The sequence below is a fragment of the Xanthomonas hyacinthi genome, assembly GCF_009769165.1.
Lineage (GTDB): Bacteria > Pseudomonadota > Gammaproteobacteria > Xanthomonadales > Xanthomonadaceae > Xanthomonas_A > Xanthomonas_A hyacinthi.
In genome coordinates this window covers 1,805,001-1,918,380 of record NZ_CP043476.1, presented here as the reverse complement: position 1 = coordinate 1,918,380, position 113,380 = coordinate 1,805,001, and the positions used below count along the sequence as shown (strand labels likewise).

95 protein-coding genes and 9 pseudogenes (2 of these 104 only partly in view) are annotated in these 113,380 nt (G+C 67.0%); 64 read left to right on the top strand and 40 right to left on the bottom strand.

The genetic code is table 11. The features are described from left to right. From FZ025_RS08645 to FZ025_RS08605, 9 genes are all read left to right on the top strand, one after another. A protein-coding gene (locus tag FZ025_RS08645) for a M16 family metallopeptidase (protein WP_046979492.1) crosses the window boundary here: on the top strand, positions 1-997 show its 3' portion. 1,877 nt of this gene lie to the left of the window's left edge; the window shows 997 of its 2,874 coding nt (coding positions 1,878-2,874); the start codon falls outside the window, past its left edge; its stop codon occupies positions 995-997. Between the two features lie 311 nt (positions 998-1,308). Next, positions 1,309-1,626, top strand: coding sequence for a DUF4156 domain-containing protein (locus FZ025_RS08640; protein WP_046979520.1), 318 nt, complete (start codon positions 1,309-1,311; stop codon positions 1,624-1,626). A 101-nt stretch (positions 1,627-1,727) separates the two neighbouring features. Continuing rightward, positions 1,728-2,744 (top strand): 3-oxoacyl-ACP synthase III, encoded by a 1,017-nt coding sequence (locus FZ025_RS08635; RefSeq protein ID WP_046979493.1) that lies wholly within the window; start codon positions 1,728-1,730, stop codon positions 2,742-2,744. A 90-nt stretch (positions 2,745-2,834) separates the two neighbouring features. Beyond that, complete coding sequence (gene fic / locus FZ025_RS08630; RefSeq protein WP_046979494.1) at positions 2,835-3,998, top strand: protein adenylyltransferase Fic; 1,164 nt, start codon at positions 2,835-2,837, stop codon at positions 3,996-3,998. Continuing rightward, the gene (locus tag FZ025_RS08625; protein WP_046979495.1) at positions 3,995-5,626 is read left to right on the top strand and encodes a site-specific DNA-methyltransferase; all 1,632 of its coding nucleotides are present in this window, start codon (positions 3,995-3,997) and stop codon (positions 5,624-5,626) included. The genes fic and FZ025_RS08625 overlap by 4 nt, the downstream gene beginning before the upstream one ends. Position 5,627: 1 nt before the next feature. Then, positions 5,628-8,129 (top strand): DEAD/DEAH box helicase, encoded by a 2,502-nt coding sequence (locus tag FZ025_RS08620; protein ID WP_046979496.1) that lies wholly within the window; start codon positions 5,628-5,630, stop codon positions 8,127-8,129. Further along, entirely contained in the window at positions 8,126-9,028 is a 903-nt protein-coding gene (locus FZ025_RS08615) for an alpha/beta fold hydrolase (protein ID WP_046979497.1), read from the top strand. Before FZ025_RS08620 ends, FZ025_RS08615 begins: the two co-directional genes overlap by 4 nt. Before the next feature lie 100 nt (positions 9,029-9,128). Continuing rightward, positions 9,129-10,283, top strand: coding sequence for an AAA family ATPase (locus tag FZ025_RS08610; protein ID WP_046979498.1), 1,155 nt, complete (start codon positions 9,129-9,131; stop codon positions 10,281-10,283). A gap of 76 nt (positions 10,284-10,359) precedes the next feature. Further along, the gene (locus tag FZ025_RS08605; RefSeq protein WP_146093526.1) at positions 10,360-10,656 is read left to right on the top strand and encodes a hypothetical protein; all 297 of its coding nucleotides are present in this window, start codon (positions 10,360-10,362) and stop codon (positions 10,654-10,656) included. Between the two features lie 10 nt (positions 10,657-10,666). Here the strand turns inward: FZ025_RS08605 and FZ025_RS08600 are convergent, their stop codons facing one another. Together FZ025_RS08600 and FZ025_RS08595 are read right to left on the bottom strand one after the other, a co-directional pair. Then, positions 10,667-11,050 (bottom strand): YkgJ family cysteine cluster protein, encoded by a 384-nt coding sequence (locus tag FZ025_RS08600; protein WP_046979500.1) that lies wholly within the window; start codon positions 11,048-11,050, stop codon positions 10,667-10,669. A gap of 105 nt (positions 11,051-11,155) precedes the next feature. After that, entirely contained in the window at positions 11,156-12,052 is an 897-nt protein-coding gene (locus FZ025_RS08595; protein WP_046979501.1) for a LysR family transcriptional regulator, read from the bottom strand. A gap of 100 nt (positions 12,053-12,152) precedes the next feature. Between FZ025_RS08595 and FZ025_RS08590 the strand changes: the two genes are divergently transcribed. From FZ025_RS08590 to FZ025_RS08570, 5 genes are all read left to right on the top strand, one after another. Continuing rightward, positions 12,153-12,752, top strand: coding sequence for a short chain dehydrogenase (locus FZ025_RS08590; RefSeq protein WP_046979502.1), 600 nt, complete (start codon positions 12,153-12,155; stop codon positions 12,750-12,752). A 34-nt stretch (positions 12,753-12,786) separates the two neighbouring features. Continuing rightward, positions 12,787-14,439, top strand: a complete 1,653-nt coding sequence (oleC, locus tag FZ025_RS08585) for an olefin beta-lactone synthetase (protein ID WP_046979521.1) — start codon at positions 12,787-12,789, stop codon at positions 14,437-14,439. 10 nt (positions 14,440-14,449) lie between these two features. Then, complete coding sequence (locus tag FZ025_RS08580; protein WP_046979503.1) at positions 14,450-14,704, top strand: hypothetical protein; 255 nt, start codon at positions 14,450-14,452, stop codon at positions 14,702-14,704. After that, on the top strand, positions 14,701-15,711 hold the full coding sequence (gene oleD / locus FZ025_RS08575; protein WP_046979504.1) for a 2-alkyl-3-oxoalkanoate reductase: 1,011 nt from the start codon (positions 14,701-14,703) through the stop codon (positions 15,709-15,711). The genes FZ025_RS08580 and oleD overlap by 4 nt, the downstream gene beginning before the upstream one ends. Positions 15,712-15,773: 62 nt before the next feature. Next, complete coding sequence (locus FZ025_RS08570) at positions 15,774-15,932, top strand: DUF1328 domain-containing protein (protein ID WP_046979505.1); 159 nt, start codon at positions 15,774-15,776, stop codon at positions 15,930-15,932. 114 nt (positions 15,933-16,046) lie between these two features. Here the strand turns inward: FZ025_RS08570 and ddlA are convergent, their stop codons facing one another. Continuing rightward, a complete protein-coding gene (ddlA, locus tag FZ025_RS08565; protein ID WP_046979506.1) occupies positions 16,047-17,162 on the bottom strand; it encodes a D-alanine--D-alanine ligase in 1,116 nt (371 codons plus the stop codon). A 117-nt stretch (positions 17,163-17,279) separates the two neighbouring features. Here ddlA and FZ025_RS08560 point away from each other — a divergent pair, with 117 nt between their 5' ends. The 3 genes from FZ025_RS08560 (at position 17,280) to FZ025_RS08550 (ending at position 19,997) form a co-directional block, all read left to right on the top strand. After that, positions 17,280-17,921, top strand: coding sequence for a ubiquinone biosynthesis accessory factor UbiJ (locus tag FZ025_RS08560; RefSeq protein WP_046979507.1), 642 nt, complete (start codon positions 17,280-17,282; stop codon positions 17,919-17,921). Continuing rightward, positions 17,918-19,576 carry a ubiquinone biosynthesis regulatory protein kinase UbiB gene (gene ubiB / locus FZ025_RS08555; RefSeq protein ID WP_104558383.1) on the top strand — a complete coding sequence of 553 codons (1,659 nt, stop codon included), beginning with the start codon at positions 17,918-17,920 and terminating at the stop codon, positions 19,574-19,576. Before FZ025_RS08560 ends, ubiB begins: the two co-directional genes overlap by 4 nt. A gap of 70 nt (positions 19,577-19,646) precedes the next feature. Next, positions 19,647-19,997: a DUF3147 family protein gene (locus FZ025_RS08550; RefSeq protein WP_046979509.1), complete on the top strand. Its 351-nt coding sequence runs from the start codon at positions 19,647-19,649 to the stop codon at positions 19,995-19,997. Positions 19,998-20,055: 58 nt separating this feature from the next. Here the strand turns inward: FZ025_RS08550 and FZ025_RS08545 are convergent, their stop codons facing one another. Next, positions 20,056-20,517 carry a thioredoxin family protein gene (locus tag FZ025_RS08545; RefSeq protein WP_046979510.1) on the bottom strand — a complete coding sequence of 154 codons (462 nt, stop codon included), beginning with the start codon at positions 20,515-20,517 and terminating at the stop codon, positions 20,056-20,058. A gap of 89 nt (positions 20,518-20,606) precedes the next feature. On the opposite strand from FZ025_RS08545, the pseudogene FZ025_RS08540 reads away from it, so the two are divergent. Then, positions 20,607-21,394, top strand: a pseudogene (locus FZ025_RS08540) (pseudouridine synthase). Positions 21,395-21,656: 262 nt separating this feature from the next. Here FZ025_RS08540 and FZ025_RS08535 read toward each other — a convergent pair. Further along, complete coding sequence (locus FZ025_RS08535) at positions 21,657-22,187, bottom strand: DUF2059 domain-containing protein (protein ID WP_046979511.1); 531 nt, start codon at positions 22,185-22,187, stop codon at positions 21,657-21,659. Positions 22,188-22,295: 108 nt separating this feature from the next. On the opposite strand from FZ025_RS08535, the gene arfB reads away from it, so the two are divergent. Together arfB and FZ025_RS08525 are read left to right on the top strand one after the other, a co-directional pair. Further along, entirely contained in the window at positions 22,296-22,727 is a 432-nt protein-coding gene (arfB, locus tag FZ025_RS08530) for an alternative ribosome rescue aminoacyl-tRNA hydrolase ArfB (RefSeq protein ID WP_046979512.1), read from the top strand. 3 nt (positions 22,728-22,730) lie between these two features. Next, positions 22,731-23,333, top strand: a complete 603-nt coding sequence (locus FZ025_RS08525; protein WP_104558384.1) for a lysophospholipid acyltransferase family protein — start codon at positions 22,731-22,733, stop codon at positions 23,331-23,333. A gap of 107 nt (positions 23,334-23,440) precedes the next feature. Here FZ025_RS08525 and glpK read toward each other — a convergent pair whose 3' ends face one another. The 4 genes from glpK to FZ025_RS08505 all read right to left on the bottom strand — a co-directional run bounded on the left by glpK (position 23,441) and on the right by FZ025_RS08505 (position 28,771). Beyond that, positions 23,441-24,940 (bottom strand): glycerol kinase GlpK, encoded by a 1,500-nt coding sequence (gene glpK / locus FZ025_RS08520; RefSeq protein WP_046979513.1) that lies wholly within the window; start codon positions 24,938-24,940, stop codon positions 23,441-23,443. Positions 24,941-25,034: 94 nt separating this feature from the next. Beyond that, entirely contained in the window at positions 25,035-25,853 is an 819-nt protein-coding gene (locus tag FZ025_RS08515; RefSeq protein ID WP_046979514.1) for an MIP/aquaporin family protein, read from the bottom strand. 181 nt (positions 25,854-26,034) lie between these two features. Next, the gene (gene glpD, locus FZ025_RS08510) at positions 26,035-27,549 is read right to left on the bottom strand and encodes a glycerol-3-phosphate dehydrogenase (protein WP_046979515.1); all 1,515 of its coding nucleotides are present in this window, start codon (positions 27,547-27,549) and stop codon (positions 26,035-26,037) included. Between the two features lie 352 nt (positions 27,550-27,901). Continuing rightward, on the bottom strand, positions 27,902-28,771 hold the full coding sequence (locus tag FZ025_RS08505) for a DeoR/GlpR family DNA-binding transcription regulator (RefSeq protein WP_046979516.1): 870 nt from the start codon (positions 28,769-28,771) through the stop codon (positions 27,902-27,904). A 181-nt stretch (positions 28,772-28,952) separates the two neighbouring features. Between FZ025_RS08505 and FZ025_RS08500 the strand changes: the two genes are divergently transcribed. Next, on the top strand, positions 28,953-29,426 hold the full coding sequence (locus tag FZ025_RS08500) for a YehS family protein (protein ID WP_046979517.1): 474 nt from the start codon (positions 28,953-28,955) through the stop codon (positions 29,424-29,426). Between the two features lie 482 nt (positions 29,427-29,908). On the opposite strand, the gene FZ025_RS08495 is transcribed toward FZ025_RS08500, so the two are convergent. Further along, positions 29,909-30,526 carry a hypothetical protein gene (locus FZ025_RS08495; protein ID WP_046979136.1) on the bottom strand — a complete coding sequence of 206 codons (618 nt, stop codon included), beginning with the start codon at positions 30,524-30,526 and terminating at the stop codon, positions 29,909-29,911. A gap of 242 nt (positions 30,527-30,768) precedes the next feature. Beyond that, positions 30,769-31,107: pseudogene (locus FZ025_RS08490) on the bottom strand (integrase core domain-containing protein); the annotation flags it as partial. Positions 31,108-31,794: 687 nt separating this feature from the next. On the opposite strand from FZ025_RS08490, the gene FZ025_RS08485 reads away from it, so the two are divergent. Continuing rightward, positions 31,795-34,821: a TonB-dependent receptor gene (locus FZ025_RS08485; RefSeq protein ID WP_046979135.1), complete on the top strand. Its 3,027-nt coding sequence runs from the start codon at positions 31,795-31,797 to the stop codon at positions 34,819-34,821. A gap of 214 nt (positions 34,822-35,035) precedes the next feature. On the opposite strand, the gene FZ025_RS08480 is transcribed toward FZ025_RS08485, so the two are convergent. Continuing rightward, the gene (locus FZ025_RS08480) at positions 35,036-36,052 is read right to left on the bottom strand and encodes an IS30 family transposase (RefSeq protein ID WP_158185509.1); all 1,017 of its coding nucleotides are present in this window, start codon (positions 36,050-36,052) and stop codon (positions 35,036-35,038) included. A 229-nt stretch (positions 36,053-36,281) separates the two neighbouring features. On the opposite strand from FZ025_RS08480, the pseudogene FZ025_RS08475 reads away from it, so the two are divergent. The 4 genes and pseudogenes from FZ025_RS08475 to FZ025_RS08460 all read left to right on the top strand — a co-directional run. Next, a pseudogene (locus FZ025_RS08475) lies at positions 36,282-36,443 on the top strand (transposase); the annotation flags it as partial. Next, a complete protein-coding gene (locus tag FZ025_RS22320) occupies positions 36,436-36,960 on the top strand; it encodes a TonB-dependent receptor (RefSeq protein ID WP_046979410.1) in 525 nt (174 codons plus the stop codon). The pseudogene FZ025_RS08475 and the gene FZ025_RS22320, both read left to right, overlap by 8 nt. 99 nt (positions 36,961-37,059) lie before the next feature. Beyond that, complete coding sequence (locus FZ025_RS08465; RefSeq protein ID WP_046979409.1) at positions 37,060-38,133, top strand: 3-deoxy-7-phosphoheptulonate synthase; 1,074 nt, start codon at positions 37,060-37,062, stop codon at positions 38,131-38,133. Positions 38,134-38,466: 333 nt separating this feature from the next. Continuing rightward, positions 38,467-38,751 (top strand): GIY-YIG nuclease family protein, encoded by a 285-nt coding sequence (locus FZ025_RS08460; protein WP_046979411.1) that lies wholly within the window; start codon positions 38,467-38,469, stop codon positions 38,749-38,751. 135 nt (positions 38,752-38,886) lie between these two features. Here FZ025_RS08460 and scpC read toward each other — a convergent pair whose 3' ends face one another. Next, on the bottom strand, positions 38,887-40,407 hold the full coding sequence (gene scpC / locus FZ025_RS08455; protein WP_046979408.1) for a succinyl-CoA:acetate CoA-transferase ScpC: 1,521 nt from the start codon (positions 40,405-40,407) through the stop codon (positions 38,887-38,889). A gap of 137 nt (positions 40,408-40,544) precedes the next feature. Here scpC and FZ025_RS08450 point away from each other — a divergent pair, with 137 nt between their 5' ends. Further along, positions 40,545-42,770 carry an AsmA family protein gene (locus FZ025_RS08450; RefSeq protein ID WP_046979407.1) on the top strand — a complete coding sequence of 742 codons (2,226 nt, stop codon included), beginning with the start codon at positions 40,545-40,547 and terminating at the stop codon, positions 42,768-42,770. A 171-nt stretch (positions 42,771-42,941) separates the two neighbouring features. Here the strand turns inward: FZ025_RS08450 and FZ025_RS08445 are convergent, their stop codons facing one another. After that, positions 42,942-43,205 carry a hypothetical protein gene (locus tag FZ025_RS08445; protein ID WP_146093636.1) on the bottom strand — a complete coding sequence of 88 codons (264 nt, stop codon included), beginning with the start codon at positions 43,203-43,205 and terminating at the stop codon, positions 42,942-42,944. Positions 43,206-43,331: 126 nt separating this feature from the next. Between FZ025_RS08445 and glnE the strand changes: the two genes are divergently transcribed. Further along, on the top strand, positions 43,332-46,160 hold the full coding sequence (glnE, locus tag FZ025_RS08440; RefSeq protein WP_046979406.1) for a bifunctional [glutamate--ammonia ligase]-adenylyl-L-tyrosine phosphorylase/[glutamate--ammonia-ligase] adenylyltransferase: 2,829 nt from the start codon (positions 43,332-43,334) through the stop codon (positions 46,158-46,160). 147 nt (positions 46,161-46,307) lie between these two features. Here glnE and FZ025_RS08435 read toward each other — a convergent pair whose 3' ends face one another. Next, complete coding sequence (locus tag FZ025_RS08435) at positions 46,308-46,904, bottom strand: queuosine precursor transporter (protein ID WP_386268426.1); 597 nt, start codon at positions 46,902-46,904, stop codon at positions 46,308-46,310. A gap of 386 nt (positions 46,905-47,290) precedes the next feature. Here FZ025_RS08435 and FZ025_RS08430 point away from each other — a divergent pair, with 386 nt between their 5' ends. From FZ025_RS08430 to FZ025_RS08405, 7 genes are all read left to right on the top strand, one after another. Next, entirely contained in the window at positions 47,291-48,217 is a 927-nt protein-coding gene (locus FZ025_RS08430) for an IS110 family RNA-guided transposase (RefSeq protein ID WP_046979404.1), read from the top strand. A gap of 118 nt (positions 48,218-48,335) precedes the next feature. After that, positions 48,336-49,007 carry an ABC transporter transmembrane domain-containing protein gene (locus tag FZ025_RS08425; RefSeq protein WP_046979403.1) on the top strand — a complete coding sequence of 224 codons (672 nt, stop codon included), beginning with the start codon at positions 48,336-48,338 and terminating at the stop codon, positions 49,005-49,007. Continuing rightward, positions 48,991-49,665 (top strand): SPASM domain-containing protein, encoded by a 675-nt coding sequence (locus FZ025_RS08420; RefSeq protein WP_146093635.1) that lies wholly within the window; start codon positions 48,991-48,993, stop codon positions 49,663-49,665. Before FZ025_RS08425 ends, FZ025_RS08420 begins: the two co-directional genes overlap by 17 nt. An 82-nt stretch (positions 49,666-49,747) precedes the next feature. Further along, on the top strand, positions 49,748-49,876 hold the full coding sequence (locus FZ025_RS22705) for a hypothetical protein (RefSeq protein ID WP_280117181.1): 129 nt from the start codon (positions 49,748-49,750) through the stop codon (positions 49,874-49,876). Between the two features lie 705 nt (positions 49,877-50,581). After that, a complete protein-coding gene (locus FZ025_RS08415; RefSeq protein ID WP_104559020.1) occupies positions 50,582-51,991 on the top strand; it encodes an NADH-ubiquinone oxidoreductase-F iron-sulfur binding region domain-containing protein in 1,410 nt (469 codons plus the stop codon). A 65-nt stretch (positions 51,992-52,056) separates the two neighbouring features. Then, the gene (locus tag FZ025_RS08410) at positions 52,057-53,367 is read left to right on the top strand and encodes an ABC transporter permease (RefSeq protein WP_046977778.1); all 1,311 of its coding nucleotides are present in this window, start codon (positions 52,057-52,059) and stop codon (positions 53,365-53,367) included. A gap of 88 nt (positions 53,368-53,455) precedes the next feature. After that, on the top strand, positions 53,456-54,673 hold the full coding sequence (locus FZ025_RS08405) for an ABC transporter permease (RefSeq protein WP_046977777.1): 1,218 nt from the start codon (positions 53,456-53,458) through the stop codon (positions 54,671-54,673). 505 nt (positions 54,674-55,178) lie between these two features. Here FZ025_RS08405 and FZ025_RS22315 read toward each other — a convergent pair. Next, positions 55,179-55,811 carry a DUF6624 domain-containing protein gene (locus FZ025_RS22315; protein ID WP_244292494.1) on the bottom strand — a complete coding sequence of 211 codons (633 nt, stop codon included), beginning with the start codon at positions 55,809-55,811 and terminating at the stop codon, positions 55,179-55,181. After that, a complete protein-coding gene (locus FZ025_RS08395) occupies positions 55,808-56,932 on the bottom strand; it encodes an ATP-grasp domain-containing protein (RefSeq protein ID WP_046977775.1) in 1,125 nt (374 codons plus the stop codon). The genes FZ025_RS22315 and FZ025_RS08395 overlap by 4 nt, the downstream gene beginning before the upstream one ends. A 469-nt stretch (positions 56,933-57,401) precedes the next feature. Between FZ025_RS08395 and FZ025_RS08390 the strand changes: the two genes are divergently transcribed. The 6 genes and pseudogenes from FZ025_RS08390 to FZ025_RS08365 all read left to right on the top strand — a co-directional run bounded on the left by FZ025_RS08390 (position 57,402) and on the right by FZ025_RS08365 (position 64,249). Next, on the top strand, positions 57,402-59,534 hold the full coding sequence (locus FZ025_RS08390; RefSeq protein WP_208803789.1) for a type I secretion system permease/ATPase: 2,133 nt from the start codon (positions 57,402-57,404) through the stop codon (positions 59,532-59,534). Beyond that, a complete protein-coding gene (locus tag FZ025_RS08385) occupies positions 59,531-60,949 on the top strand; it encodes an HlyD family type I secretion periplasmic adaptor subunit (protein WP_158185542.1) in 1,419 nt (472 codons plus the stop codon). Before FZ025_RS08390 ends, FZ025_RS08385 begins: the two co-directional genes overlap by 4 nt. A 226-nt stretch (positions 60,950-61,175) precedes the next feature. Further along, the gene (locus FZ025_RS08380) at positions 61,176-61,754 is read left to right on the top strand and encodes a hypothetical protein (protein WP_046980876.1); all 579 of its coding nucleotides are present in this window, start codon (positions 61,176-61,178) and stop codon (positions 61,752-61,754) included. Between the two features lie 128 nt (positions 61,755-61,882). Next, positions 61,883-62,617, top strand: a complete 735-nt coding sequence (locus tag FZ025_RS08375; RefSeq protein ID WP_158185540.1) for a hypothetical protein — start codon at positions 61,883-61,885, stop codon at positions 62,615-62,617. A gap of 82 nt (positions 62,618-62,699) precedes the next feature. Continuing rightward, positions 62,700-62,930, top strand: a pseudogene (locus FZ025_RS08370) (hemolysin secretion protein D); the annotation flags it as partial. An 860-nt stretch (positions 62,931-63,790) separates the two neighbouring features. Beyond that, positions 63,791-64,249 (top strand): hypothetical protein, encoded by a 459-nt coding sequence (locus tag FZ025_RS08365; RefSeq protein WP_146093607.1) that lies wholly within the window; start codon positions 63,791-63,793, stop codon positions 64,247-64,249. A gap of 78 nt (positions 64,250-64,327) precedes the next feature. Here FZ025_RS08365 and FZ025_RS08360 read toward each other — a convergent pair whose 3' ends face one another. Then, positions 64,328-65,500 carry a glycerophosphodiester phosphodiesterase gene (locus FZ025_RS08360; RefSeq protein ID WP_053057345.1) on the bottom strand — a complete coding sequence of 391 codons (1,173 nt, stop codon included), beginning with the start codon at positions 65,498-65,500 and terminating at the stop codon, positions 64,328-64,330. Between the two features lie 41 nt (positions 65,501-65,541). Further along, positions 65,542-67,839, bottom strand: a complete 2,298-nt coding sequence (locus FZ025_RS08355) for a TonB-dependent receptor (protein WP_046980878.1) — start codon at positions 67,837-67,839, stop codon at positions 65,542-65,544. A 435-nt stretch (positions 67,840-68,274) separates the two neighbouring features. Here FZ025_RS08355 and FZ025_RS08350 point away from each other — a divergent pair, with 435 nt between their 5' ends. Together FZ025_RS08350 and FZ025_RS08345 are read left to right on the top strand one after the other, a co-directional pair. Continuing rightward, positions 68,275-68,451, top strand: coding sequence for a hypothetical protein (locus FZ025_RS08350; protein WP_158185539.1), 177 nt, complete (start codon positions 68,275-68,277; stop codon positions 68,449-68,451). Between the two features lie 116 nt (positions 68,452-68,567). Beyond that, on the top strand, positions 68,568-70,448 hold the full coding sequence (locus FZ025_RS08345; protein WP_046980879.1) for a S53 family peptidase: 1,881 nt from the start codon (positions 68,568-68,570) through the stop codon (positions 70,446-70,448). A gap of 97 nt (positions 70,449-70,545) precedes the next feature. Here FZ025_RS08345 and FZ025_RS08340 read toward each other — a convergent pair whose 3' ends face one another. After that, complete coding sequence (locus FZ025_RS08340) at positions 70,546-71,526, bottom strand: mitochondrial fission ELM1 family protein (RefSeq protein ID WP_046980880.1); 981 nt, start codon at positions 71,524-71,526, stop codon at positions 70,546-70,548. Positions 71,527-71,657: 131 nt separating this feature from the next. On the opposite strand from FZ025_RS08340, the gene FZ025_RS08335 reads away from it, so the two are divergent. Both FZ025_RS08335 and FZ025_RS08330 read left to right on the top strand, forming a co-directional pair. Further along, positions 71,658-72,248, top strand: a complete 591-nt coding sequence (locus tag FZ025_RS08335; RefSeq protein ID WP_046980881.1) for a malonic semialdehyde reductase — start codon at positions 71,658-71,660, stop codon at positions 72,246-72,248. A gap of 86 nt (positions 72,249-72,334) precedes the next feature. After that, complete coding sequence (locus FZ025_RS08330; protein WP_104558889.1) at positions 72,335-72,970, top strand: YceI family protein; 636 nt, start codon at positions 72,335-72,337, stop codon at positions 72,968-72,970. Positions 72,971-73,175: 205 nt separating this feature from the next. On the opposite strand, the gene FZ025_RS08325 is transcribed toward FZ025_RS08330, so the two are convergent. From FZ025_RS08325 to FZ025_RS08305, 5 genes and pseudogenes are all read right to left on the bottom strand, one after another. After that, positions 73,176-73,970: a siderophore-interacting protein gene (locus tag FZ025_RS08325; protein ID WP_046980882.1), complete on the bottom strand. Its 795-nt coding sequence runs from the start codon at positions 73,968-73,970 to the stop codon at positions 73,176-73,178. An 86-nt stretch (positions 73,971-74,056) separates the two neighbouring features. Continuing rightward, positions 74,057-74,617 carry a PadR family transcriptional regulator gene (locus FZ025_RS08320; protein ID WP_104558890.1) on the bottom strand — a complete coding sequence of 187 codons (561 nt, stop codon included), beginning with the start codon at positions 74,615-74,617 and terminating at the stop codon, positions 74,057-74,059. Positions 74,618-75,079: 462 nt separating this feature from the next. Continuing rightward, positions 75,080-75,466 carry an STAS domain-containing protein gene (locus tag FZ025_RS08315; protein ID WP_104558899.1) on the bottom strand — a complete coding sequence of 129 codons (387 nt, stop codon included), beginning with the start codon at positions 75,464-75,466 and terminating at the stop codon, positions 75,080-75,082. A 102-nt stretch (positions 75,467-75,568) separates the two neighbouring features. Continuing rightward, positions 75,569-75,886, bottom strand: a pseudogene (locus tag FZ025_RS08310) (ATP-binding protein); the annotation flags it as partial. 14 nt (positions 75,887-75,900) lie between these two features. After that, positions 75,901-77,859 (bottom strand): SpoIIE family protein phosphatase, encoded by a 1,959-nt coding sequence (locus FZ025_RS08305; protein WP_167523873.1) that lies wholly within the window; start codon positions 77,857-77,859, stop codon positions 75,901-75,903. 218 nt (positions 77,860-78,077) lie between these two features. Between FZ025_RS08305 and aceE the strand changes: the two genes are divergently transcribed. From aceE to FZ025_RS22310, 3 genes and pseudogenes are all read left to right on the top strand, one after another. Further along, on the top strand, positions 78,078-80,768 hold the full coding sequence (aceE, locus tag FZ025_RS08300; RefSeq protein ID WP_046977301.1) for a pyruvate dehydrogenase (acetyl-transferring), homodimeric type: 2,691 nt from the start codon (positions 78,078-78,080) through the stop codon (positions 80,766-80,768). A 113-nt stretch (positions 80,769-80,881) separates the two neighbouring features. Further along, a pseudogene (locus FZ025_RS22880) lies at positions 80,882-81,004 on the top strand (type II toxin-antitoxin system HicA family toxin); the annotation flags it as partial. A gap of 74 nt (positions 81,005-81,078) precedes the next feature. After that, positions 81,079-81,291 carry a type II toxin-antitoxin system HicB family antitoxin gene (locus FZ025_RS22310; protein ID WP_046977302.1) on the top strand — a complete coding sequence of 71 codons (213 nt, stop codon included), beginning with the start codon at positions 81,079-81,081 and terminating at the stop codon, positions 81,289-81,291. A 126-nt stretch (positions 81,292-81,417) separates the two neighbouring features. Here FZ025_RS22310 and FZ025_RS08285 read toward each other — a convergent pair whose 3' ends face one another. Next, positions 81,418-81,918, bottom strand: coding sequence for a hypothetical protein (locus FZ025_RS08285; protein WP_046977303.1), 501 nt, complete (start codon positions 81,916-81,918; stop codon positions 81,418-81,420). Between the two features lie 246 nt (positions 81,919-82,164). Here FZ025_RS08285 and FZ025_RS08280 point away from each other — a divergent pair, with 246 nt between their 5' ends. Continuing rightward, positions 82,165-82,983, top strand: coding sequence for an HDOD domain-containing protein (locus FZ025_RS08280; protein ID WP_046977304.1), 819 nt, complete (start codon positions 82,165-82,167; stop codon positions 82,981-82,983). A 279-nt stretch (positions 82,984-83,262) separates the two neighbouring features. Here the strand turns inward: FZ025_RS08280 and FZ025_RS08275 are convergent, their stop codons facing one another. Continuing rightward, entirely contained in the window at positions 83,263-84,651 is a 1,389-nt protein-coding gene (locus FZ025_RS08275) for an FAD-containing oxidoreductase (protein ID WP_046977305.1), read from the bottom strand. After that, positions 84,648-85,112 carry a membrane protein gene (locus FZ025_RS08270; RefSeq protein WP_046977306.1) on the bottom strand — a complete coding sequence of 155 codons (465 nt, stop codon included), beginning with the start codon at positions 85,110-85,112 and terminating at the stop codon, positions 84,648-84,650. Before FZ025_RS08270 ends, FZ025_RS08275 begins: the two co-directional genes overlap by 4 nt. A 239-nt stretch (positions 85,113-85,351) precedes the next feature. Here FZ025_RS08270 and FZ025_RS08265 point away from each other — a divergent pair. Further along, positions 85,352-85,456: pseudogene (locus FZ025_RS08265) on the top strand (DUF1428 domain-containing protein); the annotation flags it as partial. A gap of 88 nt (positions 85,457-85,544) precedes the next feature. Here the strand turns inward: FZ025_RS08265 and FZ025_RS08260 are convergent. Then, positions 85,545-87,695, bottom strand: a complete 2,151-nt coding sequence (locus FZ025_RS08260) for a TonB-dependent siderophore receptor (protein WP_046977307.1) — start codon at positions 87,693-87,695, stop codon at positions 85,545-85,547. A 242-nt stretch (positions 87,696-87,937) separates the two neighbouring features. Beyond that, the gene (locus tag FZ025_RS22305; RefSeq protein ID WP_244292493.1) at positions 87,938-88,186 is read right to left on the bottom strand and encodes a ribonuclease domain-containing protein; all 249 of its coding nucleotides are present in this window, start codon (positions 88,184-88,186) and stop codon (positions 87,938-87,940) included. Between the two features lie 446 nt (positions 88,187-88,632). On the opposite strand from FZ025_RS22305, the gene FZ025_RS08250 reads away from it, so the two are divergent. Both FZ025_RS08250 and FZ025_RS08245 read left to right on the top strand, forming a co-directional pair. Next, positions 88,633-89,463 (top strand): lysophospholipid acyltransferase family protein, encoded by an 831-nt coding sequence (locus FZ025_RS08250; RefSeq protein WP_046977324.1) that lies wholly within the window; start codon positions 88,633-88,635, stop codon positions 89,461-89,463. Between the two features lie 298 nt (positions 89,464-89,761). Then, positions 89,762-89,857, top strand: a pseudogene (locus FZ025_RS08245) (integrase core domain-containing protein); the annotation flags it as partial. Here the strand turns inward: FZ025_RS08245 and FZ025_RS08240 are convergent. Both FZ025_RS08240 and ubiK read right to left on the bottom strand, forming a co-directional pair. After that, entirely contained in the window at positions 89,821-91,377 is a 1,557-nt protein-coding gene (locus tag FZ025_RS08240; protein ID WP_046977308.1) for a YifB family Mg chelatase-like AAA ATPase, read from the bottom strand. The pseudogene FZ025_RS08245 and the gene FZ025_RS08240 sit on opposite strands and share 37 nt — an antisense overlap. Before the next feature lie 13 nt (positions 91,378-91,390). Further along, the gene (gene ubiK / locus FZ025_RS08235; RefSeq protein WP_046977309.1) at positions 91,391-91,660 is read right to left on the bottom strand and encodes a ubiquinone biosynthesis accessory factor UbiK; all 270 of its coding nucleotides are present in this window, start codon (positions 91,658-91,660) and stop codon (positions 91,391-91,393) included. A gap of 176 nt (positions 91,661-91,836) precedes the next feature. On the opposite strand from ubiK, the gene FZ025_RS08230 reads away from it, so the two are divergent. Then, the gene (locus FZ025_RS08230; protein ID WP_003480503.1) at positions 91,837-92,175 is read left to right on the top strand and encodes a P-II family nitrogen regulator; all 339 of its coding nucleotides are present in this window, start codon (positions 91,837-91,839) and stop codon (positions 92,173-92,175) included. An 85-nt stretch (positions 92,176-92,260) separates the two neighbouring features. Here the strand turns inward: FZ025_RS08230 and speE are convergent, their stop codons facing one another. After that, positions 92,261-93,112 (bottom strand): polyamine aminopropyltransferase, encoded by an 852-nt coding sequence (speE, locus tag FZ025_RS08225; RefSeq protein ID WP_046977310.1) that lies wholly within the window; start codon positions 93,110-93,112, stop codon positions 92,261-92,263. Between the two features lie 271 nt (positions 93,113-93,383). Here speE and speA point away from each other — a divergent pair, with 271 nt between their 5' ends. The 4 genes from speA to FZ025_RS08205 all read left to right on the top strand — a co-directional run bounded on the left by speA (position 93,384) and on the right by FZ025_RS08205 (position 97,843). Continuing rightward, positions 93,384-95,273 carry an arginine decarboxylase gene (gene speA / locus FZ025_RS08220; RefSeq protein ID WP_046977311.1) on the top strand — a complete coding sequence of 630 codons (1,890 nt, stop codon included), beginning with the start codon at positions 93,384-93,386 and terminating at the stop codon, positions 95,271-95,273. Between the two features lie 235 nt (positions 95,274-95,508). Then, the gene (locus tag FZ025_RS08215; protein ID WP_046977312.1) at positions 95,509-96,627 is read left to right on the top strand and encodes an acyltransferase family protein; all 1,119 of its coding nucleotides are present in this window, start codon (positions 95,509-95,511) and stop codon (positions 96,625-96,627) included. A 49-nt stretch (positions 96,628-96,676) separates the two neighbouring features. Next, the gene (locus FZ025_RS08210) at positions 96,677-97,012 is read left to right on the top strand and encodes a DUF4865 family protein (protein ID WP_244292491.1); all 336 of its coding nucleotides are present in this window, start codon (positions 96,677-96,679) and stop codon (positions 97,010-97,012) included. Between the two features lie 75 nt (positions 97,013-97,087). Further along, positions 97,088-97,843: an SDR family NAD(P)-dependent oxidoreductase gene (locus FZ025_RS08205; protein WP_046977313.1), complete on the top strand. Its 756-nt coding sequence runs from the start codon at positions 97,088-97,090 to the stop codon at positions 97,841-97,843. Between the two features lie 209 nt (positions 97,844-98,052). Here the strand turns inward: FZ025_RS08205 and FZ025_RS08200 are convergent, their stop codons facing one another. The 3 genes from FZ025_RS08200 to radC form a co-directional block, all read right to left on the bottom strand. Continuing rightward, on the bottom strand, positions 98,053-98,880 hold the full coding sequence (locus tag FZ025_RS08200; protein WP_046977314.1) for an SPOR domain-containing protein: 828 nt from the start codon (positions 98,878-98,880) through the stop codon (positions 98,053-98,055). Positions 98,881-98,895: 15 nt separating this feature from the next. Then, positions 98,896-100,584, bottom strand: coding sequence for an arginine--tRNA ligase (argS, locus tag FZ025_RS08195; RefSeq protein ID WP_046977315.1), 1,689 nt, complete (start codon positions 100,582-100,584; stop codon positions 98,896-98,898). 182 nt (positions 100,585-100,766) lie between these two features. After that, positions 100,767-101,441 carry a RadC family protein gene (gene radC, locus FZ025_RS08190; protein WP_046977316.1) on the bottom strand — a complete coding sequence of 225 codons (675 nt, stop codon included), beginning with the start codon at positions 101,439-101,441 and terminating at the stop codon, positions 100,767-100,769. Positions 101,442-101,538: 97 nt separating this feature from the next. Here radC and coaBC point away from each other — a divergent pair, with 97 nt between their 5' ends. Genes coaBC through FZ025_RS08175 form a run of 3 tightly spaced genes read left to right on the top strand, consistent with a single transcriptional unit; the run spans position 101,539 to position 105,629 of the window. Then, on the top strand, positions 101,539-102,804 hold the full coding sequence (coaBC, locus tag FZ025_RS08185; RefSeq protein WP_104558893.1) for a bifunctional phosphopantothenoylcysteine decarboxylase/phosphopantothenate--cysteine ligase CoaBC: 1,266 nt from the start codon (positions 101,539-101,541) through the stop codon (positions 102,802-102,804). Further along, complete coding sequence (gene dut / locus FZ025_RS08180; protein ID WP_046977318.1) at positions 102,801-103,271, top strand: dUTP diphosphatase; 471 nt, start codon at positions 102,801-102,803, stop codon at positions 103,269-103,271. Before coaBC ends, dut begins: the two co-directional genes overlap by 4 nt. 15 nt (positions 103,272-103,286) lie before the next feature. Then, complete coding sequence (locus FZ025_RS08175) at positions 103,287-105,629, top strand: phosphomannomutase/phosphoglucomutase (protein ID WP_046977319.1); 2,343 nt, start codon at positions 103,287-103,289, stop codon at positions 105,627-105,629. 288 nt (positions 105,630-105,917) lie between these two features. Here FZ025_RS08175 and FZ025_RS08170 read toward each other — a convergent pair whose 3' ends face one another. Then, positions 105,918-106,580, bottom strand: coding sequence for a hypothetical protein (locus FZ025_RS08170; protein WP_046977320.1), 663 nt, complete (start codon positions 106,578-106,580; stop codon positions 105,918-105,920). Between the two features lie 18 nt (positions 106,581-106,598). After that, on the bottom strand, positions 106,599-107,258 hold the full coding sequence (gene pyrE, locus FZ025_RS08165) for an orotate phosphoribosyltransferase (protein WP_046977321.1): 660 nt from the start codon (positions 107,256-107,258) through the stop codon (positions 106,599-106,601). 127 nt (positions 107,259-107,385) lie between these two features. Between pyrE and FZ025_RS08160 the strand changes: the two genes are divergently transcribed. The 3 genes from FZ025_RS08160 (at position 107,386) to FZ025_RS08150 (ending at position 109,797) form a co-directional block, all read left to right on the top strand. Then, positions 107,386-108,186, top strand: a complete 801-nt coding sequence (locus FZ025_RS08160; RefSeq protein WP_104558894.1) for an exodeoxyribonuclease III — start codon at positions 107,386-107,388, stop codon at positions 108,184-108,186. Beyond that, the gene (locus FZ025_RS08155) at positions 108,183-109,499 is read left to right on the top strand and encodes an AmpG family muropeptide MFS transporter (RefSeq protein ID WP_104558895.1); all 1,317 of its coding nucleotides are present in this window, start codon (positions 108,183-108,185) and stop codon (positions 109,497-109,499) included. Before FZ025_RS08160 ends, FZ025_RS08155 begins: the two co-directional genes overlap by 4 nt. Positions 109,500-109,569: 70 nt before the next feature. Further along, entirely contained in the window at positions 109,570-109,797 is a 228-nt protein-coding gene (locus FZ025_RS08150) for a hypothetical protein (RefSeq protein ID WP_104558896.1), read from the top strand. 40 nt (positions 109,798-109,837) lie between these two features. Here the strand turns inward: FZ025_RS08150 and FZ025_RS08145 are convergent, their stop codons facing one another. Both FZ025_RS08145 and FZ025_RS08140 read right to left on the bottom strand, forming a co-directional pair. Then, positions 109,838-110,968 carry an anhydro-N-acetylmuramic acid kinase gene (locus FZ025_RS08145; protein ID WP_104558897.1) on the bottom strand — a complete coding sequence of 377 codons (1,131 nt, stop codon included), beginning with the start codon at positions 110,966-110,968 and terminating at the stop codon, positions 109,838-109,840. A 93-nt stretch (positions 110,969-111,061) separates the two neighbouring features. Further along, a pseudogene (locus FZ025_RS08140) lies at positions 111,062-112,526 on the bottom strand (peptidoglycan DD-metalloendopeptidase family protein). A 167-nt stretch (positions 112,527-112,693) separates the two neighbouring features. Here FZ025_RS08140 and tyrS point away from each other — a divergent pair. After that, on the top strand, positions 112,694-113,380 hold the 5' portion of the coding sequence (gene tyrS / locus FZ025_RS08135; protein ID WP_104558898.1) for a tyrosine--tRNA ligase. The gene runs 525 nt beyond the window's last position; the window shows 687 of its 1,212 coding nt (coding positions 1-687); it begins with the start codon at positions 112,694-112,696; its stop codon lies beyond the right edge, outside the window.

Below are 113,380 nucleotides of genomic sequence, written 5' to 3'. Positions count from 1 at the left end.
CAAGGCCAGCTGGATCGCCGGTATCCGCCAGGAGAAGGCGCAGCCCAACGCGGTGGCGATGCGGGTGCTGCCGCCGCTGCTGTACGGCGCCGGCCATCCGTATGCGATCCCGTTCAGCGGCAGCGGCACCGAGGCGGCGATCGCGGCCCTGCAGCGCACCGACCTGGTGGACTTCCAGCGCGACTGGATCCGCCCCGAGCAAGCCACCCTGATCGTGGTCGGCGACACCACCCTGGCCGAGGTGGTGCCGCTGCTGGACGCGCAGTTCGGCGACTGGAAGGGCGAGGGCACGGCGCCGTCGCTGCAGGCGCCGGTGGCGGTGCCGCGTCCGAGCAAACCGCGGGTGTACCTGATCGACCAGCCGGGCGCGGTGCAGGCCAACCTGTTCGCCGCCGAACTGGTACCGCCGACCACCGATGCGTCCTCGATCCGCTTCGACACCGCCAACGGCGTGCTCGGCGGCGATTTCACTTCGCGGCTGAACATGAACCTGCGCGAGAACAAGCATTGGTCGTATGGCGCGCGCAGTTCGGCTGCCAACACCCTGGGCCAGCGCCCGTGGTCGGCCGCCGCGCCGGTGCAGATCGACAAGACCGCGCCGGCGCTGCAGGAGATGCAGAAGGAAATCAGCGCCTTCGCCAGCGGCAAGGTGCCGCCGTCGGCGGAGGAGGTGGCGCGCATCCGCAACATCCAGACCCTGAGCCTGCCTGGCGCCTACGAGACCGCCAGTTCGGTGCTCGGTGCGATCGGCGGCATCGTCCGCTACGGGCGGCCCGACGACTACGTGTTCAAGCGCAAGGCCGAGATCGAGGCGATGACCCCGGCGCAGGTGGCGCAGGCCGCCGCGACCCTGGATGCGAATGCGCTGACCTGGGTGGTGGTGGGCGACCTGAAGCAGATCGAGCGGCCGGTGCGCGCGCTGAAGCTGGGCGAGGTGACGGTGATCGACGCCGACGGCAAGCCGCAGGGCGCGCCGGCGCCGGCGCCCAAGCGCTGAGGCGCCGCCACCGCACTCGGCGAGGCGCTTGGCTGGGGGACGTACCCTCACCCCAACCCCTCTCCCGAGGGGAGAGGGGCTTAGGCACGCCGCGGCTGTACTCCCTTCTCCCCTCGGGAGAAGGTGGCCCGCAGGGCCGGATGAGGGTGCGGGCGAAGCCCCGCGCGCCCAGATGCGCGAGACGCTTGCGCCGTGCCCTCACCCCAATCCCTCTCCCGGTGGGAGAGGGGCTTAGCCGGTCCGGCGGCGTCATTGCCAATTCAGCGATGTGCGGCACAATCTTCGGTTCCTTCAGCCTGCGGTCCCTGTCCATGCGCCTACCGATCGCGTTGTTCCTGCTCGCCAGTCTCGCCGCCTGCACCTGGGTGCCGATGGCGCCGGAAGGCAAGACCGTGCGCGTGCTGCCGCCAGGGCAGGCGCCGGCCGGCTGCGAGAAGCGCGGCGAGGTGGTGGTGTCGGTGAAGAGCAGTGTGGGCTTCTACCAGCGCAACCCGCTGCGGGTGCGCGAGGAACTGGAGACCCTGGCCCGCAACGAGGCCCCGGGCGTCGGCGCCAACACGGTGCAGGCGATGGGCGAACCGGTCGAGGGCGACCAGCGCTACGGCGCTTATCAGTGCAGCCTACGCTGAACGAGTTAAGTCATCCGCCTGGCCCGGATTTGTTAAAGATGCGGTAAAACCGGGCAACCGCTAGAATTGGCGCCCCTCGCCTTACCCTGGCGTACATCTCGATGCTCTTCAACAATGTCTCCATCGCGGGACTGGCGCATATCGATGCGCCGCACACGCTGACCTCCAAGCAGATCAACGAACGTCTGCAACCGACTTACGACCGCCTCGGCATCCGCACCGACGTGCTCGGCGACATCGCCGGCATCCATGCGCGGCGCATGTGGGATGCGGACATGCAGGCCTCCGATGCGGCCACCCTGGCAGCGCGCAAGGCGATGGAGGATGCGCGCATCGACGCCGGCCAGGTCGGGCTGCTGGTCAATACCTCGGTCAGCCGCGACTACCTGGAGCCGTCCACCGCCAGCATCGTCTCCGGCAACCTGGGCGTGGGCGAGCAGTGCATGACCTTCGACGTCGCCAACGCCTGCCTGGCCTTCATCAACGGCATGGACATCGCGGCGCGGATGATCGAGCGCGGCGAGATCGATTACGCGCTGGTGGTGGATGGCGAGACCGCCAACCTGGTGTACGAGAAGACCCTGGAGCGGATGACTTCCCCGGACGTGACCGCGCAGGAATTCCGCGACGAGCTGGCCGCGCTGACCCTGGGCTGCGGCGCCGCGGCGATGGTCATGGCGCGCGCCGAACTGGTTCCGGACGCACCGCGCTACCGCGGCGGCGTGACCCGCTCGGCCACCGAGTGGAACACGCTGTGCCGGGGCAACCTGGACCGCATGGTCACCGATACCCGCATGCTGTTGATCGAGGGCATCAAGCTGGCGCAGAAGACCTTCATCGCCGCCAGGCAGGCGCTGGGCTGGGTGGTGGACGAGCTGGACCAGTTCGTGATCCACCAGGTCAGCCTGCCGCACACCCAGGCCTTCATCAAGAACTTCGGCATCGACCCGAAGAAGGTGATGACCATCTTCGGCGAGCACGGCAACATCGGCCCGGCCAGCGTGCCGATCGTGCTGAGCAAGCTGCGCGAACTGGGGCGCCTGAAGAAGGGCGACCGGATCGCGCTGATGGGCATCGGCTCGGGCCTGAACTGCGCGATGGCCGAGGTGGTCTGGTAACGAAGCGGGCTTGGGCTAGCCGCAGCGCAGAACGTGTTAAAAAAAATGGATTTTTAGTACGCGTTTCTGCATCATGTTCGTTCCCCGAACATGATTGACGCAGCCATGGAAGATGTGTCGAAGTTCAAGGCCGAGTTCCCGTACAACGATCTCCCGTTGCTTCCGCCAACGGGGGATATCGAGACACGGAGTCTGCTCAAGGCCTGCATCAATGCCCGTACCGCGTTGGCCGAGCTGAAACAGGCGACTGCGCTGCTGCCGAACCCTGCTGTGTTGATCAATACGATTCCGATCCTCGAGGCGCAGGCCAGTTCGGAGATCGAGGACATCGTGACCACGACGGACGACTTGTTCCGCTACGCCGAAGATCAGCACAAGGCGCAGAAGCCTGCCACCAAGGAGGCGTTGCGCTACCGCAGCGCGCTCTATGAAGGTTTCCAGTCCTTGCAGCAGCGCCCGTTGTGCACGGATACCGCGGTTGTCGTCTGCAGCCGCATCAAGGCGGTGCAGATGCAGATCCGCCGCGTCCCCGGCACGGCCCTGGCCAACGACCAGACCCAGCAGATCATCTATACCCCGCCAGTGGGCGAAACGCTGCTGCGCGACAAGCTGGCCAACTGGGAGCGCTTCATCCACGAGCACGCCGACATCGACCCGCTGATTCGCATGGCGGTCGCGCACTACCAGTTCGAAGCCATTCACCCCTTCACCGATGGCAACGGCCGCACCGGACGCGTGCTCAATCTGCTGATGCTCATCGAGCAGGGGCTGCTCGACCTGCCGGTGCTGTATCTGTCGCGCTACATCATCCGCCACCGCAGCGACTATTACCGCCTGCTGCTGGACGTGACCCGGCATGGCCACTGGGCCGAGTGGATCCAGTACATGCTCAGCGCCGTGGCCGAGACGGCTGCGTGGACCACGGCCAAGATCCAGGCGATCCGCGGGCTGGAGGCGCAGGCGCGCGACTACATCCGCAGTCATGCGCCAAAAGCCTACAGTCGAGAGCTGCTGGAGGTGATTTTCAACCAGCCCTACTGTCGTATCCAAAACGTCGTGGACGTGGTGAGCGTGACCCGGCAGACCGGAGCCCGCCACTTGAAGGAGTTGGTAGAGATCGGCGTTCTGCAGGAGCAGCGCATGGGCAAGGAGAAGCTGTTCCTGCACCCGACATTTCTGCACCTGCTGTCCAGCGACGACAATCGACTGCCTGCATACCGTAGGCCCGTGCGGAACGTGGAATCGAGCACATGATCAACAAGTACGACCAACTCGATCGCCAGACCCTGATCGGTCTGCTGCAGCGGCGCGATGCCGAGCGCCAGCTGGGGCTGGTGTGGGAACGCGACGAGATCGAGGTTGACCAAGCGCTCAACGACGACTACGTGGCACTGTCGCTGGACGCCGGGCTCAGCCATGGCGCTGCGCCGTGGGGCAACCTGATCATCGAGGGCGACAACTACGACGCCTTGCGCGCCCTGCGCATGACCCACAAGGGCGCGATCCGCTGCATCTACATCGACCCGCCATACAACACCGGCAACAAGGATTTCGTCTACAACGATCGCTTCGTCGACAAGACCCATCGGTTCCGGCATTCGCTGTGGTTGGAGTTCATGTACCGGCGCTTGCAGCTGGCCAAGGAGCTGCTGGCCGACGACGGGGTGATCTTCGTCAGCATCGACGACAACGAGTTGTTCCGATTGGGGATGTTGATGGATCGGGTGTTTGGGGAAGATAACTTTATCGCTAATGTAATTTGGCAGAAGGTGTACTCGCCTAAGAACACAGCGCAGCATTTCTCAGATGACCACGAGTACCTGGCGGTCTATGCACGTAGTCGCCAACGGTGGCAGTCCAACCCACTTCCCCGTAGCGCCGAGCAGGATCGTGCATATAAAAACCCTGACAATGATCCTCGCGGGCCATGGAAAGCGAGTGATCTCTCCGCACGAAATTTCTATGGGGCAGGAACTTACTCTATTACCAGCCCAGCTGGGCGCTATATTGAAGCGCCGCCCTCTGGGATGTACTGGCGAGTATCAAAACAAAAATTCCAGGAGCTTGATGCCGATAGACGAATCTGGTGGGGGAAGGATGCCAATAATATTCCCGCAATCAAGCGATTCCTCTCTGAAGTTAAGCAGGGTGTGGTGCCCCAAACGCTTTGGAAATATGAAGAAGTGGGGCACACGCAAGATGCGAAGAAGCAGTTGCTGGAGATACTGCAGTTCGAATCGTCAGGCGAAGTCTTCTCGACCCCCAAGCCTGTGCAGCTGATGGAGCGAATTCTGCGTATCGCTAGCAGACCTGGCGATACCGTGCTCGACTTTTTTGCAGGATCGGGAACCTTTGCTCAAGCCGTCGCCAAGCTCAACGCCGAAGACGGTGGCCAGCGCAAGTTCATCCTGGTCAGCAGCACCGAAGCCACGCAAGACGCGCCGGACAAGAATCTGTGCCGCGATGTCTGCGCGCAGCGGGTGCGTCGTGTGCTCGGCGGCTACACCAACACCAAGGGACAGGAAGTGGCTGGCTTGGGTGGCGGCTTCGCCTACCTGCGCGCCAAGCGCATCCCCAAGCACCGCATGGCGCTGAAACTGGACCACGCCGAGGTCTGGAGCGCATTGCAACTGCTGCATGGGTTGCCACTGTCGCCCTGGCCGGGTGACGGTTTTGCCGGCGACGGCGAGTTGGCCTATCTGGCAGACTTCCATGCCGCGCACGTGCAGCGCCTGCGCGATTGGTTGCAGGTGCGCGCTGTCGCTGTGCCCCACGTGTATACCTGGTCGCCGCAGCGGCTGGCCGGCTTGCTGGGCGACGACGCGGCCGAGCTAGCCCTGCTTCCCCTGCCTCAACACCTGCGCGAACGCTTCGGACGTTGACATGCCCATGCCCCTGAAAGATTTCCAGCGTCTTCTCTGCGACGGCATCGTCGCCCAGTTCGGCCAGGTGCGCGCGCTGTACCGGCAGATCGCCGCTGCCGCACCGGAACGCATCGACGAGGCGCGGCGCAAGGATGCCGTCATCGTATTGCAGGCACCGACCGGCGCCGGCAAGACCCGCATGGCCATCGAGGTGCTGCGCCGCGTCTCGACCGAGGAGCGGGTGCTGTGGTTCTGGTTTGCGCCGTTCACCGGCTTGGTGGAACAGTCGCGCAATGTCCTGGCGAATCAGGCGCCCGAGTTGGCGTTGCTCGACCTGGAAGTGGACCGGCAGTTGGACGCGGTGCGCGGCGGCGGCGTGTTCGTGGTCACCTGGGCCTCGCTGGCGGCCCGCAACGCCGAGAGCCGGCGCGCCCGCCAGCGCGGCGACGAGGGCATGTCGATCGACGGGGTGATTGCGCTGGCGCGCGAGGCGGGATTGCGTATCGGCTGCGTGGTGGACGAGGCGCACCATGGCTTTCAGCGCGCGGCGCAGGCACGTGCGTTTTTCTGCGATGTGCTCAAGCCCGATTACGCCTTGTTGATGACCGCCACGCCACGCGATGCCGACATGGCCGCATTCGCGCGGGCCACTGGCTATTCCGTCGGCGAGCCGGCGGATTGGGCCTCGGTCAGCCGTGCCGATGCAGTCGACGCTGGCCTGCTCAAGCGCGGCGTGCGCATGGTGCGTTTTATCGCTCGCGATGGCGATACCGCGCAACTGGTGGACTTTGAACATCTTGCCCTGCGCGAATGCGCGCAAACCCATCGCGCCATCCGCATCAGTCTGGCCGAGGCCGGTGTTGCGCTGACGCCGTTGATGCTGGTGCAAGTACCCAACGGCAAGGCGGCGCAGGAGGCGGCACGCATCTATCTGGTGGAGCAACTGGGGTTCGACGCGACAGCCGTACGCATACACACGGCCGACGAGCCCGATCCGGACCTGCTGTTGTTGGCGCAGGATCCGACCGTGGAAGTGCTGATCTTCAAAATGGCGGTAGCATTGGGTTTCGATGCGCCGCGTGCGTTCACCCTGGCGGCGCTGCGCGGTGCGCGCGATGTGGGTTTCGGCGTGCAGGTGATCGGCCGTATCGTGCGCCGGCATGCGCTGTTGCAGGCGCGGGCGGATTTGCCGCCGTTGCTGGATCACGGCTATGTATTCCTTGCCAATTCCGAGTCGCAGGAAGGTTTGCTGCAGGCCGGCGCGCAGATCAACACGCTCACCACGCAAGCTCCAGAACTGGGGACGCAGACTGTGGTCACCATGATCGGGGATGGCGCGGCCTTGCAGGTGGTGCGCAGCGGAGAGCCGCTGAGTTTGCTGGTGTCGAGCGCCGGCGTGCAGATATTGGAGGCCGACGAGGGGAGCGCAGCGATCGGCCAGGCTGGAACTGCAGGCGAAGTGGTGGACATGCTGGCCGGCACTGCGTTTGCGGGAATGGCGAGCGCTGCCCAGGCGGCGCTTGAGATGTTTGCGGGCGAAGGGGCCTGGCCCGCGCGCGCCACACCGGTGGCAGATGCGTTTGTTCTGGCCCAGGACAGCATGTATCGATATCCGCGCCGTGCCGATGCTCCGGACCGCTTGCGCGGGGAACAACTGCCCCCGGTCGCGGTAGATTTCGAGGCCCGATTGGCTGCGCATGTGGATTTTTCGGCAGAGGTATTGGCCGACCGCCTGCGCGGGCGGGTGCAGGTGCAGCGTCGCGACACCGACTTGTTTGCGGGCGACAGGGTGGCTGACGATGGCACCGACCTGTGGGCCACGCTGTCGCCTGAAGCGGTGGCCGACAAGGCCGAGCAGATCCGTCTGCGTTTGGTGGATGCCAACGATCGTGAGCTGTATGTCCGCTTGTTGGACCGATTCATTCGTGCCATCGAGGCATCCGGCGCCGATATCCCCGACAACGAAGAGCTGCAAATGCGTCAGTTGGACCTTTTGCTGGTTCGGCGCCCGGGATTGTTGCGCGATGCCTTCAGGCGCCTGCGCATGCGCCAGGTCATGGACGTGGATGTGCCGCTGCTCGCCGAACTGGCCAGCGCGCAACCGCTGCGCCGCGCCGATCGCGCACTCTATGGTGTTTTCCCCGCTGGCCTGAATCAAGACGAATTGGCCATCGCAGAGCGATTGGATGGCAGCGCCCAAGTGCGATGGTGGCACCGCAATCTCCCCAAGTCGGGTGTCGGCCTGTACCGCTGGGACGAGGGAAATGGCTTCTATCCGGATTTCGTGGTCTGCATGGCGCAGCGCGCTGCGCCGGGGATCGCGTTATTGGAATTGAAAGGCGAGCACCTGTGGGGCGCTCCAACTGAGGTGGACAAAAGTCTGGCGGCGCATCGGGACTATGGGCCCGTGTTCATGGTCGGGCGGAAACGCGGCGAGCGCGATTTCTTCTACCTGCGGGAGTTGGGCGGACGCCTACAAAGCGCGGGTTCCTTCGATCTGGATCGGATGCGATTTACATGAACTACCCCGGCTACCCCTTCACCCCGCAGCGCTTCCAGGTGCGTCCGGGGCTGAGCATGTCCTACCTCGACGAAGGCCCGCGCGACGGCGAGGTGGTGCTGATGCTGCACGGCAATCCGTCGTGGAGCTATCTGTGGCGCACGCTCGTCGCCGGCCTGGCGGACCGCTACCGCTGCATCGTGCCCGACCATGTCGGCATGGGCCTGTCGGACAAGCCGGACGATGCGCCGGGCGCGCAGCCGGGCTACGACTACACCTTGCAATCGCGGGTGGACGATCTCGATGCGCTGCTGCGGCACCTGGGCATCGATGGGCCGGTGACGCTGGCGGTGCACGACTGGGGCGGCATGATCGGCTTCGGCTGGGCGCTGTCGCACCACGCGCAGGTCAAGCGGCTGCTGATCACCAACACCGCCGCGTTCCCGCTGCCGGCGGCCAAGCCGATGCCGTGGCAGATCGCCATGGGCCGGCACTGGCGCCCCGGCGAGTGGTTCATCCGCAGCTTCAACGCGTTCTCCGCCGGGGCCTCGTGGCTGGGCGTGTCGCGGCGCATGCCCGCCGCCGTGCGCCGCGCCTACGTGGCGCCCTACGACAGCTGGGCCAACCGCATCGCCACGATCCGCTTCATGCAGGACATCCCGCTGTCGCCGGCCGACAAGGCGTGGCCGCTGCTGGAACGCTCGGCGCAGGCGCTGCCGTCGTTCGCCGACCGCCCGGCCTTCATCGGCTGGGGCCTGCGCGACATCTGCTTCGACCATCACTTCCTGGACGGTTTCCGCCAGGCGCTGCCGCAGGCCGAGGTCATGGCGTTCGAGGATGCCAACCATTACGTGCTCGAAGACAAGCACGAGGTGCTGGTGCCGGCGATCCGCAGGTTCCTGGATATCCATCCGCTGTGACCGCCGGGCTGGTCTCGAACCAGGCCGCGCGTTCTGTAGTCGGGGGTTACCGTGCGCGGATAGTGCGGAAGTCCACAAGCATCCCCGATTGGAGAAACCCATGCTGATATCGCGACTAAAGTTGAAGAACTGGCGCAACTTTCGCGAGGCGGATATCAGCCTGCTACCGCGCGTCTATCTGATCGGCGCCAATGCGTCTGGGAAATCCAATCTGCTGGACGTGTTCCGTTTTCTGCGCACCATCGCGCAGGCCGAAGGGGGTGGTTTGCAGAAGGCGCTCAAGGATCGCGGATTCATGTCCAAGCTGCGCAGCCTGCATGCCCGGCGGGATCCGGAGGTCAGCATCGAGGTCGAGTTGTCCGACTCGTTAGACGAAAACGCGACGCGTTGGAATTACGCGTTGTCCTTCAAGGCGGAAGGCAAGGGTGCGCAGCGGGTGTTCATCACCAAGGAGGTCGTGACCCGGAACGGCGAGCAGATCCTGGCGCGACCCGACGCGGACGACCACGCGGACGAGGTGCGTCTGACGCAGACGCATCTGGAGAAAATCAATAATAACGCCCGCTTTCGTGAACTGGTCGAATTCTTCTCGGCCACCACCTATCTGCACCTGGTACCCCAGCTGTTGAAGTTCAGCGACGAAATCAATGGACGGCTGATCGAGAGCGATCCCTTTGGCCAGGGCCTGTTGCAGCGGATTGCACGGACCCCGCAGAAGACCCAGGTGGCCCGGCTCAAGAACATCGCCAAGGCATTGCAGGTCGCGGTGCCCCAGTTCTCCGAATTGCAGTTCAGGAAGGACGAAGTGACCGGCGCTCCGCACTTGGAGGCACAGTTCGATCATTGGCGTGTCAATGGCGCGTGGCAGCGTGAGGAGCAGTTTTCCGATGGCACGTTGCGCCTGATCGGCTTGTTATGGGCCTTGCTGGAGAGCGACGGCCTGCTGCTGTTGGAGGAACCGGAGCTTTCGTTGAACGATGCGATCGTGGATTACATTCCTTTGATGATCGACCGGGTGCTCAGGAGCAGGAAAAAGGCTATTCGTCAGGTCATTGTGACCACGCACAGCGATAAGCTGATCGCTGCGGTCAGCGATCCTGGTTCGGTCGTCCTGCTGGAGCCTGGCGACAACGGCACGACCGTCCGTGGACCCAGCGAGGAAGAAGAGTTGGCCATGGAAAGCGGCCTGAACCCTGCCGAAGTTTTGCTCCCCAAGACACGCCCTGAGCGGATCGAACAGATGGGTTTGTTTTGATGCGGCAGGTGCATGCTCAGGGTGCTCCGCGCGGATTTTCTGTCCGCTTTGCCGTGACGGAAGCCGAAGCTGGCTGTTGGCAGACAGCGAGGCACTAGCAGACTTCCTGCATGTTTCCCGAGCGAAGATGCCGGACAATCCGGACGGGCTTGTCGATCCCAAGCGACAAGTACTGGCGTTGGCCGCGCGTTCGTCCAAGCGCTTGCTCCGGCAAGAAATGATTTCCGAACGGGATCGCAACAAGCCGGGTCTAGGCTACAACGTGCACCTGTGCGACTTCGCCGCGCGTTACTGGCGCCCCTCGGAAGCATCGCGGGTCTCGCCTAGCCTGTCGCGTGCCATGATCCGGCTCGCCGAGCTGGCGGCGGCGTGAACTGCCAGCGTTAGATGCCGGGTAGCGGATTGCGCTCGATCTCGGTCACCTCCTCCCAGTCGGCAGGGGTCAGCAGCGGTAGCCCATGCGCCAGCCGCGACTTGTCGCACTGCGCGCTGCGTTCGCCGAACTCCAGCGAGGCGGGCACCGCGGCGCACACCGACGGGCGCCGGTCGTGGATCGTGCAGCGGCTGTAGCGGCCGATCTCGGCATCCAGCGCCACGCAGCGCGGCTGCGCCTGCGAGGTGCCGCGCATCACCCGTTCGTGGGTGCGCAACGGCTCGGTGAGTGCGAACGGGACCCTGCCGCCCAGTGCGGGATCGGCCTCGCTCCAGTGGAAGCTGACGCGGAAGTAGGCGCAGCAGGCGCCGCAGGTGAGGCAGGGATGTGCCATGGGAGGCCGGACCTTGCGCGGCAAACAGCGTTGGGGGCGCGGCATTCTGACCGAACCGCCGCGCGCTGCAAGCACGGCGGCGTTCAGCAGGGATGGTCGCGGGGATCAGGCCAGTCGCGGCGCCGCGTGCTGCTGCAGGAAGGCCAGAAAGCTGGCGAGCTTGGGCAGCGGCTGGCGGTCCTGCCGGTACAGCGCGTGCACCGGCCGGCTGGCCGGCAGGTAGGCGTCGAGCAGGCCGACCAGGCGGCCGGCGGCCAGGTCCTCGGCCACCAGCACCTGCGGCTGCAACAGCAGCCCGGCGCCATGCAGCGCGGCCTGGCGCAGCGCGGCGCTGCTGTTGCAGCGCAGGGCGGTCTCGGTGGGCCAGCTTGCGCGCGTGCCGGACGGGGCCAGCCACCACGCCGAGCGCGGGTTCCAGGCGGCGTGGCCGAGGCAGCGGTGCGCGGCCAGGTCGGCGGGCGTGACCGGCACGCCGTGGCGCGCCAGATAGGCCGGCGCGGCGCAGATCGCCATGCGGTAGTGGCCCAGCGGCCGTGCCACCAGGTCCAGCGCGGGATCGAGCGCGCCGACCCGGATCGCCAGGTCGATCCCGTCCCCGATCAGGTCGACCACGCTGTTGCTCAATTCCAGTTCCATGCGCACCTGCGGGAACCGCTCCTGGTACTCGGCCACCGCTGCGGCGATCACGCATTCGCCCAGCGTGGTGGCGGCGCTGATCCGCAGCAGCCCGCGGGGCGAGGCGGCCAGGCGCTCGACCGAACCCTCGGCCCAGCGCAGCTGTTCGAGCACGCGCCTGCCCTCCTCGTGGAAGTGGCGACCGGCCTCGGTCAGGCCCTGGCGGCGGGTGCTGCGTTCCAGCAGGCGTGCGCCCAGATGGGTCTCGAGCTGCTGGACCAGCTTGCCGACCATCACCGCACTGATGTCCAGCCGGCGCGCGGCGGCGCTGAAGCTGCCGGCCTCCACGGCGGCGACGAAGACCTCGATGCTGCGCAGCTTGTCCACGATTGCGAACCCTAGGTTTGCAGTGCCGGAAATTCTGCGCCATTTTTCGCCACTTGGTACACGGCCAGACTGCCTGCCTCACAACCGCAGGAGCAGTGGCATGAAGGCAGTCGTCATCGGCGGGACCGGCACCCTGGGCAAGGCCGTGGTGCAGGAGCTGGCGCGCGACCACGAGGTGATCGCGGTCGGCCACACGCGCGGTGCGCTCACCGTGGACATCACCGACGATGCCAGCGTGCAGGCGCTGTTCGCCGCGCTGGGGCCGGTGGATGCGATCGTCTCGACCAGCGGCGAGCTGCACTTCGGCGAGCTCGCCACGCTGCAGCCGGCGCAATTCGCGCTGGGCCTGCAGCACAAGCTGCTGGGCCAGGTGCGGCTGGCGCTGCTCGGCCAGCACCATCTCAACGACGGCGGTTCGATCACGCTGACCGGCGGCATCGTCGCCGACGAGCCGATCCGCGGCGGCAGCAACGCCACCACGGTCAATACCGCGCTGGAAGGCTTCGTGCGTGCGGCGGCGTGCGAGCTGCGCGGCGGCCGCCGCATCAACGTGGTCAGCCCGACCGTGCTGAACGAATCGGTCGAACGCTACGCGGCGTTCTTCCCTGGGTTCGAGAGCGTCAGCGCCGCACGCGCGGCGCTGGCCTACCGGCGCAGCGTGGCCGGCATCCAGAGCGGGCGCGTGTTCCGGGTCGGCTAGCGGCATGGCCAACGCCATCGGCGATAATCGGCCGATGACCACGACCACGACCTGCAACATCGCCGCGACGCTGCCGCTACTGGCGCGCGAGCGCCCCGACCAGATCGCGATCCGCTGCGCGGGCCGCCGCGGCGCCGACGGCCTGGCTGCCTACGACGTGACCCTGAGCTATGCGCAGCTGGATGCGCGCAGCGATGCGATCGCCGCCGGATTGGGCAGTTACGGCATCGGCCGCGGCACCCGCACGGTGGTGATGGTGCGGCCGTCGCCGGAATTCTTCCTGCTGATGTTCGCGCTGTTCAAGGCCGGTGCGGTGCCGGTGCTGGTGGATCCGGGCATCGACAAGCGCGCGCTCAAGCAATGCCTGGACGAGGCGCAGCCGGAGGCGTTCATCGGCATCCCGCTGGCGCAGCTGGCGCGGCGCCTGCTGGGCTGGTCGCGCTCGGCGCGGCGCATCGTCACCGTGGGCCGGCGCTGGGCCTGGGGTGGCACCACGCTGGCGCGGATCGAGCATGCCGGCAGCGGCGCCGGCAGCCAGCTGGCCGCGACCGCGGCCGACGACGTGGCCGCGATCCTGTTCACCAGCGGCTCCACCGGCGTGCCCAAGGGCGTGGTCTACCGGCATCGCCATTTCGTCAGCCAGATCGAACTGATGCGCAACGCATTCGACATGCAGCCCGGCGGCATCGACCTGCCGACCTTCCCGCCGTTCGCCTTGTTCGATCCCGCGCTGGGGCTGACCTCGGTGATTCCGGACATGGACCCGACCCGTCCGGCCAGCGCCGATCCGCGCAAGCTGCACGATGCGATCGACCGCTTCGGGGTGACCCAGCTGTTCGGTTCGCCGGCACTGATGCGGGTGCTGGCCGACTACGGCCGGCCGTTGCCGAGCGTGCGCTGCGCGACCTCGGCCGGCGCGCCGGTGCCGCCGGAGATCGTGGCCAGGATCTGCAGCCTGCTGCCGGTGGACGGCAAGCTGTGGACACCGTACGGCGCCACCGAATGCCTGCCGGTGGCGGCGATCGAGGGCCGCGAACTGCAGGACACGCGCGCGGCCACCGAAACCGGCGCCGGCACCTGCGTCGGCGCGGTGGTGGCGCCGAACGTGGTGCGCATCATCGCCATCGACGACGCGGCAATCCCCGAGTGGCCGGGCGTGCGCGAACTGCCGGCAGGCACGGTCGGCGAGATCACCGTGGCCGGGCCAACCACCACCGATAGCTACTTCAACCGCGACGCGGCCACGCGCATCGCCAAGATCCGCGAGCGCCTGGACGACGGCAGCGAACGCATCGTGCATCGCATGGGCGACATCGGCTACTTCGACGCGCAGGGCCGGCTGTGGTTCTGCGGGCGCAAGACCCAGCGCGTGGAGACCGCGCACGGGCCGCTGTACACCGAGCAGGTCGAACCGATCTTCAACACCTTGCCGTGGCTGCGCCGCAGCGCGTTGGTCGGGATCGGCGCGGCGGGCGCGCAGCGCCCGCTGCTGTGCTACGAACTGCAGCCGGGCGTGGCGCCGCCGGCGCAGCCGGACGCGGTGCTGCGCGCGCTGGCGCAGACGCATGCGCACACCGCCGGCATCGCCGATTTCCTGCGCCATCCGGGTTTCCCGGTGGATATCCGCCACAACGCCAAGATCGGCCGCGAGAAGCTGGCGCTGTGGGCCAAGGTCCGCGTGCGCTGAAGCCGCGGCGATGGGCGAGCGCTACCGGCTGGACGATCTGCGCATCGACGTGGCACGGCAGCGGGTCGAGCGCGACGGCGTGGCGCAGGCGGCGTTGGACGAGGCGCTGGGGCGCGGCACCGACGATGTCACGCTGAAGAAGTGCGAAGCGCCGCAAGATCAATGGCTCGGGCCGCGCGTGGCGCTGCCTGCAAGCGCGCGGATCGCCTTCCCCGGCGACCCCGGCTATCGTGTGCGTCCTGGTGCGATCGGTGCGGCGCGATGAAGATAGTGGTGACGGGCGGTGGTGGATTCCTGGGCCAGGCGCTGTGCCGCGGCCTGGTCGCGCGTGGGCACGAGGTGATCAGCTACAACCGCGGCCACTATCCGGAACTGCAGGCGCTGGGCGTGGCCCAGGTGCGCGGCGACCTGACCGATGCGCAGGCGCTGCACCACGCCGTCGCGGGCGCCGAGGCGGTGTTCCACAACGCGGCCAAGGCCGGTGCCTGGGGCAGCTACGACAGCTACTACCAGCCCAACGTGGTCGGCACCGAGCACGTGCTGGCCGCCTGCCGCGCGCATGGCGTGGGCCGTTTGATCTATACCTCCACGCCGAGCGTGACCCATCGCGCCACCCATCCGGTGGAAGGCCTGGGTGCGGACCAGGTGCCATATGGCGAGAACTTCCAGGCGCCATACGCGGCGACCAAGGCCATCGCCGAACGCGCGGTGCTCGCCGCCAACGATGCGCAGCTGGCGGTGGTGGCGCTGCGGCCGCGATTGATCTGGGGGCCGGGCGACAACCAGATCCTGCCCAAACTGGTCGCGCGCGCGCAGGCCGGGCGCGTGCGCCTGGTCGGCGGCGGCGGCAACCGCGTCGATTCCACCTTCATCGACAATGCCGCGCAGGCGCATTTCGACGCGTTCGAACATCTGCGCGTCGGTGCGGCCTGCGCCGGCAAGGCGTACTTCATTTCCAACGGCGAGCCGCTGCCGATGCGCGAGCTGCTGAACAAGCTGCTGGCCGCGGCCGGCGCGCCGCCGGTGACCAAGACCCTGTCGTTCAAGGCGGCCTACCGGATCGGCGCCGCCTGCGAAACGCTGTGGCCGCTGCTGCGCCTGCGCGGCGAGCCGCCGCTGACCCGCTTCCTGGCCGAGCAGCTGTGCACGCCGCATTGGTACAGCATGCAACCGGCGCGGCGCGATTTCGGCTACGTGCCGCAGGTTTCGATCGAGCAGGGCCTGCAGCGGCTGGCGTCATCATGGCGCCGCGACACTTCCGTCACTTCCTGACGACCGGCGGTTTCCGAAGATGGCTGCGCGCCGATTCGGCACGACAACTTCTGGACCTTGCCATGCTGCATTACGCCATCGTCTTCTTCGTCATCGCCATCATCGCGGCCGTACTCGGATTCAGCGGCATCGCCGGTGCGGCGACCAACATCGCCTGGATCCTGTTCGTGGTGTTCCTGATCCTGGCGGTGATCTCGATGTTCCGTCGCGGCAAGGTGTAGTCGCCCGCGCTGCATCCCGAACGGCCCGCCGCAGCGGAGACATCCGGTACGGCGGGCCGTTCGTTTGTGTGCGCGCCGCCAGCGCGCGATTCACGCCATTGCGTGGCAGGTGCCCTATTCGCCGGATCCCGGCAACGCCACCGCGCTACGCAGCGCCGCATCCTGCGCGTGGCGTTCCAGCGCCAGCTCGATCAGGCGCGTGATCAGCGCGCGGTAACTCAGCCCGCTGGCCTGCCAGAGCTTCGGATACATGCTGATGCGGGTGAAGCCGGGCAGGGTGTTGAGTTCGTTGACCACGATGCGGCCGTCGCCGCTCAGGAACACGTCGACCCGCGCCAGGCCGGCGCATTCCAGCACGGCGTAGGCGCGCAACGCGACGGCGCGGATGCGTTCCTGGGTGGCCTCGTCGATCGCCGCCGGCACCACCAGCGCGGCGCCGGTCTCGCTGACGTATTTGGTCTCGTAGGAATAAAACGCATCGTGCACCACCACCTCGCCGCAGACGCTGGCCTGCGGGGCATCGTTGCCGAGCACCGCGCATTCGATTTCGCGCCCGTCGATCGCCGCTTCCACCAGCACCTTGTGGTCGTAGGCCAGGGCCAGCGCCAGCGCCGCAGCGAAGCCGGCCGCATCGTGCACCTTGCTCACGCCGACCGACGAACCCTGGTTGGCCGGCTTGACGAATAACGGCAGCCCGAACTGCGTGGCCAGCGCGGCGAAATCGGCCTGCGCCGCATCGTGGCGGCGGATGCAGGCAAACGGCGCCACCTCCAGCCCGGCATCGCGCAGCAGGCGCTTGGCCACGTCCTTGTCCATCGCCAGCGCCGAGCCGAGCACGCCGGAGCCGACGAACGGCAGCCCGGCCATGCGCAACAGGCCTTGCAGCGAGCCGTCCTCGCCCAGGGTGCCGTGCACGATCGGGAACGCCACATCGATCTGCTCCAGCGCCTGCGCCGGCTGCAGCGCGCGCAACGGCTGCGCGTCGTCGCCAGGGATCACCGCCACGCCGTGGCCGCTGCGCTGCAATGCGATCCGCGCCGGATCGTCGGCATGCAGCAGGAAGCCGTCGCGCTCGTTGGCATGCCAGCGGCCCTGCTTGTCGATGCCGATCAAGGTGGCATCGAAGCGCTGCGGGTCCAGCGCATCGACGATATTGCGCGCCGACTGCAGCGAGACCTCGTGCTCGGCCGATTTGCCGCCGAAGATGATGCCGACCCGGATCTTGCGCATGCATGTCCTCGCCGCAGGGCGTCGCTTTGGAGCGGATAGCATGCAGGTTTTGCCCGCTGCGGCCCAGGCCGGAGTGCTGTCGCATGGCGTCGCGCCGCGGCCTTGTAGAATGCGCGCATGTCGCCTACTCCCTTCGATGCCCTCAAGCCCCTGGCCGGCCGCGCGCTGCAAGCGGCGCTCAACCGCGCGCTGGCGCTGGACCCGGATACCCGCGAGGTGCTGCGTGGCCTCGATGGCCAGCGCGTGGCGCTGACCCTGGAGGCGCCGGCGCTGGCGCTGCAGATCCGCGTGGACGGCACGCGCCTGCAGGTCGGCCCGGTGGACACGGCGCCGGAGCCGGACCTGGCGGTGCGCAGCACCCTCGGCGGGCTGTTCGCGCAGCTGCCGTTCCTGGCCCAGGCACGGCGCGGCGCCAGCCCTGGCGGACGGGTGCGGGTGTCCGGGGATGCCGAGCTGGCGCGGCGCCTGCAGCAGTTGGCGGCGCGCTTCGATCCGGACTGGCAGCGCCCGTTCACCCAGGTGTTCGGCGAGGTGCTCGGCGTGCAGTTCGCCAATGCCGCGCGTTCGGCGCTGCAGCAGGCGCAGCGCAGCGCGCAGGACCTGGCGCAGAGCGCGGCCGAGTTCGTCACCGAGGAATCGCGCGATGTGGTCCCGCGCGCCGAGCTGGAAGCGTTCTACGACGATGTGGATGCGGTGCGCGACGACGTCGAGCGCCTGGCCGCGCGGGTGGCGCGGTTGCAGCCGGGGCGCGGCGCATGAAGGCGATGTTCCGCGCCAGCCGCATCGGCCGGGTGATCCTGCGCTACCGCCTGGACGATCTGCTCGACGGCACCCCGGCCGAGCGCTGGCTGCGCCTGGCCAAGCCGTTCGTGCCGCGCGCCAGCCCGGACATCGCCGCGCAGTCGCGCGGTGCGCGGCTGCGCCTGGCGCTGCAGGATCTGGGGCCGATCTTCGTCAAGTTCGGGCAGATCCTGTCCACCCGCCGCGACCTGATGCCGCCGGACGTGGCCGAGGAATTGACCCTGCTGCAGGACCGGGTGCGCCCGTTCGACGGCGAGGCCGCGCGGCGCATCGTCGAGCAGGCGCTGGGGCAGCCGATCGGTGTGGCCTTCGCCAGTTTCGACACCACGCCGCTGGCCTCCGCCTCGATCGCGCAGGTGCATGCGGCCACGCTGCACGACGGCCGCGAAGTGGTGGTCAAGGTGCTGCGCCCGGACATCGAGCGGCAGATCGATGCCGACATCGCCCTGCTCACCTCGGCCGCCGCGCTGGTCGATCGTGCGCATCCGCGCGCCGACAAGATCCGTCCGCGCGAGGTGGTGGCCGAGATCGAGACCACCCTGGCCGCGGAACTGGACCTGCAGCGCGAAGGCGCCAACGCCAGCGTGCTGCGCCGCTTCTGGCTGCATTCGGACGACCTGTACGTGCCGGAGGTGATCTGGAGCCACACCGCCGAGCGCGCGCTGACCCTGGAACGGGTGCGCGGCATCCCCTCCGACGACATCGCCTCGCTCGACGCCGCCGGCATCGACCGCAAGGCGCTGGCGGCCAAGGGCGTGCGCGTGTTCTACACGCAGGTGTTCCGCGACAACTTCTTCCATGCCGATGCGCACGCCGGCAACATCTGGGTCGACAGCGATCCGGCGCGGCGCATCAACCCGCGCTTCATCGCGCTGGACTTCGGCATCATGGGCCAGCTGTCGCAGGAAGATCAGTACTACCTGGCCGAGAACTTCATGGCCATCTTCAACAAGGACTACCGGCGCATGGCCGAGCTGCACGTGGAGGCGGGCTGGATGCCGGCCAACGTGCGCATCGACGAACTGGAGGCGGCGGCGCGCTCGGTGTGCGAGCCGTACTTCACCCGGCCGCTGTCGCAGATCTCGCTGGCCGAAGTGCTGATCAAATTGTTCCGCGTCGCCCAGCGCTACCAGCTGACCCTGCAGCCGCAGCTGATCCTGCTGCAGAAGACCCTGCTCAACATCGAAGGCGTGGGCCGCCAGCTGGATCCGCAGCTGGACATCTGGGCGGTGGCGCGGCCGGTGCTCGAGCGCATCCTGATCGAGCGCTACAGCCCGCAGCGCGCGCTGCACGAACTGCGCAAGCGGCTGCCGGAAATCATGACCCACGCGCCGGACATGCCGCGCCTGGTGCACAGCTGGCTGCGCCAGCAGGTCGAGGGCCGCCACGAGCTGTCGATGCGCTCGCGCGACCTGTCCGACCTCAACGCGATCCTGCTGCGCATGCAGCGCCGCGTGGTCACCGCGATCACCGGCGTGGGCCTGCTCACCGTCGGCACGCTGCTGTATGCGCTCGATGCCGGCGGGCCGCAGCTCGGCGGCGTGTCGATCTGGGCATGGAGCGTCGGCGGCATCGGTGCGCTCAGCCTGCTCTTGGCGTGGTGGCGGCGCTAGGCGCCTCGCCGCCGCGATCGAACGGCCCGCGCGGGCCGCGGTTCTGCGTTTTTCAGCTTGGGAGCTGCGTATGCCCTGGATCCTCGGCAAGTACCTGATCACCGCCGCGCTGGTGGTGGCGATTTCCGAAGTGGCGCGGCGCAGCGACCGGCTCGGTGGGCTGATCGCGGCCTTGCCGCTGGTGACTGTGCTGACCCTGATCTGGCTGCAGCTGGAGCGGCAGCCGCAGGCCAAGATCGCCAACCATGCCTGGTATACGTTCTGGTACGTGCTGCCGACGCTGCCGATGTTCCTGGCGTTTCCGCTGCTGTTGCCGCGGCTCGGCTTCTGGTGGACGCTGGCCGCGTGCGCGCTGCTGACCATCGCCTGCTTCGGTGCATTGGCGCTGGGCGTGCGCCGCTTCGGGATCCAGTTGCTGTAGCGCACCGGCGTGGCGGCCGCCCGCGACAGGCGGCCGCCATCGCCGTGGACACGGCGGCTCAGTGCCCTGCCGGCACGTCGGCTACCTTCGCAAAGAAGTCGTAGATGCCCTGATCGCTCATCTTGCGCGCATTGGCCAGCTCGCCGGCCCTGGTGGTATAGCGCGGCGTGCCGTCGGCGCCGACCACCACCGCGGCCGGGATGCCCTTCTGGATCGGGTCGCCATAGGCCTGGCTCAATTCGAGGTTATGGTCGAAGTTGCCGACATCGATCTTGACCACTTCGAAGTGCGCGTTCACCAGCGCAGCGTTCTTGGCCGTGTGCAGCGAGGCGTCGAGCGCGCGGCAGTCGCCGCACCAGTTGGCGCCGAAGATCAGCAGGGTCGGCTTGTGCGTCTTCTTGCCGGCGGCCAGCGCCTGCTTCACCTGCGCCTTGGCGTCGGCCGCGGCGTCGTAGGGCAGCTCCAGCGCGTGGGCCAGCGGAACGGCGGTCAGCAGCGACAACAGCAGCCAGCGTTTCATTGGAACTCTCCGCAGCGTGGGGGGAGGGATCATCGTCGAGCCGCGGCGGCGGCGTCAACGGCCTGCGCAACACGCAGCGCGACGGACGCATTGTGGCGCGGCGATGCGGCACGGATAATCCGGCGGTGAGCGCCTCCCCCGATTCCCTGCAGATCCTCTATCTGGACCCGTTGCTGGCCGTGGTCGACAAGCCGGCCAGGCTGATGGTCCACGACAGCAAACTGGCCCGCGGCGAGGACGACTTCCTCGCCGATCGCCTGCGCGTGCAGTTGGGGCGGCCGATCTTTCTGGTGCACCGGCTCGACCGCGCCACCAGCGGCTGCCTGCTGCTGGCCTTCGACCGCGACACCGCCAGCGCGCTGGGCAAGGCGCTGATGGGTGGGGGGTGGACAAGGACTACCTGGCGGTCTGTCGCGGCTGGCCGGCCGAGGAGCGCTTCGACGTCGATCACGACCTCGACGGCGGCCCCGGCAAGCCGTTGAAGAAGCCGGCGCAGACCCGCTTCCAGCGCCTGGCCTGCGGCGAACTGCCGGTGCCGTCGGGCGAGTTCGGCACCTCGCGCTACGCGCTGCTGCGCTGCAGCCCGGTGACCGGGCGCTTCCGCCAGATCCGCCGCCACCTCAAGCATCTGTCGCATCACCTGATCGGCGACACCAGCCACGGCGATGGCCGCCACAACCGCATCTTCCGCATGCACGGCGTGCACCGCATGCTGCTGCACGCCGCGCGGCTGACGTTCCCGCATCCGGACGGGCGCCGGATCGAGGTCGCCGCGCCGCTGGATGCCGAGTTCGTGCGCGCGTTCGGCTTGTTCGGGTGGTCGGCGGCGCCGTGGTCGCGCGGCGAGGCGGCTGCGCGCGGCGAAGCGGTTGGCTAGCGCGATTCTTCGAGCGGTTTAAAGCCGGGAGGATCTTGTGGGCGACTTCAGTCGCGACAGGCGTTACCGGGGAAAGCCCGTCGCGACTGATGGCCAAGGCCACCTACAGCTGGCGTGGTTTGATCGGAAATATTCCCGGCGGTCTTGGGCGATGTCGGCCCGGAGCTGTGCCAACGCCGGTAAAGGCCGCCGCTTCGTTCGTCGCGGTTGAAACCGCTCCCACAGGGAAGGCGAGGCGTCACGCGGTTGCCGTGGCGAAGGCCTAGGGCTTCGCAGTCGGCGTGTTGACGGTCTGCTCCAGGTCCTTCTGCAGGTCGGCGAACAGCGGGGCGATCTTCTGCTGGATCGCGCCCATCAGGTTCTGCATCAGCTGCGGGGTCTTGTCGAGCATGCTCTGGCCGGCCGGACTCTCGTAGAACTCGGCCATCGCCAGCACGTCCTGCTTGGAGAACGACTGCTTGTACAGGTTCACGTACAGCGGGCGCATTTCCTGCCACGACAGCGCCTTGCGTACGGTGGCCTGGGTGCGCTGCTGGATCTGCTGCACTTTCTGCTGCTGCGCCGGCTCGAGCGGGCGCTGCGCGGTCAGCTGCGCGAATTGCTGGCGCTGCATGGCCTCGATCTGCGGCAGCATGCTGTCGAGCATGTTCTGCGCGCGCGCGGCCGACAGCAGGCGGTTGACGTCGCCGTCGCTGGGCGGCTCGGCCAGCGCGGGAGCCGCGGCCAGGGCCAGCAGCGCGGCCAGCAGCAGCCGCTGCGGCCAGGAACGGAAAAGCGGCGGGGTCGGGTTCATCGAGCGTCCTGCAAGGCTATGACCGGCGGCCAGGATACGGGAATCGCCACGGCGCGGCCGCGGGCCTTGGAAAATCAAGCCATCTGATGGATGCCCTACAATTCGCGGATGGGTAACGGGGCCATCCACATCTCGAGCAGCCTGGCGATTCCGGAAACCGAAATCGTCGAGCGCTTCGTGCGCGCCAGCGGCGCCGGCGGGCAGAACATCAACAAGGTCTCCAGCGCGGTGGAACTGCGTTTCGATCTGGCCGGCTCGCCGTCGCTGCCGGAGCCGCTGCGTGCGCGGCTACTGGCGCGGCGCGACCGCCGCATCACCGCCGAGGGCGTGCTGGTGATCGATGCGCAGCGCTTCCGCACCCAGGACCGCAACCGCGACGACGCGCGCCAGCGCCTGGCCGAGTTCATCGCCGCCGGGCTGTCGGTGCCGAAACGGCGCATCGCCACCAAACCCTCGCATGGCGCCAAGCTGCGGCGCCTGGACGCCAAGCGCGAGCGCAGCCAGATCAAACGCGGCCGCTCGCCCGGCCGCTGGGAGTAACTTTTGACCGAACGCGATTTTTCGTTGCCGCCCGCCACCCCCAACATGCCGATGGTCAAGCCCAGCCGCTTCGGCCGCTGGCTCGGCCGCACCGCGCTGCGCCTGGCCGGCTGGCGGGTGGTGGGCCAGTTCCCGGACGTGCCGAAGCTGGTGATGATCGTCGCCCCGCACTCGTCCAATTGGGATGGGTTCCTGGGCTTCGCGGTCAAGTTCGCGGTCGGCTTCGAGGTGCGCGTGCTGGGCAAGACCCAGCTGTTCTGGTGGCCGCTGGGTCCGCTGCTGCGCAAGCTCGGCGGCATCCCGCTGGACCGCAAGTCGCCGCGCGGGGTGGTCGAGCAGGCGGTGGCGCTGATCCGGCAGGCGCCGCGCATGTGGTACGTGATCACCCCCGAAGGCACGCGCAAGCGGGTGGAGAAGTGGAAGGTCGGGTTCTGGAAGATCGCGCATGGCGCCGAGATCCCGATCTTCCCGGTGTACTTCGACTATCCCAGCCGCACCGTCGGCCTCGGCCCGCTGTTCCACAGCAGCGCCGACATGCACGCCGACATCGCCGCGATCCGCACCTGGTACCGGCCGTGGCGCGGGAAGCATCGCGATACGTTGTGAGGCTGGCCGGCACGTCGATGCGGATGCGGTTGCTGTAGAGCGGCTTCAGCCGCGACGGGCGCTATCGGTAAAGCCCGGTCGCGGCTGAAGCCGCTACATTGAACACCTCAGCGAATCCGGAACCCCATCGTCGCTTCCACCGCCTGTTGCCAGCCGGCGTACAGCTCCTCGCGGCGCTCGGCCGGCATGCGCGGCTCGAAGCGGCGGTCCACTGCCCACTGCTGCGCGATCTCGGCGCGATCCTTCCAGAATCCGGTCGCCAGGCCGGCCAGGTAGGCGGCGCCCAGCGCGGTGGTCTCGGCCACCTCCGGGCGCAGCACCGGCACGTCGAGGATGTCGCTCTGGAACTGGGCCATGAAGTCGTTGCTGATCGCGCCGCCGTCGGCACGCAATTCCTTCAGTTCGATGCCCGAATCGACCTGCATTGCGGTCAGCACGTCGCGGGTCTGGTAGGCCATCGATTCGATCGCGGCGCGGATGAAATGTTCCTTGGTGGTGCCGCGGGTCAGCCCGAACACCGCGCCGCGGATGTCGCTGCGCCAGTACGGCGCGCCCAGGCCGACGAAGGCCGGCACGAAGTACACGCCGTCGTTGTCGCCGGCGCGCTCGGCGTAGGCTTCCGAATCGCTGGCCTTGCCGAACATGCGCAGGCCGTCGCGCAGCCACTGCACCACCGAACCGGCGACGAAGATCGCCCCTTCCAGCGCGTATTCGACCTTGCCGTCCACGCCCCAGGCGATGGTGGTGAGCAGGCCGGTGTTGGAGGCGACCGCTTTCTCGCCGGTGTTCATCAGCATGAAACAGCCAGTGCCGTAGGTGTTCTTGGCCATGCCCGGCTCGAAGCAGGCCTGGCCGAACAGCGCCGCCTGCTGGTCGCCGGCGATGCCGGCGATCGGCACTTCGTGGCCGTAGAAATACTGGCCCTGGGTGGTGCCGTAGATCTCGCTGGAGGAGCGCACCTCGGGCAGCATCGAGGCGGGGATGTCGAGCATCTGCAGCAGCTCCTCGTCCCAGCGCAACTCGTGGATGTTGTACAGCAGCGTGCGCGAGGCGTTGCTGTAGTCGGTGACGTGGACCTTGCCGGCGGTGAGGTTCCAGATCAGCCAGCTGTCGATGGTGCCGAACGCCAGCTCGCCGCGCTGCGCGCGTTCGCGCGCGCCTTCGACGTGGTCGAGGATCCACTTGACCTTGGTGCCGGAGAAATACGCATCGATCAGCAGGCCGGTCTTGGCCCGCACCATGTCCTCGTGGCCGGCGGCCTTGAGCTGCTCGCAGATGTCCTTGGTCTGCCGCGATTGCCAGACGATGGCGTTGTAGATCGGCTGCCCGGTGGCGCGGTCCCACACCACCGCGGTCTCGCGCTGGTTGGTGATGCCGATGCCGGCGATCGCGCTCGCGTCCACCTGCTGGTTGTTCAGCAGCTCGGTGATCGTGGTGTAGACGCTGGTCATGATCTCGCGCGGGTTGTGCTCCACCCAGCCCGGCTGCGGGAAGATCTGCCCGAACTCGCGCTGCGCCATGCCGACGATGTGGCCCTTGCGGTCGAACAGGATCGCGCGCGAACTGGTGGTGCCCTGGTCGATGGCCAGGATGAATTTCTTTTCCATCGGTGACTCCTGCGGGATCGTGAGGCGCGCGCCGCGGCGGCGCCCGGAATGGATGGGGACGTGCCGGCAGCGCCGGCACGGGTGTCGCGTCGGCTCAGGCCCGGCGCGAGGCCGCTGCTTCCTCGAGCGCCTTCACCCGCGCCGGCAGGAACGGATAGATCAGCCACTGGTAGGCCGCGCCGCCGACCACGCCGCCGATCAGCGGGCCGACGATCGGGATCCACCAGTAGTTGTCGGCCGACGGCAGCGCCGAGGACCCCCAGCCGGCGACGTAGGCGAACAGGCGCGGCCCGAAATCGCGCGCCGGGTTGATCGCCCACGCTTCCAGGTAACCCATCGAGGCGCCGATGGTCGCCACCAGCAGGCCGATGATCAGCGCACCGGCATTGGCGGTGGGCGCGGCCTCGTTGTAGCGCTCGGTGATGGCGAAGATGCCGAAGATCAGGAACGCGGTCAGGATCACCTGGTCGCGCAGCGCATGCATCGGCGTGATCGCCAGGCCCGGCGCGGTGAAGAACACGCCGGCCGCGCCACCCGCTTCGCGGGTCAGCTGATGCGCCTGGTTGTAGTGGTCGATCACCGGCGCGAACAGCAGGTAGACGATGCCCGCGCCGAGGAACGCGCCGACCACCTGCGCCGCCCAGTACGGCAGCACCTTGTTCCATGCGAACCCGCGGAACACGGCCAGCGCCAGGGTCACCGCCGGGTTGGCGTGGGTGCCGGAGACCGAACCGGTGACGTAGATCGCGATCGTCACCGCCAGGCCCCAGGCGATGCACACGCCCCAGTAGGCGTGCTGGTAGGGACTGGGGTCGTACAGCACGTACATGCACGCCACCGAGCAGCCGAAGGCGATGATGATCACCATCGCCACCGCCTCGGAAATCAGTTCGCCGAGCAGTTGCCGGTTCATTCGTGCTGCTCCCGCACTGCGGTCGTCGTCTTGCCGGTCATGCCGGTCGTCGTCTTGCACATGCCTGCCACCCTCCACGGTCGTTCCCAGGTTCGCGCGCGGCGGCGGATGCCGATCGCGCGCGGCGATTGCGCACGCGCGGCCGGCGCCCGGGACGGGCACGCCGGCCGCGGTGCTTGCCTCATGCGGGCGCGGCGGCCACCGCGGCCGGCGCCTGCTGCAGATAGTCGCTCAGGCGCTGGCGGCCGGCCGCGTCGATGCGCAGGCCGAGCTTGCTGCGGCGCCACAGCAGGTCGTCGGCCTGGGTCACCCATTCGTGCTGGCGCAGGTAGTCGACCTCGGCCTGGTACAGGTCGGCGCCGAAATGCTCGCCCAAGTCCTGCAGCGAGGCGGCCTCGCCCAGCAGCAGCGTGGCGCGGGTGCCGTAGTTGCGCGCCAGCCGCGTGGCGGTCGCCTCGCTCAGCCACGGCCGCGCCGCGCGCAGTTCCTGCGCCAGCGCGTGGATGTCGCGGCGCTCGCCGCCAGGCAGCGGCGCGCCGCGCACGGTCCAGGCCGGCGCCTTGCGTCCGGCGTGCGCGACCAGCCGGTCCACCGCCTCCTCGGCCAGCTTGCGGTAGGTGGTGAGCTTGCCGCCGAACACGTTGAGCAGCGCCGCGCCGTCGTCCGCATCCAGCTCCAGTAGATAGTCGCGGGTGACTTCGGCGGCGTTGTCCTCCTCGTCGTCGAGCAGCGGGCGCACGCCGCTGTAGCTCCACACCACATCGCTGGGCGCGATCTGCTTGAGGAAGTAGCGGTTGGCGGCCTCGCACAGGTAGCGCGTCTCCTCGGCATCGATCTTCGGCGCGGACGGATCGGCGCGGTAGTCCACGTCGGTGGTGCCGATCAAGGTGAAGTCGTGCTCGTAGGGGATCGCGAACACGATGCGCCGGTCGGGCTGCTGGAAGATGTAGGCGTGGTCGTGCTCGAACAGCCGCGGCACCACGATGTGGCTGCCCTTGACCAGGCGCAGCGCGTGGTCGTGGCCGACCTTGGCCACGTCGTCCAGGAACTGCACCGCCCATGGCCCGGCGGCATTGACCAGTGCGCGCGCCTGCACGTCCTGGCGGCGCCCGTCGGCCTGCTCCAGCAGCACCTGCCAGACGCCGCCGACGCGGCGCGCCGCGACGCAGCGGGTGCGGGTCAGGATCCGCGCGCCGCGTTGCGCTGCGTCCATCGCATTGAGCACCACCAGCCGCGCGTCCTGCACCCAGGCGTCGGAATAGACGAAGCCGGTGCGGAATTCCTCGCGCAGCGGCGCGCCGACCGGGTCCGAGCGCAACGCCATGCGCCGCGAACCGGGCAGGGTGCGGCGGCCGCGGCCGAGATGGTCGTACAGGAACAGGCCGGTGCGGATCATCCACGCCGGGCGCAGGTGCGGCTGGTGCGGCAGCAGGAAGCGCAGCGGCCAGATGATGTGTGGGGCCAGGCGCAGCAGCACCTCGCGCTCGGCCAGCGCCTTGCCGACCAACGCGAACTCGTACTGCTCCAGGTAGCGCAGCCCGCCGTGGATCAGCTTGGTGCTGGCGCTGGAGGTATGCGAGGCCAGGTCATCGCGTTCGCACAGGCACACCGACAGGCCGCGGCCGACCGCGTCGCGGGCGATGCCCACGCCATTGATACCGCCACCGACCACCAGCACATCGTAGATCTCGCGCATTGCCTGACTCCGGAAGCGTCGCGTCCCCGGGCCGGCAAGCACCCGAGTCAACGACGAAGGACGAAAAGATCGTAAACGAACATTTACGAACATAGCACGCTGCGCTGCAGCGTAGCGCCAAGGCAAACCGCTGGTAGTGGCGCATACGCGCGTGGGGGATGGCCGCATTTCCGGCAGCCCACCCACCGCCAATAGCGACGCCGGCAAGGGCTTAACGTAAAAATAATGAAATGATACGAACATAAACGCACACGAAATGCGGGGGCGTCACCTCCGCAAGCCGGTCGCCGGGCTGCCCGGCATCCGCCCCACGCCGGCATGCCTCGACCACGCGCACCGCGTGCGGCGCGGCTCAGTCCGGATCGGCCTGGCTGCCGGCCACCACCTCCGCCTCCCCTTCAGCGCCGCCCTCGGCAACGAACACGCGGGTGCCGGCCTCGGCCAGCACGGCGGCCAGCTCCGGCGGCGGCGCGCGGTCGGTAAACCAGGCCTGGACCCGCGCGATCGGCCCGAGCCGGACCATGGCATTGCGGCCGAGCTTGCTGTGGTCGGCGGCCAGGAACACCTGCCGCGAGTGCTCGATGATGGCCTGTGCCACCCGCACCTCGTGGAAATCGAAATCCAGTAAGGTGCCGTCCGGATCGATGCCGGAAATGCCGATCACCCCGAAATCCACCTTGAACTGGCGGATCAGCTCGATCGTGGCCTCGCCGGTGACGCCCTGGTCGCGGCCGCGCACGCGCCCGCCGGCCACCACCACCTCGAAGCTCGGATTGGCGCTCATCATCACCGCCACGTTGAGGTTGTTGGTGATCACCCGCAGCCCGCTGTGCCCCATCAGCGCGCGCGCCACGTCCTCGTTGGTGGTGCCGATATTGATGAACAGCGAGGCGTCGTCGGGGATGTGCTGCGCCAGCAGCGTGGCGATGCGCCGCTTCTCCTGCGCCTGCAGCGACTTGCGCGCCGCATAGGCCAGGTTCTCCACGCTCGACGGCAGGCTGACCCCGCCGTGGTAGCGGCGCAGCAGGCCGGCCTCGCACAGCAGCGCCAGGTCGCGGCGGATCGTCTGCGGGGTCACCTCGAACCGCGTGGCCAGCCCCTCCACTTCGGCATAGCCCTGCTGCCGCACCAGCGCCACCAGGCGTTCCTGGCGCGGATTGAGCGCGGGCACCGCGCTCGGCTTGGGGGTGGTCGTGTTGTCCATGCGCCGATGATGGCGCATGCGCGAGCGGATGCAACAGCGGTGGCCGCGCCGGCCGCGATCGCGCGAACCGGACAGCGGACACCATGCGTCGGCGCCGCGCCGCGCAACGCCCTGGCAGACCCGACGCGGCCTACTCGGGATGAATCGCACGGCCTAGACTACGCACCCGCCGGACGCTACCGGCAGCACCGGACCGGCCATGATCAACAACGACGTACTGCGCTCCATCCGCTACCTGCTCGACCTGAGCGACCAGATGATTGTGGACACGGTCCAGCTCGCCGATCCCGCCCTCCCGATCGACAAGACCCAGGTGCCGGCCTACCTGAAGAAGGAAGACGAGGACGGCTTCGTCGAATGCAGCGACCGGGTCCTGGCGCATTTCCTCGACGGGCTGGTGTTCCACTACCGCGGCCGCGACGAGCGTCTGCCGGCGCGCCCGGTGGAAATCCGGGTCACCAACAACGTGGTGCTGAAGAAGCTGCGCGTGGCGTTCCAGCTCAAGGACGTGGACATGCACCAGATCTTCGCCGATGCCGGTTTCCCGGTGTCCAAGCCGGAGCTGTCGGCGCTGTTCCGCCAGCCCGAGCACAAGAACTTCCGCCTGTGCGGTGACCAGCTGCTGCGCAACTTCCTCAAGGGCCTGACCTTGCGCATCCGCGCGGCGGGCTGAGGCGACGTGCGTGGACTGGCTGCTGCCTGCAGGAGGGACTCTGGGTGGCCTCGGGCCATCCGCTCTTGCCCCCTGTTTTGCGGACACCGGGCCAAGCGACAGGGGATGGCGCGAACTGTGGTGCCGCTTGCGGTTGAACAATGAAGCGGCTGGGGCGGAGCGGGGGGCGCGTTACGGGGCAGGGGCGGCCCGTGGTGGAGACGGCGCTTCCGGCGCGCATGGCGTCGGCGCGTTCTGGGCGCTGATGGTCGCTGGCAGCGCCGAACCGGCGCCATTCGTCGAAGCGAAACGCTCGCGCGTGCACGTCGCCGATGCTGCGGCGACAGCTAGCGCCGCAAGCAGGGCGCGCGATCGAAAACTACAACGTCGCTTTGAGCGGGTCATGGCGCGCGGCAGCGGCCGTGCGGTGGCGCAAGCATTGTCCGTGGCCGACGAGGATGCAGCGCGTCCTGCCGGGCCGCGCGCAGGCGCGTCGGCCGGGTTCAGCCGGCGACGCGGAGCACGCCGTTCTGGCCGCCGGGCGGCACGCCTTCGAACTGGGTCAGGGCGGCGACCAGTTCGGCATGCAGGCGGATGCGGCCCATCTCGCGCATGATGCGGATGTCCTCGTGGCGCAGTTCGCGGTTGGCCACCACCTCGCGCTTGTACTCGAGGATCTCCGGATACTTGCGCGCCATGTTCAGCGCGTCGGCGACGCACTCCACCGTATCCGCATCGGCCGACAACGCCTCGCGGCTGTTGAAGGCGGTGAGCCAGCGCTCGAAGCCGGCGGTGCGGTCGAACATGTTGGCGATGAACCAGATCACGAACAGGATCGCGACCCACGAGCTGAACACGATGACGATGCGCGAGAAGGTCACGTGGTAGTCGTGCTGCCACAGCTGATTGGTGATGACGCCGAGGATGACCAGCGAGATCGCCTGCCAGCCGATGATCGAGGCCACCAGCCATTGCTGCTTGGCCTGGGCCAGCAGGTCCACTTCCGCACGCAGCTGCGTCTCGCTCTTGTGCTGCCAGTGCGCCACCTGTTCGGGGAACGAGCGCTGGTGCAGCGCGTTGTCCTCCAGCAACAACCCCAACCCCTTGAACAAAGCGATCATGACAGGCTCCCTGCAGATGCGGTGGCGGACGACGGCTTGAAGCAGCTCCTTTCTAGCACAGTGGCCGCAATTGGCATGCTGCAGCCGCACATGGGGAGATCGCGACGCGATACCGCGCAGCGGCGTCCCGGCGCGAGCGCGCGGCCTTGGCGGCAGCCCGCCGGTTGCCGATCGCGGCCAGCGATTCGCACGGCCCATGCAGGCGGCTTGCTGCCATGGAGCGACCTGATTAGCACGCTCACTCAACCGGGAAGACCGGCACATCCCGCAGCGTGTCCTCCGGCCATGGCTTGAGCCTGGCGGCGGCGGCCAGTCAGCGTGGGACAGGCGTGCATGGCCCGATCTGCTTGCTGCCGCCAGTCGTTTGCCGCGGCTGCGGCGGGCGCGAGATAGCCGAGGGGTTCGAGCAGGCGTTGATTATTGAACCATGAGAGCCACGCGAGGGTGGCCCGTTCGACGGCTGCGCGGGTCTTCCAGGGCGCTCGCCGATGGATCGGTTCGGTCTTGTACAACCCGTTGATCGTCTCGGCCAAGGCGTTGTCGTAAGAGTTGCCGACGCTGCTGACGGAGGGTTCGATGCCGGTACCCAGCCGGCATCGTCGCTGACGCGGGTCCGATCCCGGTGAGGCGATGCCCGGGCCGCCCAAAGCGGCCGAGTTTCTTGATGTCCAAGGAGTGGCTGGACCGGGCAACCGCTACAGCAGCGCACTGAGGCCATCGGCCAGCGCCGCGAAGCCATGACCTGACCGCCAGGCCCGACGCTGCGACATACAGCGCTGGCGGACAACCCGTGAGCGACAACGCCATCGACCAGGTAGATGGAGGAGACGCATCTAGAGGCGACGATCAGCCATTCAGCGCTGTTTGCGGGCCCAGCTGCAACTTTCATGCGACCCGTAGCAATGCAAAATATATGTCGAATTCGTCATCTCAAATAGTTTTCCACCAGCACCTCAAAGGGCACGCATCGAACCAAAGACAGGCTGAAAATTCGCCAAAACATGTGGTTCATGTCACATCATTTCAATAAATGGCAAGAAAAGACACCTGGCGCGACTTCTATCTGTATAGCAATCGGCACTGGCGATTTGCGCATTTCTATGGTTCAAGATATCGGTTCCACCCATTAATTATACAAATTTCCGCATATTCGATGCGGATAATGGCAGATCCTGCCCCAGCCCATTGCACGCACTAGCACGCCGTTATTACGTTTGCGTTAAGGTCGTTCATATGCGGCCTGCCCCCACTTCATCGAAGGCAAGCTAATGAGCAACCGCCCTGATCGAAAGGCATTCAAGCGCGCCGCTCTGGCCATGATCCTCAGCGCTTCGCTGGCCCAAGGCGCCGTCCACGCGCAAAGCACCACCGGCAGCATCTACGGTTCCGCGCCGGCCACCGGAACCAGCATCACGATCCAAAGCGACACCGGGTTGAGCAGGACCGTGCCGGTCGACGGCAATGGCCGCTACGCCCTCGGTTCGCTTCCGATCGGCAACTACACCGTGATCCTGCGCCGCGGCGAGGAAACGATCGACACGCGCAAGAACGTCTTGCTACGCGTCGGATCGGGGACGGAAGTCTCGTTCGCAGCGGCCGACGCGACCACGCTGGAAGCACTGACCGTCACCGCCGCCAGCGCGCCGAAGATCGATGTCACCAGCACCGCGTCGCGCTCGGTGATCACCTCCGAGCAGCTGGATACGCTGCCGCTGGGCCGCAGCGCCGAGGCGATCGCGCTGCTGGCTCCGGGCACCGTCTCCGGCAGCGGCGCATTCACCAACGGCAGCCGCTCTGTGGTGTCCTTCGGCGGCTCCGGGGTGACCGAGAACGCGTATTACATCAATGGATTCAACGTCAGCAACCCGCTGAACAACCTCGGCGGCCTGAGCCTGCCTTACGGCGCGATCGACCAGCAGGAAACCTACACCGGCGGCTACAGTTCCAAGTACGGGCGCTCCACCGGCGGCGTGATCAACCAGGTCGGCAAGCGCGGCACCAACGAGTGGCACTTCGGCTTCCAGACCACCTGGGCGCCGGATTCGCTGGCCAGTTCGCCGCGCGATATCTGGTATCCAAGCGCCAGCCTGGCCAGCGACTACGCCTACGAAAACCCCGACCTCGCCGGCACCCTGTATCGCCGGCGCAAGGGCGACACCAGCACCAACACCACCTACAGCGCCTACGCCGGCGGCCCGCTGATCGAGGATCGCCTGTTCGTCTTCGTCGCCGGCGAATCCAACAAGACCGAGGGCGTGTCGACCAACAACAGCGCCGACAGCGTCCAGGCGCGCAACCACTACAACTATAGCGCGCCGAAGTTCTACGGCAAGATCGACTGGAACATCAACGACAGCAACATCCTGGAATACACGCGCATCCAGAACACCGACCGCCGCGCCGGCTACTACACGTCCTACGACTACGACACCCTCAGCGAAGGCGATCGCACCGGCACCTCTCCGGACACCTACAAGCTCACCGACACCGACGACATCTTCAAGTACACCGGCTACCTGACCGACGACCTGACCCTGAACGCGACCTGGGGCCGCAGTCGCGAGAAAGACTACCAGGCCAATCCGGCGTCCTCGGACCTGCCCTACATCAGCGGCGCCACCAACCAGGATCCGTCGATCACCGGCGGCACCCGAATCACCAATAGCCAGGCCTCGACCACGGTCAAGAACGCCAATGCGCAGAACAAGACCCGCGGCCTGCGCGTGGAGCTGGAGTACCGCATCGGCAACCACGACCTGACCGCCGGCGTGGACAACATGTATTTCAACGCCTACAACGAAGGCGTCGATACCAGCGGACCGGGCTATCTTTGGATCTACAGCAAGGCCTCCAACCCGAACGTGGCCATCGATCCCAACCTCGGGGTCGGCGCTGCCGGCGGCAACGGCTATTACGTGCAGAAGTACATCTTCACCACCGCCACCAGCATGGCGGTGGAGCAGAAGGCCTACTACCTGGAAGATCGCTGGCAGGTGAGCGACAACTGGCTGCTGACCCTGGGCGTGCGCAACGACAAGTTCACCAACTTCAACAGCAGCCACGTGGCCTACGTGGACAGCGGCGACCAGTGGGCGCCACGCATGGGCGTGAGCTGGGACGTGTTCGGCGACTCCTCGTTCAAGCTGTTCGCCAACCTCGGCCGCTACTATCTCGCGCTGCCCAACAGCGTCGCCATCCGCGGCGCCTCGGCCTCGACCTACACCCGCGAGTATTTCACCTACACCGGCATCGATGCGAACGGCGAGCCTGCCGGCCTGACCGCGCTGGGTCCCGGCCCGGTGTCCAGCAACGGCGAATACGGCGAAGCGCCGGATCCGAACTCGTTCACGCCCAACGACCTGAAGTCGCAGTACCAGGACGAGCTCATCGTCGGTTTCGAGAAGACCATCGGCGACAAGTGGAACTCCGGCGCCAAGCTCACCTACCGCAAGCTGCAGTCGGCGATCGACGATGTCTGCGACAGCGACAAGATGTCGAGCAAGCTCACCTCGCTGGGTATCGATCCGGATTCGGTCACGATTCCGGGCTGCGTGCTGTTCAATCCTGGCGAGAGCAACACCTACAAGCTCGCCAACGTGGACGGCTCCGGCTACACAACGTTGAAGATGTCGCGCTCGGACTGGGGCTTCACCGATTCGGCCAAGCGCGCCTACGCCGCCGTCGATCTGTTCCTGGAGCATCCGTTCGATGAAAAATGGTACGGCCGCGTCGACTACACCTGGTCGCACAGCTATGGCAACACCGAAGGCCAGGTGAAGTCCGACATCGGCCAGACCGACGTTTCCAAGACCCAGGACTGGGACTCCGCCCCACTGATGGAATACGCGGGCGGCGATCTGGCCAACGACCGTCGGCACCAGCTGAAGGCCTTCGGCGCCTACCAGTTCACCCCCGAGTGGATGGTCTCGGCCACGCTGAAGATCGCGTCCGGCATGCCGAAGTCCTGCCTGGGCTACTACGGCACCGACGAATCAGATCCGATCAGCTACGGCTCGGCTTACCACTACTGCGGCGGCAGCCCATCCAGCCCGGGCCAATCGGGCCGCCTACCCTGGACCAAGCTGGTGGACCTGGGCGCGACCTATCGCCCTGCCTTCGCCGACCACAAGCTGGCGTTCGGCCTGCAGGCGTTCAACGTACTCAACGAACGCAAGCCGGTACAGATCGACGCCACCTACGAAACCGATCCCTATACCGTTTCCAATACTTACGGCATCGGCACCTACTACACCCAGCCGCGCTCCGTCCGCCTGTCGGCGTCCTACGACTTCTGAGCACCTGGCAGCGCAATGTTCAGCCTGGACGTTCCGCCGCAGCGCCGCGTCTACTCCACTCCCGCCCCGGCTCCGCCGGGGCTTTTTTGGTTCTTCTCCCTACGGAGGGGAGAGGCGCATGGCCGACCGTCGGAAGTGTCGTTGTCTAAAAGCAAAACGGGGATCGGCCGTGGCCGACGTGGATTGTATTGCGCAGTTGGCTGGCTGGGCGGTCTCAAGAATCAAGTGCAACACGTGATTTGAAGGCGAGGATTTCCTTCTCCATGGCCGCTGCCGGCGTGGCCCAGCCTAATGTCTGGCGAGGACGCCCATTCATCAGCTTGGCGACGTGATTGAGGTACTCCTGGCTCGCTTGCGACAAGTCCACGCCCTTGGGCAGGAACTGGCGCAGCAGGCCATTGGTGTTCTCGTTGCTGCCCCGCTGCCACGGCGCATACGGATCGGCGAACCACACGTCGATGTTCAACCGTCGCATCAGCTCCTCGTAACAGGTCAGTTCCGTTCCGCGGTCGTAGGTCAGGCTCTCGCGCAGGAAGGCCGGCAGCTTCTTCATCTGGCGAGTGAAGCCTTCCAGCGCGGCGTCCGCGGTGCAGCCATCCATCCTGCACAGCACCACGAAGCGTGTCTTGCGCTCGACCAGCGTGCCCACGCAGGACCGGTTGAACGCGCCCTTGATCAGGTCGCCCTCCCAATGCCCCGGCAGCAGGCGCTGTTCCACCGCTTCGGGCCGATGCACGATGCGCAGCTCCTCCGGTACCCAGGTGCGCGCCGCTGCTGTGGTGCGCCTGCGGCCTCGCGTGGGCTTGCTCTGGCGCAATGCATCGACCAGGGCCTGCTTCAGGCCGCCGCGCGGATGCGCGTAGATGGCCGCGTAGATCGTCTCGTGACTGACCCGCTGGCTGGCGTCGTCTGGATGCATGTCCCGCAGTGTGGCCGCGATCTGCTGCGGCGACCAGCGATCGAACACAAGACGGTCGTGGACGAACTCGAACAGCACCGCGCCCGCGATCAGCCTGCGTGCTCGTACGCTGCGCGATCGCCGCGATCGATACACCAGGGCTGCCGCATGCGCCGAGTACACGCCGCTGTCCAGACGCCGGATCTCGCGGCTCAGCGTCGATGCGCTACGCCCCAGGCGGCGACCGATCCCACGAAGACTCGTTCCCCGATCGCGTTCGACCTGAAGCACCGCGCGTTCCTCACTACTCAGATGACTGTACTGTCTTCCCATCGCAACACCCTACGCTCTGTGAGGTGTTGCACTTGGAAGTTGAGTCTGCCCTGGGTGGGGGCTGGGTGTCGCGCCGCGCCCTGCGCAACGGCCTGGAACCGCTGAAGGTCTTCGTGCGCCGGCTGGAACCATACCCGCACCTGATTCCCCACATCACGCATCCACCGTTGCGAGCCGATAGGGCAGCGGTGGAGTCCGGATCAGGGGATGCGACTGATGGGGAATCAGGTACCGGCAAGGCATCCTGACGCACTGCCGCTGGCCACTGGGCACCAACCTGGTCGAGGGCGTCAACAACAAGATCAAGGTGATCAACCGCATGGCCTGCGGGTACTGCGATGACGCCTACTTCCTCCTGAGGATCCGGGCTGCCTTCCCCGGACTTGGGTGAAGAACCGCCGAGCCCGTCGGACGAATGCCGGGTCACCGACAGCGCCAACCCGCACGTCGGCGACAGCACCGCCCGCTACTTCGGCCGCGTCGGCCCGGCGGTGTACTGGAACCTGACCGCCGGCTACCGCATCACCCCGAAGATGAAGGTGAACCTGTACGCCAACAACGTGCGCAACACCGCCGGCGACGGCAACGAGAAACGCTGCTACGGCGACCAGCTCAACACCACCACGCTGTACGACGCGATCGGCCGCGAGGCGGCGGCGGTATGTGTTCGACATTTTGAATCTTCGGGACCAGGGACCGGGGACCCCGGGGACCCGGGAAAAGCGAAAGCGCAGGGCTCTTGCTTTTCCGGGTCCCCGGTCCCCGGTCCCAGCAGTTGCATCAGCAACTGTGGCACTCGCAAAAATCCTGTGCTATCAATGCAAGCCATGAACGCCAACCGCAGCTTTTATTTTTGGTACTACGGTTTTCCGATGCCGCTGGCGGAGGAAGGATTGCGTTCACCCTGAAGGAAACTTCAGCCGCATCCCGAAAGCCGCCAGCGAACCTGGCGGCTTTTTTCATGCCGCCGGACCTGGCCCACCCAGAACCCGACCGAGAGATTCCCCATGGCTCCCCATACCGACGATCTGCGCATCCACAAGATCGAACCGCTGACCCGGCCCGCCCATCTGCTGTCGCTGCTGCCCTGCGACGAGCAGGCCTCGCACACCGTCGCCGCCTCGCGCGCGGCGCTGCACGAGATCCTGCACGGCCGCGACGACCGCCTGGCGGTGGTGATCGGCCCGTGCTCGATCCACGATCCGGTGGCGGCGATGGACTACGCGCAGCGCCTGCGCCCGCTGCGCGACACCTACGGCGATGCGCTGGAGATCGTGATGCGGGTGTACTTCGAAAAACCGCGCACCACGGTCGGCTGGAAGGGCCTGATCAACGATCCCAACCTCGACGGCAGCTTCGACATCAACAAGGGCCTGCGCCTGGCGCGCGGCCTGCTGCGCGACATCAACCGTCTCGGCCTGCCGGCGGGTGTCGAATTCCTCGACATCATCTCGCCGCAGTACATCGCCGATCTGGTGGCCTGGGGCGCGATCGGCGCGCGCACCACCGAAAGCCAGGTGCACCGCGAACTGGCCTCGGGCCTGTCGTGCCCGGTCGGGTTCAAGAACGGCACCAGCGGCGACGTCAAGATCGCGGTCGATGCGGTCGGCGCGGCCTCGCATCCGCACCATTTCCTGGCGGTGACCAAGGATGGGCAGACCGCCGTCGCCACCACCACCGGCAACCCCGATTGCCACGTGATCCTGCGTGGCGGCAAGCTGCCCAACTACGACGCGGCCAGCGTCGCCGCCGCCGGCCAGGTGCTGGAGAAGGCCGGGCTGCCGGCACGGCTGATGGTCGATGCCAGCCACGCCAACAGCGGCAAGAATCCGGACAACCAGCCGAAGGTGATCGAGGACATCGCCGCGCAGCTGGAAGCCGGACAGACCCGCATCGTCGGTGCGATGGTGGAGAGCCACCTGGTCGGCGGCCGTCAGGAACTGGTCGACGGCCAGCCGCTGGTCTACGGGCAGAGCATCACCGACGGCTGCATCGACTGGGACAGCTCGGTGCAGGTGCTGGAGCGCTTGGCGCAGGCGGTGCGTGCACGGCGCCAGGCGCGGTTGTCGCAGGCGGCCTGAGTCAAGGCGGGTGCGGCAACGAAAACCGGCCTGACGGCCCGGTTTCGATCTTGTGTGTCGGCGCCTTGAAAGACCCGGCCGCGCCGTCGAATAGAAAGGGAGAGAGCTTTGTCATCGACGGCCGCGAACCGGTGCTGACGTTATGCGCCTGCGGCATCGCCCGCGTGTGTCGCCATGTGGCAGCGGCTAGCAAGGTGTCCGGGTTGCGTTAAAGCCGGTTTTGCATCGGTTCAGCGCCGCGACGCGATCCCATGATCGGCATCGGCAGGACGCACATGGCGGCGAAGCATGCGCGGCTGTGACGCAAGGCGCGCGCTGGCCGATAATGCGCGCATGGCCGACGCCACGCCCTGGTTCCTGTATCTGCTCGAATGCCGCAACGGCAGCTACTACGCGGGCATCACCCTCGATCTGCAGGCGCGCTACCAGGCGCATCTGCGTGGCAGCGGCGCCAGGTACACCCGCGCCAACCCGCCGCTGCGGCTGCTGGCCAGCCGCGCCTATCCGGACCGCGCCGCCGCCTCGCGCGCCGAATGGGCGCTCAAGCAACTGCCGCGCGCACGCAAGCTGGCGTTCCTCCGCGAGCCCGAGCTGGTTTCCTCGTCCATCGAGACATAGCGGCGCGGTGGAGGCTTTGGCCTCGATCGCCTCCGCAGCCGCGGGAAGCCCGCCCCGCTCTGCTCGTCGCGGCCGAAGCCGCTCCAAAAAAGCGCGGAAACCGCGGCGTTGGTGCTGCGCCGCGCGCTAGACGGCTCAACCCGCCGCGTGCATGGTGCCGGTCTCCAGCCAGCGCTGGTGCCAGGACAGCGCTTCGGGCAGCAGGTGCGGGGTGTGCTTGCCGTAGCTGTCGTGCAGCGCGCGGTCGAAATAGTCTTCCAGCTGCGCGCGGTAGCTCGGGTCCACGCAATGGTCGATCAGCTGCCGCGCGCGGTGTCGCGGCGGTAGCCCGCGCAGGTCGGCCAGGCCGTGTTCGGTGACGATGATGGAGACGTCGTGCTCGGTGTGGTCGACGTGGCTGACCATCGGCACGATCGCCGAGATGCTGCCGTGCTTGGCGGTGCTGGGGCTGAGGAAGATCGACAGGAAGCCGTTGCGGGCGAAGTCGCCGGAGCCGCCGATGCCGTTCATGATGCGGCTGCCCATCACGTGGGTGGAGTTGACGTTGCCGTACAGGTCGGCCTCGATCATGCCGTTCATCGCGATGCAGCCCAGCCGCCGCACCAGCTCCGGATGGTTGGAGATCTCCTGCGTGCGCAGGATGATGCGCTCGCGGTAGAAATCGATGTTGCGCTTGAACTCTTCGTTCGCCTCCGGACTCAGCGCGAAGCCGGTGCACGAGGCCACCTTCAGCACGCCGCTGCGCAACAGGTCGAGCATGCCGTCCTGGATCACCTCGGTGAAGGCGCTGAGGTCGCGGAAGCCGCTGCTGGCCAGGCCGGCCAGCACCGCGTTGGGGATGTTGCCCACGCCGGACTGCAGCGGCAGCAGATTGGCCGGCAGCCGGCCCTTGCCGACTTCGTGCTGGAGGAAGTCGATCAGGTGCGCGGCGATGCGCTTGCTGGTGGCGTCGGCCGGAGTGAACGGGCTGTTGCGGTCCGGGCCGTGGGTGCGCACCACCGCCACGATCTTGTCCGGATCGCAGCGCAGCGACGGCTCGCCGATGCGGTCGTCGGCGTGCAGCAGCGGGATCGGCTTGCGCTGCGGCGGCAGCGCGGTGCCGTAGTACACGTCGTGCATGCCGTCGATGCCGGCCGGCTGCCAGTCGTTGACCTCGACGATCACCTTCTTGGCCAGATCCAGCCAGGTCTTGTTGTTGCCGATCGAGGTGGAGGGGATCAGGCTGCCGTCTGCGCGGATGCCGGCCACTTCCACCACCGCGGTGTCGATCTCGCCATAGAAGCCGAACCACACGTGCTGGGCGACGTGGCTGAGATGGATGTCGATGTAGTCCAGGGTGCCGGCGTTGATCCGCTGGCGCGCGTCCGGGTCGGTCTGGAACGGCATGCGCAGGGCGATGCCGTCGGCCTTGGCCAGCGCGCCGTCCAGTTCCGGCGCGGTGGAGGCGCCGGTCATCAGCCGGATCTTGAACGCCTGGCCCTGCAGGTGCGCGGCCTCGATCCGCTGCGCCAGCGCGATCGGCACCGCCTTGGGGTAGCCGGAGCCGGTGAAGCCGCTCATCGCCACCGTCTCGCCGGGCTGGATCAGCGCGGCGGCGGCCTCGGCGGTGACGATGCGCTCGCGCAGGCGCGGGTGGAGGATGCGTTCGGCGGACATGCGGGCGACCGTGGCGGGAAGAGGAGACCGCGATTATCGCGGATCGCGCCGGGCGCGGGTTTGCGCCGGTGGTGCAATGGCGGTGCCGGCGCCCGGCTTTCACGCGGCCCACGCCGCGGCGCGGCGATAGTGCGGCGGTGCCGCCCTTCGCCCGCCTCTCGCCGAACGCCGCCCTCGAACGCTACCGGCGCTGGCCGCGTCCGTGGCGTGTGCTGCTGCGCGGGCTGTTGATCGCGTATCTGCTGTACCTGCTGCTGGGCAACGTGTTCCTCAACACGCCGCTGTTCGACATGGCGAGCAACCGCAAGCCGGAAAAATTCCGCATGCAGATCGGCCCGGCGCTGACCGTGCTGCCAGGCGTCGTCACCGTCTGGAACCTGCGCATGCGCGGCCATGTGCAGCGCAGCGTGTGGAGCGTGCGTGCCGATCGCGCCAGCGCGCGCATCGCGTTGCTGCCGCTGCTGCACCGCGAGGTGCGCCTGCCATGGATGGAGGCGGTGAACCTGATCGGCGAGATCGACCGCGTCGCCGACAGCATCCCGCCGCCGCCGCAAAGCGACCAGGGCTGGACCCTGCGCTTCGATGCGATCCACAGCGGCACGCTGCGCCGCGCGCGCGTCGGCGACCTGGCGATCGAAGGCAAGGGCCATGGCACGGTGGGCTTCCTCAAGCAGATCCGCGGCGGGCCGGCGGAGCTGTTCCCGTCGCAGATCGTGTTCGACGACGCCCGCGTGCGCTACGGCAAGCGCCAGATCGCCGACCAGGCGCACCTGGACGCGCGCTTCTCGTTGCCGCGCCACTACCGCGCGCAAGCGCCGGGCCTGCGCAAGCTCGGCATCGCCGACCTGGCGCTGCAACTGCACGGACGCAGCGTGGCGCTGCGCATCGACACCGCCGGGGCGCAGACGCACTTGAGCACCGAACCTGGACTCGGCCACGTGGACGCGAACCTGCGCCTGCTGCGCGGCGAGTTGCAGCCGGGCAGCAGGCTCACCTGGCGGGTGCCGCTGCACGCCGGCGTCGGCGCCACCGACCGCGGCGTGCTGGCGCTGCTGCTCGATGTCGATCGCGACATCCGGCTGCGCGCGCGCCTGCCTGGGCAGGTCGATCCGCGCAGCATGCTCGACGCCGACCTGCGCATCGGCGGACGCACGCTGCCCTTCGCCGACCCCGCGGCGCTGCTGCCACGGCTGTCCGGCACGCTGCAGGGGCGCTGGCATTTCGAATCGCTGAACTGGATCAGCGACCTGCTGGTGCGCAAGCCGTGGTTCCGCCTCGACGGCGGCGGCGACGTTTCTGCGGATCTGCGCCTGGCGCACGGCGCGCTGCAGCCCGGTAGCCGCCTCGACGTGCCCGACGTGCAGGCCGTGGCCGATGTGCTGCGGCTGCGCATCCGCGGCCAGGCGCAGGCGCTCGGACGCATCGTCGGCACTGCCGCGCAGCCGCGCACGCAGGTCAACGTGCGCATGCGCAGCTTCGCGCTGGCGCCGCTGGCCGAGCCCAAGGCGATCTTCGTCCAGGGCGAGAACCTGCGCCTGGATCTGGAGGGCGACGGCACGCTGGCGATGCTGAAAGAATCGTTGCAGGCGCGCCTGCGCTTCGACGATGCGCGCGTGCCCGACCTGCGCGCCTACAACCGCTACCTGCCCGCCGCGCAGGTGCGCGTGCTCGGCGGCAGCGGCGCGCTCAGCGGCGATTTGCAGCTGGACGCGGCCGGGCAGGTCGGCGCAGGCAATGTGCGCGTGCGCGGCCGCCAGGCACGGCTGCAGGCGGCCGGATTGGCGTTGGTGGGCGACCTGGATCTTGACGCGCGGCTGCGCCGCGCGGACCCGCAGGGCAAGCGCTTCGACCTGAGCGGCAGCACGCTGCGCCTGCAGCGCGTGCGCTACGGCGCCGGTGTCAGGCAGCGCGACTGGTGGGCCACGCTGCGCGTGCCGCAAGGACGCATCGCCGCGGCGCCGGCCACACAGGCCGATGCGCAGGTGCAGATGCAGATGCGCGATGCCGGGCCGGTGCTGGCGGTGTTCGCGCAGCGCAGCGATGCGCCGGCCTGGCTGCTCAAGCTGGCCGATGCCGGGCAACTGGATGCGAGCGGCCAGTTGCGCTGGCGCAAGGACGCGCTGTGGCTGGATCGCCTGCAGGCGCAAAACCAGCGCGTATCGCTGCGCGCGCGCCTGCGCGTCGGCGATGCCGGCACGCAGGGCGAGCTGTATGCGCGCTGGGGCGTACTCGGCGTCGGCGTGGCGCTGCGCGGCGAACAACGGCAATGGCATCTGCTCAATGCGCGCGAATGGTATGAGCGGCAGCCGGCGTGGTTGCCGGACACGCTGCCGGCATCTGGACCCGCCCCCTCGGCGCCTTGAGCCGGGGCAGGGCGCCGTGCACGTCGTGCGTGGTCGCGGTCACGCAGGCTCGCAGCCGGATGCGCCGTATCGCGCCGCGTGCTTGCGCAGCCGATGGCAGACTGTAGGGGCGGCCTCAGTTGCGAGCAGCATGATCGAAGCGCGTCGCGACCGATCGCCCCGGTCCGCCTGTCAGGCCGCAGCGTGATGCTGCGACGATTGCATATCGACCCGACGCGGTTGCGGGGGCAGCGCGGACGCGATGACGTTAAGGGCTTGGCGCGTGCTGCGTCGCAGCAGAATGTACTGCCCGGTTTCGTTTTGCAGTGCAGCGTGCAATGCGCAAAAAAAGCGCCCAAGATCGACCTGCATCCCGACGTGGGGGAGGGAGCAAGGCCCGCTGGCAGTTCGCTGCAAGCGGGCTTTTTTTTGCCTGCCGATCATCGATTCTGCCATGCCGTGGTGGCTGCGCGCAGGCGGCGCCCCGCACTTATTCCTTAGCGCGCGCGAACCGCGCTTGCAGGATGCCGCCATGATCGCGCGCCTCTGTCTGCGGATGTGCCGGGATGCCAGAATCGGCCAATGTCCACACCTTCCTCGATTGTTCCCGACGCCCTGCAGCCCTTGCTCGAACGCAGCCTGGCACGCTTGCGCCAGAGCATGGCCGCGCAGCCATGGCCAGCCGCGCCGGCGTTCGCCGCGCAGCTGCGCCGCGCCCTGCTCGCCAGCGATTTCCTGCTCGACACCCTGTGCCGGCAGCCGGCGCTGCTCGCGCACCTGGCGCAGCCCGATCCGCCGCCGTTGCCGGTGCCGCAGCTGGATCCGGCGCAGTCGGCGGCGTGGCCGGCGCAGCTGCGCCGCTATCGCGCCGCCGCCTCGGCGCGGCTGGTGTGGCGCGACGTGCTGGGCCTGGACGACGTCGATGCGACCCTGGCCGGCAGCACGCAGTTGGCCGAGACCTGCCTGGGCGTGGCGCTGCAGGCGCTGGAAGCCGAATTCGCCACGCGCCACGGCGTGGTCCGCGGCGCCGACGGCAGCGTGCAGCGGCTGGTGGTGTTCGGCCTGGGCAAGCTCGGCGGCGGCGAGCTGAACTTCTCCTCGGATGTGGACCTGGTCTACGCCTATCCGCAGGGCGGCGAGTCCGATGGCGCGCGTCCGCTCGCCGCCGAGGAATATTTCGCGCGCCTCGGCCAGCGCCTGGCGCGGCTGCTGGACGAGACCACCGCCGATGGCTTCTCGCATCGCGTGGACCTGCGCCTGCGCCCGTTCGGCAGCGCCGGGCGGGTGGCGCTGTCGTTCGCCGGCATGGATCACTACTTCCAGCGCGAAGGCCGCGACTGGGAGCGCTATGCGTGGTTGAAGGCGCGCGCAGTGGCCGGCGACAGCGCCGCCGGCGAGGACTGGCTGCAGACGCTGCGCCCGTTCGTGTACCGGCGCTACCTCGACTTCACCGCGCTCGACGGGCTGCGCGAGATGAAGGCGGCGATCACCGCCGAGGTCGCGCGCCACGACCGCCTGGACGACATCAAGCGCGGCCCCGGCGGGATCCGCGAGATCGAGTTCCTGGTGCAGTCGCTGCAACTGATCCGCGGCGGCCGCGAACCGGCGCTGCGCGAGCGCCGCTTGCTGCCGGCGTTGCAGGCGCTGGTCACCGGCGGCCAGGTCGCGGCCGCGGATGGCGCGGCGCTGGCCCAGGCCTACCGCTTCCTGCGCCAGGTCGAGAACCGCCTGCAGATGCTGCGCGACGCACAGACCCATGCGCTGCCCGAGGCTGCGCTGGACCGCGCGCGCATCGCGCTTGGTCTCGGTTACGCCGACTGGGCGCAGTTGTACGCCGCGCTGCAGGTGCAGCGCGACCGCGTCGCCGCCGAATTCGCCGAGTTGCTGGCGCCGCGGGTGCAGGCGGTGGCGCCGGATGCGCTGACCAGCTACTGGCGCGGCCTGCCGCACCAGGCCGGCGCGCAGGTGCTGGCCGCGGCTGGCTTCGCCGATGCCGAGGGCGCCGACCAGGCGCTGCGCGGCTTCGTGCAGTCGCTGGGCGTGCGCACGCTGTCGGACGCAGCGCGCGCGCGCCTGGACCGGGTGCTGCCGGCGCTGCTGCACGCCGCCGCGCGCTCGCCGCAGGCCGATGCCGCGTTGCACCGCGTACTCGGCCTGCTGCAGGCGATCCTGCGCCGCGCCAGTTATCTGGCCTTGCTCGACGAACAGCCCAGTGCGCTGGCGCGGTTGGTCGATGTGCTCGCGCGCAGCGCCTTCCTGTCCGAACGCCTGCTGGCGCATCCCTTGCTGCTCGACGAACTGCTCGACAGCCGCGTCGCCGGGTCGATGCCGGATCGGGCAGCGATGCAGCGGCTGTGCGACAGCGCGGTCGCCGCCGCCGGCGACGACGCGGAAGCCGCGCTGCGCGGCCTCAACGAAGCGCGCCAGGCGCTGAGCTTCCGCATCGCCCTGGCCGCGCTGGACCGGCGCCAACCGGCGGTGCACAGCGCCCGCCAACTCGCGGAACTGGCCGAAGGCGTGGTGCTGACGGTGCTGCGCCTGGCCCGCGCCGAGCTGGCCGCGGCGCATGGCGAAGTGCCTGGCGGCAGCTTTGCGATCGTCGGCTACGGCAGCCTCGGCGGCATCGAACTGGGCATCGGCTCGGACCTGGACCTGGTGTTCCTGTACGACCATGCCGCCGGCGTGGAGGCCTCCGCCGGGCCGCGTCCGCTGGAGAGCGGGCGCTGGTTCGCGCGGCTGGCGCAGAAGGTGATCGCCCTGCTCGGCGCGGTTACCGGCGGCGGCCGCCTGTACGACATCGACGTGCGCCTGCGCCCGGACGGCGGCAAGGGCGCACTGGTGTCGTCGCTGGCCAGCTATACCGAGTACCAGCGCGAGCGCGCCTGGACCTGGGAGCACCAGGCGCTGGTACGCGCGCGCGGCGTGGCCGGCGATGCCGACCTGCTGCAGCGCTTCGAGCAGGTGCGGGCGCAGACCCTGGCGCGCCCGCGCGACGCGGCGCAATTGCGCGAGGAAGTGCGCAAGATGCGCGCGCGCATGCGCGCCGAACTGGACCGCAGCGATGCCGCACGCTTCGACCTGAAACAGGGCGCCGGCGGTTTGGTCGACCTGGAGTTCCTGCTGCAGGCCGGCGTGCTGCTCGGCGCCGCGCAACATCCTGAGTTGACTGCGCCACGCGATACGCCGGCGCTGATCGATGCGCTGGCCGCCAGCGGCTGGCTGACGGCGGACGCCGCGCAAGGCCTGCACGCCGCGCACGCGACGCTGGTCGATGCCGGCCTGGCCTGCACGCTGGACCGGCGCCCGCGGCTGACCGCGAGCACGGGGGCGATCGAGCGAGCGCGCGCGGCGATCACCGCCGCGGCGCAGGCCAGGGGGCTGGCGTTCGGGCCGGGGCGCAGCGGGCTATAGATCGCTGCGCGGCTGCTGGGTTGGGCGGCGGCCAGGCGATCGAGGTTTGGACGGACCGTGAGATGTGGGCAAGCGGCGGCTGCAGGGGCATGCCGCCATGTCTACGCAACCAAGTCGTCCAGTCGCACCTTGAGTGCCGCGATTTGCTCAGGCCTTAGGGCGCGGCCGCCTGGCCGACGCATCGAGCGTGGCCGGCGGCGCCGTCCGCCACAGCAGCGCGCGAAACGGCGCCAGCAGGAACACGCCGATGCCCAGCTTCACCGCCAGGTCGCCGGCGGCCCAGCTGAGCCACGGCAGCGCCGAGCCGGCGAAGCCGATCGACCAGAAGATCGCGGTGTCCAGCGTCGCGCTGCAGGTGGTGGCCACGATCGGCGCGTGCCACCAGCGGCTGCGGCGCAGGCGGTCGAACACGGCGATGTCGAGCAGCTGCGCGGCGATGAACGCGGTGCACGAAGCGGCGGCGATGCGCGGGGTGGCGATCCAGATCGACAACAGCACCGCCAGCGCGAAACCGCACCAGGCCACGCGCCGCGCCGCATGCGGACCGAAGCGGCGATTGATCAGGTTGCTGACCAGGAACGCCAGCGGATAGCTGAAGGCGCCCCAGGTCAGCCAGTCGTTGATCGGAAACTGCACCAGCACGTTCGACAGCAACACCACCGCGCCCATCGCCAGCACCGCCAGCAACAGCGCGCGCGGGGTCAGCGCGGCGAACGCGGGGGATGGCGAGGAGGACGGATGCACGGAAGGCGACGCTGTGGACGGGACGAAGCGGCGCATTATCGCGATGCCGTGGCGTGGCGGCCAGTGCGGCACGCCCGACGCACGTCTTGCGCTTCCTGTAGGAGCGGCTTCAGCCGCGACCGGGCGTTACCAGTGACATCCGGTCGCGGCTGATCCCGAAAAGGGGACGAGAGCCGCTTGTGTCTGGAAGTTGCTTTAAAGTTTGAGTGGAGAGCGATGTGCGGCACGCCGACAGGCCGCGGTGTTCGAGCACGTGTAGGAGCCAGGGCGGCCGCACATCGACCTCGTTGCCTAGCCCGAACAGTTGAACGAGCTCTCGCTCGAACTTCACAAGCGTGGGCAGCCACGAGGCAGCTCTCTCCTGTCCCTTAGTCTACCTAACGCTTATGTCTCTTTGGATTGGTATCGATGTGGCCAAGGACACCTTGGCCGTCCACCTGCTTCCCCTGGACCAGTTGTTTTCCTTTCCCAACACCCCCCCAGGCCATCAGCGCCTGTGCGACCATCTCGCCGGCCAGTGCATCGGCAATGTCTTGCTGGAGGCCACTGGCGGCTATGAACGGGCGGTCATGACCGCCCTGGCCACGGCAGGCATCCCGGTGACCCGGATCAATCCGCGCCGGGCACGCGCCTTCGCCACGGCCTTGGGTACAACCGCTAAGACCGATCCGTTGGATGCGGCCTTGCTGGCGCGCATGGCCCAACTGGTGCAAGCGCCCGCGCCGGCTCCTGATCCCTTGCGCGAGCAATTGCGCATGCTGGTCCAGCGCCGCGAGCAACTGGTCCAGCAACGCGACGACGAGCGCCGCCGGTTGCATCAGGCGACCATGGCTCTGGTACGCGCGTGCCTGATCGAGCAGATCGGCGACTTGCGCCGCCGTATCCAGCGGATGAACCAGGCGATCAAGCAGCTGCAGCACCAGCTCGACGATGCACTGGCGCACTCCCTGAGCGAGGTTCCCGGCATCGGCGAGGTCACCACGGCCAGCCTGATCGCCTACCTGCCCGAGCTGGGAATGCTGGACCGCCGCCAGATCGCAGCCCTGGTCGGGCTGGCTCCCTACACCGTGGACAGCGGGCAGCACCGTGGCAAACGCCGCATCCGCGGCGGGCGTGCCCCGATCCGACGAGTGCTGTACATGGCCTGTTGGAGCGTCGTGCGCACCCAAGCCTCCTTCAAGGAGCGCTATCAACAGTTACGGGCACGCGGCAAGCCCGCCAAGGTCGCCATCACCGCATGCATGCGCGTGCTGCTTATCCGCCTCAACGCCATTGCCCGTGATCGCACACCATGGCCAGAAGTGATGGTGTGAGTGCCTACGCTGACGTGATGGGGTCCAAGCCTTAAGCATATTAGAGAGGCGGTGCTTGACTCGCGTTCTGGAATTTGATATAGAGACAAAAAGCTGAAGTCATTCATGGAGAATTCACATGGGGGGGCGCTTTCTCAACTCCGGATCCAAGGATGATCTGGCAGAGCAGCCCCTGCTGCTGCTGCTGAAGCGTTTCTGGCACGACTTTGTAGGGCGCCAATGGTCGGCGGTAGTTCTCGCGGCCAGCCTAATGGTGATGTCCGTGCTTCTCCAGCTACCCGTGCCGCTGCTGACGATGCGGATCATCGACGTCGTCGTCGGAGCGCAGCCGTTTAGCATTGTTAATCAACTCACATTGGCGCTAGTAGCGCTCGTCATCCTGCGTCACGTTTTTTCCTACATCAACGAAAACGTGACTCTGCAACTTAAAGAATCCATCATTCTTGATATTCAAGCGCGCCTGTATCGACACCTTCAGGCACTGCCACTAAGATTTTATACAAAGAAGCATTCGACTTACTTGCAGTCGCGGGTAATGAACGACTCTCGAGCGATAGAGGGCGCTTTGGTTAGAACGTTCATTACTATCGCCGTGAATGCGCTAACTTTTCTTGTCGGTGCCGCGATAATTCTTAATATCCATTATCAAATGGGTTTCGTGTTGCTGTTCACAGTCATTCCATTCGGCTGCATCCGTTTTTTCGCCAATAAGCGTATGCGCGCACTCAGTGCGGAGATGCAGGAAAAGCAGGCGACGACCTCAGCTGTCATTAGTGAACGATCTTGTTGAAACGCGAAATAGGCGCAATCAACGGCGACCAATTATTTCTCTAGTGCCCGCACTCACGGACAAGAACATCGGATTCATGAAGGAAATATATGAGTACGCGCTGGATGATCTCGGCGTCGATGGTCTTGCCCCGATTCTATTTCAGGCCGGAGATCATCAGGAGCTGAATTTACAGCAGATTCCGACGCTGGATGAATGGGGGGATGCTCAGAACCGAACTAGGGAGTACCTGAGAGGAAGAGCGCCGGCAGCGGTGCAAGAATCAGCGCCATCACCCGTTGTGCCAAGAAATCATTGTGGGGTTGGTGAAGGCGAATTTAGCATCGATCCGGCGGGCTTTGTGTACCCATGCCAGACGATGCACTTTGATGAATTCATTTGCGGCAACGTCCGGGACGCAGATGTGAAGGATATTTACGACGCATCTCCGGTAATGCAGCGAGTCAGGGGGACAGTGGTGGACAACTTGGAAGTTTGCAAGCACTGCGACGTTAAGTATTTTTGCAACGGCGGTTGTCGAGCTACCGCTTACAATGTCTATGGTGTATTCGACAAGCACAACGAATTGTACTGCAGACACTTGGAGAAGCTCGCAATTGATCGCATGTGGGCAAACTGCGAATTGCCGCTTCAATCCACGGAAAGTGTATGCGCGTAAGCCGTGGGATGGCGAGGCGGTAGGGCGGACCGTGCAATGGGTACGGTCTATTGGTGTTATGTAAACGTAGGAGGAACTGGCAATGTTCGAACCTCAAGTGTTTGCAGGAACGCAGGATCTGGAAGCGGCAGCAGTTTCATGTGGCTGCGGTTGTGCTTGCCAGGGTGGTGGTGCCGGCGGTGGCGGCGGAAGCGGTGCGGTGCTGAATTAATCCGCTTTGACAGCTGCAAAGCAAAAGGGGCCTGGGGCATTCATGCCCCAGCCCCCCCCCCCCCGTGGTGAGATTCCAGGCAAAAATGGTCCGATAAGAGGTTATTTATGAAGAGCCTTGGATTATATACAGGATTGGTCTTGACGATTTTCTCTGTGACCGCCGCGCCGTCATCATCGTTGTTTTCATCGAGCCAAACGGGGCTTCATATATCTGATGGACGATTGTATAGGGAGAAAGAGTTGGTTCTGGACAGATTTTCCCTGGTCCGATCCGAGCCTGGATATATATTCTTTTACATTCCCGGCTCCGGATTGGTAACCGTTGCGCCGACCAAATTCCCTGGTGCGAAGCTGAGTGGCCGATTCGAAGGGGCAGAACTCAAGTTCTCTGCGGATGGGACGAATTTCGTGCTTGAAACATCTAGCCCTATAGTTGGCGATAGTGAAAGTCCCGCATGGGTTAGTGTGGATGCTGAATATTCGCTAAAGAATAATTCGGCAATGGTCGGGTACGGCGACAGTCCAAGAAATCCTTATGACTGGCCTATGCGTAAAGTAAGTGGGAAGTAATATTTAATATGCTGTGCAAAGGGCCGCGATTTATCCAAAGTAAACTCTCCGAAGCAGGCTTTTGGCAAAGAGTGTTTGGATCGATCTCGGAGGGCATCTTCGTCTAATTTGACGGGTTCTTGAGGAACAAGTGATGCGCTTGGATCTTGAGGGAAATCCGCCTTCCCCGAAAGTGGTCTTCAAGGGGAGGCTATTGCAGGATCATGCTCGAGGGGGGGAGGGCGGACTCGATGGTTATCTAGCGATTGGCGGATATGCAACATTGTCCCGGATGCTGGGGGAAGGTGAGCAAGAGAGAGCGCTGGCGCTTCTTAGCGCTGCTCGTCTGCGCGGCAGGGCGGGAGGCGGATTCCCGACTGCTGAGAAATGGATGCAGGTGAAGAGAAGCAACTCGGACAATAAGTTCTTCGTGTGCAACGCGCATTCTGGTCAGCCAGGTGGATTCAAGGAAAGATTTTTAATTGAGTTAAATCCTCATGGAGTCCTTGAGGCTGTCGCCTTAGCCGCTGCTGTTATAGGGGCAACGGTAGCTATCATTTGCCTTGGTGCATCTTTGGAACGAGAACAGTTGCTGCTGGAGAGTGCGCTGGAAGAAGCTAGATTTCGCTCCTTGTTGAGGACGGAGAACGGATTACCTGAAATTAGAGTGCGCCGGTTGAGCGAGAGTTATATAGCCGGTGAAGAAACGGCGTTGCTGGAGCTCCTTGCTGGGCGCCCAGGGAGGCCATGCGGGAAACCCCCTATACCGACGAGATCAGGTCTCGAAGGGGCGCCGACGGTTATTAATAATCTGGAAACAGTGCTTCAGGCTTTTTTTGCGATTAAGTGTGGGCCGGAGCGATTCCGAGAGGTCGGTACGAAGTATCCCAGTGGCACGCTCGTCTTTTGCCTGAGCGGAGAGGTGGAGAGGCCGGGAATTTATGAATTGCCGTTAGGTACGCGGCTGGGTACGTTGATTAATGAGTATGGTGGTGGAGTTGTGGGGAACTTGGGGTTGAAGGCTGTGCTGGTCGGGGGAGTGGGGGGCACTGCGCTGGGCCCCGATTCCTTGGATACCCCTCTGGATTACGATAGTCTTAGTGGGGTCGGTGGAAGCTTGGGCGGTGGTGTAGTCATAGTAGTGTCGGGTAACTCATCAATAGTAAGCATCACGAGAAAGTTAGCGAAGTTCTACTACGACAACTCCTGTGGCAAGTGCCGGCCGTGCAAGGATGGTACAAAACGTGCGTTCCACATGCTAAGTCATCTCGATAGGATTGACGAAAAGGCGGCAGATTGGGTGGATACTGCGGATTCGGTTGCTCAGAAAGGAATTCCGCTAGTACTGATCGAAGATCGCGTCACCCAGCGTCCCGGTATTAGTTATACGGACTCCGCATCTGGCCTCGACAAGATCCGCCTTATCTGCAAGTGGTACGAAGCCCGAGGTGATTGCCATCACTCCACAGAATCCGCGAGGATGATTCTAAGTTTGCTTGATACGTTTGAAGCCGAGTTCGTGAGAGAGCGCTTGAGTTCGGAAAGTTTAGCGGGTATGGCTTAGCCGATCTCCTGGTGCCAGGTCTGAATCTTGCTATTGAACCTTAAAATACTTTATTGGCAATATGCATGCTTAGCTATTACTTAAATTTGGCACTACGTAGTTTCCGGCGCACGAAGGCGCTGGTTGGGTTGATGGTACTGGCAGTTGGTCTGGGCATTGGGGGGACGATGACTGCGTTAACGGTATTTATGGTTCTCTCCGGCGATCCAATCCCCCGGAAGAGCGATAAACTTTTCTACCCACAACTCGATCCTCGTCCAATGAATGGCTACGTTCCGGGGGGTGAGCCCGAGGACCAGATGACACGCTTCGACGCAGAGACGTTGTTACGTGATAGGAAAGGGGATCGCCAGGCGTTGATGGTTGGTGGCAGTGTTACGGTTGAGTCGGAGGGGAGCAAGTCGCGGCCGTTCATTGCGAACGCGCGTTATACATCGGCGGACTTCTTTCCGATGTTTGAGGCTCCCTTTCGTTATGGTAGCGCTTGGACGGTCGATGACGATGAAGGGCGCGCGCAGGTCGCAGTTATTTCAAAGGTGCTTAATGACAAGCTGTTCGATGGTGGGAACAGCGTGGGCAAGACTCTCTTGGTTAATGATCGTAGATTCCGTATTCTTGGCGTACTTGACGAGTGGCGGCCGATGCCAAAATTCTACGATATGACCAACGATCGGTTTAGCGAGGTGGAGCGGGTATTTGTTCCCTTCTGGACATCTGCAGCTCTCAAACTCGGCATTCAGGGTAGTATGAATTGTTGGGGTGACATTCGTTCTGATCCAGATGGGGCTCGGGCCGCCAATGCACCATGTTCATGGTTGCAGTACTGGGTCGAACTGAATTCGCCGGAAAAGGTGGAAGCTTACAAGCAATACTTGGGTGGCTACTCCGAACAGCAACGCACGGCCAACCGCTTCGAGAGGCCTACTAATGTCCGACTGAACAGTGTAATGGAATGGCTGGATCTTAAAGGCGCTATACCAAGTGACGTTCGCTTACAATTATGGGTAGCATTCGGATTTCTCCTAGTGTGTCTGCTTAATACTGTTGGATTGTTAATGGCCAAGTTCATGCGTCGTTCCTCGGAGATTGGAGTGCGTCGTGCACTTGGTGCGTCACGACGCGCGATCTTCACGCAGTTTTTGGTGGAGGCAGGCGCCGTGGGATTGGTTGGCGGGATCCTGGGTTTAGCCTTGGCGCAGTTGGGCGTGTGGATAGTGCATCATCAGGCGGATAGTTATGCTGCAGAAGTTCATATGGGCATTTCTATGTTGGTAACTACATTCGCTTTGGCCATAGTGGTCAGTTTGCTAGCTGGGCTGTTTCCAGCTTGGCGCGCGATGCAAGTGAGTCCTTCGCTTCAGTTGAAAACGCAATGACACTGGTTCGTCCGGTGTTTTACCATGAATGCATGACGGATTGGTGCCCTAGAGAAAATTATGCGCGCGACTGTATAGTGGAGATAGGATGGATATTTATCCAGTGCTGGCGAGTTTGAAGCGAAATAAGGTCCAGGCAGTGCTTATCGTGCTTGAGATTGCCCTGGGCTTTGCAATTGTTTCCAACGCGGTGTTTATGATTAGCCAGCGTCTGGAGCGCATGGGCCGCCTGACCGGCATGCTCGATGAAGAGATCGTTCGTATCAACGTCGGTGGGGGGGGCGATAATCCGAGCGCTCGTGTGCGACAAGACTTGGCGAACCTGCGCGAAATACCGGGGGTAAAATCCGCTACAAGCCTTAATCATGTTCCATTCGATAACTCGTCTTGGAATGGTACGGTTAATCTGGAGCGTGAGCAGCGCTCGCCAACTCTAACCGCTGGGGTTTATCTTGGCGAGAATTTGGTTGACGCTTTTGGTCTAAAAATAATTGAAGGTCGGAATTTTACTTCTGAGGAATATGTCGATTGGGAGCAGTTCAATAGTGCCGGTGCTAATCTCAGGATTCCGTCCGTAATCATTACCCAGGAGGTTGCTCGCAGGTTGTTCCCTGGCGAGAGTGCTGTCGGGAAAGATATCTATAGCTGGAATCCTGATAACTCGCCGCATAGAGTAGTCGGCGTGGTCGAACGATTAATTCGTCCGAACGACAGCGGTGCTCCTTCCGAGGATGGGTATTCGATGCTGCTTCCGATGAAAGACTTAACCATGGGGCGATTTGCCATCCGTACCGACCCAGATCAGCGTGAGTCGGTGGAAAAGTCTGCAGTCGCTGCCCTTGAGCGTAGTAGCGCGCAACGCGTTATCTTAGAGAGTTCTTCGTTTTCCGACGTTATTAGGGAGTATTATCGAAAGGACCGTTCAATGGCGTGGTTGTTGGTGGCGTTGATGGGTTCCCTCTTGGTCGTAACCGCTCTTGGTATATTTGGCCTGACTAGTTTTTGGGTTTCCCAGCGTACTAGGCAGATCGGCATTCGGCGGGCACTCGGCGCGACTCGAGGCCAGGTATTGCGTTACTTTCAGACGGAGAATTTCGTTCTCGCCACGCTTGGTATCGTGATTGGCATGATTGGCGCTTACGGCATTAACCAGGTGCTAATGAACTATTATGAGTTGGGGCGTCTGCCAGTACTGTATCTTCCCGTCGGCGCGATTACCTTATGGCTAGTGGGTCAGCTCGCAGTTTACTCGCCTGCCCGACGTGCGACGTCAGTGGCGCCAGCAGTGGCGACACGTAATATATGATCGTATTAGCTTTGCGAGAATCCCGTGGATTTTCGCTAAGGATTAAGCCGTGGGTCCTGAAGAACCTCGTAGAGCCTTATAGATCAAGCACTGGAAGTGTCAGGATTCTGGATCCGATCCATCGTACTGGCGCCGATGGTTGCTCGGGTAATGCAGTATTTGTCCGGTGCTTGATGAAAGCTATTTTCAGAACCGGATAAGTCTGGTCGATCCCATGGCGTTTTATATAGTGGTCGCCGTTTCGTGCAAGTGCGATGCGCGGCAGCACAGATCGCCCTTCCGCGGTTTCGTGTAATCGATGCTTGCAGAAAGAGAAGGGAGCCGTCGCTGGGGATGTGCTGCAACTCATCAAGCCGAAGATGGGGGGCGCCCGCGAATTTCGTTCTGCTTGACTAGGTTCATGGACGGCTGGCCGCTGCGCATCGCGGCTATGGGTGCTCCGCACGCGACCGCAGACGGGCTCCTCGGTCCGCGAGGCTGTAGGGCGCAGCGTTATGACACAAAGCTATTCGCCCAGCCCTCTGCCGGAGGCCACGGCGCTCTTGACTTGCTGCAGCTTTGCGCGCAACTGAGCGACAGGTGGCAATCCCATGGATTCACGCCGCTTGTCTACGTTGCTTTCGTCTTCAATTGGATATAGCTCAAAAGACTCATTTGCTTGGGTGCCAAATCGTTGGGGCTTTCCATCGTAGACCAACTGGCGATCAATGAATGTAGCGAAGGCATCCTTCGGAAAGTCTCCCTTTTCTACAAGCTCTTGCATCTGGCGGGCCATATCCGCTTGTAGGGTGCGGTTGCCAGAGTGTTGGAGCAATAGAAATTGCGCGGCTACAGCGGCTTCGCCAACCTCGCTGAGGCCCAGCAGCCTTCCTGACGTGATCTCAAGCCACGCTGCCTCGCGGCGTCGGTCTGCCTCGGCAAGTCGCGCGTCGTCGAATCCAGGAGTCATGGCCTTCTTGCGATCACGCTGATCTTCCTCGCCGAGAGCAATCAATTGCTGCGCGATCGCAGCAACTGAATGTTTTTTAGTTGGATGGCCCGCGACTTCACTAGACTCATTCGATAAGTTCGATGCAGTCACAGTCCCGACTCCTAAACCAATAGCAATAAGAAATAGAGATGCCGCTCGTGGTTTCATGATTGTTCCACCCACTGATCATTTCGTTGCCTAGTCGAGAACTTTGCTCCGAGCGAACTTATGCGATCCTGCATCTCCTCAAAAGCAACGGAAGCCTTATAGTCTGCGTAGCTTGGAGGCGTCCGGAGAAGAGGAGCGCCGGCCGTGCTTGCAAGGTATGAGCAAAATTTTGAAAGAACATTTGAATTCGGAACCCTGGATTCTAGGAACAACCAGTTGCCAGACGGATTTAGATCCAAGAAATGATATTCGCCATTCTTATCTGGGACGAGGTCGATGCAGGCTACCTCGACCCCCATCTTTGACATCAAAAGTCCAACCTTTTTTTGCACGTCTACGGGGAGGTCTATCTCGCTAATCGTGGTTACCTTGCTATCAGTCAGATCTTCTCGAGAGTCTAGCCGGCCAGACGTCTGATGGATTTTAAAGGCGTGAATTTGATCGCCAAAGACAAAGGTGCGAATGTCAAAGTCCTTGGCAATCTCTTCCTGGAAGATGGCCGGCGCTGCCAAAGCTGTCCCAGCCTCATAGTTGTCGAGTAGACTGATACTGGCTCTTGATGCGAAGGCACACCTGGTCCGGCCATCGGCATAGCGCCAGCTGAACGGCTCGAACGGCTTGATGACTAGGTTGTTTGTATTGCCGAATATTTCCTTTACCCGATCAATGCTTGATCCGAAGTAGCTTTGGGGTGGTGATAGACCAACTTCGCTCGCCGCTCTCAATTGAAGCATCTTGTTATCTGCTCGAATTGCCGAGCAAGGTGAATTCACAAAAGCCTGAGTTCCTACATCCACCGATAGCTGCAAAAGCCAGTTCTGGTGAACGGTCTTTTCGCGCCTGACGAACAGGAAGTCCTCTTCCTCCTCAAGCATATCCACCCGCGGCGTGTAATCACCCCGGAAATATAGCAGCTGCTGCTCACCGAACGAGCGGCCGAGATCGACGCTGATACATTGTTGATTGTCATCAAGAGCGCGGGAGTTAATGGTAACACCCGCGCCTTCCTGGTCCATCCCGAAAAACGTCTCAACTAGCTCTGCTGAAACCCCGGCCTTGTTGAGGGACCAGACGATCGCTGCGGCATGAAGGTCCAGAAATGATGAAACAACTGTAATCACAACTCCACTCCATGAAGAGAGGCACTGCGTGTTTCCACGCAGTGCCCATGGCGATTACTTGCCGTTCGAGACCTCGACCTTCACTTCCACCTGGTTACTGATACTGAAGGTGTGGGTGTAGGTCACTTCCCCGTTGACGTCGCCACCACTCACGGCATTATTCCTTTGCATGTGATTAAGCCGCATCGAATGATCCGGCGCCTTATGACTACCCGGTAATGTCGCCTGGTGTCAACCCCCAGTCAGGAAGTGGAAGGGGGATCCCGCGATCGAGTCGACGGTGCGTCTCACGCCATTGCCATTTATTGCATCGATTGACATGAATATGGTTTGCGTGATCTGATCTTTCTGGGATACAGGTCCGCTTTGGCCGCAGCAAGAGCCAGAACGAATGGGGATGACGCTTCAAGGATTGGGGGAGTCCGTCATGGCCGAAGGAAGGCCGAGTCTTGCTGTTGTCGAGCTGCCGATGGAGGGGGAGGCAGCGCCCTTGCCTGAAGACCTTGGCTTGGCCGGATTGGGGCTGTTGGCACAGTTCCACGGCATCGCCGCCGATGCCGGGCAGCTGGCGCACCAGCATGGCCGAGCAGGCGAGCCGTTCGACGAGAGCACGCTGCTTCTGGCTGCCAAGCAACTCGGCCTGAAGGCCAAGTTTTCGGACATCGCTGCCGATCGCCTGGACAAGGTGGCATTGCCGGCCCTGGCCTGGCAGCCAGATGGCGAGCATTTCATCGTCGCCAAGCTTGGGGATCAGAAGGTGTTGATCCAGGACCTGAGGCTACGCCGGCCGCAGGTGCTCACGCGCGATCAGTTCGATCAGCACTATGCGGGCTGGCTGCTGTTGGTCGCTTCCCGGGCTTCGGTGCTGGGCGAGCTGGCCAGGTTCGATTTCCGCTGGTTTGTCCCGGCAGTGGTGAAGTACCGGCGCATCCTGCTGGAAGTCTTCGTCGTCTCGCTGTTCATCCAGCTGTTCGCGCTGGTCACACCGCTGTTCTTCCAGGTCGTCATGGACAAGGTGCTGGTCCACCACGGCATGACCACGCTGGAGGTCATCGCGGCCGGCTTGCTGGCCATCGCCGTGTTCGACGTGACCCTCAACGGCCTGCGCACCTATGTGTTCTCGCATACCACCAGCAAGATCGACGTGGAACTGGGCGCGCGGCTGTTCCGGCACATCCTCAACCTGCCGCTGGCCTACTTTGAATCGCGCCGGGTCGGCGAGACCATTGCCCGCGTGCGCGAACTGGAGAACATCCGCACGTTCCTGACCGGGCAGGCGTTGACCTCGGTGCTGGATCTGCTGTTCACCGGGGTGTTCCTGGCGGTGATGTTCTACTACAGCGCTTGGCTCACCCTGATCGTGGTGCTGTCCCTGCCGGTCTACGCGCTGTGGTCGGCCGCCATCACCCCGGTGCTGCGCAAGCGGCTGGACGAGAAGTTCGCCCGCGGCGCGGAGAACCAGTCGTTCCTGGTCGAGACGGTCAGCGGCATCGGCACGGTCAAGGCCACCGCGGTGGATCCGCGCATGGCCCGGACCTGGGACACCCAGCTGGCCGGTTACGTCGGCGCCGGGTTCCGGGTCACGCGGCTGGCCAACATCGGCCAGCAGGGCGTGCAACTGGTGCAGAAACTGGTGGGGGTCGGCGTCCTCTTCTTCGGGGCCAAGCTGGTCATCGACGGCAAGCTCTCGGTCGGTCAGCTGATCGCGTTCAACATGCTCTCCGGACAGGTGTCCGCGCCGATCGTGCGCCTGGCCCAGCTATGGCAGGATTTCCAGCAGGTCGGGATCTCGGTCGAACGGCTGGGTGACATCCTCAATACCCGTACCGAGGTGCCCGGCAGCCGTATGGCCCTGCCGGACATCCGGGGCCGCGTGACGTTCGAGAAGGTCACGTTCCGCTATCGCCCCGATGCGGCCGAAGTCCTTGCCAGCATCGACCTGGATATCGCCCAGGGCGAGGTGATCGGCATCGTCGGCCGTTCCGGTTCGGGCAAGAGCACCCTGACCAAGCTGGTGCAGCGGCTGTACGTGCCCGAGCGCGGCCGGGTGCTGATCGACGGCCACGACCTGACGCTGGCCGATCCAGCCTGGTTGCGCCGGCAACTGGGCGTGGTGCTGCAGGAAAATTTCCTCTTCAATCGCAGCATCCGCGAAAACATTGCGCTTAGCGATCCCGGCATGCCGCTGGAGCGGGTCATCCAGGCGGCGCAACTGGCTGGCGCGCATGAGTTCATCCTGCAATTGCCCGAGGGCTACGACACCCAGGTCGGCGACAACGGCACTGGCCTGTCCGGCGGGCAGCGCCAGCGCATCGCCATCGCGAGGGCATTGGTGACCAACCCGCGCATCCTGATCTTCGATGAAGCTACCAGCGCGCTGGACTATGAGTCCGAGTACGCAGTGATGCAGAACATGCGCGAGATCTGCAAGGGCCGTACGGTCCTGATCATCGCCCATCGCCTGTCCACGGTACGCATGGCCAACCGCATCGTCGTGGTCGAGAAGGGGCGCATCGTCGAATCCGGCACCCATGCCGAGCTGGTGGACGGACCCAGTGGCCAGTACGCCCACCTGTACGCGCTGCAGCAGGGGATGGCATGAAGCACCTTATCGAAGCCGTCAAGGAGTTCGGCGGCCGCTACCGGCAGGCCTTCGTCGCAGCCTGGAACATCCGCGACCAGCTGGATCCGCCCCAACGCACCGAAGACGAACTGGCGTTCTTGCCGGCGCAGCTGGAACTGGTCGAATCGCCCACCTCGCCGACGGCGCGCTGGACGATCCGGATCATCATCGCCTTGTTCTGCGTGGCCCTGCTGTGGGCAGTGTTTGGCAAGCTGGACATCGTGGCGGTGGCGCCTGGCAAGATGGTGGTCGACTCACGCACCAAGGTCATCCAGCCCGCCGAGACCGCCGTCGTGCGCCGCATTCTGGTGCGCGACGGCCAACAGGTGAAGTCGGGTGAGTCGTTGATCGAGCTGGATGCCACGACCACCGGTGCCGAGCTCGCCCAGGCCGGCGAGGCGCTGACCGAGGCGCGGCTGGCCGCGCTGCGCCTGAGCTCACTGGCCACAGCCATCGATCGTGGAGTGACGCCACGCCTGCCTCCAGCGCCGGATGTGCCGGCCGGGCGCTTCGCCGCCGAGCAGGCCCTGGCCAGCAGCCAGTTCGAGGCCCTGCAGGCCAAGCGCCACAACCTGCAGGCCACCATTGCCCAGCGCCGGGCCGAACTGCAGACCACGCGCGACGCGATCGCGCCGATGGCCGAGTCCGCGCGCATCTCCAAGGCCCGTGCCGATGACTATGGCCGCCTGCTCGAAGGCAAGTACGTCGGCCGGCACGAGTACCTGCTGCGTGAGCAGGAGCGCCTCGCCGCCGAGCGCGACCTGGCGGCCCAGCGCAACCGCCTGCAGGAAATCGGATCGGCACTGAGCGCTGCCGAGGAAGAGCTGCGCGTACTGGTGGCCGACTTCCGCCAGCAGACCCTCGACGAGCTGCGCAAGGCCGAACAGCAGATCGCCCAGTCCACCCCGGAACTGGCCAAGGCCGGCCAGCGCGACCGGCTGATGACCCTGCGTGCCCCGGTGGACGGTACCGTCCAGCAGCTGGCCGTGCATACGGTGGGCGGCGTGGTCACTCCCGCGCAGCAACTGCTGGCGGTGGTGCCGCAGGAGGCGCTGGAGGTCGAGGCGACCGTCCTCAACAAGGACATCGGCTTCGTGCGGCCGGGCCAGCCGGTCACGGTGAAGATCGAGAGCTTCCCGTACACCCGCTACGGCTACCTGACTGGCAAGGTCGTCAGCGTCTCGCACGATGCGGCGCAGGACGAGAACCTGGGCCTGGTGTTCCCAGCGCGGATCCGTCTGGACGGCAGCACGCTGGCGATCGATGGTGTGGTGGTGAGCATGAGCGCCGGCATGACGCTGAGCGCGGAGATCAAGACCGGGAAGCGGCGGGTGATCGATTACCTGTTGAGTCCTCTCAAGCAGCATGGCGGCGAAGCATTGCGGGAGCGCTAAAGATATGCACACGAACATCGCAAATCGTTGGGCTGTGGTGATCGAATTCTGTTCCAGACTGTCACTCGTTGTGACGGTGCTGCTAATCGTCGGCTGTGCGCGGGACTCGCGGGAACAGCGAGAGTCCGGAAATCAGCGCGCCAACGGAGCGTCGGAAATGGCAACGGCGTGCGGGACAGTAGGAAATGTTGTGCTCAGGCTACCGTCCAGGAATGCGTTCCTCGGAATGATCTACGAAGGGGAGGATTACTGGACGGGGGGAAGGGATCAAAGCCGTGAAAAGAACTGCGATGACCGGCTGCTAGAAGCCTCGATAGCTCTGACATGGCCTGGCATGACCACTGAAGGTGCGTCTCCAGGTCTTCCTATTGGTAAGGGCCAGGAGGTCATTGTTCTATCGATTATGCCGGAAAATGCCGGGGAATCCGGAAAGTACGCGCTCAATGAAGAGGCGGCCCGTCGGATCGATTTCAAGCAGGCTTTGTCGGCCTGGAGCGATGTAAGTCGATCAAAACAGTGGAACCAATCCCTGGGTTTGTACTGCATGCCCGGGAAATCAGCTGTGGCCAGTCGGGAGGTCTGCTGGGACGAAGATGCGAATGGGAATGTACGTACTCTCGTGATATGCAACATGCGTCCACAGGTAGAGCTCGCCCTGTGCGCTCAGAGCTTCTTGAGTTCGAGTGGGAATACCAAGGTGGAGATTGGATACCAGGGAACCGTCCGGTCCCAATGGAGGGCGGTCGAAAAGTCCGCTATCAAGTTCATAGGCGGCAATACGGTCAGCGCAGGGGGCGACAGATGATTGCCACGGTATTGACTTCCGTTGATTGCCCAGGTCCTGGTCAGGCGGGAGCGGCGCATATGGGACAGGATTTCCGCCATGCAGCCTGGAGGGCTCGTGGCTCGGCATCTGCCAGGGCGTGCCTGGCTGTGGCGCTGCTGTTGCTGACAGGCTGCGTGATGAATACGCCGGACAGTAAGCGTGATGTTAGATCCCATCCTGACGCAGAGGCAGGAATGGTGTGTGGAACGGTAGGCAACATCACCATGAAATTTCCCACCCAGTACACATTCCTGGGCGTGACGTATGCGGGGGTCGATTACTGGAAAGGGCAGGGGCACCCCAACAAGATGAAATGGTGCGATGACCGGCTACTGGAGGCATCGTTGTCCGTGACCTGGCCGGAATTGGCGCCGGCAGGTGGCCAGTCCTGGTACACGAGCGAGGACCCCAGATACATAACGATATCCGTCGGCGAGAACGGATCGCCCGATCCCAACGAGGCAATGGTGCGGAGCCTCGAGAACTACTCAGGCGACGGTTTGGAGCCAGCCGTCCCGCGCGCCGCGGATGAAATAGACGCGTTCAAGACATGGTCAGATCGAATGGGTCTGTACATGATCGATGCGAACACATTCTCCCCTGCGAACAGGCGAAGAGTGTTCTGGGATAAGTCGAAAGATGGGTCCATATCCGTATTGATAGTGTGCCGAATAAATACGGCGACTGGGTCATCCCGATGTAATCAGAAGTCCTTCGATAAAGAAAGAGGCGTGTGGCTGACGATGAGCTATAGAGCCCCTCTCCTGTCGATGTGGCGCGATATAAGTAAATCCTCCGTTGAACTTGTCGACAAATTGACCATCAGGCACAAGGATAAATGATGAACATCATGAGCTACGGTGCAACTGCTGTTACCCAGGCTGATCTTGTGGAGGCGCGAAACAGACTGAACCAAGATGGCGCGGCAAGGTCGTCAGCGTCTCGCACGATGCGGCGCAGGACGAGAACCTGGGCCTGGTGTTCCCAGCGCGGATCCGTCTGGACGGCAGCACGCTGGCAATCGATGGTGTGGTGGTGAGCATGAGCGCCGGCATGACGCTGAGCGCGGAGATCAAGACCGGGAAGCGGCGGGTGATCGATTATCTGTTGAGCCCACTGCGGCAGCATGGCAGCGAAGCATTACGGGAGCGATGATGTTGTATTGGAGGAGTGGCATTGCTCAACTGTGAACTTATTTAGGGAGTCTGAAGTGGTGGATATCAAATTTCTTAGATTTTCATCCCTTCTGTTGCAAGGATGCCTATTTCTCATCTTGGTGAGCGTAAATGCATGCTCTGCCGAGCGCAATGACGAGTCCTCGATTGATGTGTGCAAAAGAAGGCTTGCTGAGAGAAGTAAGGTAGATGAAAGAAAGATTTCTGATTTCTGCGCTTGTTTCGTTACGAAGGCTGAATTGAGGTTTGATTATTTTAGATTGGAAGAAGAATTTGAATCAGGATCAAGTGAGGAATTCAAAAGAAATTTGCGAACGGAATTTTCTGAATGCAAGGAAGAGGCGAAAATTCCTTTGCGGAGAAATTAAAGATTTGAGTTGCCGGTGGAGTTCGCTTAGATCTGCATGACCGATGGAGTGCAAAAAAATGAAGTCATTGCTTAAGAACTCAATCTGGATCGCGGTTCTTGTAGTGATCGGATTTATTTATGTATTGACAAGCAATCAAGTAGGGAGCACACAAGAAGTCGATGCAGTCTTCGTACGTCGCCTAGTGGATGGGAGCGTGTATGAGTTCTCTGTCAACGGCAACAAAAGAACCTATCGGTGCACGTTTTGCCCGTTCCAGCTCTCACGAGATTCTCGGGGGAGTGCGATGACTTTGCGAGTCATGGGGGGCAGGATCTATTCAATTGAGCTGAAGGACGGAACGATTCTGAGTGATGAGACCGCCAAATCACATAGGTTGCGATGGTATGTAGTTGTAATTCTCTGTGCATTAATCTTAGTTTTGATCAGGAAGATTCACAAATCCAAAAAACTTACTAAAGGAACATAAGAAATGCCTACTCTCCCCAGCTGGTTGAAATTCAATGTGTCGACAGGCCAAGTGAAGGTGTCGGCAAAAACAGGAAGTCCTGGCGCAACGGGGACAATTGCCGTGGCGCCAGATGGTACCGTAAGCGTGAGTGGTGGAGGCGTAACCAGTAACGGCTCGCAAGTGAAGGTATCAGGAAATGTAAGTCTCGATGGTGGGGTCATATCGGCTGATTCGGTGACCTTGCAAATTCCTGGCCCGGGAGGAACCAGCGTCGGACTGGAGTTAGAACCGGGGGGCTTTGTTCCGCACCCAACCGACCCATCTGCTCCGCCCATTCCGTCAGCTCATGTAAAAGCAAAGATTGGGGTGAATAAGAACTTTGAGTTTGATATTCCCCTTGCCGACGATTTTACGATGGATGATCTATTTGACAGGGAAACAGGCGAGCAAGACGAAGACTGTTCGAAAGGCCGCCAGTAAGGCGGGGACGAAGGCTGCTGGTAAACGCCGTGCGGAAACGTCCCGCTGACGCCCGCGCAAAAGCTGTGACAGTTGCTCCTACAAGGGGAAAGTGCGCCGCTCTCCCACAACTGCGGCAGGTAGCCCTGGAGAGCCCTGGCGCTCGCGCGACGGCGCCGCCGTCCCATCCACCGCCGCGCGGCCCAGCACCGGGTCGTCGGTGAAGAAGCCATCCACGCCCGCGGCCAGGAACGCGCGCATCTCGGCGATGCTGCCATCGGTATTCACCGCCGCCGGGCCGCGCGCGTCCTGCAGCTGCCTGGGCAGGAAATAGTTCTCCGGGCGGAACGTGTACGGCATCACCAGCAGCCCGGCCGCATGCGCGTCGGCGACGAAGGTGGTGGGCGCGGCCAGCGCGCCATCGGCATCGACCGGGATGATGCTGCGCAGGCCGGGGCTGACCAATTGGGCGTACCTGGCGATCGCGCGCAGGCCCTGCGCGCTGCCCATCTGCGCATAGGTCGGGCCATCGCGCAGCTGGTCGCCCGGGCGTTCCTTTGGATCGCCCAGCAGCTGCACCAGGCGCACGTTCGGATGGTGGTCGCCGAGCTTGCGGTGCAGATATTCCAGGTTGCCGATCTCGAACGACTGCACCACCACCGGCGCGCTGCGCGTGTACGCATGCGCGTCCAGCGTGGCCAGCAGCTTGTCCTCCATCGCCAGGCCCAGCGACTGGAAGTAGGTGCCGTGCTTGATCTCCGGGATCAGCCCGATCGGGCGCCCGCGCGTGGCCGATGCGGCCGCGGCGAAATCGATGATCTCGTCGAAGGTGAGCAACTGGAACTGCCCGTCGAAGGAGGTGCCGCGCAGTTGCGGCAGGCGCTCGCGCGCGCGCAGCGTCTTCAGCTCGGCCAGGGTGAAGTCTTCGGTGAACCAGCCCTCCACGCGCTGTCCGTCGATCTGCTTGACCGTCTTGCGTGCGGCGAACTCCGGATGCGCGGCGACGTCGGTGGTGGCGCCGATCTCGTTCTCGTGGCGCGCCAGCAGTGCGCCGTCCTTGCTCGAGACCAGGTCCGGCTCGATGTAGTCGGCGCCGTCGGCGATGGCCTTGGCATATGAGGCCAGCGTGTGCTCGGGGCGCAGCGCGCTGGCGCCGCGGTGGCCGATCACCAGCGGCTTGTGCGTACCCGGGGCCGCGGCGTTTTCGGCCGCGGCGGTCAGCGACGACAGCGCCATCGAACATCCCAGCAGCCAGACCATCGGCTTCATCATCGCATGCGCTCCGTGGCGAGGTAGGGGCAGGATGCGCGCGTTCAGAAGCGCGCGTCCAGGGTCAGGAACACCTGCCGCGGCGCGCTGGCGTGGAAGGCCAGCGCGCGCCCGTTCGGATCGCTGTTGCTGAAGGCGGTGAGGTTGGAGGCGTAGCGCTTGTCGGTGAGGTTGGTCACGTTGAGCGACAGCTTCAGGTCCTGCAGGAACGACACTGCGCCGAAGTCGTAGCCGCTGCCGGCGTCGAACGCGGTATAGCCGCCGAAGCCCTGGTCGTTGGTATAGGTGTAGTAGCGCTGGCCGGTGTACTTGCCGCGCAGGTTCGCGTTCCAGCCGTTGTAGTTCCAGCTGAGCTCGCTGGTGAACATGCGCTTGGGCGTGTCCACCGTGGACTTGCCGGCGGTGGGGATGGTCACCCCGTTCTGCACGTAGTTGTCGTCGTAGGTGGAGCGGTTGATCGAGGCCGAGTTGTACCACTGCAGATGCGCGCTCGGCTTCCAGATGAAGGTCAGCTCGCCGCCCCGGCTGCTGACCGAGCCGACGTTGAAGAAGCGCGTGGTGCACGCCGGCGTGGTGCCCTGCTGGATGCTCGCGCAGGGATTGAGCGAGAGCAGGCGGTTGTCGAAGGTCACGTCGTAGCCGACCAGCGAGGCTTCGAACGTGTCGCGCACCAGGCGGTAGCCGGCCTCGAAGGTCTTCGACTTCTCCGGTTCCAGCGCGCCGGCGCTGGCATCGAACGAGGCCTGGGTCACCAGCAGCGGACCGCCGGCGCCGCCGCCCTGGAACGCGGCGATGTTCTCGGCATAGGAGGCGAACACTTCCTGGCCCTCGGCCAGGCGATAGCGCACGCCGGCCTGCGGCAGCAGTGCCTCGCTGGCCTTCAGCGTGCCGTTGGCGACCGGCGATTCCACCGCGATCCCGGGCGTCTCGCGTGCGGTCATCGTTGTGTGCGGGCTCTTCGCGCCAATGTCCAGGGTCAGGCGCTCGTCGAGCAGTTTGAAGGTGCCCTGCACGTAGGCCTGCCTGGTGGTGATCGTGTAGTCCTGCGAGAACAGCCGGCGGTCCGGGCCACTGAGGAACAGGTCGTCGTCGATCGGGCCGTCGATCCAGTAGAAGTTGCGCTCCACGTGGTGCTTGTTGCGCTCGTACCACACGCCCGCTTCCAGGTGGTGCGGGCCCAGGTCCCAGCCCAGCGAGGCGATGCCGCCGGTGCGGTTGATGGTGTAGTTGGTGCTGCGGATCGAGATCGGCAGCGCCTGCGGCGTGCCCGGGTTCGACGCCTGGCCCGGCGACCACCAATGACCCTGGCCTTCGTTCTCGTGGTGGTAGACCTGGGTGTGCACGCTTACCGCGTCGGACGGCTGGAAGTCGCCCGCGAGGTAATACAGGTCGTCGTTGCGCAGCGCGCGGCTTTGGTAGTACGCGTCGTCGATGTTGTCCACGCCGCCGCTGTAGCCGCAGCGGCTGGCGTCGCGGGTGGCCGGCGCGCAGTAGGCCGCGGCCAGTGCGCGCTGCCAGTCCGGCGCGTACAGGTTCCAGTCCCAGCCCAGGCCGCGCTGCAGGCCGCTCTTGGACAGGTAGGCGTAGTCGGCCTGCGAGGTGCGCGAGGTATCGACGAAGGCGGTGATCTTGCCGCCGTCGAACTGGTACACGCCCTTGCCGTTGAACTGCGCGGTGCGGGTCGGCGATTTCGGATCGGCCCACATGTCGGCGCTGGCGTAGACGCCGGACAGGTACGCGGAGAAGCCGTTGTGCTCGCCGGTGTCCAGGCGCAGGTAAGTACGGCGGTTGGCGTCCGAGCCGATGGTCTGCGACAGGCGCACGCCGGTTTCGGTGGACGGATCGTCCGAGTAGTACTGCACGGTGCCGCCGAGATTGCTGGTGGACGCCGTGCCCAGGCTACCGATGCCCGAGGCCAGTTCCACGCCGCCGAAGTTCTCGGCGATCAGCGCGCGGCTGATGTTCAATCCGTTGTAGTTGCCGTAGGCGTTGTCGCCCAGCGGCAGGCCGTCGAGCGTATAGCCCAGGCGCGTGCCGTTGAAGCCGCGCAGGCTCACCGTCTGCGATTCCTCGTTGGCGCCGAAGGCGTCGTTGGACTGCACGTTGACGCCGGGAATGCGGTTGAGCAGTTTCTGGATGCTGGTCCCCGGCGGCAGCACCGCCACGTCCTGGCGGACGATGCGCTGCACCTGGCGGGTCTCGCCCTGGCCGATCACCGACACCGTGTCGAGTTGGCGGGCGTCGTCGCTCGCGCTGTCGGCCGGCGCGTCTGCCGCGCGCGCGGCCAGCGGCGACAGCAGCGTGGCGAGGATCGCCGTGCTCAGCAAGTGATGGATAGGCATGCGTGGGGATTCGCTAAGGAGGTCCGGCGAAGATGCGACAGCGAGATTTCAGAATCGCGTCATGCGTGTTGCGGTTGTCATGCAAGGCAGACACTGACGACACACAGCCGGGCCGGTAGCGGCCGGCCCGATGCGGCCCTGTGGCGCGGCCATGGCGGCGCATGCGCGTCCGCCGTGTGCGGGTGCTTGCGATCGCGCTGCATGCGTGCGCGCCTTGGCGCTTCCATGAAATTAAATGGCCGCAAAATGGGAAGCGCGATCGTTCAAGAATGAATATTCGCGTATCTCCGCTTTCCGATGAAAAACGCGCATCGCCGGCACACTTTGCAGACGCGCACAGGGGCTTCGACGGCGGCCATGAAATATTGCCGATGCATTTGTTTCCAAGATCGAAAATACGGTGCAGCGTCAAAGTTTAGACGCGGAGCTTCATGAATGATTGCGGCGCTCCTCGCCGTGTGGTCTTCGCTGGTGACGTTGCCGAAACATGTGCCGAACGATCGGATGGCGTTGCCGCTGGCCGATCCGGTGAACGTGCGGATTCGGTTCGCATTCGGTGGGGAGCTTTCATCTTGCTTGCGTGCGGCCGCGGTGGCCGTCCGCGTGTGCTAGCCGATCGCCAGTTCCTGTTGGCGCGCAGTGGCCGCTGCGCGTTTTTCGTACCCATGCAACGCCGCCTGCAACTGCTTGCAGGCGGCGCCATCGTCCCGCCCACGGAGAGAGATGCCATGATCGATTGTCTTCGCCGCCGGCCGTTGCTGGCCGCCGCGCTGTCCGGGTGCGCGCTCCTGTTCGGCAATGCCCATGCCGCGCAGGACGCCACGCTCGCCGCCATGTCCGCCACGTTGCGCACCGTGCCCGTCACCTTCGACGTGCACCTGCAGTTGCGCGACGAGGCCGTCCTGGACGCATTGCTGGCAGACACCCAGGACCCGTTGTCGCCGCAGTTCCATAAGTGGCTGTCGCGCGCGGAGTTCGCGCGCCGCTTCGCGCCGTTGCCTGCGCAGGTCGAACGCGTGCGCTCGGCCTTGCAGGCCGCGCACATGACGGTCGTCCAGCAGGGCGCGAGCCTGCATGTGAGCGCCAGCGCCGACAACGTCGAGCGCCTGTTCTCCGTGCCGTTGGCGCTGGATATGCCCGAAGGCGGGCATGCCAGGCTCGCCGCCGTCGGCCCGTTGCAGCTGCCGGCGGCGCTGCGCGACAGTCGCGCGGTGGTCACCGGCCTGACCGGCGGATTGCCGCCCTACCAGGTGCATTCGCAAAGTCTGCGCCAGGTCGATCCGGACAACCGCAGGGGGCCCAACGGTGTCTATGCGTACAACGATCTCAAGCAGGCCTACGGCTATCCGTCCTACCAGAGCATGATCGGCCCGCCCGGCCAGCAGCGCCGCCTGGACGGGACCGGCACCACGATCGCGATCCTGATTTCCAGCGACGTGCTGGATTCGGACGTGGATGCGATGTTCAACAAAGAAAATTTCAGCCGCTATGGCGCCGGTCACGTCAATCCGAAACTGTACGCACGCCGCTACGTGGCGGGCGCCAAGCCGGGGATCAACGACGAGGGTGGGGCGGGAAGCGAAGCGGCGCTCGACGTGGAGATGGCGCTGGCCAGCGCACCGGGCGCGCATGTGCTGCTGTATGTGATCCCCGACCTGTTCTATGAATCGATCATTGCGGGCTACCGGCAGATCGTGCAGGACAACGAAGCGGATGTGGTCAGCGCCTCGTTAGGCAACTGCGAACTGTATTTCACCAAGGCTTACCAAGATGGCAAGGATCTCACCTCGGACTTCCGCACCGTCGATGCGATCTTCAAGCAGGGCAACGCGCAAGGCATCACCTTCATCGCCTCGAGCGGCGACAACGCGGGCCTCTCCTGTGCGGATACGCACTATGCGGTGGACGGCAAGGACGGCAACTTCGTCGCCGGCGTCATGCATCCGGCGATCGATGCGAATGTGACCGCGGTCGGCGGCGGCAATCTGTCCACCAACTACAAGAAGGGATCGCTGGATTCCAGCTACCGTTCCGAAAGCGCCTATGCCGATCCGCTGCTGACCAAGGACTACTACGGCGTGGGCGCGCTGCTGGCCGGTGGCTACTGGGGGGCCGGCGGCGGGGTGAGCACCTTGGTCCAGCGCCCGGCCTATCAGCTGCGCGCGCTGGGCGGCACTCGCGCGTCGATGCGCGCGTTGCCCGATGTCGGCATGCTGGTCGGCGGTTGCCCCAAGCGGAGGGCAATACAGCCGTGCCGGGAAGGCAGGGCGCCTTTCGCCAGTTCGGTGTTGTCGGTGTACAAGGGCGAGTTCTATTCGATGATCGGCACCAGCGTCGCCGCGCCCGAGTTCGCCGGCGTCGCCGCGCTGCTGGTGGAGAAGCAGGGGCGCCAGGGCAATCTCAACGATTACCTGTATCGGCTGGCGGCCAATTATCCGCAGGCGTTCCATACCGGTATCCCCGGCAACAATGGGGTGGTGGACAACGATGTGCCCTTGAAGGGCAAGTACAACTATACGGTTGGCCTCGGCACGCCGGTCGTGCGTTTGCTGATCGGCGCGCTGGACGCGGCCCCGGCCGGCACGCCGCGCTCGCCCAGCAATCCGTGATCTAAGCCGAATCGGCATCCCGGGGCCGCAGGCACGCCGAACACGGCGTGCCTGCGGCCCCGTCGCGTTTGCGCGCACGGCGGTTCTGCCGCAGCCCTCAGTCTGTTGCGTCCAGTCCCAGGCGTTCGCGCACCTCGGCGGCGATGCGCGCGGTTTCGCGCAGCGGTTCGATCGTGTCCGCGGCGGCGCCATGCACGACCGGTGCATCGGCGAGGCGGCCACGCGCGCGCAGCGCCGCATGGAAGTGGCGCGCGCGGCCGCGCGCCGACAGCGGCAGCGCCACCGCCACCGGCACCCGCGTGGCGCAGGCTTCCGACAGCAGGTTCACCGAATCGGGCGTGCACACGATGCGCTCGGCCCAGCCGAGCAGGCCGGCGTAGGGATTGGGGCCATCGTCCATGCCGCACCAGACCACCCCCGGTACGCCGGCGAATGCGCTGCGCAATGCGGCCGCTACCGCCGGCGGCGTTCGCCGCGAGGTACTGGCGAGCACGCTGCCACCGTCGTCGCGCAGCTGCGCCGCCAGTTGCCGGAACAGCGCCACCGCCGCCCCGGCGGTCCACGGCGCCAGCGCGGCGGGACCGCCGACCAGCAGCGCGGTGCGCGGCGACGGCAGCGCGCTGAAGTGCGGGAACGCCGCACGTGCGGCGCCCAGCCAGGCGTCGTCGACCGGGTGCAGACTGCCGAGCAGGGCGAGCACGTTGTCGCCGCGCAGGCGATCGTGTTCGGGCACCACCAGCACATCCCAGTACCGCGCCGGCAGGCGCGGATCCAGCACCTGCACCACGGCGCTGCCGCGCGCGCGCAGCAGCCGTGTCGCCAGCGCCGCCTGGCGGCCGCAGCCGATCGCCAGCGCCGGCGCTTGCCGCAGCAGTTCGGCGAAGCCGGCGCCGTAGGCCTGCGCCGCGCCGGGCAGCCGCCGCGGCGCCAGCCAGCGCCAGGGCATGTGCGGTTGCAGCACCAGCGCCGGGGCAGGCGGCGCTGCAGGTCCGGACAGCGCCGCGGCGAGCGCTTCCGCCTGGCGCGCGTTGCCGGCGTGGCCGTCGCTAATCGCCCAGGGCGCGCCCGATCGTTTCACGTTTGGTAGTAATCCGTTGCATCGCGGCTGGGTGTTGCGGCTATCGTGCCACTCTACACTGGCCGCCTCGCGCTGAAACCGCCGACCATTGGCGGCTTCGGCATCCCTCGTGACGACAAAAGGTACCCCACATGTCCGACGCCCTGCACGCCGCCGCCCTGGATCAGCTGTTCCGTACCGCCCGCACTCAGAATGCCTTCCGCGACACGCCGGTCGGCGAAGACGCCTTGCGCGCCCTGTACGAGCTGCTGAAGTGGGGTCCGACCGCGGCCAACGGCAGCCCGGCACGGTTCGTATTCGTGACCTCGGCCGCGGGCAAGGAAAAGCTCAAGCCCGCATTGTCCGAAGGCAACCTGGCCAAGACCCTGGCCGCGCCGGTGACGGCGATCATCGCCCACGACGAGGACTTCCACGAGAAGCTGCCGTACCTGTTCCCGCATGCCGATGCCAAGAGCTGGTTCGACGGCCCACGCGAAGGCCGCCGCGAGTCGGCGTTCCGCAACGGCTCGCTGCAGGGCGCCTACCTGATCCTGGCCGCGCGTTCGCTGGGCCTGGATGCCGGCCCGATGTCCGGTTTCGACAACGCCAAGGTCGATGCGGCCTTCTTTGCCGGCACCGCGATCAAGTCCAACTTCCTGGTCAACCTGGGCTACGGCGATCCCGCCGGCCTGTTCCCGCGCCTGCCGCGGCTGAGTTTCGACGAGGCCGCGCGCATCGAGTAAGCCGGATCGTTTCCGCTTCACCCTCACACCGCTGTGCCTGCGCTTGCCGCAGTTTCCCAACCACGATTTCTCCAGGAGCTCCGCCTATGAACAAGACCCGCACCCTGCTGCTCCCGCTCGCCCTGGCGCTGGCCGTCGTCGTCGCCCAGCCCGCCACCAGCGCCTTCGCCGCGCCGGCCGCCGCTGCCACCGCGATCAAGGGCGCCACCGGCACCTACACGCTGGACCCGCCGCACACCGACGTGCTGGTGCAGTGGAACCACCTCGGCTTCTCCAACCCCACCGCGTACTTCGGCGACGTCGACGGCACCCTGGTCTACAACGCCGAGAACGTGAGCAAGTCCAGCGTCCAGGTGACCCTGCCGCTGTCGGGCCTCAACAGCTTCACCGCCAAGTTCGACGAGCACCTGAGGAGCGGCGACTTCTTCGACGCCGCCAAGTTCCCGAGCGCCACCTTCAAGAGCACCAAGGTCACCGCCACCGGCACCAACAAGCTGAGCGTGGCCGGCGACCTGACCATCAAGGGCATCACCAAGCCGGTGGTGCTGGCGGTGACCCTCAACGGTGCCGGTCCGCACCCGATGAAGAAGGTGCCGGCGCTGGGCTTCGACGCCAGCACCACGATCAAGCGCAGCGACTTCGGCCTGGGCGCGTACGTGCCCAACGTCAGCGACGAGGTCAAGATCCGCATCACCACCGAGGCGCTGCAGGACGCGAAGTAAGCCCGCGCCCTGCAGTGAGGGCGCAGGCTTGAAGTCGGCCGTCGCCTTCGACGAAAACGCCCGCCATTTGGCGGGCGTTTTCGTTTGCGCCCGCGTGGCTCGACGACATGTCGGCGTCGATGGCGAGAGTGCGCGGCGAACGCGCGGCCGCAGGCGTTTCAGCTGGCTGCAGTCGGGACTGAAGTCCCTCCCACAAGGGGCCATTCTATGTCGCCTCCTCCTCACGCCCGGACTTCCAATATCCCGTCGCGCGGAGCCACTCCTTGGGCACGTTGAGGCGGCCTTCGACGAACTTGCGCATCATCCGCGCGCGCGCCGATTCGCAGGCGACCCAGTAGAACGCATCGCCGTCCGGGGCTGCGAAATCGCGCAGCGCGTCTTCCAGCAGCTGGCTGCCGAGCACGGGCACGCCGTTGCGCTCCAGCCAGGCGATGCGCACCTGCGCGCGCGACGGCAGCGCCTGCCGGTCGGCGAAGCCGGGGATCTCGATCAACGCGTCCACCTGCGCGCCGGCCGGCAGTTCCTCCAGCCAGCGCCCGATCGCCGGCAGCGCGGTCTCGTCGCCGATCAGCACGTAGGCGTCGTAGTCGGCGGCGGCGACGAACGAGCCGCGCGGGCCGCCGACCACCAGCGCGTCGCCCAGGTTGGCCTGCGCCGCCCAGCGGCAGGCCGGGCCGTCGCCGTGCAGCACGAAATCCAGAGTCAGTTCCCGCGCCGCGGCGTCATAATGGCGCGGGGTGTAGTCGCGCACCGGCGAGGGCGCGGCATCGGCCGGATACACCGGGCCGTTATCGGTCAGCGTCGGCAGCACGAATGCGCCATCGGCGTTGGGGAAGAACAGCTTGACGTGGTCGTCGGGTCCGGCGCTGACGAAGCCGTCCAGCTCCGGGCCGCCGACCACGATGCGGCGCATGTGCGGGGTCAACGGCTGGGTGCGCAGCACCTGCAGGTGGCGGATACGCAGCGGGTGGCGCAGCAGGCGGTTTTCATGGGCATTCATGCGAGAAAGTCCTTGGGGAAAGTGGGGCAGCGCGTTGCGCCGGCAAGCAGGGGGGCGCAGCCACGGTGGCCGCGCGCGGGCAGGGCTCAGTCATCGCCGTCGCGCTCCATGCCATCGGCGGCCTGCATCAGCAGCTGCGCGACGCGTTCGACTTCCGCATCGGTCCAGCGGCCGTGGCGGGCCAGCAGGCCGTGCTTGATCCGGCGCATCGCCTCGCGCACCGGCGCCGGCACGTTGGCGCGGACCAGCGCGCGGGCGCTGTGGTGGGTGCGTTGCACCGCCGCATCCAGCTGCGCGCGCTGCGCCTGCACGAAGGCCAGGCCGTTGGCGGTGATCGCGTAGCGCTTGCGCGCGGCGTCGGCGTCGGCCTGCACCAGGCCTTGCGCTTCCAGCTGCGCCAGGGTCGGGTAGACGGTGCCGGCGCTGGGCGTGTACAGCCCATGGAACAGGTCGGCGACCGCGCGGATCAGCTCGTAGCCGTGGCGCGGCTGGGTCTCGATCATCGCCAGCAGCAGCAGGCGCAGGTCGCCATGGCCGAGCGGGCGCTGGCCGCGCCCGCCGCCGCGGGCATGTGGGCCGCGGCCAGGGCTGTCCTCGTCGAACAGGCGGCGCGGGTGGCGATGGTGGGGGTCGGTGGGGCGGGGCATCGTTTCGATATGTCTAAGTTTTGAGAAACGATATATCGAATCTGGGCGGCGGGCAAGGCCGGTGGTCGGGGGTGTGTCGATGGGGTGAGCAATCGTTCAGCGGCGTGGCCCGGCCGGCAGGATGGATCTTCGGTGTCGTCACCGGTGTCGCCGGTGGCGGCGCGTGTGGTGTGCGGGCGCGTTTTGGTTGGTCGCGTCGCGACTGAAGTCGCTCCCACAACGGCGCTGCACGGCACAGCGCCAGCCGCCCGCAGGGTGACGGCTTTTCTTTCGGCACCACTTCGGACCCTGCGCTTCTTGTGGGAGCGACTTCAATCGCGACGCGGGGTCTGTCGGTCGTCGGCTTCGGAACCTGCCTGTCGGGGCTGAAGCCCCTCCTACAGTGCACCCGGCGGGGCGGTCGCGCACTTTCGGCGGTTGCGTGCCTTTTGTAGCAGCGGCTTCAGCCGCGACGAACCCTCCTCAGCCGCCCTCGCCCTCCTCGAGCACCCGCCGCTGCATCTCGTCCAGGTACTCGTCCAGCTCCTGCACCGAGGTGAAGATCTCGTTCAACGGCACCGCCTTGACCACGTCGAACACCTTGCGGATCTGCGGTTGCGGGTTGACCACCAGCGCGCGGCCGTCGCGTGTGGCCAGCACCTTGCGCGCCTTGAAGATCGAGCGGATGCCGGCGCTGCTGATGTAGTCCAGGTGCGACAGGTCCAGCACCAGGGTGGTGATCTGGGTGGCCAGCAGCGGCGCCAGCGCCTCGTCCAGGGCCTGGTAGGTGTGCGTGTCCAGGCGTCCGCCGAGGGTGATGCGCTGGCGCTTGTCCTGCGCGGGGTCGATCTGCAGGCTCAACGTGGTCATGCGGGGAACTCCTGGGGGGGCGGGGTCGAAGGGCCGCAGCAAGGTGATGCGCACGACGTTGCGGCCGGCATCGTGGCGGTAGTCGATGTGGTCGGCGAGCTGCCGCACCAGGTGCAGGCCGAGGCCGCCGATCGGGCGCTGCGCGATGTCCGCGTCCAGCTCCGGCGGCGGTGCCGCGCGCAGGTCGAAGGCCGGGCCGCTGTCGTGGAATTCCAGCACCAGCGCGCCGGTCTCCACCTGCAAGGTCACTTCCACTGGCGGCTGTTCGCTGGCCAGGTGGCCGTGCGCGAGCGTGTTGCAGGCCAGCTCCTCCACGATCAGCCGGGCCCGGCTCACCTGCTCGCGGGCCACGCCGTGGCGCAGCAGCGCCGCCTCCAGCGTATCGCTCAGCTGCGCCAGCGTGTCCAGCGCCGGCACCATCTGCAATCGCAATTTCATGCCGCGCCCTCCCGCGTCGGGTCCTGGCGCAACCGAATCGCCAGCAAGGTAATGTCGTCGGACTGCGGTGCGGCCCCGGTGAATGCGTGCACATCGGCCAGCACCCGCGCGCACTGCGCCTGCGCATCGATCCCGGGCCGCAGCGCGGCCAGCAGCCGCGCCTCGCCGTACGCCCGGTCCTGCGCATCCATGGCTTCGGTGATGCCGTCGGTATAGCTCAGCAGCGTGGCGCCGGCGGCCAGGCGCCCGCGCACCACCGGATAGCGCGTCTGCGGCTCGATCCCCAGCGGCGGCCCCGATTCCACCGCCAGCAGCTGCGCGCGGCCGTCGGCGCCGAGCAGCACCGGCGGCTCGTGGCCGGCGCTGGACAGCCAGTAGTCGCCGCTGTGCACGTCGATCAGCCCGCACAGCACGGTGGCGAACATGCAGGTCTCGTTGCCCTCGACCATGCGCTGCGAGGCCGCGATCAGGATCGCGTCCGGCCGGTTGTGGCGGCGCGCGGCCACCTCCAGCACTGTCATCGCCCGCGCCATGAACAGCGCCGCCGGCACGCCCTTGTCGGACACGTCGCCGACCACGAACCACAACAGCCCCGGTTCGGTCTCGAAGAACTGGTAGAAATCGCCGCCGACCATCGTCGCCGGCTCCAGCAGCGCATAGGTCTCCAGGTGCTTGTGCGCGCTGTCGAAGGTGCGCCCGTCCGGCAGCATCGCCTGCTGGATGTCGCGCGCGATCGACAGCTCGCTCTGCATCCGCTGCCGCGCCTGCGCCAGCGTGGCGATCTCCTCCAGTTGCAGCTTGATCGAGCCGCGCGCGCGGTCGAAGGCGCGCGCCATCACCCCCACTTCGTCCTGCCGCTCCACGTGGCGCAGCGGGTAGTCGAACTCGCCCTGGCTGAAATGCCCGGCCGAATTGGTCAGGTCCTCGATCGGCCGCGCCAGCCGCGCGGTATAGCGGTGCAGCAGCCACAGCCACAGCAGCAGCGCGCTGCCGCCGCCCAGCCCCACCCACAGCGCGATGCGGTTGAGCCCGGCCACGATGTAGCGTTCGGATACGGTCAGGGCGAAGGTCCAGCCGGTGTCGCCGACCGCCGCGCTCTGGGTCAGGTAGCGCTCGCCGTCGGGCGCGGTGTGGGCGAAGCGCACCGGCGTGTGCGTGGCCACCGCCGCGGCCAGCGGCGACAGGTCCGGCCGCGCGCGCGCCACGTGCGCTTCCAGGGTGCGGCGGAAGCGCAGCGCCGGATCCGGGTGCAGCACGAACAGCCCGTCCGGCGATAGCAGCATCGGCTGCAGCCCGGCGCTGGCCGGCAGCTCGCCGATGATCGCCTGCAGCCGCTTCAGCGGCACGTCCACGCTGACCATGCCGATCGCGCGCGCCTGCGCGCCGTCGCCGGGCAGGCGCAGCGGCAGGTTGTAGGTGGTGAAGTAGTCGCCGCCGGTGGAGGCGTCGCTGTACGGCTCGGACCACCACGGCGCCGACGCCGCCAGCGTGCGCCGGTACCAGGGCATGCTGCGGTAGTCGTAGCCCAGCGCATCGGCCGGCTGCTCGGCCACTTTGCCGTTCGCCCGCCGCAGGTGCCAGGCGAAGCCGCGGTCGTCGCCCTTCAGCGCGCCCGGCTCGATCACCAGCAGCGCTCCGGCGATGTCCGGATCGCCCTCCAGGGTGGCGTGCAGCAGGCTGCGCAGGTTGAACGGCTGGCGCCCGACCGCGGACGCGCCGGCGGCGAGCGTGCGCCCGCTCACCTGCACCGAGCCCAGTGTTGCGTCCAGGCTGCGCGCGGTCTGCTGGGTCAGCCCGGCCACCTCTTCGCGCGCGTTGCGCACCACCACCTGGCGCGCGCCCAGGTAGAACAGCACCGTCAGGCCCAGCAGCAGCGCCACCTGGATCAGGCTGCCCCACAGCACCAGCCGGGTGCGCAGGCTGTGCCGCCAGGCGACCGCGGGAGCGTCCTGCACTGACGATAGGGCGGCGATGGCGGCGCTCCGCGGGAGTCGGCCCCGATCATAAGCGCAGCCGCGTCCCGCCGCGCAGCCGCGCCGCGGGCTGTCCCGGGCCAATGCGACAGTCCGTTCCATACGCTGCCGTACGAGGTCCGGCGGGGCGGTTGCGCTACACTTGGACGCTTCGAAAAACACATGCAATCGCGCGCGTGCGCGCGACCTACGGGAGCGCTATGAACTGGTTGAACGAGGTGCTGCAGAACGATCCGAACCCGACTGAGACCCAGGAGTGGATCGAATCGCTCAAGGCCGTCATCGATGTCGCAGGCCCCGAGCGCGCGCATCAGCTGCTGGAGGACATGGTCGAGCTGACCCGCCGCTCCGGCGCCTACCTGCCGTTCTCGCCGACCACCGAGTACGTCAACACCATCGCGCCCGCCAACGAAGCCAAAAGCCCGGGCGATGCGGCCATCGAGTGGAAGATCCGCTCGATCATCCGCTGGAACGCCATGGCCAGCGTGGTCCGCGCCAACCGCAAGCCGGGCGACCTGGGCGGCCACATCGCCTCCTTCGCCTCCAGCGCCACCCTGTACGACGTGGGCTTCAATCACTTCTGGCGCGCCCCGTCGGACAAGCACCCCGGCGACCTGCTCTACATCCAGGGCCACAGCTCCCCGGGCATCTACGCCCGCGCCTTCCTCGAAGGCCGCATCACCGAGACTCAGCTCGACCACTTCCGCATGGAAGTGGACGGGCAGGGCATTTCCTCCTACCCGCACCCGTGGCTGATGCCGGACTTCTGGCAGACCCCCACCGTGTCGATGGGCCTGGGCCCGCTCAGCGCCATCTACCAGGCGCAGTTCATGAAGTACCTGGAGCACCGCGGCCTGATCGAGAAGTCCGACCGCAAGGTGTGGTGCTTCATCGGCGACGGCGAGTCCGACGAACCCGAGACCCTGGGCGCCATCGCCCTGGCCGGCCGCGAAGGCCTGGACAACCTGATCTTCGTGGTGAACTGCAACCTGCAGCGCCTGGACGGCCCGGTGCGCGGCAACGGCAAGATCATCCAGGAGCTGGAAGGCGTGTTCCGCGGCGGCGGCTGGAACGTGATCAAGCTGCTGTGGGGCGGCTACTGGGACGCGCTGCTGGCGCGCGACACCGACGGCGTGCTGCGCAAGCTGATGATGGAAACCGTCGATGGCGAATACCAGAACTGCAAGGCCTTCGGCGGCGCCTACACCCGCGCCAACTTCTTCGGCAAATACCCGGAGACCGCGGCCATGGTCGCCGGCCTGTCCGACGACGACATCTGGCGCCTGAACCGCGGCGGCCACGACCCGCACAAGGTCTACGCCGCCTACCACCAGGCGGTGAACACCAGGGGCATGCCCACCGTGATCCTGGCCAAGACGGTCAAGGGCTACGGCATGGGCTCCTCGGGCGAATCGCTCAACCCCACCCACCAGACCAAGAAGCTGGACGACGCCGCCGTGCGCGCGTTCCGCGACCGCTTCAACATCCCGCTCAGCGACAAGCAGCTGGCCGACGCCGAGCAGGTGCCGTTCTACCACCCCGGCCCGGATTCGCCGGAAGTGCAGTACCTGCAGGAACGCCGCGCCGCGCTCGGCGGCCACCTGCCGCAGCGCCGGCGCAAGGCCGACCAGTCCTTCGACGTGCCCGGCCTGGACAAGTACGAGCGCCTGCTCAAGTCCAGCGGCGAGCGCAGCTACTCCACCACCATGGCCTTCGTGCAGAGCCTCAACATCGCCTTGCGCGACAAGGACCTGGGTCCGCGCATCGTGCCGATCGTGGCCGACGAAGCGCGCACCTTCGGCATGGAAGGCATGTTCCGCCAGATCGGCATCTACGCCCCGTTCGGCCAGAAGTACAAGCCGGTGGACGCCGACCAGCTGATGTTCTACCGCGAGGACCAGTCCGGCCAGGTGCTGCAGCAGGGTATCAGCGAGCCGGGCGCGATCTCCTCGTGGATGGCCGCCGGCACCAGCTACTCGGTCAGCAACGTGCCGATGCTGCCGTTCTACATCTACTACTCCATGTTCGGCTTCCAGCGCGTGGGCGACATCGCCTGGCAGGCGGCGGACATGCGCACCCGCGGCTTCCTGCTCGGCGGCACCGCCGGCCGCACCACGCTCAACGGCGAAGGCCTGCAGCACGAAGACGGCTTCAGCCAGGTCATCGCCGGCTCGATCCCGAACGTGCGCAGCTACGACCCCACCTTCGGCTTTGAGGTCACCGTGGTCATGCAGTACGGCATGAAGCGGATGATGCAGGAGCAGGTGGACGAGTACTACTACATCACCTTGATGAACGAAAACTACACCCACCCGGAAATGCCGGCCGGTGCAGAGGTCGGCATCATCAAGGGCATGTACCTGCTGCAGGACGCTGGCAAGCCCAAGAAGGGCGAACTGCGCGTGCAGCTGCTGGGCTCGGGCACCATCCTGCGCGAAGCCATCGCCGCCGCCGCACTGCTGGACAAGGACTTCGGCGTCACCGCCGACATCTGGTCCTGCCCCAGCTTCAACGAACTGCGCCGCGACGGCTTCGACGCCGAGCGCTGGAACCGCCTGCATCCGGAAGGCGAGCAGCGCAAGCCCTACGTGACCCAACTGCTGGAAACCCGCCAGGGCCCGGCCATCGCCGCCACCGACTACGTGCGCGCCTTCGCCGACCAGATCCGCGCCTTCGTGCCGACCCACTACACCGTGCTGGGCACCGACGGCTTCGGCCGCTCCGACACCCGCGCCAACCTGCGCCGCTTCTTCGAGGTGGACCGGTACTCCATCGCGCACGCGGCGATCGCGGCGCTGGCGAAGGAGGGGAAGATGACCGGGAAGGATGTGGCGCGGGCGATCAAGCAGTACAGGATCGATCCGGAGAAGGCGAATCCGGTTGGGGTGTAACCGACCCGCCAGGCAATCACGCTCTGCCCCGCTCCTGCCACGCGGGAGAGGGTTGCCGCAGCGGAAGAGGGCGCTCTTCCCCTGACCGGCCAGCATTCGCAAGGACCGCGAACATGCCCCCGAAAATCCGCGACGTGCTGCAACAACTCAAGGACGCAGGCTGGCAGCAAGTTGGCCAGACCGGCAGCCGCCAGTTCAAGCATCCTGTCTACCCCGGCCGCGTGACAGTGGCCGGCAGGCCGAGCGATGATGTGGCTCCCGGCACCGTCAACAGCATCCTGAAACAGGCCGGCCTGAAGAGGTCATCGCCATGCGCTACGCCGTCGTCATCGAGCAAGCGGGTAACAACTACTCCGCGTACGTGCCGGATCTGCCGGGGTGCGTGGCGACCGGCGCGACGACTGCGGAGGTGGAAGGGTTGATCCGCGAAGCGATCGAGCTGCATCTGGCGGGCATGCGCGAGGATGGCGAGGCGATTCCGCTGCCGTCGAGTCAGGTTGAGTATGTGGATGTGGCGGCTTGATCTGGGGGAGAGGGGACTGCTGTGGTGTCTGTCCCGGCATGGTCCGACGCCGTTGCCGCTGTCACGGCCGAGGGTCCGAGGCGATCCGGAACCGCTCCTGCAAGAAGCGGCGACGGACGCAGGCGTTCAATGGATCCGGTAGACCCGCGCCTTCGGCAGGTCTTCGTCCACCTGCAGGAACCAGCGTCCGGCGATGCCGGGCACGACCTTGATCGCTGGCGAGGCCAGCGCGGTGCGCAGGGTCATGTTGCCCTTGAGCACCTTCCACTGCTGGCCATTGTCCAGCACGAACACGCTACCCGGCGCCCAGCCGGCGACGTCGCCCTGCACGCGGGCGCTGATCGGGCCATCGTCCAGGCCGATCAGCATGCCCTGCTCGGCCTGGGAGTCGCCCGCGGCGCGGCCCGCGACCGCAGGCGCCGCCGCGGGCCGCGCCGGAGCCTGCGCCGCTGTGCGCGCATCGGTGGCGCGCAGCAGGCGATTGAGCGTGGCCAGCTGGGCCGGGGTCAGCCCGACCTCGTGCAACTGCTCTGCGCTCAACCGGCGCTCGATCTCCACATACCCCGACTGCGCCAGCGCTGCCGGTGCCGCCAGGGCGCACGCCAGCGCCAGCACTACGTATTTCATCGTTCGATCCTGCCGCGTTTGCGGATGAGAAAGGCCACGCGGCCCGATGGGACCGGCTCCCCGGTTCGCGGAGTGTGGGTCAAGCCGGTGACCGCCGGATGACAGACCACCCCGGGGCGCCCCGGCGTGCACGCCGCCTGCCGCGATTGGGTCTACGATGCGCGGGGTTCGCCGGCGCCGCCCGGCGGGCGCCGCTGGCTGCCTGCGCCGGCGGTGTCTCTTTACCGTTCTGTCTTGAGGTCCCCGATGAAACTAGAGGTGCTGTTCGACCAGCTGCACACCCTGCCGACCATCCCCAAGGTGGCGCAGGAGCTGATCCTGCAATTCGACAATCCCACCACCAGCCTGGACAGCGTGGCCCGCAGCATCCAGCGCGACCCGGTAATCGCGGCCAAGGTGCTGCGCCTGGCCAACTCGGCGCGGTTCCGCGGCGCGCGCGATTCGACCAGCGTCGAGGATGCCGCGCTGCGCCTGGGCTTCAACACCTTGCGCACGCTGGTGCTGGCCTCCTCGATGACCGACGCGTTCCATGCGCCGGCCCATTTCGACCTGCGCGCGTTCTGGCTGCACAGCTTCGAGGTCGCCGGCATCTGCCGGCTGCTGGCCAGGCAGAAGGGCCTGGATGCGGAAACCGCGTTCACCTGCGGAATGATGCACAACATCGGCGAGCTGCTGATCCAGACCGGCGCGCCGGACTATGCGGCGCAGCTGCATCCGGATGCGTCCTCCAGCGGCCGCGCCGCCGAGGAGACCGTGCAACTGGGCTTCGGCTACCCGGAAGTGGGTGCCGAGCTGGCGCGGCGCTGGCATCTGCCGGCGGTGATCCAGACCGCGATCGCCTACCAGGCGCGGCCGCTGCAGGCGCCGGAAGGCCAGCCGATGCCGCGCGTGGTGGCGCAGGCGGCGCTGGTCGCCGATGCGCTGGAGCGTTTCGACGGCGCCACCCCGGAAGCGCGGCAGGCGGTCAGCGGCCCGCTACTGGACGACGTGGACCTGGACGCGCTGTTCGCCGCGCTGCCGGACGTGATCGAGGCCGACCGCGCGTTCACCGAACTGCTGCGCTGAGCGCATTCGCTGCAGATGATGTCGCGCGTGGGAGCGCTTCCTGCTGACCCCAGCTCATCAGGCGCGACGGGTTGTATCGGGAGTGCCCGTCGCGACTGAAGTCGCTCCCACAGTGCACCCGGCCGGTTCGCCGCAAGTCCCTGTGGGAGCGATGCTGGGTGGCCTCGGGCCATCGGTTGCGACGAACGCAGCGGTGTAGTTTCCGGCTTCGGGTGCCGCCGGGGGCCGAAGCCTCTCCCGCCCGATTTCGCCGACGTGGACACCCGCATCGAAAATGCGCTACGCGCCCGCCGCCCCGGCCCGCAGCGCGCCGACCACGCTCGGCCACAGCTCCGACACGGTCGGATGGATCGGCACTGCCCATTGTAGGGTCTCGAACGGCTGCCCGGCGTTGATCAGGTCGAGCACGCCGTGGATGGCCTCGTCGCCGTTGATGCCGAGGATCGCCGCACCGAGGATGCGGTGGGTCTGCGCGTCGGCCACCAGCTTCATGAAGCCGGCGGTCTCGCCGTTCTCGCGCGCACGCCCGACCTGGGTCATCGGCCGCTTGGCGAACAGCAGCGGACGGCCGCTGGCGCGCGCCTGCGCCTCGGTCATGCCGACCCGGCCCAGCGGCGGATCGGTGTACAGCGCGTAGCCGGGCACGCGCTGCGACACCCGGCGCTGGCCGCCGTCGAGCAGGTTGGCGGCGACGATCTCGTAGTCGTTGTAGGCGGTATGGGTGAACGCGCCGCGGCCGTTGCAGTCGCCCAGCGCCCACACCCCGGCGGCGCTGGTCGCCAGTTGCTCGTCCACGGCGATGTAGCCGCGGGCGTCGGTGGCGATGCCGGCCTGCTCCAGGCCCAGGTCGTCGGTATTGGGCTGCCGCCCCATCGCCAGCAGCACATGGCTGGCGACCACGTCCGGCGCGCCTTCATGGCAATCCACCTGCACCACCACGCCCTGCGCATGCGGTGCGAACGCGATGCACTGTGCGTGGGTGCGCACCGCCACGCCCTCGCCTTCCAGCACGCTGCGGATGCAGTCGGACACGTCCTCGTCCTCGCGCGCGAGCAGCCGCGGCTGCTGCTCGACGACCGTCACCTGCGCGCCGAGGCGGCGGAAGATCTGCGCGAATTCCAGGCCGATGTAGCTGCCGCCGATCACCGCCAGGTGCCGCGGCACCTCGCGCAGCTGCAGGATCGAGGTGTTGGTCAGATAGTCGATCCGCTCCACGCCCGGCAGCGCCGGCACGTGCGCCCGCCCGCCGACGTTGAGGAAGATCTTCGGCGCGGTGATGCACTCCTCGCCCACGCGCAGCCGCTGCGGCGCCTCGAAGTGGGCGTGGCCGCGCAACAGGGTCAGTCCGCGCATGCCGCCCAGCCACTGCTCCAGGTTGTCGCGCGCACTGTGCGTGACCGCATGCGCGCGCGCCATCGCCCGCGCGATGTCGATGCCGACCTCCCCCTGCAGCTGCACGCCGTAGTCGGCGGCGCGCCGCGCCAGGTGCGCCACGCGCGCGCTGGCGACCAGGGTCTTGGTCGGCATGCAGCCGGTGTTGACGCAGGTGCCGCCGAGCAGCTGGCGTTCGACCAGCGCCACCTGCATGCCGGCCGCGACCAGGCGCGCGGCCAGCGACGGACCGGCCTGGCCGGCGCCGACCACGATCGCATCGAACGCGCGGCTCATCGCAGCAGCGCCATCGCCAGCACGCCCAGCGCGATCGCCGCCGCGTCCTCGAGCAACGCGGCCGGCAGGTCGCGGCCGAAACGCTGCGCCAGCGCCGCACGTGCCGCGGCACCGCCGAAGGTGCCAAGCACCGCGCCGAGCGCGCCGGCGACCATGGCTGCCACCCACAGCCCGGCGGCCATGCCCAGCGCCGCGCCGCACAGGCCGCCGCTGGCGATGCGCGTGCCGAACTGCAGCGGCACCTTGCGGCTGGGCGTGCCCGGCAACTGGTCGGTGACGAGTTCGCCGATGGCCAGCAGCGAGACGATCCACGGCGTGAAGCGCCAGCCCAGGAACGCCAAAGGCGTGCCGACCAGCGGCAGCACACCCAGGCTGGCGGCCCAGCCGACCACGGCCGGCGCAGTCATCGCGCGCAGGCCAGCGACGATCCCGATCAACAGCGCGACGACGAGCAGGCTCATGACGGCGACTCCGACAGGTGGCGAAGCGAAACCCGGGACTCCCTGGCACGCGGCGCGCTGTACGCCGCGCGGCAGGTGCCTTTGAGTATAGGCAGCGCGGCGCGGCACCCGCCACGCAGGGCAGATTTGCGCACGCGCATGCAATGCGGGGCAGCAGCGCCTGGCTGGCTTCGCACGCCTGGCCGCCTTGGCCGTCTCGTCTGGCTGGGCCGGTTGCGCGACGCCGGCATGCAGAAGAGATGATGCAAGACCCGCGCATGGATCCGGCGCAGAACCCGATGCCGTTCGACGGCAAGCGCATGGTCTACGGCGGCTACGTGCCGCTGCTGGCGCTGACGAAATAGGCGCGGCCGTCATCGCGCAGGCGCGACCGGCACGCCATGCCGGCCGCGCCCACGCCGCGCGGCGGACACCCCGCCGCGCGGCAGGCGCTCAGAACCTGTAGTTGAAGCTCAGCGTCGCATTGCGCCCGGCGGCGTAGTACAGGTTGCTGTATTCGTCGAGCACGAAATACTTGCGATCCAGCAGGTTGCTCGCATTGACCTGCAGCGAGGCCTGCGCAGTGAAGGCGTAGCGCGCCATCGCGCTGAGCAAGGTCACCGAGGCCTGATCCACACGCTGCGGACCGCTGGGTCCGTCCACCGCGGCATGGCTGGCGGACTGCCAGTTGACGCCGCCGCCCACGCTGAGCCGGTTCCAGGCACCGGGCAGCCGGTAGGTGGTGAACAGGCGCACCAGCGTGCGCGGCAGCGCGGTGCGCAGGTCGGCGCCGTCCGCGCCCTCCAGTTCGAAATGCGACCAGCCGAACGCCGCATTCCAGTCTTCGCTCAGCTCGCCCGACGCTTCCAGCTCGAAGCCGCGCGAGCGGGTGCCGTCCACCGCGACGTAGGCCTGGGTCAGGCCATCGGGCAGGGTCTGGCCGACATCGGCCTCGGCCACGTTGTCCTGGCGGGTATCGAACAGCACCAGCGCGGTATTGAGGCGGCCGTCGAGATGGCGGCCCTTGAGGCCGATCTCGCGGCTGCTGCCGAGCACCGGATCGAGGAAGCTGCCGTCGCTGCGGCGATTGTCCTGCGGGTTGAAGATCTCGGTGTAGCTGACGAATGCCGAATACACCGGGGTGATCGCGTAGATCAGCCCGGCGTAGGGCACGGTCTTGCGGTGGTCGTGGCGGAACACGCCGCTGTACAGGTCGTCGGTGGCGTTCTTCCAGCGGCTGTAGCGGGCGCCGGCGACCAGCGTCAACGGCGCGGCCAGCGACAGGCGCACGGCGGCGTACGCGCCCTGCTGGTCGGTGCGGATGTCGGTGGCCTGGTCGGCGTCGGCCGCGAACTGCGGAGACGGATAGTCGCCGTTCCACTGCAGGAAATCGCCGACCGGCGCCAGCGCCTCGGTGGCGTTGACCCACGACCGCTTGGTGTAGCGCGAACCGCTCAGGCCCAGCACCAGCTCGTGCTCGCGGCCCCAGGCCTGGAACGGCCCGGACGCATACACATCGAGCATGTTCTGGCGGCCGCGGTCGCGGCTGCGGTAGGCGGACGGATCCAGCGTTTCGCCGGTGACGCGGTTCGGGAACCCATAGACGTAGAACAGCGCCATGTCGCCTTCAGTGGCGCGATGGCTGGCCATTGCCCGCAGCAGCCAGCCATTGCCGAACGGGTGCTTGAGATCGGCGAAGGCGGTGGCGGTGGTGGTGTTCCAGTAGGTCCAGTCCGCGGCGCTGCTGAAGCCGCGCGGCCACTCCAGGAAGCTGCCATCGTCGTAGAACACCGGGTAGCTGCCCCAGGTCACGCCCTTGGGCCGGTTCTTCTGATAGTCGTAGCCCACGCTCAGCGTGGTGGTGGCGCCGAGGTCGGCATCGACCACGCCGTACAGCACGGTCTTCTTCTTGCTGTAGCGGTCCAGGTAGGAATCGCCCTGTTCGTAGGCGCCGACCAGGCGGCCGCGCACGCTGCCGTCGGCCGCCAGCGGCGCGGCGACATCGGCGCTGCCGCGCAGGGTGTCCCACGACCCCGCGCTCAGCGACGCGTCGGCCTGCAGCGTGCGGCTGTCGGCGCGCTTGCGCACGAAGTTGATCGTCGCCGACGGGCTGCCGGCGCCGCTGAGCAGGCCGCTGGCGCCGCGCAGCACCTCGATGCGCTCGTAGATGGCCGTATCCAGGCTGGCATCGGCGGACCCGGAATTGACCCCCGGTGCGACCGGCACGCCGTCGTAGGCCATGTTCTCGACCAGGAAGCCGCGCGCATAGAACAGCACGCGTTCGCTGTCGTAGGCGTTGGAGGACACCCCGGTGACGTTGTCGAGCACCTCGCGCACCGAGGTCAGGTGCTGATCCTCGATCCGCTGCGCGGTGACGATGCTGACCGACTGCGGCGTCTGCTGCGGGGTCAGCGCCAGGCGCGTCGCCGCCGCGGTTTGTTCGACCGTATAGGAATGCGCGCGTTCGGCCTTGACGTTGATCGCATCCAGCGTGGTCGGATCGTCGGCGGCGTCCGGCTGCGCCGCGGCCGGAAGCGCGATGCACAAGCCGGCCGACAGCACGCTCAAACGCACGGCAGCGGCGCGAAGATGGAAAGCGGACATGGAAAACCCCCTGGATGTAGTGAGACACAGGCAGGCGGCCTATGCGGATTCTCACGACTGGGGCTGGCGCTGGAACACGGCTTGCGCGTCGTCAAGTCTGCAAAGTCTACCCGAGCGCCGCCGCCGGGACGAGGGTGCCGCGCGCCCGCGGCAAGCGCCGCTTGCGACCGACCGATGCCGCCACACCCGCAGCGTGCCCGGTCGGACCGGGCGCATTGCCTGGCGTCGCTGCACGCAACCGCTCAGAGAATCGTGCAGAAGCCGGCGTAGTGATCGACGGAGTAATAGCGCTTGTCGATGATCGACTTCTTGGCGCCGCCAGTGACCAGGAACACCAGCCGATAGGTGCCGGCCGCGCCGCCGGGATCGCGCCGCGCCTTGCCCTCGCAGTAGGTCTGGCCATGGCCGGCCTGGGGCAGGCGCCGCTCGCTATTGCCGAACACCTGCACATCGACGGCGCCAGCGCCGCAGGCGCCGATCGGATTGGGCATCGTGACGCAATAGGCCATGTCGCGCGCGGCCTCGGCGCATAGGTGGGCAGCACGCCGCAGCCCGGCGGGGCTTTCTGCGCCTGCGCAGCCGACAGGGCGAGGACGGCAAGCAGCGTGAATCTGATCGAGGGAGACATGGACGACTCCTTGGGGACGGAGGGATGGAGCGCCGCCGATGCGAACAGCGCGCAGGCCGCGTCTCGGACTATGCGAAGAATGCCTCCAGCCCCCATCGGCGAATACCTGATCTAGCGGTGCGGCCGCCGTGTGCGGTTCAAGCGCGCATGGCGCCAGGCACCGCTGCAGGTGCGGGCATGCCGCCGTGGCGTTGCCGGCAGGTGCCGGGCGCGGCAGCGTCGGCTACCATCGACGGCGCCGGCCGCGCACCGAAGCCGGCGCTCGTCTCTCTGCGCACCCGACCGCCCCCGCCGCCGCTTTCGTTAGCCATGAACCACGCCGCCTCGTCTCGCCTTGCAGCCGGCACTGTCCTCGCCCCCCTGCGCGTGGCCGCCAAGCTCGCCGCATGGGTCCTGATCAGCGTGCCGCTGCTGCCGCTGCAATGGCTGCTGATGCGCTTCACCCGCGGACGCGGCGCCTTCGTGCTGCCGCGGTTGTGGTTCGCCTGCCTGCGCACGTTGATGGGCATCCGCGTCGAGCGCGTCGGCGTCCCGCGCCGCGGCGGCGGCACCCTGTTCGTCGGCAACCACATCTCGCACTTCGACATCGTGGTGCTGGGCAGCCTGCTGCGCGCGCGCTTCATCGCCAAGAACGACATGGAGCGCTGGCCCGGGATGCGCCATCTCGGCGCCCTGGCGCAGACCCTGTTCATCAGCCGCCGCCGGATCGACGCGGCCAACGTGGCGGCGGGCGTCGCCGCGCAGATCCGCCCCGACCACGACGTGGTGCTGTTCGCCGAAGGCACCACCTCCTCCGGCGAGCACGTCGCCGCGTTCAAGTCGAGCCTGTTCTCGCTGTTCCTGGGCGGCGACACCAACGCCCGGCCATGGACGCTGCAGCCGTTCACCCTGGAGCTGCTGTCCGTCGACGGCCGGCCCCTGGCGCACGGCGGCGAGCGCGACGCCTATGCGTTCTACGGCGCGATGCAGGCCGGCGCCCACGCCATGCGCTTTCTGGGCATGTCCGGCGCCGTGTTGCGGGTGACCTTCCACGCGCCGATCGCGATCGCGCCCGGCACGCAGCGCAAGGCGCTGGCGCAACAGGTGCATGCGGTCGTGGCCGCCGTGCTCGCTGCCCCCCAGGGCGCCGGATCGGCGTAGGCGCGATTCGGCCAGGCCTGCGCGCGCCGTTTCGTATCATGCAGATGGCATTGGGATTTTCTAGCCTGTCTCCACCGCAGGTGGCCGGCGCCGCCAAGGAATCTCGCCATCGACCTCCTGTTGCGAAGCGTATGTTGAGGTCCATGGCGGTGCAACTGATGATGCGGGCCCACGCGGCATGCAGCGGCGTGCAAGAAGGAGCGTTTGCCGGTCTCGCGTGCGGCGCTGTATGAGAAGGTCAGCCGGACCGAGCCGGAGGTCATGCGCGCGTTGCTCCGAAGAGGTTGCTGGCCGAGCAGCGCATGCACGTGGCGCGCAGTTACGGCGCGTCCAGCCAGGCAAGCCGAACCAAAACGCTTATGCCGAATCGTTCGACGGCCGGCGGCGAGACGAAGGATCCGACCGCAACGCCGCCGGCTCGCCGCGATCCAGCTGCCGGTAGCCGATCGCTTCGGTCAGGTGTGCGGTGGCGATCGCGTCGCTGCCGTCCAGGTCGGCGATGGTGCGCGCCACGCGCAGGATGCGGTGCAAGGAGCGCGCCGACAGCCGCAGGTGGTCGATGGCGCGTTCCAGCAGCGCTTCGTCGCGTGGGTGCAGGCGGCAGTCGCGCAAGGTCTGGCTGTGGCCGAGCTGGCCGTTGGGGCAGCCGGCGCGCGCCAGCTGGCGTTGCCGTGCCTGCTCCACCCGCGCGCGCACCGCGGCGCTGCTCTCGCCGGGCGCGGCATCGGCGCGCAGCGCCTGCGGCGGCAGCCGCGGCACGTCCACATGCAGGTCGATGCGATCCAGCAAGGGGCCGGAGATGCGCGCGCGATAGCGGCGGATGCCGTCGTCGCCGCAGCGGCAGCGGCCGCTGGCATCGCCGGCCCAGCCGCAGGGGCAGGGATTCATCGCCGCGACCAACTGGAAGCGGGCCGGGAAATCGACACTGCGTGCGGCGCGCGACACGGTGACCTGGCCCGATTCCAGCGGCTCGCGCAGCACCTCCAGCGCATGCCGGTTCCACTCCGGCAGTTCGTCCAGGAACAGCACGCCGCGATGCGCCAGCGAGATTTCGCCCGGGCGTGGATGGGTGCCGCCGCCGACCAGCGACACCGCGCTGGCGGTGTGGTGCGGGGATCGGTAGGGGCGTTGTCGCCAGCGCGCCGGGTCCAGGCCGCGGCCGCTGACCGAGGCGATCGCCGCCGCTTCCAGCGCCTCCGCCTCGCTGGCCTCGGGCAGGATCCCGGGCAGGCGCGAGGCCAGCAGGGTCTTGCCGCAGCCCGGGCTGCCGATCAACAACAGGTGGTGATGACCGGCCGCCGCGATCTCCAGCGCACGCCGCGCCTGCGCCTGCCCGCGCACGTCGCTCAGGTCGGGAAACGGCGTGGGCGCGGCCGGCAGGGCTTCGGCGGCGGGCAAGGTCTTGGTGCCGTTCAACAGCGCGCAGACTTCGAGCAGGGTGCGCGCGGTGAACGCCTGCACGTGCTGCGCCAGCGCCGCTTCGGGACCGTTGCCGGCCGGCACGATCAGCGTGCGCCCGGCTTGGGCGGCGGCCAGCGCCGCCGGCAGCACCCCGTCCACGGCACGCAGCTCGCCGGTCAAGGCCAGCTCGCCGAGGAATTCGTAGTTGCCCAGCGCCTGCGGGTCGAGTTGCCCGGCGGCGGCGAGGATGCCCAGCGCGATCGGCAGGTCGAAGCGGCCGCCTTCCTTGGGCAGGTCGGCCGGAGCCAGGTTGACGGTGATGCGCCGCGCCGGGAACTCGTATTGCGCGCACAGGATGGCGGCGCGCACGCGATCGCGCGATTCGCGCACCGCGGCCTCGGGCAGGCCGACGATCTGCGTCGCCGGCAGTCCGCCGGACAGATGGACCTCGACCCGAACCGGAGGCGCAAGCACCCCCGCGCGGGCACGGCTGTGCACCAGCGCCAGGCTCATGGTGGCGGGTGGATCAGGCTTGCGCGGACGGCGCGTCGCCGCTGCGCGCGGCTTCCAGCGCGGCGACGCTGCGTTCCAGCGCTTCCAGCTTCTCGCGGGTGCGCAGCAGTACCGCGCGCTGCACGTCGAACTCTTCGCGGGTGACCAGGTCGAGCTTGCCCAGTCCGGCCTGCAGCGCGCTCTTGAAGGTGCTCTGCAGTTCGTCGCGGGATTCGCGCAGGCCTGGCGGCATCAGGTCGCTGAGGCGGCGGGCGAGGTCGTCGAGGTGGTTGAGGTCGATCATGGCGATGCTCCGGCAGGTGACGCCAGACTGCGGCACCCTGCGATTCGGGGCCATCGGGATCGGGCGCGGCGCGCTGTCGGAAAATTCCGGCGATGGGGCGCGCGGCCATTTGAACCCGGCGGCCGGGCATCGCGCAACCGCGCTATCCTGAGGCCATTGCGATTGGAGAAAGCCGCATGAAGATGATCATGGCCGTGATCAAGCCGTTCAAGCTCGACGATGTGCGCGAAGCGCTCGCCGCGCAGGGCGTGGCCGGCATCACCGTCACCGAGGTCAAGGGTTTCGGCCGCCAGAAGGGCCACACCGAGCTGTACCGCGGCGCCGAGTACGTGGTCGATTTCCTGCCCAAGGTGAAGCTGGAAGTGGCGGTCACCGAAGACCAGGTCGAACGCGTGCTCGAGGCGATCGTCAAGGCCGCCGGTACCGGCAAGATCGGCGACGGCAAGGTGTTCGTCTACGACCTGGGCACGGTGGTGCGGATCCGCACCGGCGAACTGGATGCGGACGCGCTGTAGGGCACGCGCCGCGCTGCGCGGCGGCCTCGGCGCCGGTGCTGGCCGGCTGCGGCGGCGGACGCGCTGACGCGCTCCCACCCCTGGCTCACTCGCCCAGCGCCTCGGCCACGAACGGCGGCAGCAGCTGGGTGCCGGTGTGCAGGTGCGCGCTGTAGTAGCGGGTGGCGAACGGCTTGGCCGCCGCGTCGGCCTGGCGGAAATCGAAGCCGCCGTGCTTGCGCGCCAGGGTCACGCTCCACCAGCCGGTCGGGTAGCACGGCTGCGGGAACGGCACGGTGTGGAAGCTGGCGAAGCCGGCCTTGCCCATCTCGGCGCGCATTTCCTTGATCAGGTCCAGCAGCGCCAGCGGCGATTCGGACTGCTGCACCAGGATCCCGTCGTCCTTCAGCGCCTTGCAGCAGCTGGCGTAGAACGCCTTGTTGAACAGGCCTTCGGCCGGGCCGACCGGATCGGTGGAATCGACGATGACGATGTCCACGCTGCCGGCCGGGCAGTTGGCCATGTAGGCGATGCCGTCGTCGAACAGCAGCTCGGCGCGCGGATCGGCGTTGGAGTCGCACAGTTCCGGGAAGTACTTCTCGGCCATGCGCGTGACCTGCTCGTCGATGTCGCACTGGGTGGCGCGCTCCACGCCCGGGTGCTTGAGCACCTCGCGCAGGGTGCCGCAGTCGCCGCCGCCGATGATCACCACGCGCTTGGGCGCGGCGTGGGTGAACAGCGCCGGATGGCTGATCATCTCGTGGTAGAAGAAGTTGTCGCGCGTGGTCAGCATCACCGCGCCATCGATCACCATCAGCTTGCCCCAGTCGGTGGTGTCGTAGATCTCGATCTTCTGGAACGGCGACTGCACCTCGTCCAGCTTGCCGGTGATGCGATAGCCGATGGCCGAGCCGGTGGGCTGGAAGTGTTCGATGTACCAGTTGTCGTTGGCGCTCATGCAGGAGATTCCTAGGAAAGCAAGAAAGAAGACGGACTCATCCTTCTCCCGGCGGGAGAAGGTGGCGCGAAGCGCCGGATGAGGGTGGGGCGCAGCCTCGTGCAGTCAGACCGCACGTTGCCAGACCCAAATCCTTCGCCGGATGAGGGTAGGGCGCAGCCTCGTGCAAGCAAATCAAGCGACGCCAGGCCCAAGGCCGGCGCGGATTGTAACGGAGCCCACGCGTAGCAGGCGTTACAATCCACGCCCTTTTCCCCGCCGAGCCGCCACGATGAGCGACTGGTCCCTCGACCAAGCCCGCAAGACCTATTCGATCCCGCATTGGGCCGATGGGTATTTCGACGTGGATGCGGCCGGCCGGGTGGTCGTCCGCCCGCAGGGCGCCGACGGCGTGGCGATCGTGCTGCCCGAGGTGGTGGATGCCGCGCGCGCGGCCGGCGCCAAGCTGCCGATGCTGGTGCGCTTCCCGGACATCCTCGGCGAGCGCCTGGGCAAGCTGCAGGCCGCCTTCGCCCAGGCCCAGGCCGACTGGGACTACGCCGGCGGCTACACCGCGGTGTACCCGATCAAGGTCAACCAGCACCGCGGCGTGGCCGGTACGCTGGCCGCGCACCACGGCGAGGGCTTCGGCCTGGAGGCGGGCAGCAAGCCGGAACTGATGGCGGTGCTGGCGTTGTCGCGGCCGGGCGGGCTGATCGTGTGCAACGGCTACAAGGACCGCGAATACATCCGCCTGGCGCTGATCGGGCGCAAGCTGGGGCTGCAGACCTTCATCGTCATCGAGAAGCCCTCGGAGCTGAAGCTGGTGCTGGAGGAGGCGCGCGCGCTGGACGTCAAGCCGGGCCTGGGCGTGCGCATGCGCCTGGCCTCGCTGGGCGCGGGCAAGTGGCAGAACAGCGGCGGCGACAAGGCCAAGTTCGGGCTGTCGCCGCGGCAGGTGCTGGACCTGTGGAAGACGCTGCGTGACACCGAGTACGCCGAGTTGCTGAACCTGCTGCACTTCCACATGGGCTCGCAGATCTCCAACGTGCGCGACATCGCCAACGGCATGCGCGAGGCCACCCGCTACTTCGTCGAGCTGTCCAAGCTGGGCGCGAAGATCAGCCACGTCGATGTCGGCGGCGGCCTGGGCATCGACTACGAAGGCACCCGTTCGCGCAGCTACTGCTCGATCAACTATGGCCTGCATGCCTACGCCAGCAACATCGTGCAGCCACTGGCCGAGGCCTGCGAGCAGTACGGGCTGGCGCCGCCGCGGATCGTCACCGAATGCGGCCGCGCGATGACCGCGCACCATGCGGTACTGATCGCCAACGTCTCGGAAGTGGAGCAGGCGCCGGAAGGGCGCGTGCCCGACGCGCATGCCGACGAGCCGGCGGCGATCCGCCATCTGCGCGAGATCCACGACGAACTGGACGTGCGCCCGGCAGTGGAGCTGTTCCAGGAAGCGCAGCATTTCCATGCCGAAGGCCTGTCCAGCTACGCGCTGGGCCAGATCGACCTGCCGCAGCGCGCGCGCATCGACGACCTGTTCTACGCCATCGCGCACGGCGTGCGTGCGCGCCTGAGCCATGAGGAAAAGAGCCACCGCCCGGTGCTGGACGAACTCAACGAGCGGCTGGTGGACAAGTACTTCGTCAACTTCAGCGTGTTCGAATCGATCCCCGACGTGTGGGCGATCGACCAGGTGTTCCCGATCGTGCCGATCGAGCGCCTGAACGAGGCGCCGCTGCGGCGCGGGGTGATCTGCGACATGACCTGCGACTCCGACGGCATGGTCAAGACCTACGTCGAGAACGAAAGCCTGGACAGCTCGCTGCCGCTGCACGAACTGCGCCCGGGCGAGAGCTACCGGATCGGCTTCTTCCTGGTCGGTGCCTACCAGGAGATCCTCGGCGACATCCACAACCTGTTCGGCGACACCGACGCGATCGAAGTCAGCGCCGATGGCGACGGCTACCGCATCGCCCAGCAGCGCCGCGGCGACACCACCGACGTGATGCTGGATTACGTGGGCTACGCACTGGCCGACCTGCGCGCGGCCTACGCCGAGCGCGTGGCCGCCGCGCAACTGCCGGCGGAGCAGGCGCAGGCCTTGTCGGCGGCGCTGGAGGCGGGGCTGACCGGCTACACCTATCTGTCGGACGAACCGCTGGGCTGAATCCCGCATGCGCTCCCTCGCCAGTGGGCGAGGAGCGCGCCCCCCGGTTACGTGTCGCGCGGCGTTGTCGAACGCATGCAGGAAGGTATCGAGCGCGACCCTTGCTCCAGCGCATTCCGCGCAGACGCGACGCTCCTTGTCTTCATCGCGGCGCCTCTCGCGTTCGCCGCCGCGGATGGACGCGCGCTGGCACCGGCCCATAAACTGAGCGCCCCTGCCATCACTCCCCGATGCGATGCGCTACCCCGGACTGGACCTGCTGCGCGCGCTGGCGATCGTGTGGGTGATGCTGTTCCACTCGTTCGTGGTCGGCGGCCTGGGGCCGGACTGGGCCTGGTTGTCGCGCTATGGCTGGATGGGTGTGGACCTGTTCTTCGTGCTCAGCGGCTTCCTGATCGGCGGCCAGGTGCTGGCGCCACTGGCGCGCGGCGCGCCGCTGCGTTACGGCGATTTCTACCTGCGCCGCGCGTTCCGCATCCTGCCGGCCTTCGCCGTGGTGCTGGCGCTGTACCTGGCCTGGCCCGGTTTCCGCGAAGCGCCAGGCATCGCGCCGTGGTGGATGTTCGCCAGCTTCACCTTGAACCTGGGCATCGACTACGCCAACCAGCAGGCGTTCTCGCATGCCTGGTCGCTGTGCGTGGAGGAGCATTTCTACCTGGTGTTTCCGCTGCTGGCGGCGCTGGCGATGCGGCGGCCGTCGGCGCCGCGTTTCGTTGCGCTATGCAGCGCCGTGGTGCTGGCCGGGATCGCGCTGCGCACGGCGACCTGGCTGCACGACAGCGCGCTGGACCGCATCGGTGCCGGACTGCAACGCAACTGGTTCATCGAGGACATCTACTACCCGACCTGGAACCGGCTCGACGGCTTGCTGGCCGGGGTGGTGCTGGCCACGCTCAAGGTGTTCCGGCCGCAGCGCTGGCAGTGGCTGCAGGCGCATGCCAATGCGCTGCTGCTGGCCGGGTTGGCGGTGTGTGCGCTGGCGCTGTGGCTGTTCCGCGAGCGCACCGGCCTGCTCGGCAATGCGATCGGCTGGCCGCTGCTGTCGCTGGGGCTGGCGCTGCTGGTCTGCGCCGGCGCCTCGCTGCACGGTGTGCTGGGCCGGCGCCGGGTTCCGGGGGCGGCCTGGTTGGCGGCGATCTCGTACAGCCTGTACCTGACCCACAAGGCCATGTTCCATCTCACCCAGAGTTGGTTCGGCGCCGCGCTCGATGGACGCGGGCTGCTCGCGTTCGGAATCTATGCGGGCATGGCGCTGTTGGCCGCCGCGTTGCTGCACTACGCGGTGGAACGGCCGTTTCTGCAGCTGCGCGAGCGCCGGCGGCGCAAGCCGGCCGAGGTGCCGGTGGCGGCATAGGCCGCGGCTGCCGGGGCGCATTGGTTCGGGCGAAGCTGCGGCGAGCGGCGTGCGTGCGCGGCGGTCTTACCCTGGATCGGCGTGCGCCCTGCGCGCTTCGTGCAGGCGCTGTGGCAACGGCGTTGCGCCGTTCCAGCCGGTTGGCTCCGGCGGCGGCGCAATCGTCGCGCTATCCGCTGCGGCCGCGCTCGAAGCGCTCGGCGAGCGCGAGGCCGAGCGGGCGCGGGACGATCTTGCCGCAGGGGCGCTCGCCGCGGTGAGCGCCTACGAGCCGCACGGCTGGAATCTGCTGCGCCTGCGGCTTTGGCGCGAGCTGTCACCGCCGCCCGACATCGGCCAGGCCTATGCCGTGGGCCACGTGTCCGCGCCGGCAAGGGATCGCTGAAGCACCGGGATCCCGACGTTGCCCTTTTGCTTTTACCATTCCCGATTCCCCACTCCCCATTCCCGGCCTCCCCCAATGCCCCAGACCGCTCTGATCACCGGCGCCACCTCCGGTTTCGGCGCCGCCGCCGTGCGCCGCTTCGTCAACGCCGGCTGGCGCGTGATCGCCACCGGCCGCCGCGCCGAGCGCCTGCAGCCGCTGCTGGCCGAGTTCGGCGCCGAGCGCGTGCACGTGGCGGCGTTCGACATCCGCGATGCGGCCGCACTCGATGCGCTGCTGGCCGCGCTGCCGGAGGCGTTCCGTGGCATCGACCTGCTGGTCAACAACGCCGGCCTGGCGCAGGGCACCGCGCCGGCGCAGACGGCGCTACTGGACGACTGGCGCACCATGATCGACACCAACGTCACCGCGCTGGTGACCCTGACCCACCGCCTGCTGCCCACGCTGATCCAGCGCCGCGGCGCGATCATCAACATCAGTTCGGTGGCCGCGCTGTACCCGTATCCGGGCGGCAATGCCTACGGCGGCACCAAGGCCTTCGTCAGCCAGTTCTCGCTGGGCCTGCGCTCGGACCTGCACGGCACCGGCGTGCGCGTGACCGCGATCGAGCCGGGCATGGCCGAGACCGAGTTCACCCTGGTCCGCACCCACGGCGATCAGGGCGCGTCGGACAAGCTCTATCACGGCGCGCAGCCAATGAGCGCCGAGGACATCGCCGAGCAGATCTTCTGGGTCGCCACGCTGCCGCCGCACCTGAACATCAATCGGCTGGAAATCATGCCGGTGACGCAGTCCTTCGCCGGCTTCCAGGTTGCGAGGGACCGGGAATAGGGAGTGGGGAATCGGGAATAGGAAAAGCGAAAGCGAAAGCAGGCATCGATGCGTTGCGCCTGCTGAGGGTTATCGCAGTCAGGCTGCCATCAGCCTCGCGCGCGTCACCGGCGAGGCAATTCAACGACTGGCGTACGCCGGACGGTCGCAAGGAATGCAGGAGACGTCGCTTCTCCCCATTCCCATTTCCCGATTCCCCACTCCTAGCCCTACTGCGCCTTGATCGCGATCGCCGGCAGGCCGCTGCCGGTCAGCTTCTGCTTGGCCGCGGCCAGTTCGCTGGCGGTGCCGTAGGGCCCCATGCGCACGCGGTAGACGGTCTTGCCGCTGATCTGCGCCGACTCCACGCGCGCCGACAGGCCGAGCATCGCCAGCTTGGCCTTGGTCGATTCGGCATCGCCGGAGGCGCCGAACGAACCGGCCTGCAGGATGTAGCGGGTGGTGTCCGGCGCGGCGGCGGCAGCCGCTGCGGGTGCGACCGACGCCGTGGCCGGCTTGGTCGCCGTGGCCACGGTGTTGGCCGGTGCGCTGGCGGTGGCGGTTTCCGGTAGCGGCGTCGGATTGGACGCTGCCGCCGTCTTTGCCGGCGCGGTGGTGGCGGTCGCAGTCGCCGGCGTGGCGGCGGCCTGCGGCGCGCGTGCCTGGCGGGCGGCTTCGGCGCGTGCGCTGGCGGCCAGCTCGGCGTCGGACATCCGCACTTCCTTGCCGGGCAGCAAGGTGTAGAAGTCGTACTGGGTCTGCGCGTCCTTCTTGCCATCCTTGGCGTCGGGCTTGGTGCTGCCGGCCGCCGCCGCTGCCGGCCTGGGCAGCTCCGGCGCCGCGTCCACATCGGCATCGGCCACCGGCGCCGGCTGCGCGTCGGGGTTGGCGCGCGGGCCGCCCACACGCAGGAACCCGTCGCCGTCCTTCTTGAACAGGCCGGGCGCTGCCAGGAACACCACCGCCGCGATCGCCACGCCGGCGATCAGCCACACCCATCCGGGCGTGCCGTTGCCGCTGTTGCGCCGCGCCTGGGTCTTACCGCGTCGTGCTGCCATCTACCGCTTCTCCACTCACATTTTTTCCGGGGCGGAAACGCCCAGGAGGTTCAGGCCGTTCGCCAGCACTCGCTGCGCCGCCACGGCCAGGGTCAACCTGGCGTTGCGCTCGCCCGCATCGTCCACAAGCACCGGGGTGCCGTGGTACCAGGTGTGGAACGCGGTCGCCAGTTCGCGCAGGTATTGCGCGATCAGGTGCGGCTCCAGCACCTGTCCCGCATTCTCCACCACTTCCGGGTAGCGCGAGAGTTCCAGCATCAGGTCCAGCGAGGCAGCATCATTCAGCCGGTTCAGCTGGCCCAGGCCGTCGGCCTGGTCGTAGTCCAGCTGCTTCTCCTGCGCCTGGCGCAGCAGGCTGCACACCCGGGCATGCGCGTACTGCACATAGAACACCGGGTTGTCGTTGCTCTGCTGGCGCGCCAGGTCGATGTCGAAGGTCAGCTGCGAATCTGGCTTGCGCGCGATCAGGAACCAGCGCGTGGCGTCGCGGCCGGCTTCCTCGATCAGGTCGCGCAGGGTCAGGTAGCTGCCGGCGCGCTTGGACAGCTTCACTTCCTCGCCGCCGCGCATCACCGTGACCATCTGGTGCAGCACGTACTCGGGCCAGCCCCTGGGAATGCCCAGGTCCATCGCCTGCAGGCCGGCGCGCACCCGCGCCAGCGAGCCGTGGTGGTCGGCGCCCAGTTCGGTGATCGCGCGCACGTAGCCGCGCTGCCACTTGCTCAGGTGATAGGCCACGTCCGGCACGAAATAGGTGTAGCTGCCGTCGGACTTGCGCATCACGCGGTCCTTGTCGTCGCCGAAATCGGTCGATTTCAGCCACAGCGCGCCGCCTTCCTCGTAGGTGTGGCCGGAGGCGACCAGTTTCTGCACCGCCTCTTCGACCTTGCCGTCGCGGTACAGCGAGCTTTCCAGGAAGTAGATGTCGAAGTCCACGCCGAACGCGGCCAGGTCGTGGTTCTGCTCGTTGCGCAGGTAGGCCACGGCGAAGCGGCGGATCGCCTCCAGGTCGTTCGGATCCTTGGAACCGGTGACCAGATGGCCTTCCAGGTCCACCGCGTCGCCGGCCAGGTAGGCGTTGGCCACGTCCTGGATGTAGTCGCCGCGGTAGCCTTCTTCCGGCCAGTCGGGGCTGTCGGGGGTCTTGCCCTGCGCGCGCGCCTGCACCGAGCGCGCCAGGTTCTCGATCTGCCCGCCGCCGTCGTTGTAGTAGAACTCGCGCTTGACGTTCCAGCCATTGGCCTCGAGCAGCCGCGCCAGGCAGTCGCCGATCGCCGCGGCGCGGCCGTGGCCCACGTGCAGCGGGCCGGTCGGATTGGCCGAGACGTATTCCACGCCCACGGTGCGGCCATTGCCGACCAGGCTGCGGCCGTAGTCCTCGCCCTGCTTGATCACCGCCAGCACTTCGCGCTGATAGGCGCCGGGGCCGAGGTGGAAGTTGATGAAGCCGGGGCCGGCGATCTCGACCCGGGTCACCTCGTCGCTGGCCGGCAGCGCGGCGACCAGCTGCTGCGCCAGCGCGCGTGGATTGCCGCGCGCGGTCCTGGCCAGCAGCATCGCCGCGTTGGTGGCGAAGTCGCCGTGCTCGCGGGTCTTGGGCCGCTCGACCACGAAGTCCGGCGGCAAGGTGTCGGCCGGCAGGCTGCCGTTGGCGCGCAAGGCTTCGATGCCTTGACCGATCAGGGCGCGGAGTTGGGATTTCACGTGATCATCTGCTTGAAGCGCGGAACCGGCGATTTTACCCGACCCGCCGCCTCCCGGCCCGTGCCGGGTTCAGCCCGACCTCAGGCCGTCGGGCGATGGCGGGATTCGGGCTCGGGGACCGGGCATTCGGGATGCGTGCAGACGCCGGGCGCCTCCCCGGCGCCTGGCGCGTGGTCCGCGGTTCAGGCCCAGCCGCGCGCGGCCATCGATACCGGCATGCCGTCGCCGACGATGAAATGGTCCAGCAGGCGGATGTCCACCAGCCCCAGCGCCTGTTTCAGGCGATGGGTGACGGCGCGGTCGGCGGGCGAGGGCTCCGGGTTCCCGGACGGGTGGTTGTGGCCGATGATCACCGCCGCCGCGTTGTGCGCCAGCGCGCGCCGCACCACTTCGCGCGGATGCACCTCGGTGCCGTCCAGGGTGCCCTGGAACAGCTCCTCGAACGCCAGCGAGCGGTGCTTCGTATCCAGGAACAGCACCGCGAACACCTCGTGCGGCTGCGCCCGCAACCGCTGCGCGAAGTAGCGGCCGGCTGCACCCGGGTCGGTCAGGGTGGTGCCGCGTTCCAGTTCGGCGGCCAGATGGCGCTGGCCCAGCTCCAGCGCGGCCGACAGCCTGCAGGCCCGTGCCGGGCCGAGTCCGGGCAGGCTGACCAGGTCGCGGGGCGGGCGGTCGAGCAGCGTGCGCAGCGGGCCGTGCCGCTGCAGCAGGTCGCGCGAAGTGCGGACCGCGTCGCTGCCGGGCAGGCCGGAACCGAGGAAGATCGCCAGCAGTTCGGCGTCGGAGAGGGCCCGGGCGCCGCGTGCCAGCAGCTTTTCCCGGGGGCGTTCGTCGCAGGGCCAGTCGGATATGTGCATATCGCCAGATTGGCGGGCGATATGGCGCAACGGTATCAGGGCCGCAAAGGGCCATCGGGTAAGCTAATCGTTCTTGCATGGGTAGGACATTCCCGACGTGACCGGTACTTTCGAGGGGCCCCTGCAGGGGAGGCGTGTGCTGTTGTGCGTGGGCGGCGGCATCGCCGCCTACAAGGCGCTGGAGCTGGTGCGGCGGCTGCGCGAGGCCGGCGCCGAGGTGCAGGTGGCGATGACCGCCGGCGCGCAGCAGTTCGTCACCCCGCTGAGCTTCCAGGCGCTGTCCGCGCACCCGACCCGCACCAGCCTGTGGGACAGCGCCGCCGAGCAGGCGATGGGCCACCTGGAACTGGCGCGCTGGGCCGACCGCGTGGTGGTGGCGCCGGCCACCGCCGACCTGCTGGCGCGGCTCGCCCACGGCCTGGCCGACGACCTGGTGAGCACGCTGTGCCTGGCCACCGCCGCGCCGCTGACCGTGTGTCCGGCGATGAACCACCGCATGTGGTTGCACCCCGCCACCCTGGCCAATGTCGCCACGCTGCGCCAGCGCGGCGCCAGCGTGGTCGGGCCGAACGACGGGCCGCTGGCCGAAGGCGAGTCCGGTCCCGGGCGCCTGGCCGAGCCGGAGGAGATCGTCGCCGCGCTGGCCGGCGGCCGCGCCGCGGTCGCGCACGCGCCTGCCGCGGCGCCGGCAACGGTCGCCGCCGGCACCGCGGCCGGCGCGCTCAGCGGCTTGCGCCTGCTGATCAGCGCCGGCCCGACCTACGAGGACCTGGATCCGGTGCGCTACCTCGGCAACCGCAGCAGCGGCAAGATGGGCTACGCCCTGGCCGGCGTGGCCGCGCGGCAGGGCGCGGCGGTGGTGCTGGTCAGCGGCCCGGTGCAGCTGCCCACGCCCGACGGCGTGCAGCGCATCGACGTGCGCTCGGCGGCGCAGATGCGCGAAGCGGTGCTGGGCGCGCTACCGGCCGACATCTACATCGGCACCGCCGCGGTCGCCGACTACACGCCCAGGCAGGTCGCCGCGCAGAAGATCAAGAAGAGCGGCGACGTGCTGACCCTGGAGCTGGTGCGCACCCCGGACATCCTGGCCGAGGTCGCCGCGCAGACCCAGGCGCTGAAGCTGGTGGTCGGCTTCGCCGCCGAGACCCACGACATCGAGCGCTACGCGCGTGGCAAACTCAACGACAAGCACCTGGACCTGATCATCGCCAACCAGGTGGGGGTGGCCGGCAACGGCTTCGAAAGCGACCACAATGCGGCCACCGCCTACTGGCAGCAGGGCGCGCGCAGCTTCCCGGCCGTGTCCAAGGCGCAACTGGCCGAACAATTGCTGGCCCTGATCGCGGAGCGACTGCACGCATGACCATCCTCACGCCGTACCCGCTGCAGGTCAAACTGCTCGACCCGCGCTTCGGCGACAGCTGGCCGCTGCCGGACTACGCCACCGAGGCCAGCGCCGGGCTCGATCTGCGCGCGGCCACCGAGGCGCCGCTGACCCTGGCGCCGGGCGATACCGCGCTGATCCCCAGCGGGCTGTCCATCTACATCGCCGATCCGCAGCTGTGCGCGGTGGTGCTGCCGCGTTCCGGGCTGGGCCATCGCCACGGCATCGTGCTCGGCAACGGCACCGGCCTGATCGATGCCGACTACCAGGGACCGCTGCTGATCAGCGTCTGGAACCGCGGCCGCGAGCCGTTCACCATCGCCCCCGGCGACCGCATCGCGCAGCTGGTGGTGATGCCGGTCGTGCGCGTTGCCCTGCAGGTGGTGGATACTTTCGCCGACAGCGCCAGGGGAACGGGTGGATTCGGCCATACCGGAGTGCGCTGACAGGGGATCGTCTGCATGAGCGAGGCAACACAACGGCGGCCGGCGCCGGACGGTTTGCGCAAGGCGGCGCCGCTGCTGGCGCTGCTGCTGGCCGTGTTGGCCGCGTGGTTCGGCTGGAGCGGCGCGCAGCAATGGCGCTACGAACACAGCGCCACGGAACTGCAGCAGGCGCGCGACGCGGCCGTGGCACAGACCGCGCAGGCGCTGGCGGCCGCCGCCAAGCGCTTCGCCGCGCAACTGCAGCAGCCCGCGGTGCAGGCCGCCCTGGCGCGCGGCGACGCGACCACGGCCGCGCAGGCGCTGCGTGAGGGCTGGAAGGACGCGGAAGATGCGCAAGTGCTGCCCGGCGACCTGAGCGCCGGCTACGCCGACCTGGACCGTTTCGGCTATGGCCGCCTGGCGCTGCTGGAAAAAGCGTTGCTGACCGACGCGGTCGCCAGCGCGGTGGTGCGCGACGGCGGCGGGCCGCGGCTGGGGCTGGCGGCGCCGGTGACCTTGGACACCGGCGCGGGCGTGGCCTACCTGCGCCTGCCGCTGCGCGTGCTGAGCGCATCGGTGGCGCAGGCCGCGGTCCCGGCCAGCGGCTACCTGGCGCTGCGCCAGGGCAGCTACGACGTGATCGGCGCCGGCGATACCGGCCTGGCCGACCATGGCGACGCGTTGTCGCGGCCGCTCGGCACGAGCGGGCTGCGGGTGGTCGCGGCCTTGCCCGATGCCGAGGCCGGCCCGCTCGGCCTGGGCGCGCTGCCGTCCCTGATCGTCGCCGGCCTGCTCGGTTTCCTGGCCCTGGCGGTGCTGCTGGCCGCGCGCGGGCGCCTGCCGCGGCCGCGCCGCGCCGACAAGCTCGCCGCTGGCGCCGAGCAGGAACCCACCCTGCGGCAGAGCCTGCAGCACCAGGAACCGCCGCCGCCGCCGCCGTTGCCCGAGGGCGAGACCGCGCCGGCCAGAGCGGTTCCGGCACTGACCGTGCCGGCCGCCATCTTCCGCGCCTACGACATCCGCGGCGTGGTCGGCCGCGACCTCAGCCCGCAGGTCGCCACGCTGATCGGCCAGGCGATCGGCGCGCTGATGCAGGAGCAGGGCTTGAACGACGTGGTGGTCGGCCGCGACGGCCGCCTGTCCGGCCCGGAACTGTCGGCGGCGCTGATCGAAGGCCTGCGCCGCGCCGGCTGCCACGTCACCGACATCGGCCTGGCGCCGACCCCGGTGGTGTACTTCGCCAGCTTCCACCTGCGCGCCGGCAGCTGCGTGGCAGTGACCGGCAGCCACAACCCGCCGGACTACAACGGCTTCAAGATCGTGGTCGGCGGCGAGACCCTGTCCGGCGCGGCGATCGCCGACCTGTACGCACGCATCAGCGAAGGCCGCCTGCCGAGCGCCGCCGAACCGGGGCGGCTGGAGCAGCGCGAGGTCGGCGACGACTACATCCAGCGCATCGCCGACGACGTGCAGCTGGACCGCCCGCTCAAGGTGGTGGCCGATGCCGGCAACGGCGTCGGCGGCGAACTGGCGCCGCGGCTGCTGGCGGCGATCGGCGCGGAGGTCATCCCGCTGTACTGCGACGTCGACGGCACCTTCCCCAACCACCACCCCGATCCCAGCGAGCCGCATAACCTGGAAGACCTGATCCAGACCGTGAAGCGCTTCGACGCCGACCTGGGCATCGCCTTCGATGGCGATGCCGACCGGCTCGGCGTGGTCACCAAGGAAGGCACGGTGATCCACCCCGACCGGCTGCTGATGCTGTTCGCCGCCGACGTGCTGCAGCGCAATCCCGGTGCGCTGGTGATCTACGACGTCAAATGCACCGGCAAGCTGTCCGACTACGTGCTGCGCAACGGCGGCAGCCCGATGGTGTGGAAGACCGGGCATTCGCTGATCAAGGCGAAGATGCGCGAGACCGACGCCGAGCTGGCCGGCGAGATGAGCGGCCACTTCTTCTTCAAGGAACGCTGGTACGGCTTCGACGACGGCCTGTATGCGGCGGCGCGGCTGCTGGAGATCCTGGCGCAGCGCGGGGAGAGCCCGTCCGAGGTGCTGGCCGAGCTGCCCGACAGCGTGTCCACGCCGGAGATCAAGCTGCCGCTGGCCGACGGGCAGGATGCGCATGCGCTGGTCGCGCAGCTGGTCGCTGTCGCGCAGCAGGAAGGCTCGGCGTTCGCGGCTGCGCGGCTGCTCACCATCGATGGTCTGCGCGCCGACTTCGCCGATGGCTGGGGCCTGGTGCGCGCGTCCAACACCACGCCGGTGCTGGTGCTGCGCTTCGAGGCCGACACCAGCGCCGCACTGGAGCGGATCAAGGACCTGTTCCGCAGCCAGCTGCAGGCGCTGCTGCCGTCGCCGCTGCCGGGATTCTGAAGCGCCCGTCCGGCGAGCTGCCGCACGCGGCGACCACCGCCGGCGCCCGGTAACGAGCCCCCGGCGGGCACGCGCAATCCTGTAGGAGGAGCTTCGGCCCCGACTGCATCCGCAGCCGGTCAGGCGGTCAGGCATCCGTGCTTCGCTCGTCGCGATTGAAGTTGCTCTCACAAGACGCGCGAGCAGCGTGCTGGGTGCACTGTGGGCGGGGCGGGGCTTCAGCCCCGACATCCCTGCCGCCGCGACAGTGCGTCGCTGCCGGCCATCGCCTCTCGACGCGCGCCGCGCTCAGCCGCCGATCGCCGCCGCCGCCGTGCCTGGCCGCTTCGCCGCGCGATAGCGTTGCAGGGTGTCGTCGATTTCCTGATCCAGGCCGAGCCGCTGCTGCTCGAAATTCTTCTGCATGCGCAACTGCCACAGCAGCGCGCCATGCCGCTGCTGCACGTCCTCGACGATCTTGCCGGTCACCTTCTGCCCGGCCAGCTCGCGCGCGCCGCCGCTGGCGAGCAGGCCGACCAGGCTCTCGCGCAGGCTGTTGACGTTGTAGCGTGCGGTGTTGATGTTGTTGTCGACGATGCCGATACGCTCGGAGAACACCCGGCGCAGTTCCTCTTCGGTCTGGAACGACAGCAGCAGCGCCTGGTCGGTGCGCTTGCGCGTCTCCAGCGCCGCCTGGTCGGCGCGCTGCTGCGCGGCATCGACGGCGGCCGCGGCGCGTTCCTCGGCGCTCAGCGCGCGGCCGACCGCGCCGCTGCGCAGTCCGCTCGTGGCGTTGAATTCGTCGCGCGCCTGGTTCACCGCTTCCGGCGGCAGCGCATCGCTGCACACGCGCTGCCCGCCCTGGTTCCAGCAGTACAGTTTCTTGGACGGCGCCGGCTGCGCCGCGGCCGGCAATGCAATCAGCGCGAACAGGACGCGCAAGGCGCGGCCGCATGGTCGTTGGATCGGCATCGTGGCAGCCCCCTGCTGTCAGTCTGACGGATCGCAGCCGTAGCGTGCCCGGTAGGCCAGCAGCGGTTCGCGGAAGCCGACAAGGTCCGCGTTTCCATCGATGAATGCAAGCAGATCGCCCAGGTGCGCGACCGACACCACAGGAATGCCGGTCTCGGCCGCCACCGCCTGCGCCGCCGAGCGCCGGTCGTGCTCGGCGGCGATCTCCTGGCGGTCCAGCGCGACCAGGATCGCCGCCGGGAGACCGCCGGCCTCGCGGATGATGGCCAGCGCCTCGCGGATCGCGGTGCCGGCGGTGATCACGTCGTCCACGATCAGCACCCGGCGCCCGGCCAGCGGCGCGCCGATCAGGCTGCCGCCTTCGCCATGGGTCTTGGCTTCCTTGCGATTGAACGCCAGCGGCAGGTTGCGGTCGCGCTGCGCATACTCGCAGGCCAGCGCGGTCGCCAGCGGGATGCCCTTGTAGGCCGGGCCGAACAGCAGGTCGAAGTCGAGCCCGGCCGCGTCGGCCGCATCGGCGTAGCATGCCGCCAGGCGCACCATCGCGGTCCCGGCATCGAAGCGCCCGGCATTGAAGAAATAGGGGCTGATGCGCCCGGACTTCAGCGTGAACTCGCCGAAGCGCAGCGCCTGCGCGTCCAGCGCCAATTGCAGGAAACGTTGCCGGTAGTCGGTCATTGGGGGCCGGGAATGGGGAAAGGGGAATAGGGAATGGCTAAAAGCATAGCGGTTGTTCCGTCTTCGCGGTCTCGCTGGGGTACGCTTTGCCGATTCTCCATTCCCCTTTCCCCATTCCCGGCTCTCCATGCGCATCATCAGCTTCAACGCCAACGGCCTGCGTTCGGCCGCCACCAAGGGCTTCTTCGAGTGGTTCGCCACGCAGCACGCCGACGTGCTGTGCGTGCAGGAAACCAAGGCGCAGGAGCATCAACTGGCCGGGCCGGCGTTCCTGCCGGAGGGGTACCGGGTCTGGTTCCGCGATGCCAGCACCAAGAAGGGCTACAGCGGCGTGGCCATCTACAGCAAGCGCGAGCCGGACGAGGTGCGCACCGCGCTGGGCTGGCCCGAGTTCGACGAGGAAGGCCGCTACCTGGAAGCGCGCTTCGGCAACCTGAGCGTGGTCTCGTTCTACATTCCCTCCGGCGCGTCGGGCGAACTGCGCCAGGGCTACAAGTTCCAGGTCATGGACTGGCTGCGGCCGATCCTGGCCGAATGGCTGGCCAGCGGCCGCGACTACGTGCTGTGCGGCGACTGGAACATCGTGCGCTCGGCGCTGGACATCAAGAACTGGAAGTCCAACCAGAAGAATTCCGGCTGCCTGCCGGCCGAGCGCGACTGGCTCAACGGCCTGTGCGCCGACCGCGCCGAAGACGCCGATCCGGCCAGCGGCCGCGGCTGGGTCGACGCCTACCGCGCGCTGCACCCGGACGGCCAGGACTACACCTGGTGGAGCAACCGCGGCGCCGCGCGCGCCAACGACGTCGGTTGGCGCATCGACTACCAGTTCGCCACCCCGTCGCTGCGCGAGCGCCTGCAGGGCTGCGCGATCTACACCGCGCAGCGCTTCTCCGACCATGCGCCGTTCGTGGTGGACTACCGCGAATGAGCGGGACCGCGTCCGCGCCGGGGTCCTACAAGGGCTGGGCCGGGATCAAGCGCGCCTTCGCCACGCCGTCGGCGGCGACGATGGCGCTGCTCGGCTTCGGCAGCGGCCTGCCGTTCCTGCTGATCGCCTCGCAGACCCTGTCCACGCGCCTGCGCGACGTCGGCCTGGACCTGGGCAGCATCGGCCTGATCAGCCTGGCCAGCTTCTTCTATCTGCTCAAGTTCCTGTGGGCGCCGCTGCTGGACCGCTACCCGTTCCCGCTGGTCGCATTCCTGGGCCGGCGCCGCTCGTGGCTGCTGGTGTCGCAGCTGGGAGTCGCGATCGGCCTGGCCGCGCTGGCGCTGATGCGCCCGGAGCTGAGCGTCGGCGGCCTGGTGCTGTGGGTGCTGATCGCGTCCTTCGCCGGTGCCACCCAGGATTCGGTGGTCGATGCGTACCGGATCGAGATCGCCCCGGCGGCGGCGCAGGCCGCGCTCGCCGCGACCTACACCTTCGGCTACCGCATCGGCCTGATCCTGGCCGGCGCCGGTGCGCTGTACCTGGCCCAGTTCGGCGACTGGACCCTGGCCTACCTGGTCATGGCCGGGCTGATGCTGCTGCCGATCGCCACCACCTTGCTGTGCCGCGAACCGGAGGTGCCGGTGGCCACGGTGGTGCGCAAGATCGATGTGGTCGGCGCGTTCTGGCAGCCGATCTCCAGCTTCTTCGCCAGCAACGGCCTGGCCCTGGGCCTGGGGCTGCTGCTGTTCGTGGGCCTGTTCAAGTTCCCCGACCAGGTGATCGGGGTGATGGCCGGGCCGTTCTACCTGGATTCGGGCTTCAGCAAGGCCGACATCGCCACCGTCTCCAAGCTGTTCGGGGTGTGGATGGGCATCGCCGGCGCGTTCGCCGGCGGCCTGGCGGTGGCGGCGTTCGGCTTCCGGCGCATGCTGTTCGTCGCCGCGCTGGGCGTGGCGCTGTCGAACCTGGCGTTCCTGCTGATGGCCCAGCATCCGGGGCAGATCTGGTCGTTCTACGCCGCGCTCAGCGCCGACAACCTGTTCCAGGGCTTCGCCGGCACCGTGCTGGTCGCGTTCATGTCCTCGCTGACCGACCGCAACTTCACCGCCACCCAGTACGCGCTGCTGGTGTCGCTGGCCAACCTGCCGGGCAAGTTCGTCGGCGGCGCCTCCGGCTACATCGTCGAGGCCACCTCCTACAGCACCTTCTTCGTGCTCAGCGCGTTCACGGTGATCCCGACCCTGCTGCTGCTGGCCTGGCTGTGGCCGCGGATCCGCGAACAACCGGCGCCCGCTGCGGCGCCGGCCGATTGAAAGCCCGCCCGGACTTGCGGATGATGCACGGCGGCGCATGGGGTGCGCCGCCGTCCCTCCGGGAGTCCGCATGACCGATCTGCTGTTGCGCGACATCGACCCCATCCTGGTCGATCGGATTCGCCGCATCGCCGTGGCCCGCGGCTGGACCCAGCACCAGACCGTGCTCAACCTGATCGAGCAGGGTCTGTTCGCCAGCGAGCACGAAGTGCGCAGCGGCTTCGAGAACCCGGAAGTGGATGCCTTGTCCGACGCGATCGCGGCGTTGCGCGAACTGCCGGCCGGCGCCGGCTTCTGAGCGTCCGCCCCGGTGAGCCGGTTGCGGTCCGCTGTCGCGGTCAGGCCAGGTGGATCGCGCCGAGGATGCGCGGCCCGCGTGCGCCGCTGACCGAGGGCAGGTTGCCGGGCAAGCCGGCCAGGGTCTGCCGCGCCAGCCAGGCGAAGCCCATCGCTTCCACGTAGTCCGGATCCAGGCCCCGCGCCTGCGTGGACAGCACCTGCACGCCGGGCAGCCGCGCCTGCAGCCGCGCCAGCAACAGCGGGTTGTGCACGCCGCCGCCGCAGACCAGCAGTTGCCGGGTCGCCGGCTGCTGCGCCAGCAGCGCATCGGCCACGGTGGCCGCGGTCAGCTCCAGCAAGGTCGCCTGCACCGCCGCGGCCGGATGCGCGGCCGGCTCCAGTAGCGCATCCACCCAGTGCAGGTGGAACTGCTCGCGCCCGGTGCTCTTGGGCGGGGCCAGCGCGAACCAGGGATCGGCCAGCAGGCGCTGCAGCAGGCCTTCGTCGACCTGGCCGCTGGCGGCGAAGGCGCCGCCGGCATCGTAGGGCTGGCCCAGGTGGCGTTGGCACCAGGCATCGAGCAGCGCGTTGGCCGGGCCGGTGTCGAACCCGCGCACGCTGCCGTGCGCCGGCAGCAAGGTCAGGTTGCCGATCCCGCCCAGGTTCAGCACCGCGCGATCCTCGTGCGCCGCGCCGAGCATCGCCGCATGGAAGGCCGGCATCAGCGGCGCGCCATGGCCGCCGGCGGCGACGTCGCGGCGGCGGAAATCGCAGACCGTGGCGATCCCAGTCAGCTCGGCGATGCGGTTGCCGTCGCCCAGCTGCCAGGTGAAGGCGGGGTCGGCCAGCGGCCGATGGCGTACGGTCTGCCCGTGCGAGCCGATCGCGCGCACGGCCGCCGGCGCGACGCCGGCGTCCTCGAGCAGCTGCAGCGCGGCCTCGGCGAAGGCGATCGCCACTTGCGCATCGAGCCGGCCCAGCGTGTCCAGCGAATCGATCTCGCCGCCTTCGCCCAGCGCGATCAGCGCCGCGCGCTGGCGCGGTGCCCAGGGACAGGTGCGACCGAGGCGCAGCTGCGCCTGCCCCGCGCCATCGAAACGCACCAGCGCGGCATCGATGCCATCGGCGCTGGTACCGGACATCAGTCCCAGGAACAGGGACGCGTCGTCGAGTGCGGTCGGATCGGGCATGCGGCATCGGGTCCTGGCAACGGTCGGTAGCGCAGCGTGGGCGAGGTGCGGCGGCGCGTCAATCCACGCCGCCGGACGCGACCGCTGCGCGGCTCAGCCGGCGTCGCTGGACTGCGCCGGCCTGGCCGAGGCGACGACCTTCTTCTTCGCCGCTGCGTCGTTTTTCGTCGCCGCGGCGTCGGCGTAGATCAGCTTCTCCACGCGCTGGATGCGGGCCAGCGCCGGCGAGGTCTGCGCGCGGAACGCGACCAGTTCCGCACCGGCCAGCGGCGTCGGCGGCGGCATCGTCACCGACGCCGGGTTGCGCTGCACGCCGTCCACGCGGAATTCGTAGTGCAGGTGCGGGCCGCTGGCCAGGCCGGTCATGCCGACGAAGCCGATCACCGTGCCCTGGTTGATGCGCTGGCCGGGCTTGATCCCGCCGAAGCGCGACATGTGTCCGTACAGCGTGCTGTAGCCCTTGCCGTGGTCCAGGATCACCACGTTGCCGTAGCCGCGCTGGGTGCCGACGAACTGCACCCGCGCATCGCCGGCGGCCATGATCGGCGTACCCGACGGCGCCGCGTAGTCGATGCCCTTGTGCATGCGCATGGTGCCCAGCACCGGATGCTTGCGCGCGCCGAAGGTCGAGCTGATCCGGCTGTAGGACACCGGCATGCGGATGAAGCTCTTCTTCAGCGGCCGCCCGCCGACGTCGAAGTACTCGGCCGGCTTGCCGGCGCGCTCGAAGCGGAAGCCGCTGTAGGTCTTGCCGCGGGTGGTGAAGGTCGCGGCGAGGATCTTGCTGGTGTCGATCCGCTCGCCTTCGCGCCAGGTCTCGTCCATCACCACGCTGAAGCGGTCGCCCGGCTGCAGATCCTTGTCGAAGTCGATGTCGTACTTGAAGATCTCGTCGGTCATCGTCGCGATCGCCGACGGCGACAGCCCGGCCTTGCGCGCGGCCACGTACAGCGAAGCTGATCTCGCCGCTGATGACCGCGGTGCGGGTGCTGGTCTCGCGCTCGGTCACCTTCTCGCGGATGTCTTCGCCGAGCAGCGACAGTTCCACGCGGTGGGTGGCGTCGCGGTCGAAGCGGATCCCGCGCAGGCTGCCGGCCACCGGCAGGTCGAAGCCGATCTCGGCGCCGGGGCGCAGCTTGGTCAGCGCCGCGCGGGTGCCGGGGTGATCCAGCACCTGGTGCATCGCCGTGGCCGGGATGTCGAGCTGTTCGAACACCGCGCCCAGGGTCTGCCCGGGCTGGATCCGCACCACCTGCCAGCTGTCGCCGGCCACGCCCTGCTGCTGGGCCAGCGAGATCGGCGGCAACGGCAACGCCAGCGTCGCATGCGTGGTCTGCAGCGGCACGTCGATCGCGTTGGAGAAGCCAGGCACGATCGTGGCCAGCAGTGCGCCGATGGTGGCGAACAGGCTGGCGTGGATCCAATGGCGGCGCGTCCAGCGGCCGGTAGGCAAGTGTTGCGTCAACTGCCGATGCAGTGCGCTGTCGTGAAGGACATGGAGACGTTGCTGGAAGCGCTGCTTGCGCGCGCGTTCCTGTTCGCTTTCGCTGTTCTGCATCAAGGCTTCCTCATGAGTCCGAAGCGCGAACTCAAAACTCGGCTACCATAAACATCGAGCAACAGCGCGTCAAACCATTGAACCGGCTCAGGTTTTCGCCGGGCGCGCAGTTAACTTGCACTTAACGTCATTCATGTTGCCTGGATGCAACCCGTCGGAGTTCCGTTTTGTCCACGATTGAAGAGTCTCTTGCCCTGATCGGCCGCGGTGCCGACGAAATCCTCAAGCGCGAAGAGCTGGAAGCGCGCCTGCGCACGGGCCGCCCGCTGCGCGTCAAGGCCGGTTTCGACCCGACCGCGCCGGATCTGCACATCGGCCATACCGTGTTGCTGAACAAGATGCGCCAGTTCCAGCAGCTGGGCCATCAGGTGATTTTCCTGATCGGCGACTTCACCGGCATGATCGGCGACCCCAGCGGCAAGAACGTCACCCGCAAGCCGCTGACCCGCGAGGACGTGCTCGCCAATGCGCGCACCTACGAAGAGCAGGTGTTCAAGGTGCTGGATCGCGAACGCACCGAAGTGCGCTTCAACTCCGAATGGTTCGGGCAGATGAGCGCGGCCGACATGATCCGCCTGGCCGGCCAGCACACGGTGGCGCGCATGCTCGAGCGCGACGATTTCGCCAAGCGCTATGCCGCGCAGCAGCCCATCGCCATCCACGAATTCCTGTATCCGCTGGTGCAGGGCTACGATTCGGTGGCGCTGAAGGCCGACGTCGAGCTGGGCGGCACCGATCAGAAGTTCAACCTGCTGATGGGCCGCGGCCTGCAGGAGCACCGCGGGCAGCCGCCGCAGATCGTGCTGACCATGCCGCTGCTGGAGGGCCTGGACGGAGTCAACAAGATGTCCAAG

What these genes read in the sequence shown, in the direction of transcription:
- FZ025_RS08640 (WP_046979520.1), top strand. Translation starts at nt 1,309, where the DNA reads ATGCGCCTACCGATCGCGTTGTTCCTGCTCGCCAGTCTCGCCGCCTGC.
- FZ025_RS08635 (WP_046979493.1), top strand. Translation starts at nt 1,728, where the DNA reads ATGCTCTTCAACAATGTCTCCATCGCGGGACTGGCGCATATCGATGCG.
- fic (WP_046979494.1), top strand. Translation starts at nt 2,835, where the DNA reads ATGATTGACGCAGCCATGGAAGATGTGTCGAAGTTCAAGGCCGAGTTC.
- FZ025_RS08625 (WP_046979495.1), top strand. Translation starts at nt 3,995, where the DNA reads ATGATCAACAAGTACGACCAACTCGATCGCCAGACCCTGATCGGTCTG.
- FZ025_RS08620 (WP_046979496.1), top strand. Translation starts at nt 5,628, where the DNA reads ATGCCCATGCCCCTGAAAGATTTCCAGCGTCTTCTCTGCGACGGCATC.
- FZ025_RS08615 (WP_046979497.1), top strand. Translation starts at nt 8,126, where the DNA reads ATGAACTACCCCGGCTACCCCTTCACCCCGCAGCGCTTCCAGGTGCGT.
- FZ025_RS08610 (WP_046979498.1), top strand. Translation starts at nt 9,129, where the DNA reads ATGCTGATATCGCGACTAAAGTTGAAGAACTGGCGCAACTTTCGCGAG.
- FZ025_RS08600 (WP_046979500.1), bottom strand. Translation starts at nt 11,050, where the DNA reads ATGGCACATCCCTGCCTCACCTGCGGCGCCTGCTGCGCCTACTTCCGC.
- FZ025_RS08590 (WP_046979502.1), top strand. Translation starts at nt 12,153, where the DNA reads ATGAAGGCAGTCGTCATCGGCGGGACCGGCACCCTGGGCAAGGCCGTG.
- oleC (WP_046979521.1), top strand. Translation starts at nt 12,787, where the DNA reads ATGACCACGACCACGACCTGCAACATCGCCGCGACGCTGCCGCTACTG.
- FZ025_RS08580 (WP_046979503.1), top strand. Translation starts at nt 14,450, where the DNA reads ATGGGCGAGCGCTACCGGCTGGACGATCTGCGCATCGACGTGGCACGG.
- oleD (WP_046979504.1), top strand. Translation starts at nt 14,701, where the DNA reads ATGAAGATAGTGGTGACGGGCGGTGGTGGATTCCTGGGCCAGGCGCTG.
- FZ025_RS08570 (WP_046979505.1), top strand. Translation starts at nt 15,774, where the DNA reads ATGCTGCATTACGCCATCGTCTTCTTCGTCATCGCCATCATCGCGGCC.
- ddlA (WP_046979506.1), bottom strand. Translation starts at nt 17,162, where the DNA reads ATGCGCAAGATCCGGGTCGGCATCATCTTCGGCGGCAAATCGGCCGAG.
- FZ025_RS08560 (WP_046979507.1), top strand. Translation starts at nt 17,280, where the DNA reads ATGTCGCCTACTCCCTTCGATGCCCTCAAGCCCCTGGCCGGCCGCGCG.
- ubiB (WP_104558383.1), top strand. Translation starts at nt 17,918, where the DNA reads ATGAAGGCGATGTTCCGCGCCAGCCGCATCGGCCGGGTGATCCTGCGC.
- FZ025_RS08550 (WP_046979509.1), top strand. Translation starts at nt 19,647, where the DNA reads ATGCCCTGGATCCTCGGCAAGTACCTGATCACCGCCGCGCTGGTGGTG.
- FZ025_RS08545 (WP_046979510.1), bottom strand. Translation starts at nt 20,517, where the DNA reads ATGAAACGCTGGCTGCTGTTGTCGCTGCTGACCGCCGTTCCGCTGGCC.
- FZ025_RS08535 (WP_046979511.1), bottom strand. Translation starts at nt 22,187, where the DNA reads ATGAACCCGACCCCGCCGCTTTTCCGTTCCTGGCCGCAGCGGCTGCTG.
- arfB (WP_046979512.1), top strand. Translation starts at nt 22,296, where the DNA reads ATGGGTAACGGGGCCATCCACATCTCGAGCAGCCTGGCGATTCCGGAA.
- glpK (WP_046979513.1), bottom strand. Translation starts at nt 24,940, where the DNA reads ATGGAAAAGAAATTCATCCTGGCCATCGACCAGGGCACCACCAGTTCG.
- FZ025_RS08515 (WP_046979514.1), bottom strand. Translation starts at nt 25,853, where the DNA reads ATGAACCGGCAACTGCTCGGCGAACTGATTTCCGAGGCGGTGGCGATG.
- glpD (WP_046979515.1), bottom strand. Translation starts at nt 27,549, where the DNA reads ATGCGCGAGATCTACGATGTGCTGGTGGTCGGTGGCGGTATCAATGGC.
- FZ025_RS08505 (WP_046979516.1), bottom strand. Translation starts at nt 28,771, where the DNA reads ATGCGCCATCATCGGCGCATGGACAACACGACCACCCCCAAGCCGAGC.
- FZ025_RS08500 (WP_046979517.1), top strand. Translation starts at nt 28,953, where the DNA reads ATGATCAACAACGACGTACTGCGCTCCATCCGCTACCTGCTCGACCTG.
- FZ025_RS08495 (WP_046979136.1), bottom strand. Translation starts at nt 30,526, where the DNA reads ATGATCGCTTTGTTCAAGGGGTTGGGGTTGTTGCTGGAGGACAACGCG.
- FZ025_RS08485 (WP_046979135.1), top strand. Translation starts at nt 31,795, where the DNA reads ATGAGCAACCGCCCTGATCGAAAGGCATTCAAGCGCGCCGCTCTGGCC.
- FZ025_RS08480 (WP_158185509.1), bottom strand. Translation starts at nt 36,052, where the DNA reads ATGGGAAGACAGTACAGTCATCTGAGTAGTGAGGAACGCGCGGTGCTT.
- FZ025_RS08465 (WP_046979409.1), top strand. Translation starts at nt 37,060, where the DNA reads ATGGCTCCCCATACCGACGATCTGCGCATCCACAAGATCGAACCGCTG.
- FZ025_RS08460 (WP_046979411.1), top strand. Translation starts at nt 38,467, where the DNA reads ATGGCCGACGCCACGCCCTGGTTCCTGTATCTGCTCGAATGCCGCAAC.
- scpC (WP_046979408.1), bottom strand. Translation starts at nt 40,407, where the DNA reads ATGTCCGCCGAACGCATCCTCCACCCGCGCCTGCGCGAGCGCATCGTC.
- FZ025_RS08445 (WP_146093636.1), bottom strand. Translation starts at nt 43,205, where the DNA reads ATGGCAGAATCGATGATCGGCAGGCAAAAAAAAGCCCGCTTGCAGCGA.
- glnE (WP_046979406.1), top strand. Translation starts at nt 43,332, where the DNA reads ATGTCCACACCTTCCTCGATTGTTCCCGACGCCCTGCAGCCCTTGCTC.
- FZ025_RS08430 (WP_046979404.1), top strand. Translation starts at nt 47,291, where the DNA reads ATGTCTCTTTGGATTGGTATCGATGTGGCCAAGGACACCTTGGCCGTC.
- FZ025_RS08425 (WP_046979403.1), top strand. Translation starts at nt 48,336, where the DNA reads ATGGGGGGGCGCTTTCTCAACTCCGGATCCAAGGATGATCTGGCAGAG.
- FZ025_RS22705 (WP_280117181.1), top strand. Translation starts at nt 49,748, where the DNA reads ATGTTCGAACCTCAAGTGTTTGCAGGAACGCAGGATCTGGAAGCGGCA.
- FZ025_RS08415 (WP_104559020.1), top strand. Translation starts at nt 50,582, where the DNA reads ATGCGCTTGGATCTTGAGGGAAATCCGCCTTCCCCGAAAGTGGTCTTC.
- FZ025_RS08410 (WP_046977778.1), top strand. Translation starts at nt 52,057, where the DNA reads ATGCTTAGCTATTACTTAAATTTGGCACTACGTAGTTTCCGGCGCACG.
- FZ025_RS08405 (WP_046977777.1), top strand. Translation starts at nt 53,456, where the DNA reads ATGGATATTTATCCAGTGCTGGCGAGTTTGAAGCGAAATAAGGTCCAG.
- FZ025_RS22315 (WP_244292494.1), bottom strand. Translation starts at nt 55,811, where the DNA reads ATGAAACCACGAGCGGCATCTCTATTTCTTATTGCTATTGGTTTAGGA.
- FZ025_RS08390 (WP_208803789.1), top strand. Translation starts at nt 57,402, where the DNA reads ATGGAGGGGGAGGCAGCGCCCTTGCCTGAAGACCTTGGCTTGGCCGGA.
- FZ025_RS08385 (WP_158185542.1), top strand. Translation starts at nt 59,531, where the DNA reads ATGAAGCACCTTATCGAAGCCGTCAAGGAGTTCGGCGGCCGCTACCGG.
- FZ025_RS08380 (WP_046980876.1), top strand. Translation starts at nt 61,176, where the DNA reads ATGATCTACGAAGGGGAGGATTACTGGACGGGGGGAAGGGATCAAAGC.
- FZ025_RS08365 (WP_146093607.1), top strand. Translation starts at nt 63,791, where the DNA reads ATGCCTACTCTCCCCAGCTGGTTGAAATTCAATGTGTCGACAGGCCAA.
- FZ025_RS08360 (WP_053057345.1), bottom strand. Translation starts at nt 65,500, where the DNA reads ATGATGAAGCCGATGGTCTGGCTGCTGGGATGTTCGATGGCGCTGTCG.
- FZ025_RS08355 (WP_046980878.1), bottom strand. Translation starts at nt 67,839, where the DNA reads ATGCCTATCCATCACTTGCTGAGCACGGCGATCCTCGCCACGCTGCTG.
- FZ025_RS08350 (WP_158185539.1), top strand. Translation starts at nt 68,275, where the DNA reads ATGATTGCGGCGCTCCTCGCCGTGTGGTCTTCGCTGGTGACGTTGCCG.
- FZ025_RS08345 (WP_046980879.1), top strand. Translation starts at nt 68,568, where the DNA reads ATGATCGATTGTCTTCGCCGCCGGCCGTTGCTGGCCGCCGCGCTGTCC.
- FZ025_RS08335 (WP_046980881.1), top strand. Translation starts at nt 71,658, where the DNA reads ATGTCCGACGCCCTGCACGCCGCCGCCCTGGATCAGCTGTTCCGTACC.
- FZ025_RS08330 (WP_104558889.1), top strand. Translation starts at nt 72,335, where the DNA reads ATGAACAAGACCCGCACCCTGCTGCTCCCGCTCGCCCTGGCGCTGGCC.
- FZ025_RS08325 (WP_046980882.1), bottom strand. Translation starts at nt 73,970, where the DNA reads ATGAATGCCCATGAAAACCGCCTGCTGCGCCACCCGCTGCGTATCCGC.
- FZ025_RS08320 (WP_104558890.1), bottom strand. Translation starts at nt 74,617, where the DNA reads ATGCCCCGCCCCACCGACCCCCACCATCGCCACCCGCGCCGCCTGTTC.
- FZ025_RS08315 (WP_104558899.1), bottom strand. Translation starts at nt 75,466, where the DNA reads ATGACCACGTTGAGCCTGCAGATCGACCCCGCGCAGGACAAGCGCCAG.
- aceE (WP_046977301.1), top strand. Translation starts at nt 78,078, where the DNA reads ATGAACTGGTTGAACGAGGTGCTGCAGAACGATCCGAACCCGACTGAG.
- FZ025_RS22310 (WP_046977302.1), top strand. Translation starts at nt 81,079, where the DNA reads ATGCGCTACGCCGTCGTCATCGAGCAAGCGGGTAACAACTACTCCGCG.
- FZ025_RS08285 (WP_046977303.1), bottom strand. Translation starts at nt 81,918, where the DNA reads ATGAAATACGTAGTGCTGGCGCTGGCGTGCGCCCTGGCGGCACCGGCA.
- FZ025_RS08280 (WP_046977304.1), top strand. Translation starts at nt 82,165, where the DNA reads ATGAAACTAGAGGTGCTGTTCGACCAGCTGCACACCCTGCCGACCATC.
- FZ025_RS08275 (WP_046977305.1), bottom strand. Translation starts at nt 84,651, where the DNA reads ATGAGCCGCGCGTTCGATGCGATCGTGGTCGGCGCCGGCCAGGCCGGT.
- FZ025_RS08270 (WP_046977306.1), bottom strand. Translation starts at nt 85,112, where the DNA reads ATGAGCCTGCTCGTCGTCGCGCTGTTGATCGGGATCGTCGCTGGCCTG.
- FZ025_RS08260 (WP_046977307.1), bottom strand. Translation starts at nt 87,695, where the DNA reads ATGTCCGCTTTCCATCTTCGCGCCGCTGCCGTGCGTTTGAGCGTGCTG.
- FZ025_RS22305 (WP_244292493.1), bottom strand. Translation starts at nt 88,186, where the DNA reads ATGCCCAATCCGATCGGCGCCTGCGGCGCTGGCGCCGTCGATGTGCAG.
- FZ025_RS08250 (WP_046977324.1), top strand. Translation starts at nt 88,633, where the DNA reads ATGAACCACGCCGCCTCGTCTCGCCTTGCAGCCGGCACTGTCCTCGCC.
- FZ025_RS08240 (WP_046977308.1), bottom strand. Translation starts at nt 91,377, where the DNA reads ATGAGCCTGGCGCTGGTGCACAGCCGTGCCCGCGCGGGGGTGCTTGCG.
- ubiK (WP_046977309.1), bottom strand. Translation starts at nt 91,660, where the DNA reads ATGATCGACCTCAACCACCTCGACGACCTCGCCCGCCGCCTCAGCGAC.
- FZ025_RS08230 (WP_003480503.1), top strand. Translation starts at nt 91,837, where the DNA reads ATGAAGATGATCATGGCCGTGATCAAGCCGTTCAAGCTCGACGATGTG.
- speE (WP_046977310.1), bottom strand. Translation starts at nt 93,112, where the DNA reads ATGAGCGCCAACGACAACTGGTACATCGAACACTTCCAGCCCACCGGC.
- speA (WP_046977311.1), top strand. Translation starts at nt 93,384, where the DNA reads ATGAGCGACTGGTCCCTCGACCAAGCCCGCAAGACCTATTCGATCCCG.
- FZ025_RS08215 (WP_046977312.1), top strand. Translation starts at nt 95,509, where the DNA reads ATGCGCTACCCCGGACTGGACCTGCTGCGCGCGCTGGCGATCGTGTGG.
- FZ025_RS08205 (WP_046977313.1), top strand. Translation starts at nt 97,088, where the DNA reads ATGCCCCAGACCGCTCTGATCACCGGCGCCACCTCCGGTTTCGGCGCC.
- FZ025_RS08200 (WP_046977314.1), bottom strand. Translation starts at nt 98,880, where the DNA reads ATGGCAGCACGACGCGGTAAGACCCAGGCGCGGCGCAACAGCGGCAAC.
- radC (WP_046977316.1), bottom strand. Translation starts at nt 101,441, where the DNA reads ATGCACATATCCGACTGGCCCTGCGACGAACGCCCCCGGGAAAAGCTG.
- dut (WP_046977318.1), top strand. Translation starts at nt 102,801, where the DNA reads ATGACCATCCTCACGCCGTACCCGCTGCAGGTCAAACTGCTCGACCCG.
- FZ025_RS08175 (WP_046977319.1), top strand. Translation starts at nt 103,287, where the DNA reads ATGAGCGAGGCAACACAACGGCGGCCGGCGCCGGACGGTTTGCGCAAG.
- FZ025_RS08170 (WP_046977320.1), bottom strand. Translation starts at nt 106,580, where the DNA reads ATGCCGATCCAACGACCATGCGGCCGCGCCTTGCGCGTCCTGTTCGCG.
- pyrE (WP_046977321.1), bottom strand. Translation starts at nt 107,258, where the DNA reads ATGACCGACTACCGGCAACGTTTCCTGCAATTGGCGCTGGACGCGCAG.
- FZ025_RS08160 (WP_104558894.1), top strand. Translation starts at nt 107,386, where the DNA reads ATGCGCATCATCAGCTTCAACGCCAACGGCCTGCGTTCGGCCGCCACC.
- FZ025_RS08155 (WP_104558895.1), top strand. Translation starts at nt 108,183, where the DNA reads ATGAGCGGGACCGCGTCCGCGCCGGGGTCCTACAAGGGCTGGGCCGGG.
- FZ025_RS08150 (WP_104558896.1), top strand. Translation starts at nt 109,570, where the DNA reads ATGACCGATCTGCTGTTGCGCGACATCGACCCCATCCTGGTCGATCGG.
- FZ025_RS08145 (WP_104558897.1), bottom strand. Translation starts at nt 110,968, where the DNA reads ATGCCCGATCCGACCGCACTCGACGACGCGTCCCTGTTCCTGGGACTG.